The sequence below is a fragment of the Clostridium minihomine genome (assembly GCF_900240385.1).
Taxonomy (GTDB): domain Bacteria; phylum Bacillota; class Clostridia; order Oscillospirales; family Acutalibacteraceae; genus Faecalispora; species Faecalispora minihomine.
Window position 1 is genome coordinate 288,358 of record NZ_OEQH01000002.1, and the last position, 115,343, is coordinate 403,700.

Annotated in this window: 107 protein-coding genes and 3 tRNA genes (2 of these 110 only partly in view); 50 read left to right on the top strand and 60 right to left on the bottom strand. The window is 46.0% G+C overall.

Features of this window, described 5'->3' with window-relative positions; genetic code table 11:
* Both C1A02_RS05185 and C1A02_RS05190 read right to left on the bottom strand, forming a co-directional pair.
* A protein-coding gene (locus C1A02_RS05185) for an acyltransferase (protein WP_101697152.1) crosses the window boundary here: on the bottom strand, positions 1–131 show its beginning. It extends 535 nt beyond the left edge of the window; the window shows 131 of its 666 coding nt (coding positions 1–131); its start codon is at positions 129–131; its stop codon lies off the left edge, out of view.
* Between the two features lie 58 nt (positions 132–189).
* Positions 190–1,740: a dockerin type I domain-containing protein gene (locus C1A02_RS05190; RefSeq protein ID WP_101697153.1), complete on the bottom strand. Its 1,551-nt coding sequence runs from the start codon at positions 1,738–1,740 to the stop codon at positions 190–192.
* Between the two features lie 709 nt (positions 1,741–2,449).
* On the opposite strand from C1A02_RS05190, the gene C1A02_RS05195 reads away from it, so the two are divergent.
* The 5 genes from C1A02_RS05195 to C1A02_RS05215 all read left to right on the top strand — a co-directional run bounded on the left by C1A02_RS05195 (position 2,450) and on the right by C1A02_RS05215 (position 6,051).
* Positions 2,450–2,929: a hypothetical protein gene (locus C1A02_RS05195; protein WP_101697154.1), complete on the top strand. Its 480-nt coding sequence runs from the start codon at positions 2,450–2,452 to the stop codon at positions 2,927–2,929.
* Between the two features lie 73 nt (positions 2,930–3,002).
* Complete coding sequence (locus tag C1A02_RS05200) at positions 3,003–3,872, top strand: hypothetical protein (protein WP_101697155.1); 870 nt, start codon at positions 3,003–3,005, stop codon at positions 3,870–3,872.
* Entirely contained in the window at positions 3,869–4,645 is a 777-nt protein-coding gene (locus C1A02_RS05205) for a hypothetical protein (protein WP_101697156.1), read from the top strand. Before C1A02_RS05200 ends, C1A02_RS05205 begins: the two co-directional genes overlap by 4 nt.
* 36 nt (positions 4,646–4,681) lie before the next feature.
* A complete protein-coding gene (locus tag C1A02_RS05210) occupies positions 4,682–5,365 on the top strand; it encodes an ABC transporter ATP-binding protein (protein ID WP_101697157.1) in 684 nt (227 codons plus the stop codon).
* Positions 5,362–6,051, top strand: a complete 690-nt coding sequence (locus C1A02_RS05215) for a hypothetical protein (RefSeq protein WP_101697158.1) — start codon at positions 5,362–5,364, stop codon at positions 6,049–6,051. Before C1A02_RS05210 ends, C1A02_RS05215 begins: the two co-directional genes overlap by 4 nt.
* A gap of 120 nt (positions 6,052–6,171) precedes the next feature.
* Here C1A02_RS05215 and C1A02_RS05220 read toward each other — a convergent pair whose 3' ends face one another.
* From C1A02_RS05220 to C1A02_RS05230, 3 genes are read right to left on the bottom strand one after another with little or no spacing between them, the layout of a single operon-like run.
* Complete coding sequence (locus C1A02_RS05220; protein WP_101697159.1) at positions 6,172–7,062, bottom strand: ribokinase; 891 nt, start codon at positions 7,060–7,062, stop codon at positions 6,172–6,174.
* Positions 7,063–7,074: 12 nt separating this feature from the next.
* Positions 7,075–7,290: an RbsD/FucU domain-containing protein gene (locus tag C1A02_RS05225; RefSeq protein WP_101697160.1), complete on the bottom strand. Its 216-nt coding sequence runs from the start codon at positions 7,288–7,290 to the stop codon at positions 7,075–7,077.
* On the bottom strand, positions 7,262–7,798 hold the full coding sequence (locus C1A02_RS05230; RefSeq protein WP_243577926.1) for an ATP-binding cassette domain-containing protein: 537 nt from the start codon (positions 7,796–7,798) through the stop codon (positions 7,262–7,264). The genes C1A02_RS05225 and C1A02_RS05230 overlap by 29 nt, the downstream gene beginning before the upstream one ends.
* 371 nt (positions 7,799–8,169) lie before the next feature.
* Here C1A02_RS05230 and C1A02_RS05235 point away from each other — a divergent pair, with 371 nt between their 5' ends.
* The 4 genes from C1A02_RS05235 (at position 8,170) to C1A02_RS05255 (ending at position 15,417) form a co-directional block, all read left to right on the top strand.
* On the top strand, positions 8,170–13,434 hold the full coding sequence (locus C1A02_RS05235) for a leucine-rich repeat domain-containing protein (RefSeq protein ID WP_101697161.1): 5,265 nt from the start codon (positions 8,170–8,172) through the stop codon (positions 13,432–13,434).
* Between the two features lie 99 nt (positions 13,435–13,533).
* Complete coding sequence (locus C1A02_RS13720) at positions 13,534–14,583, top strand: barstar family protein (protein ID WP_243577927.1); 1,050 nt, start codon at positions 13,534–13,536, stop codon at positions 14,581–14,583.
* Positions 14,584–14,719: 136 nt separating this feature from the next.
* Positions 14,720–15,013: a barstar family protein gene (locus C1A02_RS05250; RefSeq protein ID WP_101697162.1), complete on the top strand. Its 294-nt coding sequence runs from the start codon at positions 14,720–14,722 to the stop codon at positions 15,011–15,013.
* Positions 15,014–15,123: 110 nt separating this feature from the next.
* The gene (locus C1A02_RS05255; protein WP_101697163.1) at positions 15,124–15,417 is read left to right on the top strand and encodes a barstar family protein; all 294 of its coding nucleotides are present in this window, start codon (positions 15,124–15,126) and stop codon (positions 15,415–15,417) included.
* 219 nt (positions 15,418–15,636) lie between these two features.
* Here the strand turns inward: C1A02_RS05255 and C1A02_RS05260 are convergent.
* A tRNA-Tyr gene (locus C1A02_RS05260) sits at positions 15,637–15,721 on the bottom strand.
* Between the two features lie 61 nt (positions 15,722–15,782).
* Positions 15,783–15,858, bottom strand: a tRNA-Thr gene (locus C1A02_RS05265).
* Positions 15,859–16,272: 414 nt separating this feature from the next.
* On the opposite strand from C1A02_RS05265, the gene C1A02_RS05270 reads away from it, so the two are divergent.
* The 9 genes from C1A02_RS05270 to C1A02_RS05310 all read left to right on the top strand — a co-directional run bounded on the left by C1A02_RS05270 (position 16,273) and on the right by C1A02_RS05310 (position 28,530).
* Positions 16,273–17,217 (top strand): DUF4393 domain-containing protein, encoded by a 945-nt coding sequence (locus C1A02_RS05270; protein WP_101697164.1) that lies wholly within the window; start codon positions 16,273–16,275, stop codon positions 17,215–17,217.
* 35 nt (positions 17,218–17,252) lie between these two features.
* A complete protein-coding gene (locus C1A02_RS05275) occupies positions 17,253–17,780 on the top strand; it encodes a hypothetical protein (protein WP_101697165.1) in 528 nt (175 codons plus the stop codon).
* A 302-nt stretch (positions 17,781–18,082) separates the two neighbouring features.
* Positions 18,083–18,832 (top strand): hypothetical protein, encoded by a 750-nt coding sequence (locus C1A02_RS05280; protein WP_101697166.1) that lies wholly within the window; start codon positions 18,083–18,085, stop codon positions 18,830–18,832.
* Positions 18,833–18,844: 12 nt separating this feature from the next.
* On the top strand, positions 18,845–19,774 hold the full coding sequence (locus tag C1A02_RS05285) for a DNA adenine methylase (RefSeq protein ID WP_101697167.1): 930 nt from the start codon (positions 18,845–18,847) through the stop codon (positions 19,772–19,774).
* A gap of 241 nt (positions 19,775–20,015) precedes the next feature.
* Positions 20,016–20,903, top strand: a complete 888-nt coding sequence (locus C1A02_RS05290) for an amidoligase family protein (protein WP_243577928.1) — start codon at positions 20,016–20,018, stop codon at positions 20,901–20,903.
* 44 nt (positions 20,904–20,947) lie between these two features.
* Entirely contained in the window at positions 20,948–21,412 is a 465-nt protein-coding gene (locus C1A02_RS05295; RefSeq protein ID WP_164997151.1) for a gamma-glutamylcyclotransferase family protein, read from the top strand.
* A gap of 347 nt (positions 21,413–21,759) precedes the next feature.
* Complete coding sequence (locus tag C1A02_RS05300; RefSeq protein ID WP_101697168.1) at positions 21,760–23,034, top strand: transglutaminase domain-containing protein; 1,275 nt, start codon at positions 21,760–21,762, stop codon at positions 23,032–23,034.
* A 2,608-nt stretch (positions 23,035–25,642) separates the two neighbouring features.
* Positions 25,643–26,911, top strand: coding sequence for a hypothetical protein (locus C1A02_RS05305; protein WP_101697169.1), 1,269 nt, complete (start codon positions 25,643–25,645; stop codon positions 26,909–26,911).
* A gap of 2 nt (positions 26,912–26,913) precedes the next feature.
* Positions 26,914–28,530 (top strand): DnaB-like helicase C-terminal domain-containing protein, encoded by a 1,617-nt coding sequence (locus C1A02_RS05310; protein ID WP_164997152.1) that lies wholly within the window; start codon positions 26,914–26,916, stop codon positions 28,528–28,530.
* A gap of 100 nt (positions 28,531–28,630) precedes the next feature.
* Here the strand turns inward: C1A02_RS05310 and C1A02_RS05315 are convergent, their stop codons facing one another.
* On the bottom strand, positions 28,631–28,924 hold the full coding sequence (locus C1A02_RS05315; protein WP_101697171.1) for a hypothetical protein: 294 nt from the start codon (positions 28,922–28,924) through the stop codon (positions 28,631–28,633).
* Positions 28,925–29,003: 79 nt separating this feature from the next.
* Here C1A02_RS05315 and C1A02_RS05320 point away from each other — a divergent pair, with 79 nt between their 5' ends.
* Positions 29,004–29,864 carry a hypothetical protein gene (locus C1A02_RS05320; RefSeq protein ID WP_101697172.1) on the top strand — a complete coding sequence of 287 codons (861 nt, stop codon included), beginning with the start codon at positions 29,004–29,006 and terminating at the stop codon, positions 29,862–29,864.
* A 48-nt stretch (positions 29,865–29,912) separates the two neighbouring features.
* On the opposite strand, the gene C1A02_RS13450 is transcribed toward C1A02_RS05320, so the two are convergent.
* Entirely contained in the window at positions 29,913–30,062 is a 150-nt protein-coding gene (locus C1A02_RS13450; RefSeq protein ID WP_164997153.1) for a hypothetical protein, read from the bottom strand.
* Positions 30,063–30,407: 345 nt separating this feature from the next.
* Here C1A02_RS13450 and C1A02_RS05325 point away from each other — a divergent pair, with 345 nt between their 5' ends.
* Positions 30,408–31,013 carry a recombinase family protein gene (locus tag C1A02_RS05325; RefSeq protein ID WP_101697173.1) on the top strand — a complete coding sequence of 202 codons (606 nt, stop codon included), beginning with the start codon at positions 30,408–30,410 and terminating at the stop codon, positions 31,011–31,013.
* Between the two features lie 245 nt (positions 31,014–31,258).
* Here the strand turns inward: C1A02_RS05325 and C1A02_RS05330 are convergent, their stop codons facing one another.
* The 3 genes from C1A02_RS05330 to C1A02_RS05340 are packed head-to-tail and all read right to left on the bottom strand — an operon-like array spanning position 31,259 to position 33,384.
* Positions 31,259–32,287, bottom strand: coding sequence for a DarT ssDNA thymidine ADP-ribosyltransferase family protein (locus C1A02_RS05330; RefSeq protein ID WP_101697174.1), 1,029 nt, complete (start codon positions 32,285–32,287; stop codon positions 31,259–31,261).
* A gap of 1 nt (position 32,288) precedes the next feature.
* Positions 32,289–33,152 carry a macro domain-containing protein gene (locus C1A02_RS05335; RefSeq protein WP_101697175.1) on the bottom strand — a complete coding sequence of 288 codons (864 nt, stop codon included), beginning with the start codon at positions 33,150–33,152 and terminating at the stop codon, positions 32,289–32,291.
* Between the two features lie 13 nt (positions 33,153–33,165).
* A complete protein-coding gene (locus tag C1A02_RS05340; RefSeq protein WP_101697176.1) occupies positions 33,166–33,384 on the bottom strand; it encodes an XRE family transcriptional regulator in 219 nt (72 codons plus the stop codon).
* Positions 33,385–33,737: 353 nt separating this feature from the next.
* Here C1A02_RS05340 and C1A02_RS05345 point away from each other — a divergent pair, with 353 nt between their 5' ends.
* Together C1A02_RS05345 and C1A02_RS05350 are read left to right on the top strand one after the other, a co-directional pair.
* The gene (locus C1A02_RS05345; RefSeq protein ID WP_101697177.1) at positions 33,738–35,243 is read left to right on the top strand and encodes a tyrosine-type recombinase/integrase; all 1,506 of its coding nucleotides are present in this window, start codon (positions 33,738–33,740) and stop codon (positions 35,241–35,243) included.
* A 155-nt stretch (positions 35,244–35,398) separates the two neighbouring features.
* A complete protein-coding gene (locus C1A02_RS05350; protein WP_101697178.1) occupies positions 35,399–36,886 on the top strand; it encodes a metallophosphoesterase in 1,488 nt (495 codons plus the stop codon).
* A gap of 629 nt (positions 36,887–37,515) precedes the next feature.
* Here C1A02_RS05350 and C1A02_RS13455 read toward each other — a convergent pair.
* From C1A02_RS13455 to C1A02_RS05410, 13 genes are all read right to left on the bottom strand, one after another.
* Entirely contained in the window at positions 37,516–37,692 is a 177-nt protein-coding gene (locus C1A02_RS13455) for a hypothetical protein (protein WP_164997154.1), read from the bottom strand.
* Positions 37,693–37,796: 104 nt separating this feature from the next.
* Positions 37,797–38,282 (bottom strand): Cys-tRNA(Pro) deacylase, encoded by a 486-nt coding sequence (gene ybaK, locus C1A02_RS05355; protein ID WP_101697179.1) that lies wholly within the window; start codon positions 38,280–38,282, stop codon positions 37,797–37,799.
* A 100-nt stretch (positions 38,283–38,382) separates the two neighbouring features.
* Entirely contained in the window at positions 38,383–39,792 is a 1,410-nt protein-coding gene (gene cysS / locus C1A02_RS05360; protein WP_101697180.1) for a cysteine--tRNA ligase, read from the bottom strand.
* A gap of 57 nt (positions 39,793–39,849) precedes the next feature.
* Positions 39,850–40,542 carry a serine O-acetyltransferase gene (gene cysE, locus C1A02_RS05365; RefSeq protein ID WP_101697181.1) on the bottom strand — a complete coding sequence of 231 codons (693 nt, stop codon included), beginning with the start codon at positions 40,540–40,542 and terminating at the stop codon, positions 39,850–39,852.
* A gap of 712 nt (positions 40,543–41,254) precedes the next feature.
* Positions 41,255–41,854 carry a CDP-diacylglycerol--glycerol-3-phosphate 3-phosphatidyltransferase gene (gene pgsA / locus C1A02_RS05370; protein ID WP_101697182.1) on the bottom strand — a complete coding sequence of 200 codons (600 nt, stop codon included), beginning with the start codon at positions 41,852–41,854 and terminating at the stop codon, positions 41,255–41,257.
* On the bottom strand, positions 41,851–43,188 hold the full coding sequence (rimO, locus tag C1A02_RS05375; RefSeq protein WP_101697183.1) for a 30S ribosomal protein S12 methylthiotransferase RimO: 1,338 nt from the start codon (positions 43,186–43,188) through the stop codon (positions 41,851–41,853). Before rimO ends, pgsA begins: the two co-directional genes overlap by 4 nt.
* Positions 43,189–43,190: 2 nt before the next feature.
* Positions 43,191–43,820, bottom strand: coding sequence for a regulatory protein RecX (locus C1A02_RS05380; RefSeq protein WP_101697184.1), 630 nt, complete (start codon positions 43,818–43,820; stop codon positions 43,191–43,193).
* A complete protein-coding gene (recA, locus tag C1A02_RS05385; protein ID WP_101697185.1) occupies positions 43,820–44,965 on the bottom strand; it encodes a recombinase RecA in 1,146 nt (381 codons plus the stop codon). Before recA ends, C1A02_RS05380 begins: the two co-directional genes overlap by 1 nt.
* Positions 44,966–45,362: 397 nt before the next feature.
* Entirely contained in the window at positions 45,363–46,220 is an 858-nt protein-coding gene (prmC, locus tag C1A02_RS05390) for a peptide chain release factor N(5)-glutamine methyltransferase (RefSeq protein ID WP_101697186.1), read from the bottom strand.
* Entirely contained in the window at positions 46,217–47,170 is a 954-nt protein-coding gene (locus C1A02_RS05395; RefSeq protein ID WP_101697187.1) for a DUF1385 domain-containing protein, read from the bottom strand. The genes prmC and C1A02_RS05395 overlap by 4 nt, the downstream gene beginning before the upstream one ends.
* Positions 47,163–48,632, bottom strand: coding sequence for a sensor histidine kinase (locus tag C1A02_RS05400; protein ID WP_101697188.1), 1,470 nt, complete (start codon positions 48,630–48,632; stop codon positions 47,163–47,165). Before C1A02_RS05400 ends, C1A02_RS05395 begins: the two co-directional genes overlap by 8 nt.
* Positions 48,633–48,677: 45 nt before the next feature.
* The gene (locus tag C1A02_RS05405; RefSeq protein ID WP_101697189.1) at positions 48,678–49,382 is read right to left on the bottom strand and encodes a response regulator transcription factor; all 705 of its coding nucleotides are present in this window, start codon (positions 49,380–49,382) and stop codon (positions 48,678–48,680) included.
* Positions 49,383–49,405: 23 nt separating this feature from the next.
* Positions 49,406–50,761, bottom strand: coding sequence for an FG-GAP repeat domain-containing protein (locus C1A02_RS05410; RefSeq protein WP_101697190.1), 1,356 nt, complete (start codon positions 50,759–50,761; stop codon positions 49,406–49,408).
* Between the two features lie 799 nt (positions 50,762–51,560).
* Here C1A02_RS05410 and C1A02_RS05415 point away from each other — a divergent pair.
* The 6 genes from C1A02_RS05415 to C1A02_RS13460 all read left to right on the top strand — a co-directional run bounded on the left by C1A02_RS05415 (position 51,561) and on the right by C1A02_RS13460 (position 58,556).
* Entirely contained in the window at positions 51,561–51,929 is a 369-nt protein-coding gene (locus C1A02_RS05415) for an ArsR/SmtB family transcription factor (RefSeq protein WP_101697191.1), read from the top strand.
* Between the two features lie 24 nt (positions 51,930–51,953).
* Positions 51,954–54,311, top strand: coding sequence for a heavy metal translocating P-type ATPase (locus tag C1A02_RS05420; protein ID WP_101697192.1), 2,358 nt, complete (start codon positions 51,954–51,956; stop codon positions 54,309–54,311).
* A gap of 281 nt (positions 54,312–54,592) precedes the next feature.
* Positions 54,593–55,624, top strand: coding sequence for a lysylphosphatidylglycerol synthase transmembrane domain-containing protein (locus C1A02_RS05425; protein WP_101697193.1), 1,032 nt, complete (start codon positions 54,593–54,595; stop codon positions 55,622–55,624).
* Between the two features lie 260 nt (positions 55,625–55,884).
* Positions 55,885–57,672 carry a DUF1538 domain-containing protein gene (locus C1A02_RS05430; protein ID WP_101697194.1) on the top strand — a complete coding sequence of 596 codons (1,788 nt, stop codon included), beginning with the start codon at positions 55,885–55,887 and terminating at the stop codon, positions 57,670–57,672.
* Positions 57,673–57,873: 201 nt separating this feature from the next.
* Complete coding sequence (locus tag C1A02_RS05435) at positions 57,874–58,215, top strand: P-II family nitrogen regulator (protein ID WP_101697195.1); 342 nt, start codon at positions 57,874–57,876, stop codon at positions 58,213–58,215.
* A 170-nt stretch (positions 58,216–58,385) separates the two neighbouring features.
* Positions 58,386–58,556, top strand: coding sequence for a hypothetical protein (locus C1A02_RS13460; protein WP_164997155.1), 171 nt, complete (start codon positions 58,386–58,388; stop codon positions 58,554–58,556).
* 45 nt (positions 58,557–58,601) lie between these two features.
* Here the strand turns inward: C1A02_RS13460 and C1A02_RS05440 are convergent, their stop codons facing one another.
* Positions 58,602–60,413: a methyl-accepting chemotaxis protein gene (locus C1A02_RS05440; RefSeq protein ID WP_243577929.1), complete on the bottom strand. Its 1,812-nt coding sequence runs from the start codon at positions 60,411–60,413 to the stop codon at positions 58,602–58,604.
* A gap of 470 nt (positions 60,414–60,883) precedes the next feature.
* On the opposite strand from C1A02_RS05440, the gene sdaAB reads away from it, so the two are divergent.
* The gene (gene sdaAB / locus C1A02_RS05445; RefSeq protein WP_101697196.1) at positions 60,884–61,564 is read left to right on the top strand and encodes an L-serine ammonia-lyase, iron-sulfur-dependent subunit beta; all 681 of its coding nucleotides are present in this window, start codon (positions 60,884–60,886) and stop codon (positions 61,562–61,564) included.
* A gap of 2 nt (positions 61,565–61,566) precedes the next feature.
* Complete coding sequence (gene sdaAA, locus C1A02_RS05450) at positions 61,567–62,442, top strand: L-serine ammonia-lyase, iron-sulfur-dependent, subunit alpha (RefSeq protein ID WP_101697492.1); 876 nt, start codon at positions 61,567–61,569, stop codon at positions 62,440–62,442.
* 329 nt (positions 62,443–62,771) lie between these two features.
* Here the strand turns inward: sdaAA and C1A02_RS05455 are convergent, their stop codons facing one another.
* The 14 genes from C1A02_RS05455 to C1A02_RS05520 form a co-directional block, all read right to left on the bottom strand.
* Complete coding sequence (locus C1A02_RS05455) at positions 62,772–64,517, bottom strand: CotH kinase family protein (RefSeq protein ID WP_101697197.1); 1,746 nt, start codon at positions 64,515–64,517, stop codon at positions 62,772–62,774.
* 209 nt (positions 64,518–64,726) lie between these two features.
* Positions 64,727–64,802, bottom strand: a tRNA-Lys gene (locus C1A02_RS05460).
* A gap of 294 nt (positions 64,803–65,096) precedes the next feature.
* The gene (locus tag C1A02_RS05465) at positions 65,097–67,031 is read right to left on the bottom strand and encodes a methyl-accepting chemotaxis protein (RefSeq protein WP_101697198.1); all 1,935 of its coding nucleotides are present in this window, start codon (positions 67,029–67,031) and stop codon (positions 65,097–65,099) included.
* A gap of 248 nt (positions 67,032–67,279) precedes the next feature.
* On the bottom strand, positions 67,280–67,543 hold the full coding sequence (locus tag C1A02_RS05470; RefSeq protein ID WP_101697199.1) for a metal-sensing transcriptional repressor: 264 nt from the start codon (positions 67,541–67,543) through the stop codon (positions 67,280–67,282).
* Positions 67,544–67,572: 29 nt separating this feature from the next.
* The gene (locus tag C1A02_RS13885) at positions 67,573–67,800 is read right to left on the bottom strand and encodes a heavy-metal-associated domain-containing protein (protein ID WP_101697200.1); all 228 of its coding nucleotides are present in this window, start codon (positions 67,798–67,800) and stop codon (positions 67,573–67,575) included.
* A gap of 29 nt (positions 67,801–67,829) precedes the next feature.
* Positions 67,830–70,139, bottom strand: a complete 2,310-nt coding sequence (locus C1A02_RS05480; protein ID WP_101697201.1) for a heavy metal translocating P-type ATPase — start codon at positions 70,137–70,139, stop codon at positions 67,830–67,832.
* 190 nt (positions 70,140–70,329) lie between these two features.
* Positions 70,330–70,623, bottom strand: a complete 294-nt coding sequence (locus C1A02_RS05485; protein ID WP_101697202.1) for a barstar family protein — start codon at positions 70,621–70,623, stop codon at positions 70,330–70,332.
* Between the two features lie 39 nt (positions 70,624–70,662).
* On the bottom strand, positions 70,663–70,956 hold the full coding sequence (locus C1A02_RS05490; protein WP_101697203.1) for a barstar family protein: 294 nt from the start codon (positions 70,954–70,956) through the stop codon (positions 70,663–70,665).
* 39 nt (positions 70,957–70,995) lie between these two features.
* Positions 70,996–71,289 (bottom strand): barstar family protein, encoded by a 294-nt coding sequence (locus C1A02_RS05495; RefSeq protein ID WP_101697204.1) that lies wholly within the window; start codon positions 71,287–71,289, stop codon positions 70,996–70,998.
* A 39-nt stretch (positions 71,290–71,328) separates the two neighbouring features.
* Positions 71,329–71,622 (bottom strand): barstar family protein, encoded by a 294-nt coding sequence (locus C1A02_RS05500; RefSeq protein ID WP_101697205.1) that lies wholly within the window; start codon positions 71,620–71,622, stop codon positions 71,329–71,331.
* Between the two features lie 17 nt (positions 71,623–71,639).
* Positions 71,640–72,236 (bottom strand): phage minor head protein, encoded by a 597-nt coding sequence (locus tag C1A02_RS05505; RefSeq protein ID WP_101697206.1) that lies wholly within the window; start codon positions 72,234–72,236, stop codon positions 71,640–71,642.
* Positions 72,237–72,740: 504 nt separating this feature from the next.
* Entirely contained in the window at positions 72,741–73,331 is a 591-nt protein-coding gene (locus C1A02_RS05510) for a hypothetical protein (RefSeq protein ID WP_101697207.1), read from the bottom strand.
* Entirely contained in the window at positions 73,321–73,803 is a 483-nt protein-coding gene (locus C1A02_RS05515; protein ID WP_101697208.1) for an RNA polymerase sigma factor, read from the bottom strand. Before C1A02_RS05515 ends, C1A02_RS05510 begins: the two co-directional genes overlap by 11 nt.
* Before the next feature lie 85 nt (positions 73,804–73,888).
* Positions 73,889–74,269, bottom strand: coding sequence for a hypothetical protein (locus C1A02_RS05520; protein WP_129588146.1), 381 nt, complete (start codon positions 74,267–74,269; stop codon positions 73,889–73,891).
* A gap of 307 nt (positions 74,270–74,576) precedes the next feature.
* On the opposite strand from C1A02_RS05520, the gene C1A02_RS05525 reads away from it, so the two are divergent.
* The gene (locus C1A02_RS05525) at positions 74,577–74,759 is read left to right on the top strand and encodes a ribbon-helix-helix protein, CopG family (RefSeq protein ID WP_101697210.1); all 183 of its coding nucleotides are present in this window, start codon (positions 74,577–74,579) and stop codon (positions 74,757–74,759) included.
* 585 nt (positions 74,760–75,344) lie between these two features.
* Positions 75,345–75,632, top strand: coding sequence for a hypothetical protein (locus tag C1A02_RS05535; RefSeq protein ID WP_101697211.1), 288 nt, complete (start codon positions 75,345–75,347; stop codon positions 75,630–75,632).
* A 67-nt stretch (positions 75,633–75,699) separates the two neighbouring features.
* On the opposite strand, the gene C1A02_RS05540 is transcribed toward C1A02_RS05535, so the two are convergent.
* The 4 genes from C1A02_RS05540 to C1A02_RS05560 form a co-directional block, all read right to left on the bottom strand.
* Positions 75,700–76,107 carry a bacteriohemerythrin gene (locus C1A02_RS05540; RefSeq protein WP_101697212.1) on the bottom strand — a complete coding sequence of 136 codons (408 nt, stop codon included), beginning with the start codon at positions 76,105–76,107 and terminating at the stop codon, positions 75,700–75,702.
* A gap of 66 nt (positions 76,108–76,173) precedes the next feature.
* Entirely contained in the window at positions 76,174–77,874 is a 1,701-nt protein-coding gene (locus C1A02_RS05545) for an acyl-CoA dehydrogenase family protein (RefSeq protein ID WP_101697213.1), read from the bottom strand.
* Between the two features lie 44 nt (positions 77,875–77,918).
* Positions 77,919–78,395, bottom strand: a complete 477-nt coding sequence (locus C1A02_RS05550; RefSeq protein WP_101697214.1) for a desulfoferrodoxin family protein — start codon at positions 78,393–78,395, stop codon at positions 77,919–77,921.
* Between the two features lie 371 nt (positions 78,396–78,766).
* Positions 78,767–80,854 carry a glutamine synthetase III family protein gene (locus C1A02_RS05560; RefSeq protein ID WP_101697216.1) on the bottom strand — a complete coding sequence of 696 codons (2,088 nt, stop codon included), beginning with the start codon at positions 80,852–80,854 and terminating at the stop codon, positions 78,767–78,769.
* 471 nt (positions 80,855–81,325) lie between these two features.
* Here C1A02_RS05560 and C1A02_RS05570 point away from each other — a divergent pair, with 471 nt between their 5' ends.
* Entirely contained in the window at positions 81,326–82,717 is a 1,392-nt protein-coding gene (locus tag C1A02_RS05570; RefSeq protein ID WP_101697218.1) for an MATE family efflux transporter, read from the top strand.
* A gap of 65 nt (positions 82,718–82,782) precedes the next feature.
* On the opposite strand, the gene C1A02_RS05575 is transcribed toward C1A02_RS05570, so the two are convergent.
* Positions 82,783–83,313 carry a glycosyl-4,4'-diaponeurosporenoate acyltransferase CrtO family protein gene (locus C1A02_RS05575; protein WP_101697219.1) on the bottom strand — a complete coding sequence of 177 codons (531 nt, stop codon included), beginning with the start codon at positions 83,311–83,313 and terminating at the stop codon, positions 82,783–82,785.
* Between the two features lie 214 nt (positions 83,314–83,527).
* On the opposite strand from C1A02_RS05575, the gene C1A02_RS05580 reads away from it, so the two are divergent.
* Positions 83,528–84,715, top strand: a complete 1,188-nt coding sequence (locus C1A02_RS05580) for a cadherin-like beta sandwich domain-containing protein (RefSeq protein WP_101697220.1) — start codon at positions 83,528–83,530, stop codon at positions 84,713–84,715.
* 185 nt (positions 84,716–84,900) lie between these two features.
* Here the strand turns inward: C1A02_RS05580 and C1A02_RS05585 are convergent, their stop codons facing one another.
* The 3 genes from C1A02_RS05585 to ygiD form a co-directional block, all read right to left on the bottom strand.
* Positions 84,901–85,440 (bottom strand): HD domain-containing protein, encoded by a 540-nt coding sequence (locus tag C1A02_RS05585; protein ID WP_101697221.1) that lies wholly within the window; start codon positions 85,438–85,440, stop codon positions 84,901–84,903.
* Positions 85,441–85,511: 71 nt separating this feature from the next.
* Positions 85,512–86,063 (bottom strand): NADPH-dependent FMN reductase, encoded by a 552-nt coding sequence (locus C1A02_RS05590; protein ID WP_101697222.1) that lies wholly within the window; start codon positions 86,061–86,063, stop codon positions 85,512–85,514.
* 51 nt (positions 86,064–86,114) lie between these two features.
* On the bottom strand, positions 86,115–86,885 hold the full coding sequence (gene ygiD / locus C1A02_RS05595; RefSeq protein ID WP_101697223.1) for a 4,5-DOPA-extradiol-dioxygenase: 771 nt from the start codon (positions 86,883–86,885) through the stop codon (positions 86,115–86,117).
* A 232-nt stretch (positions 86,886–87,117) separates the two neighbouring features.
* On the opposite strand from ygiD, the gene C1A02_RS05600 reads away from it, so the two are divergent.
* A complete protein-coding gene (locus tag C1A02_RS05600; RefSeq protein WP_101697224.1) occupies positions 87,118–87,993 on the top strand; it encodes an NAD(P)/FAD-dependent oxidoreductase in 876 nt (291 codons plus the stop codon).
* Between the two features lie 88 nt (positions 87,994–88,081).
* On the opposite strand, the gene C1A02_RS05605 is transcribed toward C1A02_RS05600, so the two are convergent.
* Genes C1A02_RS05605 through C1A02_RS05620 form a run of 4 tightly spaced genes read right to left on the bottom strand, consistent with a single transcriptional unit; the run spans position 88,082 to position 91,167 of the window.
* Positions 88,082–89,080 (bottom strand): ABC transporter substrate-binding protein, encoded by a 999-nt coding sequence (locus C1A02_RS05605; protein ID WP_101697225.1) that lies wholly within the window; start codon positions 89,078–89,080, stop codon positions 88,082–88,084.
* Positions 89,081–89,085: 5 nt separating this feature from the next.
* Positions 89,086–89,784, bottom strand: a complete 699-nt coding sequence (locus tag C1A02_RS05610; RefSeq protein WP_370737788.1) for an ABC transporter ATP-binding protein — start codon at positions 89,782–89,784, stop codon at positions 89,086–89,088.
* A gap of 1 nt (position 89,785) precedes the next feature.
* A complete protein-coding gene (locus C1A02_RS05615; protein ID WP_101697227.1) occupies positions 89,786–90,544 on the bottom strand; it encodes an ABC transporter permease in 759 nt (252 codons plus the stop codon).
* Positions 90,541–91,167 (bottom strand): hypothetical protein, encoded by a 627-nt coding sequence (locus tag C1A02_RS05620; protein WP_101697228.1) that lies wholly within the window; start codon positions 91,165–91,167, stop codon positions 90,541–90,543. The genes C1A02_RS05615 and C1A02_RS05620 overlap by 4 nt, the downstream gene beginning before the upstream one ends.
* Before the next feature lie 285 nt (positions 91,168–91,452).
* On the opposite strand from C1A02_RS05620, the gene C1A02_RS05625 reads away from it, so the two are divergent.
* The 3 genes from C1A02_RS05625 to recQ all read left to right on the top strand — a co-directional run bounded on the left by C1A02_RS05625 (position 91,453) and on the right by recQ (position 95,825).
* Positions 91,453–92,391 (top strand): hypothetical protein, encoded by a 939-nt coding sequence (locus C1A02_RS05625; RefSeq protein WP_101697229.1) that lies wholly within the window; start codon positions 91,453–91,455, stop codon positions 92,389–92,391.
* 170 nt (positions 92,392–92,561) lie between these two features.
* A complete protein-coding gene (locus C1A02_RS05630; protein WP_101697230.1) occupies positions 92,562–93,407 on the top strand; it encodes a transporter substrate-binding domain-containing protein in 846 nt (281 codons plus the stop codon).
* Positions 93,408–93,515: 108 nt separating this feature from the next.
* Positions 93,516–95,825: a DNA helicase RecQ gene (gene recQ / locus C1A02_RS05635; RefSeq protein WP_101697231.1), complete on the top strand. Its 2,310-nt coding sequence runs from the start codon at positions 93,516–93,518 to the stop codon at positions 95,823–95,825.
* A 30-nt stretch (positions 95,826–95,855) separates the two neighbouring features.
* Here the strand turns inward: recQ and C1A02_RS05640 are convergent, their stop codons facing one another.
* From C1A02_RS05640 to C1A02_RS05655, 4 genes are all read right to left on the bottom strand, one after another.
* The gene (locus C1A02_RS05640; RefSeq protein WP_243577930.1) at positions 95,856–96,080 is read right to left on the bottom strand and encodes a hypothetical protein; all 225 of its coding nucleotides are present in this window, start codon (positions 96,078–96,080) and stop codon (positions 95,856–95,858) included.
* Positions 96,081–96,852: 772 nt separating this feature from the next.
* Positions 96,853–97,836 (bottom strand): ComEC/Rec2 family competence protein, encoded by a 984-nt coding sequence (locus C1A02_RS05645; protein ID WP_101697494.1) that lies wholly within the window; start codon positions 97,834–97,836, stop codon positions 96,853–96,855.
* 142 nt (positions 97,837–97,978) lie between these two features.
* A complete protein-coding gene (locus C1A02_RS05650; RefSeq protein WP_101697232.1) occupies positions 97,979–98,230 on the bottom strand; it encodes a hypothetical protein in 252 nt (83 codons plus the stop codon).
* Positions 98,231–98,316: 86 nt separating this feature from the next.
* Positions 98,317–98,991 (bottom strand): ABC transporter ATP-binding protein, encoded by a 675-nt coding sequence (locus C1A02_RS05655; protein WP_101697233.1) that lies wholly within the window; start codon positions 98,989–98,991, stop codon positions 98,317–98,319.
* Between the two features lie 467 nt (positions 98,992–99,458).
* On the opposite strand from C1A02_RS05655, the gene C1A02_RS05660 reads away from it, so the two are divergent.
* The 5 genes from C1A02_RS05660 (at position 99,459) to C1A02_RS05690 (ending at position 104,719) form a co-directional block, all read left to right on the top strand.
* Entirely contained in the window at positions 99,459–100,961 is a 1,503-nt protein-coding gene (locus C1A02_RS05660; protein ID WP_101697234.1) for a phosphohexomutase domain-containing protein, read from the top strand.
* A gap of 220 nt (positions 100,962–101,181) precedes the next feature.
* The gene (locus C1A02_RS05665) at positions 101,182–101,595 is read left to right on the top strand and encodes a SpoVA/SpoVAEb family sporulation membrane protein (protein WP_101697495.1); all 414 of its coding nucleotides are present in this window, start codon (positions 101,182–101,184) and stop codon (positions 101,593–101,595) included.
* Between the two features lie 13 nt (positions 101,596–101,608).
* A complete protein-coding gene (spoVAD, locus tag C1A02_RS05670; protein WP_101697235.1) occupies positions 101,609–102,619 on the top strand; it encodes a stage V sporulation protein AD in 1,011 nt (336 codons plus the stop codon).
* A gap of 1,158 nt (positions 102,620–103,777) precedes the next feature.
* Complete coding sequence (locus C1A02_RS05685) at positions 103,778–104,098, top strand: hypothetical protein (protein WP_101697238.1); 321 nt, start codon at positions 103,778–103,780, stop codon at positions 104,096–104,098.
* 231 nt (positions 104,099–104,329) lie between these two features.
* The gene (locus tag C1A02_RS05690; RefSeq protein WP_101697239.1) at positions 104,330–104,719 is read left to right on the top strand and encodes a hypothetical protein; all 390 of its coding nucleotides are present in this window, start codon (positions 104,330–104,332) and stop codon (positions 104,717–104,719) included.
* Positions 104,720–104,769: 50 nt separating this feature from the next.
* On the opposite strand, the gene C1A02_RS05695 is transcribed toward C1A02_RS05690, so the two are convergent.
* Both C1A02_RS05695 and serC read right to left on the bottom strand, forming a co-directional pair.
* Positions 104,770–105,933, bottom strand: a complete 1,164-nt coding sequence (locus C1A02_RS05695; protein ID WP_101697240.1) for a 3-phosphoglycerate dehydrogenase family protein — start codon at positions 105,931–105,933, stop codon at positions 104,770–104,772.
* Positions 105,934–105,983: 50 nt separating this feature from the next.
* Positions 105,984–107,069, bottom strand: coding sequence for a 3-phosphoserine/phosphohydroxythreonine transaminase (serC, locus tag C1A02_RS05700; protein ID WP_101697241.1), 1,086 nt, complete (start codon positions 107,067–107,069; stop codon positions 105,984–105,986).
* Positions 107,070–107,401: 332 nt separating this feature from the next.
* On the opposite strand from serC, the gene C1A02_RS05705 reads away from it, so the two are divergent.
* The 7 genes from C1A02_RS05705 (at position 107,402) to ruvX (ending at position 113,462) form a co-directional block, all read left to right on the top strand.
* On the top strand, positions 107,402–108,163 hold the full coding sequence (locus tag C1A02_RS05705) for a YdcF family protein (RefSeq protein WP_101697242.1): 762 nt from the start codon (positions 107,402–107,404) through the stop codon (positions 108,161–108,163).
* 115 nt (positions 108,164–108,278) lie between these two features.
* Complete coding sequence (locus C1A02_RS05710) at positions 108,279–109,559, top strand: dihydroorotase (RefSeq protein WP_101697243.1); 1,281 nt, start codon at positions 108,279–108,281, stop codon at positions 109,557–109,559.
* A 152-nt stretch (positions 109,560–109,711) separates the two neighbouring features.
* Positions 109,712–110,641 carry an orotidine-5'-phosphate decarboxylase gene (pyrF, locus tag C1A02_RS05715; protein WP_101697244.1) on the top strand — a complete coding sequence of 310 codons (930 nt, stop codon included), beginning with the start codon at positions 109,712–109,714 and terminating at the stop codon, positions 110,639–110,641.
* Positions 110,642–110,646: 5 nt separating this feature from the next.
* Positions 110,647–111,408: a dihydroorotate dehydrogenase electron transfer subunit gene (locus tag C1A02_RS05720; protein WP_101697496.1), complete on the top strand. Its 762-nt coding sequence runs from the start codon at positions 110,647–110,649 to the stop codon at positions 111,406–111,408.
* 3 nt (positions 111,409–111,411) lie between these two features.
* Positions 111,412–112,323: a dihydroorotate dehydrogenase gene (locus C1A02_RS05725; RefSeq protein WP_101697245.1), complete on the top strand. Its 912-nt coding sequence runs from the start codon at positions 111,412–111,414 to the stop codon at positions 112,321–112,323.
* A gap of 17 nt (positions 112,324–112,340) precedes the next feature.
* Positions 112,341–113,021, top strand: a complete 681-nt coding sequence (locus C1A02_RS05730; RefSeq protein ID WP_101697246.1) for a histidine phosphatase family protein — start codon at positions 112,341–112,343, stop codon at positions 113,019–113,021.
* A 12-nt stretch (positions 113,022–113,033) separates the two neighbouring features.
* Complete coding sequence (ruvX, locus tag C1A02_RS05735; RefSeq protein ID WP_101697247.1) at positions 113,034–113,462, top strand: Holliday junction resolvase RuvX; 429 nt, start codon at positions 113,034–113,036, stop codon at positions 113,460–113,462.
* Positions 113,463–113,754: 292 nt separating this feature from the next.
* Here the strand turns inward: ruvX and hflX are convergent, their stop codons facing one another.
* A complete protein-coding gene (hflX, locus tag C1A02_RS05740) occupies positions 113,755–115,011 on the bottom strand; it encodes a GTPase HflX (protein ID WP_101697248.1) in 1,257 nt (418 codons plus the stop codon).
* A gap of 81 nt (positions 115,012–115,092) precedes the next feature.
* On the bottom strand, positions 115,093–115,343 hold the 3' portion of the coding sequence (locus tag C1A02_RS05745) for a hypothetical protein (RefSeq protein ID WP_101697249.1). The gene runs 223 nt beyond the window's last position; 251 of the gene's 474 nt are visible here — the last part of the coding sequence; its start codon lies beyond the right edge, outside the window; the stop codon is at positions 115,093–115,095.

Genomic DNA, 115,343 nt, shown 5'->3' on the forward strand with positions numbered 1-115,343 from the left:
GTTTTCCCCAGTTCACAGATCCAGCTACCGATTTGGGGCAGTGCCTGCCAAGGATATCGACAGTCTTTGAAAAACGGCCGAGCCAAGGTATGCTCCAGATCAAATAATTCCTTCACTTCAATGGATTCCATGTTAGTTATCTCCTGAAAATTCCGTTTCTTTCTATTTTTGTCTGAAAAGCAGGAATTGTCAAGAGGGTTTCATTAATTCTTTTTTAAGCATCAGAAGATCCACCGTGGTCAAAACGCCGTCACCATCCAGATCTGCCGCGGCAAAAGCCGCTTCTTCCAGTTCTGCCGTCCCGTTAAGCACCCGGTATAAAATTTTACTGGAAGTTTCGGTCACATACCCTGTGCCATTCAGATCCCCGGGCACAATTATCATCAGGCTGTCTGTAATTCCCTGCTCAGATTCTGCCAGCAAAACCGCCCCTGTCATTACGTATCCGCTGGCCATGGTAACTCCATTGGGCTTTTCTGCCCGTAAAATGGCACCATCCACTTTTAAATGATTTTTTAATACCGCATAGGTGGTTTTTTCTTTGACATAAATCTTCTGGGCATTGCGATCAATGCGGTAAACATCACTTTGGATTTCTCCGGGTTCTCCCTCACCGCTTCCCGGCGCCTCCGAGTTTGGTTCACTGCTTTCTTCCCCCGGATCTTTCGAATTCTCACCGCTGCTTTCATGGTCAGTTGCTTCTATCATATCTTCAGTAACGGGAGTAAAATACCAACCATCTTCCCCAATTACCACTGCGGCGGTTCCATTGGCATGATTGGCAAGAGCTATCAATTCCCCGTGAAAGGTACAACTTCCAACTTCGCCTTCTTCATTAAAAACAGCGGCACGGGAATCCTCTGTTTTCACTAGAACCTGCCCTGACCCCAGCAAGGCAGCGCAACTGGAATCGCCCCCTGTTTCCACGGTTTTTACCAAACGATTTGATTCCTTCAGCACCCGATAGATATCGCCCTCGGCGTCAATTAAAAGGTGGGAACTTAAAAAACGAAATTCAGGTATTGGCATATCGCTGACAGAAAGAGGCGGATCTGAAAGAGGAGTATACTGTGTAATGGTATCGGGCAAAGGCAAAATACCTAACTTGCTTTCCCCCGGATACATCGTGTACAAAACCTGATCCGGCGAAACAGCGATGGCGGCAAAAGACCCCAGAGCCGTGGGGATGCTCTTAATCACGTCAAACCCATTGCTGGTATCTATGATTAAAAGGCTATTCTTTTCACGGGAATGAGCCACATAATACCGACCTGCGGAATCTACGGTCAAGTCATTGCTGTGCTCTGCAGAAACGCCCCGCATCACGGCGTCACTGTGTTTCTTATCCAACAGATTCCGATCCAAAGTATAACGAATGATTCGGATGCCGAATTCCCCGCTATTTTCATTGCGGTAAGGCGCTATTAAAGAAAGCTGCCCGTTACTGTAAAGCGGATAGGTGGCATACTCGGGCTCTGTCACCTGACTGAGTACTTGTCCGTCTTCACTGAGCAGCATGGCAAAGGATGATACCCCTTTGGTGCCAACCAGAAGAAACTGATCCTCTTCTGCCGGCAGCAGGTAAACCGTGTCCGGAGAAGAAAACTTATCGGGAACATCAAGCAAGACAGAAACTTTGGAAGAACCGGCAAAAATACAGGTAGCCGTAACCACCGTAAAGAGAATCGCAAACAGCCCCGCATAAATCGCCAGAAAAGTACGTTTTCTTTTATTTTTCATCGTTTCTCCCCCCATTTTGATAGTTTCATTATAATTACCTTAAAATGGAAAGGGGCAATTGGTGAATAATATCCATAAAAGAACTAATGTGCGGAAGAAAAAGGGGGTATTACCTACAAAATTCGTAGAAATATCTGCATGCTTTCACTCAACGGTTACGATAAATGGCAAATGAAGGCTAATAAAAAACAAGCATATAAGAGTTATTATTCTGTAAAGAAACAGATCGAGTCTGAAAAAGGCTGATAAATCACACCACGAATAAAGAAAACCTTTTATACATATTTAAAATCGCAACTAAAGTAATACTAGAATAAAAACGCATTCACTTTTTGTCATTTAGTCCTAAATCTATGTACAAAACTAATAAAATGTAGTATGTATTATTATGTAGTCAGCACCTTGTAACATACAATATAAATTATTCTTTACATGAAAATTTGTTGGATTCGTCACTGGATTATCAAAAAATCACCTCATTATTTTGAGTAGGATATCCTAAATAATTTCAGATTAGAAAGCCAGTGAGCGCCGTGAGTTAAAATGGATTTCCAAAGCATGTTTTGTCCGAAAATTCACTGATGTTGATTGTAGGAAGAGTAAATTCTTTGTTTTACTTTCGATTGGCTTTTTTCACGCCAAATAAGTACCCAAAACAAGAATTTACGAAAACAACAAAAACCTTAGTTTTAGAATGGAGGAACAAACAATGAAAAAGTCAAAAAAATTACTGAGCCTTGCCTGCGCAACCGTTATGCTGGCCGCTGTTGCCGTACCCGCTGGTGCAGAGACCATTGTGAATCAACAAGAGGCTCCCACGGTACTAACTAAGGAATCTGTGGGTGCCCAGGAATTGCAGGCGAGAAATTACCGCAAATATGGGTATAAAAGCCTTGTCCAGGTCAAATCCAACAGAAAAGAGAAGCGTCTGGTTGACGGAACAAAAGCCGGACCATCTTCCAGGATAGCGGAGCATGTTGTCGAAGAACTGAATGGCGAAGATTATTTGTCCTTCTACATTAAAGTTTCTGACCAGCAAAGATCAGAAGAGGTTTACCAAGGGGTAGGAGAACTGGAAATGGAGTACAAATACGCGGATCGTGAAACCTATACCGGAGACGCAACGCTTTATGCCGTAAATACAGGCAGTAAAACGGCACGCGTCAAAGGCAAAATACAATTTAATTAAATAGCAGTCACACCATATCCGCACGAAAAAATTCGTGCGGATATGGATTTATTTATTAGAATCGAGGGTTAGGATGAAAAATTTCTCTCAAATCTTCTGGTTTCAATTCCGGCATATGGTAACCCGCCGGCAGTTTCGCCTATTGTTTCTTTTTGTTGTCACGGTGATTACCCTGTCTTTTTTAGACAGCTATTACCGTTACTACGGCATGGATATCGGGGTTGTCCCTTCCCCCGCCATGGGCTGGATCGGTCGAACCCCAAATGCCTCAGGGGAGCAATGGGCCTTATATGTTTTTGCCATATTTTTGGAGTTCTTTCTTCTGGCGGTGGGCGCGCTGGTTTTTTCAGATTTTTATCTGACAGACCAAAAGGAAGGAACCTATCCTCTTCTGATTACACGCAGTTCCTCTAATGCGTATCATCTGGCCGGTGCGCTTGTCTGCTTTTTGGGTGCCTTCGGAATGATATTGCTTCCCTTACTGCTGTTCTACCCCATTACTTTTGTGTTCTTCCCTTCAGACGCAATCATCTACCCATTTTTGTCTACCAGATCTTTTTTAGACCTGAGCCGTGTAAAGGATCATGCGGTATTGTTTCCAAATTTGTTTTACAGCCATCCGCATCTTTCCAACTTGGTTTTTATTTTTTACAACAGCCTGCTAGCGGGCGCATGGGCTTTGGTTTCTTATACGCTGAGCTATTTTTTGAAGTTCAGCCGAATCCTTGTGATTGTGCTTCCTACCGTCTTTTTACTATTTGGTGGATATGTATACGAATTGATTATGGAAAAATCGATTGCTCTCATACAGTACACGAACCCAACCTGGTTCAGAGGCGACAGATACCTTGCCGTCTTTTGGGCTTATCTTCTGATCCCCTTGCTCTTCTCTGTTCTTGTTATTACATTGCGGCTGCGAAAAAGAAAGGCGGATGAGTTGTGAGATACTTTTACAAGCTGTTCTGGAAACAAAAGCTGACATGGGTATTAGTTGCCGCACTGCTGATTCTAGTCGCGGGGCAAAGCTATTTTAACACCTATTGCCTCTTTATTGCATTTGGCGATTTTTTTACAGGCTCCGCCGTATATGCCGGAGAAGTTTACGAAGCGCATTTTTTCTTTCGAGGCGCTGCTTTGATGCATATTCCCCTTTACGCTTTGTGGATTTATGGAATCACCCGTTTTTCGATGGATATTAAATTTTCCACACGAAACGAATCCCGTTCCCGCTGGATGCTTCTATATCTTCGGCTGTCCCTTCCTTTGGCCGCAACTTTTCTTTTGATTCTAAATATTCCTGCCCTAATTGGTTCTTATCTTGTGGGCGGCGTTTTCCTGCCAGTGCTTCCCTATTACCTTTACAGTTTCGTTTTGGAACTAATCCTGCACATGATTTTCTCACTGATTTATTTTCTGGCGTACCTTTTGACAGACCGCCCGATTGTTCCGTTTATTGCCTTATTGTTATATGGTGCCTTGGAGTCTTGGTATGGGGCCATTAATTTCGACAGGTATGGAGAAGAGTTTAATCTTGATTTAACAATCGGCTGGGGCCGTGCCATTACCGATTCCACTTTATGGACGGAAGAGCATATGCTGGACTGGTCTGCGTTCTTTGTTCTGGCCGTGATTTTTTTACTGTTTTTCGTGCTATGCCAAATTGCCGTGCACCGCAAAGATTTTTTAAGCACTCAAGAAAATGCGCAAAAGGCATAATAAAACCACACAGTGGAAAAGAAAGGAATAGGAAAAATGGAATCGATTCTAGTAACACAGGCAACCAAAAGCCTGAAAAAAAGGCTTGTGTTAGATAATGTAAATTTAGAGTTGGAGCAAGGCGGTATTTACGGCTTTTTCGGCCCCAACGGCTCGGGCAAAACCATGCTGTTCCGCGCGATTTGCGGACTGATTTATTTGGACGCTGGGTCGGTCAGCGTATTTGGAGAGAAAATTGAAAACAAACGCTTTCCAAAGGATCTGGGATTAGTTATTGAATCTGTAGGCTTTTGGAACGAGTTTACCGGCTTTGAAAATTTAAAGTTTCTGGCAGCCATCAAGCAGAAAATTGGTGACAAGGAAATCACTCAGGTTCTGAAGCGAGTAGGGCTTGACCCAAAAGATTCCAGAAGCTATAAAAAATACAGCCTTGGTATGAAACAGCGTCTTGCCATTGCACAGGCCATTATGGAACGCCCCAACTTATTGGTGCTGGACGAGCCTACAAATGCCTTGGACGAAGACGGCATTCAGGCGGTACATCAAATCATACGGGAAGAAAACGATCGGGGCTGTACCATACTGATTGCCAGCCACAACAAGGCGGATTTGGACTTATTATGCCAACGGAAATTCAAAATGGCGGAGGGACAGTTATCCGAAGCGCAAATGGAAAAAGAGCTCCATCTAAAAGAGGTCGTAAAGGGGGCTGCTTTATGAAAAAACGCTATGTGATTTTCATCAGCCTGTTTTTATACCTTATCTGCATTGGGGCCGGGGTAGCCACCCGGAACTCCTATACGGATATTTGGGCGGAAGCCAAATCCCAGTCACCGGAAAATGTAGGCTATATATTTTTCGATGACAAAGAATCCCTGATTCAGGCTTCAGTTCAATCAATTTATGATGAGGCTCCGATTATCGTATTGGCCACTGCCAATACCGAAGGGGACAACCATGGAAAAACCTTTTTTACCGAAGTAACTGTAAAAAAGGTTTTCAAAAACGATGGCAGCCTTACTGGAAATACATTGGTAGTCTGTGAGCCAATTCAACTGGAAAAAACTACAAGCGAAAAAACTGGGCTTCCAATATACTCCATGCAAACACTTCATGGCAAATCTTTCTCTAGAACCAAAATTATTCCGGGGCACGATTACATCCTGTTTTTAAAGTCCTTTTTGCCCAAGGAATATCGAACAGATCCCCCCACCTTTACAATGATTGACAGCCCATATGCCAAGCTGATGCCAGATTCCACAATCACAGCAGAAAATTACCCCAAACCAGTTTGGGCGATTGATTATGAAAAATCATTGCAATACGAAATTTTATTGCAGGATCAGAACCTGGTAAAAACATTTTTTGATACGAAAAAAGAGCTTTTGTCCCTTATGGAGTCTTAAAATGAAGCGGTTTCCACACTCGAATATAAGCTTACAACAATATATTTTTATAAAAAGGCTCAAAGCATCCAATATGCTTTGAGCCTTTTTCAGGAGGAATGATCATGTTATAAAAGCATATTATGAAAAATTAAATTGTTGTACTTCGTCCAGCTTGGGAATCGACGGTGCCGCTCCTTTTCGGGAAACTGCGATAGAAGATGCTTTCGAAGCCAGCTCCAATGCTTCTTCCACCGTTTTTCCGCCGGTAATCCCCGCAAGGAAAAACCCGGTGAAGGTGTCGCCGGCGGCAGTGGTATCCACAACCTTGACGGGATAGATTCCATGAGAATAGCGTTCCTGCCCATGGCGATATTGAACGCCGTCACTGCCCAAAGTCAGCACCACCGCTGTTTGCGGATACTTTTCTGAAAAGTAGTTCAGAATTTCTTCCGGATTTTGCAGGCCACTTAGCTGCCAGCCTTCAATTTCATTAACCAGTAGAATAGAAACCTTAGACAAGTCGCATTGCCCAATGATTTCGTTATAAGGGGAAGGATTCAGCACAATCCGCATCCCTTTTTCATATCCCTTTTCGATCAGCTTTGGTACCCCGTTCACCTCGTTCTGCAAAAGCAGCATATCTCCGCTACCAAAGGCAGAAAGCACCTGATCCATAGAATCTTCTGTCAGACACTGGTTGGCACCGCCAAACAGCAAAATATTGTTCTGTCCTTTTTTGTCCACCTGAATGACTGTATGGCCGCTTTTTCCCGGCACTTTTCCGATGTATTTGGTCTTCACTCCATTTTGGGCGCACAAATCCAGCAAGGCTCCGCCGTCCTCTTCCCCTACCAGTCCTGCATGCCAAACCTGAGCACCCGCACGAGCTAATGCAATGGATTGGTTCAGACCCTTTCCACCGCAGAAGGTATCCATCCGGTAGGCCGCAGAGGTTTCCCCCGGCAGCAAAATGTGGTCGACGGCATAAACATAATCATAATTCAGGGAACCAAAATTCAGTATTTTCATGGCAATCTCCTTTTACGCCGGGAACGCCACCCCTGCCCTTAAAATAACATTGGGGAACGGGGTAAATTCACCGGTGCGGATGGCAAATTTGACCTGTCGGGTTCTTTGTTTGAATTCCTCATGAGGTACCATCTCATAAGGAATATCGGCCAGCTTTTCCCGGATATAAGTTTCTAAAAGCGGATTCTTCTCTTGGATTTCAGTAAGATTGGTTTGATTCTTTTTCATACCAGCATTCTCCCCTTTCGGTTCCTGAATCTTGCGTGTGATGGCCTGCCAGCACCAGATTATCTTCTGTAATTTTGTCCCCGACCAGTTCGGCTGTTTTCTTTCCGTTGGAAAGCACCACAATTCGGTCGGCGACGGCCAAAACTTCTTTCAGCTCAGAAGATATCACAAGGATGGTCAGGCCACGCTCCGCATACTGATTGATGATGTCGAACACCTCTGTTTTGGCACCCACATCAATTCCCCGGCTGGGTTCATCCAGCAAAAGGATTTTGGGAGCCGTCAAGATACCCTTTCCCATAACCACCTTTTGCCGGTTGCCGGCCGAAAGCGATAAAATAGGCAGTTTTTTATCCGCCACTTTAATGCGAATCTCTTTGATTTGCCGCTCTATCGGCTCCTCTTCCTTCTTCCTGTCCAGAAAGATTCCCTTGGTATAGTTTTTCAGACTGGAAAGAGAAATATATCTAATTTTATTGGTTTTTGATTCTGTGCAAAAATTCGGCAAAAGAAATAATTATTTCAGAAAAATATGGATACTATTTATCAAGTATATGTATTTATTCGAATTATCAACAAAATAGCTTGACAGTATATAAAAACGAGTATAATATGAAAACGCTGTTGGATTTCCAAATTCAGTTTTTTATTTTACCAATTGTTAGTCCAGATTAACAAAAACGTTTTTTTGCTGCAAAAAATGCACTGCATGTACACAGAACAAATCAATTGCGGGATTCCATTTTGGAATCGGAAGAGATAGTTAAGACACAACAAGGGGTCAGTACGCCCTTTTGTAAGTCATAACTAACAAAAAAGAGAACCCGGGGGCATTTTGTCCTGCGGGAATTGAGGATGTTTAGATCAGGAGGATCATAAGTGCAAATAAATAGTGTAAGTAAAAGGGTTTTAGCCAGTTTTTTAAGCCTGCAAATCCTTTTTTCTGGTGCGCCCATGGCGTTTGCCGCAGAAGGAACAGGCAGTTCCGACATTTTCACTGCAGATGGACTTACATACAAAGTGCTGTCTGAGGCGGAAGAAGAAAACGGCACCGTACAGGTAGGAAATGGCACCTCGGCAATGGCAGTTAGCGGCTTTGTTGAGGTACCGGCGACGGTGACAAATGAAGACAAAACATACGATGTGGTTGAAATCGGCGAAAAGGCCTTTTTGCGGCAGGGCTCTCTGACAGAAATCACCTTGCCGGATAGTATAACTCAGATTGGCGTTCGAGCCTTTTTCGGCACCGGTCTGGAAAGTTTTGAAATGAGCGACAGTGTAACCAGCATTGGTGAAGACTCTTTTGGAGCTTCTGAGGCTTTGGCAAGCATCACTCTTTCTGAAAATTTGGAAGTCATACCCAAAGGGGCTTTTGGCAGCTGCTCTGCTCTGCGGCAAATTGATATTCCCGAGGGCGTAACCAGTATTGAAGACTCTGCGTTTTTAAGCTGCCAAGAGCTTCAAAGAGTGTCGTTGCCCGCCAGCTTGGAAGTCATCGGAGACAAGGCTTTCTGGCAGGACGAGGCTCTGAATACGCTTACGATTGCAGAAGACAGCCAGCTGACTTCCATCGGTGAAAGCGCTTTTCAGTGGTGCGGCCTTTTAAAATCGATAAAATTGCCGGTTGGCCTGAAAGAAATCGGAAAATCGGCATTTGCAAATTGCGATTCACTGGATAACATCGGCTTGGACGATACCACAGGCAGTGAATTGGAAACACTGGGAGACGGCGCTTTTAATGCTACGAAGCTCACCAGTTTTTACTTCCCGGAAACACTGACGAACTTGGGGGATCGCCCGCTGAGCAGCTGCTCAAAGCTGGCTTCGATCCTTGTGGATGAGAATAATCCGTCCTATCAATCGGTGGACGGAATTCTGTTCAGCAAAGACGGCAGCGAGCTGCTGATGTACCCTGCAGCGAAAAAAGGCTCCGCTTACAAAGTACCTGCCGGAGTCACATCCATTGCCAAGTATGCTTTCTGGGGCAATGCACGCCTGTCTGAATTGACCATGAACGATGGCGTAGAAACTTTGGGTGATTTTGTGTTCCAAAATGCTTCTTCGCTGACCAGCGTAACGATAGCAGATTCGGTAACCAGCATCGGACGTTTGGGCTTTTACAACAATTCCAAACTGGAAAGTGTTCATCTGCCGGAAAACCTTGAGGTATTGGTGAACAGCGCCTTCTATAACTGCGAATTCTTGGAGGAAATCACCATTCCCAAGAACGTAACAGAAATACAGGCCAATGCATTTGGAAGCTGCCCTAATCTGGAGAACATCACCATTCTTTCGGACAAACTGACCGCAGTGGAAGCCAAAGCCTTTGCCGGAGCAGCAGGTGATGTAAAGATTTCGGTTCCCAATTTGGCTGTAAAAGCTTTGGTTGTTGCCAGCGGAATACCCGAAAGCCAGGTTACTGCGGAATCCACCGATCCCGGCACAGATCCCGGAACCGATCCGGAACCGGAGGTAAAATCCTTTACTGCAGGAGGCTGGGAGTATACCGTTCTGACTCAGGCATCTGAAGGAAAGAACGGCACCGTACAGCTGGGTAACGGCAAATCTTCTGTTTCTGCTTCAAGCACCGTTGTCATTCCCGAAACGGTAAGCTATGAAGACAAAAATTACACCGTAACCGCAATCGGTGCCCACGCTTTTGAGGCAGACCCGGAAATGGGCAGTTCCATCAAAACAGTTACCTTGCCGGCTTCTGTCGTTTCCATCGGCGATAAAGCATTCTATGACTGCGGCTCTATCACCAGCTTTACCATTCCGGAAGACAGCCAGCTGGCTTCTATTGGGAATAATGCTTTTGATTCCTGCAGCGGTCTTACTTCCTTAAAGCTGCCTTCCACCCTGAGAACCATTGGAAACGCAGCCTTCCTGAATTGCTCTAAGCTGTCTGATTGCGTTTTGCCGGAGGGGTTAACCTCTTTGGGTGATGGCGCCTTTACTCGTGCAACGAAACTGACTTCTGTTACTATCCCCTCCACCCTCACTTCTTTGGGTGACAGACCGTTTGACAGCTGCACCGGTCTGAAAGAAATGAACGTTGCTGCGGGCAACTCGGTCTATTCCAGCGAGAATGGCGTATTGTTCAATGCAAACAAAACAGAATTGATGCTTTATCCGGCGCAGAAAGCCGGCGACTCTTACACCGTTCCTCAAACAGTGAAATCCATTTCTGCTTATGCTTTTGCACAGAATGCAAGCCTGTATGAGGTTGACCTGTCCGGGGTCGAAACCATTGGTGTTTCTGCATTCAGCAAATGCAGCAAACTGGAAACCGTGAATCTGGGTTCCAAACTGGTATCCATCGATCGTCTCGCCTTCCAAGGCTGCACTTCTCTGGAAGAGATTCGTTTGCCTGTTTCTCTCAAAACCCTTGCAGACAATCTTTTTTCGGGAGCAAGTTCTTTAGAGAAAATTGAAATTCTTTCTGCGCAGCTTGAAACCGTTGCAAAGAACGCATTCAGCGGTGTTTCTGCATCTGCAACCTATTCCGTCCCCAACGAAAGAATTAAGGCACTCTTGACCGAAAGCGGCGTTAAGGAGGCTCAGATTCAGGTCGTTGATACCGGAGAACCCGAGCCGGAAGTCGCAAACTTTACCATCGGCCAAGTCCAGTATGATGTGCTCAGCCAGAGCACCGGAACAGAAAACGGAAGCGTTCGAATCAGCAATGCCAAAAACACCACAGGGAAGGTTACACTTTCTTCCACCGTGGAATATTTGGGAAAAGTGTATGACGTAATTGCAGTCGGCGATTCTGCCTTCAGCGGAAGCAGCATGACAGAAATCACACTGCCCGAAAGCATCGTCTCTATCGGTGACTTGGCATTTACCAAATGCAATGGGCTAACCAGCTTTGAAATCCCCTCCGGCGTGAAATCCATTGGCGCCAGAGGTATTACAGAATGCACAAAACTGAAAACCATCACCTTTGCGCCAAACAGCAGCCTGGAAAGTTTGGGCAACGGGGCACTGGGCGATAACCCGGCACTGGAAAGTGTACGGCTGCCTAAAACACTGAAAAATATCGGCACACATTTAATGCTGTTTGACAGTTCTCTTAAAACGGTAGAGTTTGAGCAAGGCTCAGAATGGACTTCTCTGCCGGATGGAACCTTCATGCGCTGCCCGAGTCTGGAGACTGTAATTCTTCCGGAAAGCGTAACCGAAATCGGCTCAGAAGCCTTTTACGATTGCCAATCCCTCAAGGAGTTCGGCGGCCTGACAGCCATTTCGGAAATTGGAGAAAACGCGTTCTATAATTGCCTGTCTTTAACGGAAGTGACGCTGAGTGACGAACTGGAAGAATTGGGCAGCGGCGTATTTTCCGGCTGCACCGGTCTGAAATCGGTTCAGCTGGGCAATGGCCTGACCACGCTTGGCGCAATGGTAGCCGAAGATGCAGAAGAGTCTGTCGTTGGTGTATTTGAAGGCTGCACCGAACTGACCGAAATCATCATACCCGCATCGGTTCATACCATCGGCAAGAGCGTGTTTAAGAATTGCACCTCACTCAGCCGTATCGAAATCAAATCGAATACGCTCAAACCCGTCGGTTCCAATGCTTTTTACAATTTAGCACCGAATGCCCAGATTATTGTTGAGAATGAAGCGGTAAAAAACACACTCATTCAAACTGCTCTGGTTCCGGCTGAGAAGATTGTGGTAAAAGCGCCCCAGCCCGGCAACGATTTTAAAGCCGTAACCGGCATCATCAACCTGCCCGCTCAGGCTACGGCCGGCGTTGCTTTGACACTTACCGGCACGGTGGTTCCGGCTGACGCAACCAACCGGACAATCAAATGGCAGCTTGCAGATGCCGACAACCAGATCGGTGCAAGCATTACCGGAAACCGCTTCACGGCAAAGACTGCCGGCACGGTAACGGTACGCGCGATTGTCGAAAACGGCCTTGCCGACTCTGAGCCTTACGTGCAGGAGTTCCAGATTACCGTAAAAGCCGCCGAGAATTCCGGTAACAACGGAAACGGCAGCGGAAATAGCGGCAGTGGATCTTCCAGCAATAAATCCTCTAAAAACACTTCTTCCAGCAGCAAAGATACAGCTGTTGAAAGTGTTGTTACAAGCCCTTCCTCGAACGGAGGAACTGTAACCACAGTAACAACCGTACCGTCTAGCGACATGGTAACAAACGGCGCGGCCCAAATCAGTGCATCCGTTCCCCAAAGTGTGGCAACCGCTTTGGCTTCAGCCACTGCTTCCACCCCTGCTGCAGTGAAGATTTCGGTGCCTACTGCTTCTCTGGTTCAGCAGCTGAAGAACACAGAGGTAACCAAAGTGTCTTTGAATCTGGCAGCACCGGCGGCTGTTGCAAACAACACCAACACCAATGCACAGGTTTCTGTTCAGGCGGATGGCGGTCTGCTCAATACAGCAAGATTGACCGGAAAAGATTTGGAAATTACCGTTCAAAACGCACAGACCGGTAAAACTGCTTACACCTGGAGCTTTAACGGATCTGCTTTGGCACAGGCTACCATGATTCGGGATCTGAATCTGGCACTGTCTGTACATTCCACTTCTGAGGTTCCTGCTATGCAGAGTGCCGCCCCCTCCAGCACCGGCATTGTGCTGCGCTTTGCAAAGAACGGCCAGCTGCCCGCCACGGCTACCGTGACGGTTGACGTTGCCTCACAGGGATATCAGCCTGGCCAGATTCTGTATTTCTATTATCTGAATCCGGCAAACGGCAGCCTTGAGCTACAAAACAACGGGAATCCGATTACAGTAAACGAACAGGGCTATGCCGCTGTTACCGTAACACACAACTCCGATTTCGTCCTGCTGCCGAATAAGGCAGCAAGCGGTTCGCTGACGCTTGATACGCTTAGCTATAACCTGCCACAGGGTAAATCCTATGAAATCGGCGCGAAACTGACCGCAGCGGATGCCACCTTGAAGGTGACTTCTTCCAGAGCCGGTCTGGTAAAGATTGAGCGCACCAATAACGGTAGCTATAAGGTAACTGGCCTGAAGGCCGGCACAACCTATGTATCGTTCGACGTGTATTCCGGCAACAAGCTGGTGGCTCATTCTTCTGTGAAAGTAACGGTGCAAAACGGAGGCCAGGCACAAGGTGTGTCTGCCAAACGTGTCGTGAATTTCTAATTAACTGCATAACGAAACTGCGCCCCGAGGCCATTTGGCTTCGGGGTGCTTTCACGTTATCAGAAAGGCCCGACAAAACGCCTTACGGAAAGAATTTGATTGGCACACCAATTGGATTCTTTCTTTTTTTATGCTACACTCAAAATAGATAAATACAGCTTGCTCTTTTCAATACAAGCTTTTGTATTTTTGCCCTTTATAAAAAGAGGATATTTCCCTTTATTTTATAAAGAGGTGAAAACCATGTATGTAAAAAAAGCGTTTGGATATGTATTGCCACCGGAACATGCCTCCGCTTTTGTGAAAGGGCGGCTGGATACTTATTCCCCACCCACAACCGTTAGTAAAAAGTGGAAGCATTGGGTTGCAAAGCTGGACTTAAAAACCTGCTTAGCCTGCCGTAATCTGCACGGTAAAATATATGATAGGAATGACACTCCTTTAGAGGAACTTCCTTTACACCCAAACTGCCGATGTGCTGTCAAAGCAATGCAGGCTGTTGTAGCCGGAAACGCTACAAAAGATGGAGAAAACGGAGCAGATTGGTGGATAAGCGACTCTGGCCTTTTACCAGACTATTATATTTCAAAAAAGGAAATAAGTCGTTTGGGTTGGAAATGGGGAAAATCTCCAGTAAAATTTGCACCAGGAAAAATGGTCACAGGGGGAATTTATTCAAATCGCAACCGGCACTTACCACACGCACCTGGTCGTATCTGGTGGGAAGCCGATATTAATTATTACAGTGGCAGACGAAATATGCACCGATTACTTTGGTCAAACGATGGACTATTATTTGTCACCTATGACCATTATGAAACCTTTTTAGAAATTATTTTGGAGGAGGAAAGAACCATGGATGAAAATAAATCAATTACCCTCGACCTTACCGGCTGCAAATATTTAGGGGAGCTGCACGAAAGAATTCGTATTGCTTTTGATTTCCCAGAGTGGTACGGGAAGAATTGGGATGCTTTTTGGGATCTTCTTTGGAGTAACTGCGAAGCAGAAATGGTTGAAATTGTGGGTGAGTATACATTATCAAAAGAGTTTTTACCAGAATTAAAATTAATGCATGAAGTCTTGCAACAAAGTAAATTTGAAAGCAAAAAGTATAATGGGAATTTTGATTATAAAATCATCAGTTAATGGTGCTCTGCCTATACAAAGCTTCGTACCATGAATGTCTTTCTTACACTTGCGCTGGACAAATACTAAGTTCCGATTGGTTCCCTTTAACCACTAAAAAGCCTTTTTAGAAATTATTTTGGAGGAGGAAAGAACCATGGATGAAGATAAATCAATTACCCTCGACCTTACCGGCTGCAAATATTTCGACGAACTTCACGAAAGAATTCGCATCACTTTTGATTTTCCAGAGTGGTACGGGAAAAACTGGGATGCCTTTTGGGATTTCATGCGCACTGAATGCGATGCGGAAATGGTTGAAATTGTGGGAGAGTCTACGATGCCAAAAGAGTTTTTACCACAATTAGAATTAATGCACACTGTATTATCGGATCTAAAAATAGAGAATGCAAAATACGGTTGGCGTTTTGACTATAAAATCATCAGCTGATTGTTCCCAAGTTTCCCTATCCAAGAGATTTTTTTAAAAGGATACTATATACTTGCTGCAAATACCGCTTGTATTTAGTGAGCAGTAAGAGCTTAAAAGGAGGCGTATCTATGAATCAGAAAAAAACAATTATTCTGGATTTAACCGGCTGCAAATATTTCGACGAACTTCACGAAAGAATTCGTATTGCTTTTGATTTCCCTAAAGGATACGGGAAAAACTGGGATGCCTTTTGGGATTTCATGCGCACTGAATGCGATGCGGAAATGGTTGAAATTGTGGGAGAGTCTACGATGCCAAAAGAGTTTTTACCACAATTAGAATTAATGCACACTGTATTATCGGATCTAAAAATAGAGAATGCAAAATACGGTTGGAATTTTGATTATAAAATCATTAGCTGATTGTTTCCAAGCTTGCCTACTCAAGAATTTTTTTCTAAGTGAATCCCTCTGGATACCTCGTTTTCTTCCTGTTCACTCTGCATAAATCTAAATATGGAAAAAGATTTTGCTGTGAAAGGCTATTAAGGAATGATGTATTTCAGTGAACATGATGCTATTTGGGGATATCTGAATGCAAAGAAAACCCGCATGGTTTTATCAACCATACGGGTTTTCTTTTGGTGGAGGAGGGTGGATTCGAACCACCGAAACGTAACGTAACAGATTTACAGTCTGCCCCCTTTGGCCACTCGGGAACTCCTCCATATTCACTTTTATCTCATACAGATCACGGTGCCTGTCCCGTTCAGCTGAACGCCGAAGCGTGGAGCTGGTGGACGGACTTGAACCCCCGACCTGCTGATTACAAATCAGCTGCTCTACCAACTGAGCTACACCAGCGTTTCAGAAATAGAATGCTTGAATAATATATCACTTTAATGTAATTTTGTCAACATATTTTTTGAAAAAACCGTTCTTTTTTAGAGAAAGGCGCAGAAACTGCACTAAAAATCCTATTTGAATAGGCTTGATAGAAGATTTGTTGCACACTCTGAGTACAGTATTTCTTTGATGCAATGGCTGTTGTGTGCTGTGAGGTGGATACCTTTGGATACCACTGGATACCAAGGCTCTCACACTCGTGTGCTGCGCACACTTATTTGAGGTTATATTCTATTATAAATATGTATAAAAATGGTAAATTTAATTGTTTTTAGTTGATTTATATAGGATTAGAAAGTAAAATGAGGTTAATAACTTTATTTACATGTGCATTTTCAATCTAACTTTAATACATAGGTGGTGAGTAAAAGAATGGGTGAAGATTTTAATCTAGGAGATCTAGTTCTCCCTACTTTCTTTAAAAATGCTACCGAAGAACCAGCTAAGGAAATAGGAAGGACAATTTCAGATTTAATAAGTATCATTTTTACACCAGTAGCTAAGGCAAAAATTCGGCAGCAAGCGGAATTAAAACAATACATGATCGATATTGAGAAAAAAGCAAGTCAAATTCCTGAATCCGATATTTGTGAACCTAAGCTGCACATAATAGGCCCTGCTCTAGAGGCTAGCAAATACTATTATGAAGATAAAGTATTAAGAGAAATGTTTGCTAATATTATTATATCTGCAATGGATATAAAAAAGCAATCGATTAATCACCCATCCTTTGTAGATGTGTTAAAGCAGATATCACCACTAGACGCACATGTTATTTCACTCTTTAGAAAAAGGGCAACAATACACGCACCTACATTAAGTGTAACAATTATAAAAGATAGAAAACCCGAACCTACACATGAACCTCAACCATCCGGAGAAGTGATAGGGTATCATTATCCTGAAACAATCTATCCCATTACGGATGTTTATTTAATGAATGAAGATCAAGGGATGTTAGTCCTTTCAAATTATTTTATTGAAACCAATGCCGCAGATGCATCTGTTGTATCCACTAGTATTACTAATCTGCAAAGACTTGGTTTGATTTCCATTGACGAAAATATTCGACTGGATGAAAATCAATATAATAAATTTCTGAATCATCCTTATTATATTGATATTCAGGAAAGCTATGTAAAGAAAGCTGATAATAATAAGATTGGATTTGGTTCCATTAGAGGCAATACTGTATTGTTAAACAGTTATGGTCACTTAGAATTGAAAAAGAAATCCGTAAGATTGACTCAATACGGTTATGACTTTACAAAAGTTTGTGTATTAGAAAAAGAGGTAGAACTTTATCAGAATCGATAACGTTCCCAAAATAATATTAATTAAGGAGCAACCACATGATTCGTGATCCCAAAAACCATAACACAGAGATTCAAATCTCTACACAGCTTCAGTTTCTTATTCTTCTATTTTTCAATGAGGAAAAGAATTTCAATCGTAAAGATATTAATATCAATGAAATTGTGGACTACATATCCGATAATAAAGAGCTTTGGATTAGCCAGCAGGACGATCAATCTCATCGGGAGAAGTCAGAAAGAAGCTTTCAAAAACGTGTTCAGGATAATTTGTCCAACATGAGGGTTTTTCCAATTGAAACCAAGAATACGGAGGGTAGAATTCTAAGCATAGAGGAAATTACGCCCATTGAAAGAGATCCAGACTGCTATAAGTGGCAACGAGGGAAAGACTTTGATAGATTCCTCGTATATATCCTGTCTAAGCTAGGAGAACAATTTGACATTGAAATTGGTATTTACTCTGGGGAGGATACGATTGACCCCTATTCTAACCGCTGTATTCTAACAACAGAAAACCAATTGAAAATTCTAGAATTGTATCGAAAGCATGGCTTAACCCCCTGAGTTAAAAAGCAATAGAATCTAAAAAGGCATGTACAAAAAGGAAATTCTTCTTTTTTGTACATGCCTTTATTGTATTTAAGTGAATTGCGCAAAACAAAAAAGAAGAATTGCGTTAAGAAACACAGGTTTTATGCGGTTATCGGAGTTTTGGCATCTCCATTTTAGCCTTACACACAAAAACGAAGATAATGAAAAGGGAGCCTTTCCCGTGATACCATAAGGATGTCGACAGGGGAACACACAAAATGTTCCAAACCATTGCAATGGTGCTTAACATTAAATAACGAAAGGTGTTAATCACTATGACAAACTTAAATAATAACGCGAACCCCGAGGTCTTGGAAGAAATGAAGGGTTCTCTCACTGAGATTGAAAGTGTAGAATGCAATAGCAAAGTAAAACTGGACAGTCAACTTTGGGACATCAAATTAAAATACGGGAAGTTAAAGGCACAAAAGCATTTTACCTACGCTATTAAAGTGATTTGCAAAACTGGAAAACAGGAAGAAGATTGCTTCTTGTATTCTGCTTTTACCGGGAAAGAGGCTGAGTCTATTCGTAAAGAAATGGATAATTGGGGTTCTTGTGATCTGGAGGAATTTGAAAAATTGAAAAGATATGCCGAATATTTAAAGCTAAAAGATATCTACTCAGAATCAGACTTGCTGGACGATCTTCTGGAGAACTGCGAAGAAGAGGAGAATAGTATTAATATTGAAGAATATAAAAAGCAGATTTGCTCTTATATTGAAAACAACTATGAGAGCATTGCGTTAAAATCTGAGAATACATTTAAAATGGATGCATATACCGGAGCTTGGCTTGATACACCCAGACTGATGAAAAAATATGATGGAGAAATTGTTCTGGCACTCCTGAATTCAAAGGTGGACGAGCTTTTGGAGATTACTGATACAAAGAAGTTGGGGCTGGTCAAAGGCCAGATGGAAAAAGAAGGTTTCTTAGTTTTTAAAAAGCCACAGGATGTTACTCTGTCTACCGGAAATGAAAAGAAATGCAGCATATTCCGCATTTCTCCAGATAAAGAATAAGGGAGAAAACTCATGAAAATAAAACGAATGCTTGGTCTGCCCTGCAAAGGCGGCAAAAATGATCTTCTGGTGTTTCTGCTGCCCTTGATCAAATACCTCGCATTAGAATCCCCCAAAAGAGCTTTTCTGGATGTCTGCGGTGGCGGTGGGAAACTGGCCTGTAATGTTGCTACTAAGTTTCTGTATGATAAAGTTCTGTATAACGAATACGAACGTGGAATGGCGGCTCTCATGGCTTGCCTAACCGATGAGGCTCGTACCCGGAAGGTAGTTCAATTGGTGGACAGGCTGGTACAGCTTTGTTTATCCCATGACCCCAAAGATGTTTTTAATCATGCGAAAAGTCAACGTGACCAACCCGGTTTAGATCTCACTTTGGCTGCAGCTTACACCTTTTACTGTATCTATGCAAGCTATGCGAATAACCGAACCACATATAATGAAAATAAAGCAATTCAGTATTTTCAGGATCAGAGTATGCAAAAGGGTCTTTTGAAATATCCTACTCGAATCCAAAGAATGCTTGTAACCTGCGGTAGCTGCTTTGATGTGTTGGAGCGTTACATAGACTACGATGATATTACTTCTTTTATCGACCCGCCCTATTACGATACGAAGACTTACAAAAATGACTGGAGTCTGGAAGATTATGAGCGACTGAATGATATCTTATCCAAAACAAAAAATAAGATTATTTTATGTGGACGGGAAGAAGACAGATTGGTTTATGATGGGATGCTCGCAAAAGGATGGACACGAACTTCATTGGGGTATATTTCTAAAAGCAGTGACTCAAAAGGCGAGCTTGTGGAAGAGTTCATTTGGACAAACTTTGCTGTTCCCTCGTTTATTACCGATCTTGTCAATGAACGAAGTATCAGAAGGGCGCAAAAACGAGAGGAATCCGCAAAGGAAGATTTATTATCTGATAAGAGTGCTTGAGTGAAGCTCCGAGGTGTATCCCGGAGCTTCTCCATTTCCCCGGTTCCCCCTGTTCCCGCTATTCCCCCTGTTCCCTCTGCTCATAATTCCACACATGGCTTTTGTTTTGTTCAGAACTAGGCACAAGCAACACAAAGAAGTCCACACAAACGTCACTTTGCATCTGGAATGAAAAGCACAACAGAGTTAACATACACACAGTTCCAAAGAAGAAATAAAAAGCTGTGTGGAGGTTACAAAAATGGACTTGCGGAATCAGCGTTTCGGAATTGAAATTGAGTTTACTGGTATCACCCGGTCACAGGCTGCTGCGGTTGTGGCAAAGCATTTTGGGGTATCGGCGCAGCACATTGGTGGCTCATATGACAAATATATCATCTATGAATCCGGTCGAGAATGGGAAATCCTGCGGGACAGCTCCATTCGCACCCAACGAAAAAGCGGGGCGATTGCCAGTGACGAGTATCGGGTGGAATTTGTATCCCCCATCTGTGTCTATGAAGATATCGAAACCATTCAGGAGATTGTCAGAAAGCTGAGAGCCGCCGGGGCAATCACCAATTCCAGTTGCGGAATCCATGTTCATGTCGATGGAGCTGCCCACACCGTGACCAGTCTGAAAAATCTACTCAGCATCGTCCACGCCCGGCAGGATATGATTTATAGGGCTTTGGATGTAGATTCTAGGCGCACTACCTACTGTAAAAAGCTGCCCTCTCCCATGGTGGACAAAGCGAAAGCCACAAAGAAAATGGAACGTCTGGCGGATGTGTGGTATGTAGACGATGGCAGACGCAGCGTACATTATAATGACAGCCGCTATCATGCGGTGAATCTGCACAGCTACTTTCTGAACCATAATATCGAGTTCCGCTGCTTTAATGCCACGCTGCACGCAGGGGAGGTCAAAAGCTACATCCAGTTTTCGCTTGCCATCTCAGCACAGGCCATTAACCAGAAGTTTGCAAGCAGCAAGGCAGTACAAACAGACAATGAAAAATACAGCTTTCGATGCTGGCTGCTTCGCTTGGGGCTGATTGGAGACGAGTTCAAAACTTGCCGCCATCACCTGCTCAAGCACCTGACCGGAAATTCTGCTTGGAGATATGGGGAACCGATTCCGGCATAAGCCGGGATTCTCCCCATCTAAAATATTTCAAAGGAGTTCTTACTATGAAAAAGAAGATTTATATCGCATACGGTTCCAACATGAACAAAAAACAGATGCAAAACCGCTGCCCCGATGCGGAAATGGTTGGGGTAGCTGAATTACCAAATTACCAATTACAATTTCGCAGGGTACTGACAGTAGTTCCCTGCCCCGGCTCCAGTGTTCCGGTCACAGTCTGGCGCATTTCTACAAAAGATGAAGCAAACTTGGATGTATATGAGGGCTACCCCAGTTTCTATCGGAAGGAACAACTTTTCATCCCTTTTTCTGATGGTTCTGCGCACAGTGGCATGATTTATCTAATGAATGGTGGGTTTATCGCACCGCCATCTGTTCACTACTTCAACATAGTGGAGCAGGGGTATCGGGATTTTGACCTGAATATCAGTCCACTAACAGAAGCGTTACAGTCCAGTCTGCTGGAAAAGAAAAGTTCTCTCCAGTGTGGCTTTCAATATGGAGTATAAAAACGATTTAGAATATAGGCATAGAAGAGTTCTGAGCAAATTGAGCGATTACCAAATTACCATAATTCAAAATTGCTACCGATTATCAGCTTTAATTCCAGTGTAATGAGCCGATATACAGTACAGAGGTATTACCAAATTACCAAACTCCATTTTGGATCGTATCCAATTGCAAGGAGCTGCACTATATGGGGTATCCCATATAGCACCTGACACAGATGCAGAAAGAGGACTGCATCATAAAGTCCTCTTTTTAAAGCCAAATTTATATTAATTTTTACAAGATTTGACAATCTTATTTGTAGAGATATATAATAGGGATACACAATGTGAGGAGATGTTTTCTTATGTTAAAGCAGGCAAAATTGAAATACATAGCATGTCTTGTTGGGGTATTGAGTGCATCCATTGCATTCTCTGGCTGCTCCACTGCTGAGGCAGAGGCAGTCCCAACAAATGCAGTAATCAGTGAATCCGATTCACAAATCGACACCGTAAATCTGGACAACCTTTATACACAAACAGAAGCTGTCTATACTGCTTACGAACAGAATCAGGTGTCAGATCCCGACCTCGCCAAAGCCTGTGCCACGGCGATTCTGCTACAGGAGGAGCTTACGAACAACGTAAACCTGCAAGCGGATACGGTATACTCGGAGAAAATCAACAAGGCATATGATATGCTTCTCAAGATGGATATCACGAAGCCTGACCTACAATTACAAGGTGATGTAGCTGGAACGTTCCCGAAGCTAGTAGATGCTACGGAGACGCTGGTATTATTAGTGGGAGGGGAGACGGCTTCGGAACAAAGTTCCTCGCCTAGTTCTGGGGTATCTGAAACGCTTTCGAGCGTAGCCCCGCCCGTTTCCAGTCCCACATCCCAAACTTCCAGTTCTCCTAATCTCAACTCTGCAAAGCCTGCTTCACAAGCACCAAAGGCAGAATCTAAGCCAGAGTCGAAACCCGCATCTCAAGCACCTACTCCCAAACCCGCACCAAAGCCGGAGAGCAAGCCCACGAGTACGGCACCGACTCCAGCACCAGTCACCCCGGCGAAGCCCGCTCCGGAGCCGGCAAAACCAGCTCCCGCACCAGCACCTGCTCCCAAACCCGAAACAGGTGCCATCAAAACCCTTTACAGCGGAGCTTCATATGGGGCTAAGGATCAGTCGCAGTTCGACGTGGTCATGGAGAAGGCTAACGGCGCACGAAGCAGTTCCGCAGTTAAGAAAGCACTCACTCAGATGGAAGCTCTTTCTGACTCTGATTTCCAAACAGTATTTGGTTTGCCTAAAACCGACACTTGGGTGGATATTCTCTCTATAGCTTCAAGAGTAGGCTCTGGTGGTTCTGGTCAAGGAAGTGCTGGCAGTGCTTATGACTTCTTCACAGGCAAGAGCACAATGTGTGGAGATAGAGCCAAAGCTCAACAAGCAGTTCTTCAAGCAAACGGCTACGATGCAAAGTTAGCTTGGGGTACTCGCAATGGAGTAGCGCACCAATGGACAATGGTGAAGAATCCAGATGATGGTCAGTGGTATCATCTCGAGGGTGCTGGTGATGGGACTTCAGTACCCTCTGGTTACAAGATGACAGGCTCCGGTTACAATTACGGTTAAGAAGTAGTCTTAACCTTTAAGGGGTAGGATTAGCACTATAAATAAACAATAGAAGCTACAGATTCCTTTACATTTAGGAGTCTGTAGCTTCTTTATACATTCATATAACGATATAAACTATATTAAATAGAAAGTCACTGGTGTAATAGAAAGTGTTAGGAGTGCAAGCTTTTACTTTTTAGAACGTGTATGCTTTACCTTTTCTTTTTGTAATTATCATAGCTGGTATGATAAAGGGAAAACAAAGGAAACACAGACAAACAATCAAAACTTGTGTAAGTCTGTAGTGTATAAAGCATGCTATTGTTGTCACGACTACCGTAGAGATTGCCGTGAAAATAATGTAATAGTATGCTACATTAAAAAACGTAAGAATTACTTCTAAAAAAGCAGATAGCATTTAAACATCCCCTCTAGGATACCAATGACTTTCCTTAATTATTATATGTAAGAAAAGTATTAAGGGGTAGGATTAACACTGTAAATAAACAATAGAAGCTACAGATTCCCTCACATTTAGGAGTCTGTAGCTTCTTACATAATCGAATCATATATAATGAGGACATCTAATTGACTTGAAATGAGTTTTGAGTTATAATATAAACACGTAATAATATGTGTTTAGCAAAGAAGTTACTTAGTAATTTTAAAAGATATGCTTGCAAAGCCATTCTCAATATGCTATACTCATATTACAATATAAGAAAGTAAGAAATGCAAAAGGAAATCTCGAGCATGTAGGGTCAATACACACTCGAGATAAGCACGAATTATTTGAAGAATTTGTAGATTAGAATTGCTATGGATAGTGCGTAGTACAGTATCTGGAAGGCTTTAGATGCTTTGGTAGAGTGGTCGGAAGTTTTCTTTTTGGGTTCACGCTTCTTCGTATGTTATTCTCCTTTCAATGTCTTGTGACAAAAGGAAATCCCCTATATGTACGGCTAATACACATAGAGGATTTATGGAATTAAACTTAGTGATTGAACACCGGGTAGACTAACAGAGCAAATTTGCATACAAAGTAAAGAAGAATAACTGCATTCTTCAGCATCTCAAGCTTGTGCCACTTGGATGTATGTGTAAATTTCCTCATGTACTATGTTCCTTTCAATGTCTTGTGACAAAAGGAAATCCTCTATATGTACTGCTAATACACATAGAGGATTGTGGTTTTATTTGAGTAGTGACGAATAAAAATCAGTGAAAAAAGCGGTAAATCAGTAATACTATGGCGAGTGCGTAGTACAGGGTTTTGAGGTTATTTGGAATTCTGTTTGGAAAATGGGTGGTTTTGCGTTTTCTTTTACGCTTCTTCATATGTTATTCTCCTTTCAATGTCTTATTTTGCACTCTCCTTTCTTAGTTACGGCAACCGATACTTGACACACTAGTATTATACACACTTTGGCAAGATTTGTCAAGGAGTGTCGAAAATAAAGGCGTTCAGTTAACAAAATGACTGAGTGCTTTTATTTTATCCTAAGATACGACGCAAAGTTAGCTTGGGGTACTCGCAACGGAACATCCCATATGTGGACTTTAGTTAAAGTAGGCGGAAACTGGTATCACCTTGAGGGCGATACTATAGGAACTTCAGTCCCCTCTGGTTACAAGATGACAGGCTCCGGTTACAATTACGGTTAAGGAATAAGGTATAGTTATTAAGGGGTAGGATTGCACAGATAAAATAAACAATAGAAGCTACAGATTCCGTTACAATTAGGAGTCTGTAGCTTCTTTATACACTCAAACAAGGATATCTAACTATAATAGTAAAGTAGTTGACATGGTAGTGTAACTGGTACTTTAAATCGTATTCTATCCAGGGGTATCAAACAGCCCTTACGCTGCCTTGCATTCCTCTGCTTTAAAATCTCTGAAGTGGTAAAAAATCCCCTCTATGGTGGCTTAAAATATCCCCTAAGTGGCAAAAAACTTTCTCTCTCGTTACCCCTAAAAACGGCTATTCTATGCGATTTTTAAGCTGTTTTAGCTTCTTCTTTTTTAGCCCCAATAATACTATATCCAATATAGTGAACCTATCGGCCTGACGGCCTAGGTTCTTTTTTTTATGTATTTTCCCCCGGCAAAAAATAGGAAGGACTTCCGATTGTTACTGGATTGATTGAGAAATTGACAGTAACCTTTAACACGGAATAGAGAGAACATGACATCAGCCTTTCACAAAGAAATGACAAAGCATGGATTCCAAGATGGTATGGATGTACACACCTGCACCCTGACCTTTGGATTAGAATTGGCCTGACAAGTTGCTCTTGGGGGGATATCTAGCCGGAAAGAAATAGAAACATTAGAATCGGCAGCAAGGATGCGCCGTTGGAAGAATGGAGTACCCTCTCTTTTCCCCTTGTTTTTCTGTATTTGGGGTAGATTTCGAGCAAACGGCAAGGTGTTTGCCCTCTCCTTAGACTTTGAAATTTGCGTAAGCAGTGGGCACAGGAGTTGGAATATAAGGGGTAGCGAAATCAACCGGAACCGCAGGAACAAACGCTCTGCATAGCAGTTTTCAAATAAGAGTGTTTCAGGAGGGGCTTCATATCCTGTCCGGTTGATATTGCAAAACAAACCGAAAGGAGACGGTAACATGAAGACAGAAGATTCTCTTACCGTAATTAGCCGAAAGGGGTATTCCTGTGCGCTGCTGCCCGGTAGTAAGGAACAGCGAAAGACCGAACGCTTTTATTTGAAACGCTTTTCAAATGGAAAGGAAGCCCCCATTTCCAGTAAAATCATCCTTTTGATTTACACACTGTTCAGCTACCTGTATCAAACGGATGACCCACGCAACTGCACCCAGTTCCAGATTAACCTAAACAAATTCGGGGAATTTGCAAGGATTAAAATGGACAAAGCACAGCGGCTCAGCTTTTTGGTTCAATTTCAAGAGTTGTTTGAGGTGTTTGGGGTAGAAAATCAAGGAACTGTTTTAAAGAAGGAGCGGCTGTTCACAAACTTGGAGCTATTGCCCGACGGCGTGACCCTCTATTGCGAGACCACCTACTTCAGTAAGATTTTAAGCGAAATCTTTGCACAGGTGGACGCCAAATCAAAAGAGTATATTTGGCTGCGTTGGTACACACCCATGATTCGTTCCTCTATTCTTGGAGCAAAAGATTCCAACGCCGCACTGGCGGTCTTGCTCCTTGCTGTATTGGTTGCCCAGAGAGGTACAGGCGGGAGAGCGGTTATTATTTCCCTGCGAGAGCTGGTTGAACGAATCCCAGAGCTGAACAGCTATGTTTGGAATACTTCTCTGGATGTTGGAAACCGCAGTCGAAAGCTGCGTAGATGGTTTAACCGTCTAGTGGAGGGGTTCGGGGGCAACAATTACTTTGAGAAGTACAGTAATCTCATGGAGCACTTTCAGTCCTTTAAACTCTCCACTTTTTTGGGAAGAGGTGGGAATAAGGATAATCCCACAGTCCCCCAGCTGAACAGCCCCAAAAATAAGATTGCAATTCGCTATGAGGGGTATCTGAACGCCGGCTTAGCAAATCTGCCGTCTGAGAACTTTTCCTTTAGAGCCTTCATTCCTCTAAAAGACTATGAGAGGATGTCTTATCGCAACAAGATAAATTCTCTGAAATACTTTCTCAAAGACTATCTGCTCCATCTAGGGGTAGAGGGGGTAGCTGATGATAACTTTTGTTGTGTGCTGCCGAATCATCATGATGCGCACCCCAGCATGCACTTTTATAGTTCTGGGAATCACCCATGGCCAAGCGTTTACTGCTTTGTCTGCAACTTTAATGCTGATCTTCTGGATTTGATTCAGGCCGTAGAAGGGGTAAGTTTTGGGGAAGCCCACAAAATTGCGGAATCTCTCTTTGTTAGAGACACGGAAGGAGAATGAAAATGGATTTAAGTCAGGCTCAAAATCAAAACGTTCCAGTGTTAGTGGGGTATTTGGAGTCCCGCTCTGTCGGTGGGTTTCCTGCTGAAATGGCAGGAACCGAGCTTTTCTTTTGCCCAAAGGATAAGCTGGAGGATTGCGAAATCCGTTTTCACACGAGTACCGGTTCGCTCTTGCGCCACAAGCCGTTTGACACTAATGGTTCAAACTACTATAAGGATAAGGACAAGCCCTGCGGTGTGTTCAACGCAAGAGCGGCTCAGGAAAAGGTGTTTGCCGTCACTGAGGGGGTATATGATGCACTTTCCCTGACAATATGCGACATTCCTGCTCTCGCTTTATTGGGGACGGGGAACCGCTACTTTTATGACCTTCTGGATTCTCTCACTTCCAGAGATTGTGTGATTTTACTCTGCATGGATAACGATGAGGCTGGTCGAACAGCAAGTGCAAAGCTGCAAAACAAGCTGGCGGAAAAGGGGTTCCAAAATGTGTATGACATCACTGGGACACTTTGCCCTGCAAATGAATTGGGGCTAAAAGACCCCAATGATTTTCTAAAGCATAGCGACGAAGAGTTTGAAGCCAATGTCAATCTGATAAAAGCAGAGGCAGAAAAAGTCCTGCTGAATCAGCCCAGCCAGCTGGATACAGTCACCGAGCTGCCCCCTACCTTGGATCAGACATTTGATTCTATCCTGAATGGGATGGAATCGTCCGAAGCCCTCCCGACTGGAATACAGGAGCTGGACAAAACGCTGCACGGGGGTATCCGTGACAACAGCTTTGTCACGCTGGTGGGTGCGCCGGGAGCAGGAAAAACCGCCTTTCTGCTTGCAATGCTGAATTCTTTTGTACGGCAAAACCGAAAAGTGTTTTACTGCACCTACGACATGGCAAAAAGCGAGATGCTTCAGCGCATGATTTCTCTACAAAGCTTTCGACAAGCTCCCGAAAAAGCAATTCCCTACAGCACCCTGTCTGCCGGGATGCAAAAGCTCGCTAAAACAAAGCAAACAGCTGTCGCTGATGCTTTGCACATCTTAAGGAAGGACGTATTTCCTCATGTGACACTGCTCAATGCAGAAGACGCTCGGTTTGCCGAGGATTTGGAACGAATGGCAAAGCACTGCTTTACCCATGGCGTGAAAGCTGTTTTTCTCATTGACTATTTGCAGCTGCTGCGCAGTCAACGGTATGCACAAGATAGCAAGACGAACATAGAAAATGTGAGTGCAATTCTTCATCGTATTGCTAAGACATACAGTTCTCCTGTCCTTGCCATCTCTGAAACCGGAAAGCAGTACTATTCCAATGACAAAGCAAAAGCAAAGCTTACCAATGGTCATTTCCAAAGCAGCTTCGATTTGGGCGCACCAAAAGAGTCCGGTAAGATTGAATTTAGCTCGGATATCTGCCTTGCCATTGAGAGTCACCCGGCGGATTCCTCGAAAGGAGTTATCACTCTCTTGAAGAACCGCTATGGACGAAAGACCAGCCTATGGGTGGAGTACCAATTGGCTTACGGCTTCTTTGGGGTATCTGGTGGAAGCTTTGCTTCTTCCTCAAAATCTCCCGGTAGCTCTCCGTCCCAATTAAATGGCTTTAAGGAACGATGATAAAGACCTGCTTTCTCCAGCTCCAAACCACATTGGCGCTGGAGATTCTTTTTGTATGAAGCATTTTTTGTGTTTTGAAATGCACACGATAGCTGCTGAACTAAAACCATACGATTGCTGCAAAAGGCACTGATTTTGGTCTTAATTTCCACTTTGGTTTTCTCTTAATTTTTTTGCGGAATTTTCTCAGCTTCTCTTTTTTTGCATTTTCCGGCTGGCTGGGCGGGGTTTCGGGCTGCAACAAACCCCAACACTGCCCCATTATCTTAATTTTTCTCTGCGCATCAGAACAGCATATCCAAACTTTTTTTGCAGAGTGTTTTAAAGGATTTTTCGCAAAAAAATCAAATTGCTTTGGATATATGATTTTGAGAGAAAAGTTTTCATGTTCCATTCAATTCTGTAGAGGCTGGGGTACTGTTTTATGGATACAGAAATGTATTACTCTATTCCGAAGGGAGGTTTGTTGCATCATGACAAGTGATCAAATTGCAACAAACTACGCGGGGGACATTGACATCGTCAATGCTCACCGAAACAATCAGTTCTACCTCAGACTGCAAAAACAGGTGCGTAAAACCGGTAAGATTTTGGTGCTGGGGAAACGAAAAGTCGGCCATGAGCTGTCTTTGGAGCAGTTTCACGGCATCGATAAATCGCTTTCTCTGGATGTTGAGGTTGCAAGGCTGAAACAAATGGCCTTGCAGAAATATCTCGGCGCAGAAATCGACTACTTAAAGCACACCACTGCACTATGTGGAATGTATGTGTTTGAGACCAGCTGCTGCAATGTCCAGCACAAAACACAAACCGGCGGATTTACCAGCTCCATCAGCACCCGGAGCCTACCCTTGATGCAGGCGTTTGCTGGGGGATTGTCACAGCAAACGATGACAGAAAATCGTCACTTTCTGCTCAAGGGACTGGACGAACAGATCCGCACGGGCAAGGTACATTCGATCCGTTTGGAGCACAACAGCCGGGGAGTTCCCACACTTCGGCAGGAGGTAGTCAACCTGAACACCATGAAGGTGACTCCCCATTTTCTGCTGATAGAGGCAGCGACCTATTTGCTTCGCCTTTGCCAGAGCAGTCCGGTCAGAATTCGGTATGCCGAAGGAACCACCATTGCGACTCGTGATGTGAGCCTATGCCGAGGCTTTTTGTTTCGACAGTACCACTATGGCTGGCAGTCAGTTCTCGCCGGTGCGTGGGACGGCAAATCCGCCACCCTGCATCTTCCGGTATGCCAGAGCAATTCACAAGTCACGATTGAGGAGTTTAACCTCTATCGGATTTGTGCAGTCGTTCCGTTTCAAACAACAGGAAAGTAACCGCTAGTCCCCCCGGTTCCGCTGCTCCCGCTATTCCCTCGGCTTCCGCTACTCCCGCTGCTCTCCATAGTGCGTACGGCGGGACAACGTTCGTGCACGCTGCTTCCGGGGGCATACGGGGGCTGCCGCCTGCTTGCGAGTCACACGGCGGCTCACGGCGGTCACACCGTCCGATGGCAGGTTGGGTTGTTTCCGCAAGGGTTACCGCCCCGCCTGCCCTCGCCGCTTCGTGGTGTAGGGGTATCATCCTCACCGCTGGGCTACGGCTGCCAACGTGCTGTGCAAGGCTGCTTGGGGTATTAGGCGGCTGTCCTCTGCCTGTTACCGCCACACGGGGCGAACACGGGCGCAACACGGTTCGGGCTGCTGTATGTGAGCAGCCCGCTGCGTTGTATTAGGTAACTTGTTTGTTAGGGTGTACTTAAATAGACTACCCGGCTGCCTCTTGTTTCCTATAGCTTCTTTGTTTCAAAAGGTTTAAGGGGTATTTGGAATATGGGTAGCTTCGCCGTTGGTAGTATTCGGACAGATAGGAGGAATTATATGCGGGTATACGGCTATGCTCGGGTCAGTAGTAAAGAGCAACATTTAGACCGACAAATCACAGCTTTACGTCAGTTTGGGGTAGAAGATCGCAATATTATAGAAGAAAAAGCTTCTGGCAAAGATTTTAACCGACCGAACTACGCGGTATTGCGAAACGCATTGCTTCGTGAGGGGGATGTACTAGTTGTAACCTCGCTTGACCGCCTATCCAGAAACAAAGTGGACATTAAAGAGGAGTTGGAATATTACCGCCAGCAGAATGTTCGCATAAAGGTTTTGGATTTACCAACTACCCTAATTGATTTAGCGGAAGGAGAAGACTGGGTTCTGGATATGGTGAATCACATTCTGATTGAGGTGCTTTCCAGCATTGCAGAGCAGGAGCGTGTGACCATCCGAAAGCGTCAGGAAGAAGGAATCGCCGCAGCAAAAGCAAAAGGAAAGAAATTCGGTCGACCTGAGATTATGATGCCGGAGGATTTTCCGCAGCAGTTGGAGCGAGTGAAGCGGCAAGAGATTTCTGCAAAACAATTGATGCAGGAGTTAGGTCTAAAGCGAAATACTTATTACCGATTTGTACATGAGTTGGAGCAATTATCTTAACTATCATTGTTTTAACAATAACAAGGGAGTACTGCCTGTCAATTACAAGCGGTACTCCCTTGTTCGTTTAAAAAACAGGAGAACATTTTTTCATTATTTCACCTGCAAACTTTCAAATAACGCGGATAATATTATAAGTATACTTATAATAAATGCTTACTATTTTAAAAGTTTTACTTTTTATATCCCTTATATGACACAAAATACCGATATGTACCGTAACGCCCCTCTTACGAGAGTGTTCATTATAAAAGCTCCAAACCATCTATTGCACGTTCAATACAACAGATTATCTTTCCTTCCAGCGTTAAAGTGACTACTATGCTTTTGGCACCTTTATATTCAGGCAATTTCTGAAACACAATTCTCTCTGGGCTTTGGTAGTCAATTTCTCTTTCAAATGAGATATCTGCAATACTATTTCCATTGGAAGCAATCCATTTAAATTGAAACTCTGCTAAAACAGGATTTAGATCTTCACACTCAAGCCTTGACATTTGCGACTGCTCATATTTGCTTTTGGGATAAGTATCTGCAAACGCAAAGCTAATGGAATTGATGCCAAATGAAACGTTCTTCAAAAACAGACCGTTATATTCAAACATATCCGCTTTACAAACTTTTATCATACTTTTGTATTTGTAGAAATTTTTAGGGTCTTTTCTTTTTAGTAGAGTCATCAAAGTAGTTTTTTCAATTTCATTTCGGCACAAAACATATTTTAAATTATTAGCAATTTGATACGAATTGGGGTAAAGGATTTCAGCATGGCGATATTTTCTGATTTCTTCTTCAACATATCCCTTGCTGTAAATTTTATTAAAATCCAGTTTTTGAAATTCATCAACCCCACTGGAAAGTGGTGCGCTATGCCCCGCTTGGCTTAATTCAGAAAACTTTGTAAGAGGCTCCCTAAGCAACTTTTCCAAATCAAACAGAAAAAACACAGGCACTGGGACATTGGCGTTTTCATCATTGCAATAACGGATTGCCTCGTGTTTAAATCCCTCATTATAATATTGGGTAGGAGTCAAAGGTCGAAAATAAAACCGAACTGAGGAAGTAGCTGCACTTTCCGTCATATTAATGACTTGAATACTCGCATTATCGTTCGCCATAGCACTTGTTTCCTGCGCTCTTATTCTACTGTATAAATACCCTGTTGATAAAATGTTTACAGCATTAGACACATCGGTATAATGAAAAGCATATCTTGGCCACCATTTTACTGAGGCTGTGTTACAGTTTTGCTGGATTATTTCTGAGAATGTCATATTAACACTCCTTTACACCATAAGCTCGGCCTAGACCTTCATTTAGCTGATAGCCCCCTAACATATCACCAGACTTACTATCCTGAATCCGAATTTTAGAAAGATATCCAAGCTGCTCTAGTAGCCGATATACCAAAGAGCTGTCAACGGAAGTATCTACAGCAAATATACCATCCGTTCGTACAGCATCCCAAATCTGATACAGCTCATCCTCAGAAACGATATGTGTTTGTTCTTTATATTCAAATATAATTCCACTTGAATATTTAACGGTTACCTCATTTTCTTCATATGAAAATGTGATTGGGAGCAAAGCAGTTTGATACGCAATATCGTCAATCAGTCCTTTAAAAGACATATCTTTCGCATTTTCATGCAGCCATGCCATCGTTTCTTTCTGCGCCTTGTGTTCCGGTATAACATCCGGCCCTGTTCCAATATAAATATAAACCGTAATAGGAAGAGGCCGTAAATATTTTTCCATCAGTGGACGAACATCATCCCAGTTCAACTCACCATTTCCGCATCCGAGCCTTGGGAAAGCAATTGATGTGATGCTTTTTTCAGCGTAGGTTTGAACAAACTTGACCAGTCCAGCTTCAATATACTCTAATTTGGAAGGATATCTCCAATTTTCTTTTGTTGGGAATAAAAGAATCCAATGATCTGGAGAATAAAACAGCATTAGTTTCCCTGTTTTCAATAGATTTTTTTCACAGGCACGTTTGTAAGACTGAAACATTTCAGGGTATCTTTTTTTAAAAGACAATGCGAGCCCCTTCCCCATAACACCTACAGTGTTTACTGTATTTACAATAACTTGTGCGGGGCTATTAAATATGTCGCCCTCAATATATTCTATCATTATGGATCTCCTTTCATTGAATCTGGATTCTTTCGCCATTTGGCAATACAAAACTACACTCTAGTTTGCAATCCGTAACCATGGCAACCTGATCAAGATCATCAATTGAAAACGTCCCACGCTTCACTTTCTGACTAAATGCTTGTGGAGTTTTATTCAATCTCTTTGCAATTTCTGTCATCGTCAAATCAGTCTTAATACAAAGTATTTTTATCGGCTCATCCATTCTCATTCCAAATCCCCCTTACTATTATTTTAAACATTTATATTTAATATGTCAACATATATAGAAATAATCCGATTATTAATAATTCATTTTAATTTGATTCAAAACAAAAGTTTATTTTGAAAAATGTTTAGTACCCGTAAATACTATAAATGAAAACCATTGACCCATTGGGGAGAAGGAGTTGATTCTTCTCCCCTTGTTATCGCCTTTTTTAATTCAGTTGCAGAAGAATAAACATATTTTTTTATTTTATTGAGGATATGGCATTTGTGTTTCCAGTTGTACAAGGAGTCTGTGCTTAGACACCAGCAATGTGGTTTTGCATTGACTATTGTAAATAGGCTGGTGTAACTAAAATGAGATTATATGATAAGTATGACAAGCAAGCTTTGACACTGGATGAAACGGCAAAAGAACTGGGAGTTAGTGTCACTGATCTTGATGTACTAATTGCGGAAGGTGAATTAGCTGCTAAAAAAATAGGCAATCACACCATTATCCCCATTTCTGTACTGGAACGGTATTTGGGACTTGAAGAATCAGCAGGTCAGAGTTATACTACCAAACCAAATAACGAAGAGGAGGTTTTCAAAATGGAAACGCCGTACGGTACAGGTAGTATTCTATATGTAAAAGCAAGAAACGTGTTCCGGTATGCCATCAGCAATGGGAAAGATGCAGTCACCGGAAAACGCAACAGAATCATAAAAGGGGATTTTCACTCTCGGGAAGAAGCAGAGGAAGCTCTGCGAAATGCTTTGAAAGAAATGAGCGAAGCCGCTTCTGGTTCTGGGGTAGCACCCACCCTACCCCTAGCACCTGCCACTCTCCCCGTCCCAAATGCTCCACGCATTACTGTTCGGGATTATTTGGATCAACATCTCTTTACGATGTTCGCTGCCCCGACTGCACGGACAAAGCATTGCTATGCCACGAGCGCAAAACTAATTGTAAAATCAAAACTGGGAGATATGTACTTAGACGAGTTAACCCGAATGGATATTCAGAAATTTCTAAACAGTATGTCCCATATGTCGCAGAGTACTTTAGATAAGGTTCGTCTTGTCCTGCGTAAAATGACTGCTGTTGCCGCTGAAGACGAGTTAATCCTGAAAGATGTGGGGCGAATGGTGAAAAAAGCGAAGTCCACTCAAAGGGATTTACGCTCAGATGATGAAAAGGTGTATTCAAAGGAGCAAATCAGCACCATTTTATCCTGTGCAAAGCAGGAAAGTGATCCTATGATTTACACAGTTCTTTTGCTGGAAACGCTAACTGGAATGAGACCGGAAGAAATTCGTGCCTTGCTAAAAACCGACGTGAATTTTACCACACGCGAAATTCACATTCATCAGGCTGCTATCATGAAGCCAATACTGGGTAACAGCGCACTTTCCAAAACCACTGGCAGAGAGTCAGCAATCGGCCCCACAAAAAGTCCTGCTGGAGTTCGTACCTTGTACATAGGTGAACAAGGAATCGAAGCAATTCAAGAGTGGCTGGGGTATTTGGAAAAGAATCACCCTGCAAAATATCAGAACCAGTTCCTGTTCCCCTCATCAACTGATGTTCCTATGAGAGACGATGTCCTCAACACCGCTTTCAATCGCTTCAAAAACCGTCATGGCTTTGGAAAAGAGTACTCGCTCTATAAATTCCGGCATACCTTTGCCACCACATTAGCAGAATCGGGCGTACCTGTCAAAACCGCAATGCGCTTGATGGGAGACTCCACCACCAATGTGATTTTAGGTGTCTACACACACGTTAGAAGTGACGAGGCCAAACGCACCGGTCAGCAAATAAATCAGGTGTATTGTGATATGCTGGAGAATACAGAAGAATCACATAAAGAAGATTAAAGTAGCTGGTCATATTAATGTAGTTGTTAGATTGATATGACCAGTTACTAGATTTGTTGGATTCAGCTATTTTTTGACATTTATTGTTTGATATATTGGGGAAACAACAGTATAATTACATTATTACTAAAAATAGTAAAAAGGGGTAGGTTTCTATGCCAGAATTAGTTGTATCAGGAGAGAATACCTTTAAAAAAACTATAGGAAATTCAATTGTATTCATTTCTGATTTACATTTTGACTATACTAAACAAAGATATAGGCCAAGAACTGCTCCTCAGATGAAAGATAATTTTATTGCATTTATAAAAGAAAACTATGCAAACAATATATTGTGCTTAGCAGGAGATTTTTTCAATGATTACAGGAAGACTCTCTCATTTGTAAAAGAGTTAGAAAGTGAGCAAATTGTTGGATTTTTTGTATTAGGTAATCACGATTTCTGGAACGATGGCACGAGAAGTCATATGGAGATTATTAACTTATTCTCTGTAGAGACACAAGAAAACCAGTTTTTTAGATTTCTGACTACAGGGCGGAAGCATTACTTTAATGACATTTGCGTTATTGGAGATACAGGTTGGACAAGTTTTCGGCGTGGAAGACGCAGAGTATCACTTAAACAGTTTATGGGACTTCCAGATGCCGCAAAAGTAAAAGATTTTAACCCGAAGACAATCATATCTATGCATGAAAAATGGATATCCTTTGCTAATAGTATATTAGCAAAGGAAGAGAAGGTATTGATCTTGACCCATTATCCTATGGTCGATTTTACACGGGAAGATAAAGATTGTTGGTGGAGTTCACAAACCAATCTTAAGGGTGATAATAGCTGGCGGATATTCGGACACACACATAAATATAAGGAACAAAGAAATAACAATATTTCTTCACAGCGCGGATACGATAATCGAGCTAATGAAGATTTGCAGCTAATCGGAATAAATCAATATTCCCAATATAACTTTGGCAAGTTAGAGAAAATAGTTGATCAACTTAGCCTTGTCACAACAGGGAACTTTGAAATTATCTCAAAATTTCATTCCTCCATAGTTGTATCAAATTCTGGTCATGAATTGGCACTAGTATCAACCATAAAGCAAAGAGGATATAAGCGATGTGCCGCAAACAAATACAACTTTGCAGTCCTTGCAAATTCTCCAGAGATGTACCTCGAAAGAGTTAAGGAAGTGATTAATGGCTATCTCAGTAATAACTATATTGGTTACATTCTTTCGGATTATATTTCAAAGGACATAATTGAATTGATTTTTACTTCTATTGCATTTTTGGAAAGTGGGAACCAACGTGACATAAGAAAATTTATTGCTTCTGCGGTAATAACAGGTTATGTTTTTAATGGAATGCCATACTTAATTAAGAATATGCGCCTATTAGACGATTACGATATATTGAGATTTTGGCTAATGTTTTTAACAATGAAGCAATACAATTTAGATGTCAGCTCAGTTGACACTGTACGTAAAGATAATAAAAGTTTTATTACATTTTGCAATGTTGATATATACTTTCCGTCAGTTAACGGAATGGCACTTACTCTAGACAAAATTCAAGATTTGTTGCCACAGACACTATCATTGAATCAGCCAGTTGCATTATTAGAAGAAAGCCACACATAGACTAATAGTTAATTCTAAGATAGAGATCAAGCTATGTAAAATTGTGTATTACACCATTTGTCGCGATTTGATTTGATTATTTGGAAACAGAATAAGATTTCCATAAAGGATTAACGCTCGCTCAGTTAATATAGCGACAGCCTGAATTGATAGATTATATCAATTCAGGCTGTTTTCTTGCATTATTATTTATTTATAAGCTGCCGTTTTACTTCTTTTATATCAATAAAACACGCTGCTTATATGGATACCTTTGGATACCCTTAATCTATATTTTGCCCTTTTTACTCTAGGGATAAAATTAAAAAACGTAGGATTCATGCGGTTTTCCGCAACTCCTACGTTTGTTTTATCTGTATTTCTTGGATTACAAATCAGCTGCTCTACCAACTGAGCTACACCAGCATAATTCAAAATTTGAGCGCTTGACTAATATATCATTTTTAAAACTTTTTGTCAATACATTTTCTGCAAAAATGGGCAGAAAATCTGTTTATCACAAAAAATCCAACGGCTATTTGTTGCACTCACCCGATTTCCCATGAAAAAGCCACTGGAATTTGCCGGGCCTAAAGAAAAAGCACATCAGGCCCGGCTATTATTTTCTTTTTTCCGCTGCCCAACCCTGGTTAAAGGTTGTCCTCCGGCTCACTCAAATCCAAAGCACTGTTCATCAAATGCAGCAATTCCAGTTCACTGCGAAAATTTTGTTCCTTATTCCCGTCTACCCAGCGCAGTGTCCCCTGCCAGGTAGAGCCGCTGCGATACAGCACCTTGATTACAAAAGTTGCTTTTTCCCCTTTCACCTTGCCACCCCGGTTCTATGTTTCACATCAATTAGAACAAACCAGGCCATTCCTGATCAGATTCTTTTATTATAATCACAGGTTCTAGGTTTTGTCAATTTTATTCATCCTTCGCGGCACAAATCTGCTGTGGTGGCCCCAGTCAAAGCAATCAGCGCCAAAGGCTCCAGTTCCACCTGAGTTCCAATTTTCCCGCCGCTGACAATGATGGTAGAAAGCGACCGGCAAGACTCATCCAACACTGTGCCATACCGTTTTTTCATGCCAATGGGAGAACATCCCCCGCGAATGTAACCCGTAATTTTCTGAATCTCATCCACCCGGATCATTTCCACTGACTTTTCCGAAACCGAATGGGCCGCCGCCTTTAAATCCAATTCTTTTTCCACCGGCACGACAAACACATAAAAGCTTCCGCTGTGGCCTTTTGTCACCAGTGTTTTAAATACCTGATCCACCGGCTGCCCCAATTTGTGGGCCACTGACACGCCATCAATCGCGCCATCTTCATGGGAATAAAAATGGCACTGATACGGCACTTTTTCTTTGTCCAGCACACGCATTACATTCGTCTTTTGTTCCTTTGCCATCTAAGAAAATTCCTTTCTTCCTAAAGTCATTCTGTTTCTATAAAAAGAAAAACCAGTGAAAGCGGACAGCTGTTTTAAGCAGCTGTCCGCTTGTTCTTTTTTATGGCTCAACAATCTTCCATTTGATGCCTTGGGGGGTATCTTCCAACACCACATGACGTGCCTTGAGTTCATCACGAATCCGGTCGGCAGTCGCCCAGTCTTTATTCTGGCGGGCCTCGGTACGCTGCTGAATCAGTGCTTCAATTTCTTCGTCCAGCGTCTGATTCGTTCTGTGATACAACAGCCCCAAAACATCTGCGAACTCCTCATACAAAGCAAGCGCAGCACTGTAAAGCTCTTTGCTTTTTTCTGCCGGAATCAAATTGGTATTGATCTCTCTGGCCAAATCAAACAGCACCGATATCCCATCTGCGGTATTGAGATCATCATCCATAGCGGTGATAAAACGCTGACGGTACTGCTCCTGCAACGCATGAATCTGCTCCTGCTCCCCGTCTTTCAGCCCTGCCGGTGCATTATCGCGGGCAAAAATCAGATTATCGCGGCAGTTATATAGGCGTTCCAGAGCAGACTTGCACTGCTCAATCACTTCGATACTGTAATTAATCGGGCTGCGGTAATGAGAAGAAACCATCAGAAAACGAATGGGCTCATAGCCATAAACATTCGCTACCTCGCGAACGGTAAAGAAGTTATTCAAAGATTTGCTCATCTTGTGGTTGTCGACGTTGATATACCCGTTGTGCATCCAATAATGGGCAAAATCTGCACCGTTACAACATTCGCTTTGAGCAATCTCATTTTCATGATGAGGGAAAACCAAGTCCTGACCGCCGCAGTGTATGTCAATGGTGGTTCCCAAATGGTGACGGGCCATGGCAGAACATTCAATGTGCCAGCCGGGGCGGCCTTTTCCCCAAGGCGAATCCCAACTGGGCTCGCCGGGCTTTGCAGATTTCCATACGGCAAAATCCATAGCATCCTCTTTGATTTCGTCCACGCCAATGCGTGCTCCGGCCTGCAAATCCTCCAGCGGCTGGTGAGAAAGCTTGCCGTATTCCTCAAACTTTTTGGTACGGAAATAAACGTCCCCGTTAGAAGTGGCGTAAGCATAGCCCTTTTCCACCAAACTGGAAATAATCTGAAGGATATCCTCCATGCTTTCGGTGGCCAGCGGATGCACCGTGGCGGGACGCACATTCAGCCCCTGGGCATCCTTTTTGTACTCTTCAATGTACTTTTTAGAAACCGTCAGATAATCGCTGTTTTCTTCATTTGCCCGGCGGATGATTTTGTCGTCAATGTCCGTAAAGTTCTGAACATAGGTTACCTTGAGGCCGCGGTATTCCAAATACCGGCGCAGAACATCAAATACACAGATGGGCCGGGCATTGCCGATATGAATATAATTGTAAACCGTTGGGCCGCAGGCATAAATCTTTGCCTCGCCTTCCTTCATCGGAATGAATTCCTCTTTTTGTCTGGTTAACGTATTATAGATTTTCATGCTAAAACCTCCCGCGCGTTGCGCAACCATTTTTCCATATTGTTTTTTCGGGCTCTGTCAGCCTTCGCCCGGTTCCTCGTCTTGCCTTTGTGCCCGATCCTTTTTATTTTGCTCCAGCTTTTGCTGCAGCAACTCCAGTTGCATACTTAAAGCAGTATGGGCATTGCGCAGATCAATCAATTCCTGCTCAACCGGATCGCCCACGTGGATCTGATCCAGTTCATAGGGTTTCTCGCCGTTAATCCGAACAATTTTTGCCGGCACACCCACAGCAGTGGCCCCCGCCGGAACTTCACTGAGCACCACCGCACCGGCGGCAACCCGGGCATTGTCCCCCACTTTAAAAGGGCCCAACACCTTGGCTCCGGAACCTATCATCACATGATTCCCAATGGTGGGGTGGCGTTTCCCCTGATCCTTGCCGGTTCCCCCCAAAGTAACCCCCTGATATAACGTGCAGTAATCACCGATCTCTGTAGTTTCCCCAATGACCACACCCATGCCGTGATCAATAAACAGACCTTTGCCGATGGTAGCGCCGGGATGGATTTCCACCCCGGTTTTGTGTCTGGCCCGCTGGGAAATGTATCTGGCAATCAGTTTCATATTGCGGCGGTGAAACCAGTGTGCCAACCGATAGGATCGCACCGCCCGAAACCCGGAATACAAAAAATAAACCTCTAAACGGGTTCTGGCAGCAGGATCCCGTTCCAGAATGGAATCCAGCTCTGCTTTTAACTTATCAAACATACTCGGTTCCTCCATTGTGGCAAAGCGATGGGAGAAAAAACCTGATGGCAATAAAAAAAGCCCCTCGTCCCCTTGTTGGGGACGGAGGCGGCCATTCCGCGGTTCCACTCCGTTTTATCTCTCAGCGGCGGTAACGGCGCCGGGCCGGACAAAGATACTAAGCCCCCAAAAGGCTGTTCCCCCTGCCTGCTTTCCGTATTGTCGGAAAAACAGGTGCATTTTCACCGAAGCCTCCACCAAAAGCGCTTGCAGCCAACGGCGCTTTCTCTCTGTTGCGGTTTCTGTCGGGTACTTTTCCCGTTTGCAGCATTTGAATACTATTGTATGCAGTCATGACAATTTGTTGTCAGGGTTCAGTATACAACAATCGCCCGGCCTTGTAAAGAGCGGCGGCCCCCCCCAAAAAAGATCCGGCATGTTGCCCTTGTTTGGCTTGTTTAAAACATACCTATCTGGTACATTTTCGCCTAACCCGAAGGATGTTCTGCTAAAAGGTTTGACTGAAACAGCCGGATAAATTCATGCAAAACAATAAAATTTTTCTATCTTTTTCTTTTTGAGTAATCCTGCCGTGTTTTTAAGGGACAAGCCCCTCCCCTTTACACGAACTTTCTTGAAAAACTGTCTAAGAAAATTTATGGTATTCTCATCATTCAGGCACAAAATTAAAACAGGCAGCGAAGAGCTATGCTCCGCTGCCCTTTCAGCGGATTTATCCCGCTGTTTTTATAATCTGCCAATTCTGCTTTAAATATACCGCGCCGGATATCACCGACAGCACTGTGGCCACCAGCACAAACAGCTGACCCAAGAAAACCGCGCCTTGTTCCCCGGCAGCAAAGGGCAAAGACAACCCAGAAACCGTCCCCATAGCGGCCAGCTCTTGCCAGTACTGGAGCATCAAAACAGCCAGCACCGCAATAATTTGGCTGACCGTCTTGGCCTTGCCCCAATTATTGGCGGCGATCACCTGACCCTTATCTGCCGCAACCAAACGGATAGAAGTCACCATGAACTCTCGGGCAATGATCAGCAGTACCAGCCAAACATCCGCCAGATGAAGCTGCACAAAGCAAACCAGCGCAGAAATCACCAGAATCTTATCTGCCAGCGGATCCATGAATTTTCCGAAATCGGTAATTTGATTGTATTTGCGCGCCAGCATTCCATCCAGATGATCGGTGTAAGAGGCTACCCCAAACAGAATCGCTGCCCACAGGTAATGATGGGGCAGTCCCGCCGCCAGCAGTACCGCCACAAAAACCGGAACCAAAAGAATACGGAATACGGTTAGCTTGTTGGGCAGATTCATAAAAACTCCTCCACTTCTCCAATCAAATCACATTCGATAAAGTCAGTAATTTTCACCCGAACAAACTGACCGTAAGATGGCTTTTGCTCGGGGGAATGGAAAAACACCTTGCCGTCGATTTCCGGCGCATCCTGAGGGCCGCGGCCAAAATAACACTCCGCATAGCGGTCATAGCCTTCGGTCAGCACCGTAACGGTTTTCCCGATTTGCTCCTGACACAATTCTTCCATAATGCGCATCTGCTGTTCCATCAAGAGTTCCATGCGGTGGTGTTTTAGCTCTTCCTCAATCTGGTTCGGCATTTTCGCTGCCGCAGTGCCTTCTTCCTGAGAATAGGGGAAACAACCCATCCGGTGAAAACGGATTTCTTTTACAAACTCTGAAAGTTCTGTAAAATCTTCTTCGGTTTCACCGGGGAAACCGGTAATTAAGGTGGTGCGCAGGGTAATACCCGGCACCCGATCTTTGATTTTTTGAAGCAAAGCCGTGATGGATTGCCTGTCGCCGCTGCGGTACATGGATTTCAACATTCTGCCGGATACATGCTGAAGCGGCAAGTCAATATACTTTACAACCTTTTCCTGTCGGGCCATCGTATCCAGCAGTTCATCAGTAATGTAGTCGGGGTAACAGTACAAAAGGCGGATCCAGCGCAGACCCTCGATCCGACACAAACGATCCAAAAGCTTGGGCAATGCCAAATAGCCATACAGATCCTCGCCGTAACGGGTAGTGTCCTGCGCAATCAGAATCAATTCTTTGGTTCCGTTTTGAGCCAGACGCTCGGCTTCCTCCACAATGCTTTCCATATCACGGCTGCGGTAACGGCCGCGAATCATGGGAATCGCGCAATAAGCACAGCGGCTGTCACAGCCCTCGGCCACTTTGATATAAGAAAAATAGCTTGGGGTGGAATGGACGCGCTCCCCGTATAAAGGCAGCCGGTTTTTGGGCGGGAAGGATTCCGGATTCTGCCCTTCCAGCGTTTGCCCGATGATTTGGGCAATGTCTGTATTGGCGCCGATGCCCACCACTGCATCCGCTTCGGGCAGTTCCTTGCGGATTTCTTCCCGGTAGCGCTCTGCCAGACAACCCGTCACCACAATGGCTCGGATACGTCCTTCTTTCTTGAGCCTTGCCAGCTCCAGAATTTCTTCAATGGATTCCTTTTTGGCATCCTCGATAAAGCCGCAGGTATTAACGATAGCCACATCTGCCAGCGCCGCATCATTGCAAAGCTGATAGCCTGCTCCCTGCAAGGTGGCCATAATCATTTCTCCGTCTACCCTGTTTTTGGCGCAGCCCAGGCTGACCATTCCAACTGTTATTGCCATAATTACTCTTCATCCTCATTTAAGTCTATGGTTTCATCCAGACAACGCAGCGCCTGCCGAATTTCCGGCAGGCGATACCCCATCCTCTGCAAAGCGTTTACTGCCCTGCGCTGCTGTTTTTCATCCTGTGCCGCCAAGGGATATTTCTTTTCTAACAGCTGCAGCAGTTTTTCTTCGGGCTCAGGGGCCAGCTCCTGCACAATTTCTTCTGCCAGATCCTTTGCCAGACCCTTTCGGCACAATTCAAATCGAACTCGGGATGCGGCAAACCCTTTTCGCTCTAACAGCTGGTGTGCCAGCTGCCTGCCGTAGGCCGCATCGTCAATAAGTCCCAGTTCTTCCATTCGATCTGCCGCATAGCGAGCGGCTTCTTCCGAAAAATCACGGCGCAGCTTCTCTTCCAGCTCCCCTTTCAGGTGACCCCGGTGACCCAAAAGGTACAGCGCTTTTTCCTTTGCCCGGTAATTGTCCGATTCTTCCCGAAGCCGAAACAATGCCTCATCTGTCAGCGTGATCCCCGGGCGTACGCCTTCCCGGCTCAACACCTGAGTATCCAGCTCCATAGCCGGCTCCCCGTCCAGAACTAAAAGGGAAAGCCCCTTGCGCCGGGGCTGTATCGCCGTTACCAGCATCAATCATCCACCAAAATATCGATATTTGCTTTAGAAGCCGCCCGGCCCGCCGATTTTGCAGGAGCTGCGGGTACTTCTACTTCTACGGGTTTGGCCGCTTCCGGAGCAGGAGCCGCCGCTGCCGCACCCTTTTTCACCGGACCGGAAGCCTTTGCCGGCAAACGGTCGGCACTCTCTTTCAGCTTTTCTTCGATTTCCGCCATCATCTCAGGATTATTCTTTAAAAACTCCTTGGAGTTATCACGGCCTTGCCCCAGTCTGGTTTCTCCATAAGAGAACCAGGCTCCACTTTTCTGAACAATGTCCAGTTTGGCTGCCAGATCCAGAATTTCGCCTTCTCTGGAAATTCCTTTTCCGTACATCACATCAAATTCCGCTTCCCGGAAGGGTGGGGCAATTTTATTCTTGACCACCTTGGCTCGGGTGCGGGTACCAATCTGCTCAGTACCGTTTTTCAGCGTTTCAATCTTACGGATATCAATACGGACAGAGGCATAGAATTTCAGCGCGCGGCCGCCGGGGGTTACCTCGGGACTGCCGTAAATCACGCCCACTTTTTCACGCAGCTGATTAATGAAAATCGCCACACAGTTGGATTTGGAAATGGCACCCGCCAGTTTGCGCAGTGCTTGAGACATGAGCCGTGCCTGAAGGCCCACGTGGGAATCGCCCATGTCGCCCTCAATCTCTGCCCGGGGCACCAGCGCCGCTACCGAGTCCACCACAATCACATCAATGGCACCGGAACGCACTAACGCCTCGGTAATCTCTAATGCCTGTTCGCCGGTATCCGGCTGAGAAACCAGAAGGGAATCTACATCTACCCCCAAAGCCTGAGCATATATGGGGTCAAGGGCATGCTCTACGTCGATAAAAGCAGCATATCCGCCGCTTTTCTGCCCCTGTGCGATACAGTGCAGTGCCAGTGTGGTTTTACCGGAAGATTCCGGCCCATAAATCTCTACAATACGCCCTCTGGGCAGACCGCCGATTCCCAACGCCATATCCAAAGAAAAGGAACCGGTGGATATGGCTTCGACCTGCATTGCCTGATTCTGCCCCAAACGCATGACTGCGCCCTTGCCGAATTGCTTTTCAATCTGCGCCAGTGCCGTGTCCAGCGCTTTGCTTTTATCTACTGCCATGAAAAAACTCCTCCGCTCCTGAATTTAACTTCCCTGAATTCAAACACGCAGAACTGCGCTGATTCTCATTACTTCTAAATATATAATCAATAAAAACAGCAAAGCTGTCTTTGCGGCACAGCCGCTCTTGTGCAAAAGCACAAGCTATCGTTCCCTGTTCTCTAATGCATCGAAAGCCCTGCTTTTCACAATGCGCCGTGAGGTTATTAAAACCAAAGCTTTCGCTTATGCCGTGAGGTTATTATAGCGTATCTAAATTATAAAATCAATGGATTTCAGCAAAAAATCGAACGAACGTTTTGATGCTGTAACAGTTATTTTTTTCTTTATCCGCTAAAAAACAGAAAAATCCGGAGCAGACAGCCTTTTTCCCAAAACACCATCCCTCCGGTAACTGTTAACTTTTTCCTTGATAAACACCTGATACCACCCGGTCAAATCCGTTAAAATCTTTTTGCACTCGAATGTGAGACAGTCCCGCCGCCAAAAACAACTCGGATACGCTTTGCCCCTGAGTTTCGCCGATCTCTACTGCGGCAATGCCCCCCGGCCGCAGGCGGGGCAGCCAGTTGCGGGCAATAGCCCGGTAAAAATCCAATCCGTCCTGTCCTCCATCCAGCGCAGAGGGCGGCTCCCGGCGCACCTCATGCTGAAGGGAAGAAATCTCTTCCGAAACAATATACGGAGGATTGGAAACCACCGCGCTGAGCGGCCCGATGTCGGCCGCCGCATCGCTTTGGGTAATATCCGCCCGGATTGCCGAAACCCTCTCGTCCCCAAACCGATGCAGATTCTTTTGCAGATACTCAAATGCCTGTTCATACCATTCAACACACACAATGCGGGCATCCTTGCGGAGCTGTGAAATTCCCAAGCCCACCGCGCCGGTTCCCGCACAGAGATCTGCCACCACAGGGGCCGGGTGTCCGGTTAAAAGTTCCGCAGCCGTATACACCAAAAGCTCTGTTTCCTCTCGGGGGATTAATACCCCTTCCCCCACCGAAAAACGCATCCCGAAAAATTCCCACTCCCCCAGAATATACTGCAAGGGGCGACGTTTTTCCCGCTCTGCTATCATGCGGAAAAATTCATTGGTGTTTTCCTTGGGTGCATCTTCTTGGCCGCGCAAAATCAAAGCCTGGCGATCCATTCCAAAAGCCTGGCGGAACAAGCAGATGGCGTCAAAAGCAGGGCTCTCTACCCCCGCCTTTTGTAATATGGTTTTTCCCTCGTGATAGGCTTGCTGAAAGGTCATCTTACAATCCTGTCCTCCCCGTTTTCCGGAATAACCTCCTTCAACGCGCTGATTGCCACTTCAATCATAGAGTCATCCGGTTCCTTGGTGGTAAGCCGCTGCATCCACATTCCCGGCGCAGAGATAATTCGGGTCACAATATTATCGTACCGGCCGCAGATGCGGATCAGTTCATATCCGATTCCCATCAAAAGCGGCACGCACAAAATTTTTGCGATACTGCGCAGGAACGGGTTGGTAAAGGGAATAAAAAAGCCGGCAATCATCCCCAACAAAAGCATAATCACCATAAAGCTGGTGCCGCAGCGGGGATGAAAACGCTTGTAACGACGGACGTTTTCTACCGTCAGCTCCTGCTCATTTTCATAGCAGAATATCGTTTTGTGTTCTGCCCCGTGATATTGGAACACACGCTTAATGTCCGGCAAGCTGGCACAAAACGCTATGTAGCCGATAAAGATAAAAATACGAAGAAAACCTTCAAACACCGCTCGCCAAGAGGCAAGCTCTGTTCCCCACAGATGGCTTTCGCCCAAATTAAAAAGCCAGGTGGGCAGCCAGAAGAACAATCCCACGGCAATCAGCACACCCAAAACAGCACTGATGGCCATAACGGCGTTCATCAGTTTATCCCCGAACACCCTTTCCATCCACTGGTCAAACTTTGAAGGCTCCTCGTCATCTTCCAGCCCGGATTTTTCTGCCGAAATGCTGAGTGCCTTATACCCCACGGAAAGGGAATCGATAAATCCGGCAACTCCCCGCAAAATAGGAAGCTGAAGAATTTTGTAGCGTCCGCGCAGCCGTTTGGCTGCGATCTGCTCGGTCGATACGGTATTGTCGGGCAGGCGAACCGACAAGGCGGTTTTAAAGGGGCCCTGCATCATTACACCCTCCATCACCGCCTGCCCACCGATGGATGTAATCATTTTTGTTTTTTCTCTAGCCATTTTGTTCCGGATTCCTTTCTTCCACAGCAGGAATCGGCTTTGTAGCCGACGAAACCTGCCTGAGCGTTGGTATGGTAATCGTTACAACCGTGCCAACCCCTTCCTGGCTTTCCAAATCCAGACGCCCGTCATGCAGCTGCATAATTTCATCTGCCAGGGCCAGTCCAATTCCGGAACCGCGCACAGTCTGGTTGGCTTTATAAAACTTCTTTTTCACATTGGGTAAATCTTGTGGAGAGATTCCGCAGCCGGTGTCGCCGATCACCACAATAATTTTCCCATCCTTTTGTTCTGCGGTCACGCTGACTGTATCACCTTCGCTGGTATATTTAAGCGCGTTGTCAATAATATTGACAAACACCTGGCGCAGCCGGTTGATATCGCCCAGCACCGGCGACAGCATGGCCGGTTCTTCATAAACCAAAAATTTGCCTTCTGCCTGGGCACGATCGGTAAACATATAAACCGCTTCTCCCAGTTCGGCCAGAATATCGATTTTGTCCATCATCAAGGTCATACGGCCATTCTGCATTCGCGAAAAATCCAGCAGTTCTTCCACAATTCCGGAAAGCCGCTCCGATTCTCGAATGATAACACCCATGCCCTTTTCATACATATCCTGATCGGTGTCTTCCAATCCCTGCAGTGTTTCTGCCCAGCCCTTGATGGCCGTCAGCGGGGTGCGCAGTTCATGGGAAACAGAGGAAATAAAATCATTTTTCATTTTTTCAGACGTGCCCAATTCCACCGCCATTTTATTGATGGTTTCGCAAAGCTCGCCGATTTCATCATCCTGCCGATTTTGAATTCGCGCATTAAAATCCCCCTGAGCAATGCGTTTGGCTGTGACGCTGATCTGTTTAATGGGATCCACAATAGACTTAATAAAATAAGAGCTGGACAGCACCACCAGAAAAATGACCAAAAGCCCCAAAAGCATCAAAGCGCCCACAATGGTAAAGATTTGCTGGTCGGCCTGCTCCAAAGACACCACATAACGGATGCTTCCCAAAGCCGATCCATTTTCATTGCGGATCACCCGTGTGACAGCCATCACTTTTTCCCCGGAAGAAAGCTGCCCTTTCCAAGTTCCATACCCATCATCGTTACCAAGAGCCTCTTGAAAATCTGGCATAACCTGAGATTGATCCGGCGGAAACCCGGTGGAAGTAACCAAAATTCGGCCTGCAGAGCTCAGCACCATCATTTCCATCATCTCTTTGCTGGGGGAGTTTTCCACATAGCTGCGCGCAGCAGTGGAAAACTCGACAGCTGTCTTTTTCCCATAATCGGCAAATACGTTGGTCAGCTCACCGGAACGGCCGTTGATGGTTTGCTGAATGCCATTGTAAACATAACCCTGTACGACCAACGACATACAGATAATCAAAGTGGACAGGACAAGCAGAATGACACCCAGGCTGTTTAAAATCCAGCGCCGGGTAATTCCCCATATTTTCACCTTATCCTCTCCTTTTCCGCCCGTGTGCGAAGCTTGTTTTTCGGCTTATGCCTCCCATTTATAGCCCAGCCCCCAAACCGTGACAATATGCTTGGGGTTGCTCGGCTCATCCTCTATCTTCATTCGCAGACGCCGAATATTCACGTCTACGATTTTTTCTTCCCCGTAATAGGCATCTCCCCAAACATGTTTGAGGATGTCGGAACGATCCAACGCTTTGCCGGGATTCGAGAAAAAATACTCCATAATCTGAAATTCCACCTGAGTCAGCTCAATGGGGCCGCCGTCTTTCATCAAAGCACGGTTGCGCAGATTCAAAGAAAAATTGCCGGAACGAATTTCTTCGCGGAAATTATTTTCGGTGCGCATTTCTGCTATGGCAACCCGGCGGTAAATCGCATCTACCCGAGCCACCAGTTCACTGGGACTGAAGGGTTTTGTCACATAATCATCGGCGCCCATCATCAGGCCGCTGACTTTATCCATTTCCTGTGTTTTTGCAGTCAGCAGAATAATGCCCACTGAACCGCTTTTTTGCCGCAATTCCCGGCACACAGATAAGCCGTCGTGTTCCCCCGGCATCATAATGTCTAAAATCACCACATCAAAAGCACCGTTTTCCTGCTGGTAAAGAGACAGGGCCTGATCCCCATTTTCTGCCTCGGTCACTTCATAACCGGCCCTTTTTAAATTGATGACCACAAATTCCCGAATGGTTTGTTCATCTTCTGCCACCAATATTTTCTTCATTGCCTGGTTCCTCCTGTCCGCTTTTATTCCTGTGAAGAAATCAGCCGAAAGCTGTTTGTAATATCGTTGATGTTCAATGCCAACGCATGATCCGGCTGAAGAATCGAAGCCGCATAAACTACCGCGTTTTTCTCCTCCAGCTTATAAAACCCTTTGGCCGCTATTCCGGCATTCCACTCTTCCTGGGTAAATTCCTGTATTTTTAACAGCCCTGTTCCCACCGCGCCGGTAACATTGCTGTTGGTCGCCTCCGCAGCCGGCAGCCATTCGTAAAAGGTCAGCGATCGGGCTTCCCGGTCAACCTTTACGGTAATTTTTTTCTGCCACATTTCGGGGATTAAAAACCAATAGCCGCTTTGCTGGTTAATAACCATGCCCATCACCCTGTGCAGGTTGTCTGTAGCACAGTCATACCGCTGCCAATTGGTAATGGCACACGCCTCATCCGGCAAAGGCAGCGAATACCCCGGCATGGGATTAACGATGGGTATTTCAATCAGCGTGTCGCCGTTAATATCACGAGACACCACATTGGTATTGCGCAGCGAAAAATTAGCCGTCTGTGTTCCCACATCAAAAAACGGGGATTGAAGCAATTTTTTCTGCGAGTCCCAAAACAAAACTTCCGTTACATAATTGCCCCCGCTTTTCGCGCCATCCAGCACAATTCCAAATTGAGAGGGATCAATCATGCCGGCGGTTACCGAAGCATACCGGGTAACACCGTTATCCAGATGTGCCGACCCAATGGTTTCCACCATATTGTCCGTTACCCGCAAAAGGCGGGCGATCGCCGCCTGATCTGCTGTAGAAACCGAAGCGGTAAAAATCTCATCAAAAGTATCGTTGTCAAAGTCCCTCACTTCCATTTCATTATAAGGCTGGTTATAAGAAAGCTCGGTCATTTTTCCATCCTTATAGGAAAAAATACTGATGGAAGAGGTTTGGTTCAAAGCACTGCCCCAACCGACAATCACATCATTTAGGCCGTCCCGGTTCACGTCGCCAAAGCATACCTTATCCACCTGAGTGGCCGCATTGCGAAAAGAGCCGATTTCCGTCCACTCTTCTTCTCCCCCACGAATAAAAGAAATGGTAACACCACCGCTTTGATCTGCGTTTTCATACAGCGCAATGGCGTCTTCTTTTCCATCCCCGGTCAGATCCCACATTAAAATTGCCGAGCGGTAATCCCCCCGGCGCGGATAACTCAATTTAATCTGGCCGTTCGTTTTCGCTTCCAATACCTGATGAATTTTCTCTTTATTTCCGGTTGCCCGAGGCGGGCGCATCAGTGTCTGAGGATCCAAACTCACCGAAGAACAGCCGGAACAAAGCATAGCCAGTGCCAGCACCGCGGCAACAATCCGTTTCCTCATCCTTTTCACGTCCTTTTCCATCCTAGTATAGGCAGATTCTAAAATACCATAAAGCTGTAAACCAAAACCGGGCTGTGGTTCAATGTTCTCTCAGGCGTCGGAAGCTCTGCTTTCGCTTACGCCGTGAGGTTATTTAAACCAAAATCCCCACCTAGTCTTACGATAAAACCATAAAGCTGTAAACCAAAACCAAGCTGTGGTTCAATGTTCTTTCAGGCGTCGGAAGCTCTGCTTTCGCTTACGCCGTGAGGTTATTTAAACCAAAATCCCCACCTAGTCTTACGATAAAACCATAAAGCTGTAAACCAAAACCGGGCTGTGGTTCAATGTTCTTTCAGGCGTCGGAAGCTCTGCTTTCGCTTACGCCGTGAGGTTATTTAAACCAAAATCCCCACCTAAGTCTTACGATAAAACCATAAAGCTGTAAACCAAAACCGGGCTGTGGTTCAATGTTCTTTCAGGCGTCGGAAGCTCTGCTTTCGCTTACGCCGTGAGGTTATTTAAACCAAAATCCCCACCTAAGTCTTACGATAAAACCATAAAGCTGTAAACCAAAACCGGGCTGTGGTTCAATGTTCTTTCAGGCGTCGGAAGCTCTGCTTTCGCTTACGCCGTGAGGTTATTATAACATTTTGCCTATTAAAAAAATAGTACCAAAACTGTAATTTCAGGAACAAGTCACACCACTTTAAAATATTCTGATCTAATTGGGGAAATAGATTGACATTTCTAAAATCAACGCATATAATACATATGAACAGATATTCATATGTTCATATGAGCAAAGGAGAATATGATTATGAATGGTACCGATCAAATCTTGGAACAGTGTGATTCTGTTGGAATCCATCCAGACGTAATTGAAAACACAAAAAAGAAGATGCCCAGCGATGAGCTTCTCTTTGATTTAGCGGATTTTTTCCGCATTTTCGGTGATTCCACCCGGGTGAAGATCGTGTGCGCCCTGCTATCTTCTGAGCTTTGCGTTTGTGATATTGCAGAGCTTCTGGATATGTCCCAATCGGCAATTTCTCATCAGCTGCGGGTGTTAAAGCAAGCCCGGCTGGTCAAATTCCGCCGTGCGGGCAAGGTAGTCTATTACTCTTTGGACGATGAGCATATTCAAGGGATTTTTAGCTTGGGTCTAACCCATATTACTGAAAAATAAATCGGGAAAGGTGTGAATGGATCAATGGCCGTAAAAACCACCAGAGAATTTTCAGTGGAAAATTTAGGATGTGCCCATTGCGCTGCCGAAATTGAGCACGAAGTGGGAAAACTGGACGGCGTTTCTTGTGCCACATTGGATTTTGTATCCAAAACCTTGCGGGTAGATTTGCTGGATACGGAACGCTTTGAAGAACTTTCTGGAAAAATGCAGCAAATTGCGCAAAACCACGAACCGGATATTCGCCTGACCGAACGGCACCCGGCAGAACCGGGGGAGCGGATGCTCTATTTAAAGGGACTGCACTGTGCCGACTGCGCCGCAAAAATTGAACGGGAAGTCGCAGGACTGGACGGAATGCAAGAGGTTCAGCTGAACTTTGCCGCCCAGCGGCTTTTGCTGAAAGCAGAAAACAAAGAAAAGCTGCCTGCCCTGACGCGGGAAGCGGTGCAGATGATCAATACCATTGAGCCGGATGTGAAGGTGGGCTTTCGCGAGGAAGAAGATTCGGAGAACGAAGACGAAACAAAAGAGAGGACCTCCCGAATCGTTTTGGCCATTGGCGTAGTAATATTCCTGGCAGCCATTATCATTCCCGCTGCGGGATTCGTTTTGCCGCCCGTTGCGGAATTCCTGCTGTTTTTTGCAGCATACCTGATGATCGGCGGCGAAATTTTGCTGCTGGCCCTGCGCAACATTCGCCGCGGGCAAATCTTTAATGAAAACTTTTTGATGTCTTTGGCCACCGTGGGTGCTTTTGCCATTGGAGAATTCCCCGAAGGCGTTGCCGTTATGCTGTTTTACCGAATCGGCGAATTGTTCCAAGACATGGCGGTGAACCGTTCCCGGCGCTCCATTAAATCTTTAATGGACATTCGCCCCGACTTTGCAAACCTGAAATTGGGTGAAGAAGTTCGCCGCGTTTCCCCGGAAGAAGTGGGAATTGGCGACCTGATTGTGGTAAAACCCGGTGAAAAGATTCCTTTGGACGGCGTCGTAACGCAAGGTCATTCTTCTCTTGACACCTCTGCATTAACCGGAGAATCCCTGCCAAGAGACGTGGAACCCGGCAGCACGGTGCTGTCTGGCTCCATTAACCAGACCGGTCTTTTGACCATAGAGGTTGAGAAAGAATTCGGAGAATCCACCGCTTCCAAAATTTTGGAGCTGGTGCAGAACGCCGGAGGAAAAAAAGCCCACACAGAAAACTTTATTACCAAATTTGCCCGTTACTATACCCCCGTGGTGGTTTTTGCCGCAGTTGCACTGGCAGTGATTCCTCCTATGGTAGTGCCCGGTGCTACCTTCAGCGACTGGATTTACCGTGCTCTGGCCTTCTTGGTTGTATCATGCCCCTGTGCTTTGGTCATTTCGATTCCCCTGAGCTTTTTCGGCGGAATCGGCGCGGCTTCCCAAAAGGGAATTCTAATCAAAGGCAGCAACTATCTGGAAGCGCTGAACAATACCGATACCATTGTGTTTGACAAAACAGGCACTTTAACTAAGGGCAGTTTTACGGTAACGGAAATCGTTTCGGCTGGTATCAGTGATGAAGCCCTTCTGCGCTATGCGGCTTTGGCCGAAAGTGCATCTACCCATCCCATTGCTTTGTCTGTACTGAAAGCCTATGGCCTGCCGGTACAAGAAGGCCAGATACAGGAACAGCAGGAAATTGCGGGCCACGGTGTTCGCGCTTTGATTGACGGAAAAACCATTCTGGCGGGCAACAGCCGCCTGATGGAATCCGAAAACATTTCCTTCCAGCCGGTATCTGCACCGGGAACCATGATTTATGTGGCAGTGGACGGAGAGTATGCCGGACACCTTGTCATCGCTGATGAAATAAAGCCCGACAGCCGCAAAGCAATTGCGGAATTGAAACAAGCAGGAGTAAAAACCATTGCTATGCTGACCGGCGATAACGCAATCGTCGCCGATCAAATTGCACAGAAGCTTGGTATCGATACGGTTTATTCCGAGCTTTTGCCCCAGCAGAAAGTGGAACGGGTAGAGCTTTTGGATAGCCACAAAACCCCCGGCGGCAAACTGCTCTTTGTGGGGGACGGCATCAATGATGCTCCGGTTCTGGCCCGTGCAGACATCGGCATCGCCATGGGCGGCATCGGTTCTGACGCAGCCATTGAAGCTGCAGATATCGTTTTGATGACCGACGAACCTTCAAAACTGGTCAGTGCGCTGAATATTGCCAAAAAGACCCGGCGCATCGTCTGGCAGAACATCGTGTTTGCTTTGGGTGTCAAGGTAATCATCTTGGTTCTGGCCGCTATGGGAATCGCTTCTATGTGGATGGCCGTTTTCGGCGATGTGGGCGTGGCCTTGATTGCCGTACTGAACGCCATGCGCGCGCTAAAAACAAAATAACGTCTTTTTCTTAGCAAACAGCTGCCCGGTTCTTCCAAAAGGAACCGGGCACTTTTCTTTGATACGCCAGCGTTTCTCAAGCGCATCGCCTGTAAAGATTACAAAACCGTTATTGGTCCGAAACGGTGTGTTTGGAAAAAATTCTTTATTTCTTCACAAATGTGGGCTATAATAATGAAATGTTTGGGATGGAATGCAGTGTTTCAGAAAACTGCTGAATGCCTGTTGTATGAACCAGGCGTGGCTTCGTCTGGGCCAAAACAATCAGGAAAGGGCATGATATGATGCAAGACACTTCTTCGGTCGCCAGCAGCAAAAAGAAATGGTTTACCACAATCACTTTGGTTCTTTCGATTGCGGTTATTTTATATTTTCTGCTTACGACCGATGGTTTAGATGCGCTTTTAACTCTTTCGAAAACCATTCAGCTGCAATGGCTGGGGCTTGCACTTTTAGCGGTTTTTGGCCGCTATCTGATTGAAGGCTATGTGCTTTTGATGCTCTCGCGCCATTTGGATCCTGCCTGGACGTTTCAAAAATCCTTTACCGTTGGAATGGTGGGCTTTCTTTACAGCGCCCTGACCCCATTTTCTGCCGGTGAACCCATGGAGATTTACACCATGGATAAAATGGGAATGAGCGCCGGGGCTTCCAGTGCAGTCATTGTGGTAAAAGCTTTGATTCACCAAGTGGTGATGATGGTTTACTGTCTATTTTTTGTTGCGGTAAGACTCGCTTATTTCCGCAGCGTATTAAACAATATCGTTGTGGTGATTTTGCTGACCCTTGTGGTCAACAGCGTGATGATCACCATCATGCTGGTTGTCATGATCAACAACAAGCTAACCCAAAAACTTCTGCGGTTTATCATGTCGGTGCTTCTGCGCTTTAAATGGTGCCGCCGCCCCAAACGGCTGTACCGTAAAATTCGCAATCAACTTTATACCTTCCATGACGGGGCCGCTTTAATGGGGCGTTCTACGGGCTTGTATGTAAAATCTGCCGTATGGACTTTGATACAGATCACTTTGGCCAGCGTAATTCCCTATTTAATTTACCGCAGCTTTACCTTGTACGGCGGTTCCTTCTTTACTATGCTGGCGGCCGATACTTTTGTAACGATGGCTGCAGAATTCGTTCCCCTTCCCGGCTCCTCCGGCGGTGCTGAAGGCGGCTTTTATCTGTTTTTCCATGACATTTTCGGTTCCACCATTTTCCCCGCGATTCTGCTGTGGCGCATCATCGCCTATTACAGCAGCATTGTGTTCGGTTACCTGACAACATGGGCCGCGGCGAAAAAAAATCTAATTTAATTTTCCCTTTGCCCAAAAATCCGAACACCGGCTTTTTGGGCAATTTTATTTGGTACGTGTTTCCCTGAAAAAGGTCTTCTATTTTTACAAACTTTTAGGCGGGAAAAAGAAATCCTTTTCTCGATATCCAATGTATGTTATACTAATTAAGTAATATAACTTTCTGGATCGGCTCTTCTTTGTGTTCTCTTCCACCGACCCTTTTCTTTCGCCGGTGGCCGCTGAAGCCCGGTCTAAATATACGCGAAAGGAAGTAAGGAATGAGAGATATCTTAATTGATTCACTAAAAGAATCGACTCAGTCCGTTCTGCCGATCTGCGCCATCGTCCTTGCCTTCTCATTTGTATTGCCCTTCACAACCCTTTTGCTTTTTTTATCTGGGGCGGTTCTTTTGATTCTTGGCCTGAGCATTTTCACTCTTGGATCCGACATGGCTATTCTTCCTATGGGGGAAGCAATTGGTTCAGAGCTGACTCGATCCAAAAAAATTGGCTGGATTGCCGGGGGCGGCTTTTTAATCGGCCTTGTGGTTACCATTGCCGAACCAGATTTGCAGGTGTTGACCAAACAAGTTCCCGCTGTGCCCGACATGGTTTTGGTGGGTTCTGTCGCTTTTGGAGCCGGTGCTTTTCTGGTGCTGGCCCTGTTACGCATTGTGTTTCAGATTAATCTGGCTTACTTATTCATCGGTTCTTATATTCTGGTTTTTCTGGTGGCCGGAATATTCTCACCCGATTACCTGGCCGTAGCTTTTGATTCCGGCGGTGTTACCACCGGCCCCATTACGGTACCCTTTATTTTGGCTCTTGGCATGGGTGTATCGAATGTTCTGTCCAGCAAAAACAGCGAAGAAGATAGTTTTGGCCTTTGTGCCCTTTGCTCGATTGGCCCGATTATCGCCGTGTTGGTAATGGGTATTTTCTATGATTCCTCCGAATCCGGCTTTGCCTTTGAGTCCCCGGCCGAATTGGAGCACATCTCGCAGATTCTGCCTTTGTACGGTTCCCAGTTTCTTGGTTCTTTGCAAGAGGTTATTGTGGTACTGCTGCCCATACTGACTATTTTTATTTTACTTCAAATATTACGGCTGCGCCTTTCCCGCACCAAAATGATTAAAATTCTGGTAGGAATTGTTTATACTATTTTGGGTTTGTCGGTTTTCTTGACCGGCGTAAACGTCGGTTTCATGCCTGTGGGACGTTTCTTGGGCGGCCACATCGCAACTCTTTCCTACAGCTGGATTTTAATTCCGTTGGCTGCATTGCTTGGTTTCTTTATTGTGACAGCGGAGCCCGCAGTACATGTTCTGAACAAACAGGTTGAGGACATCACCAGCGGCGCTATTTCTCAGAAAGTGATGAAAATTGGATTATCCGTCGGCGTTAGCCTAGCTGTCTGCTTGGCAATGCTGCGCATTATTTACCAAATTGATATCTGGTATTTCCTGCTGCCAGGCTATGCCATTGCTTTGATTCAAACCCGCTATACCCCAAAAGTATTTACTGCAATTGCATTTGACTCCGGCGGTGTGGCAGCCGGCACAATGGCCGCAGCATTCCTGCTCCCCTTTGGCGTGGGCGTCTGCGAAGCTGTGGGCGGCAACGTAATGACAGATGCGTTCGGCATGATAGCAATGATTGCCACCCTGCCGCTGATTACCATTCAGGGCATTGGCATTATCTTTCAATATAAAAGCAAAAAAGCATCTATGCTTGCAACCGATACCGGCATGCTGGTTGATGATATGATCATCGAAATGGACGGCGAGGAAGACTCGTTCGGTGTAACGGTTTCTATGCCGGAACAAGCACAAGAGTCTGTGAATTTACAAGCAGATACTTCCGCAGAAACCGAGGAAACATCTTCAGACCCAAATCGCTCGGCCTCTCAGGATTCGATCTCTTTGCAGAACATCCACACAGAAAATCAGGAGTCGGCTTTGGAAGAAACAACCGGAACAGACAACCCGGACGCTCAAAGTGCTCCCCTTGTTACCATCCCGGATGATTCTGCAGAATCTCAAAATCCCCCCACAGAAAACGAATAGATTTCGGTTTTATTCCTCAACGAAACACGTATCAAAGGGAATCTCTCGGTTTTTGAGGACAAAATTTATGGGGATGATAACCCGAAAGACAACTATCTTAGAGAATACAAAAGAGTTGAAACCCGGCAAAAAGCACTTGATTTTTTGCTTTTTCACACGCTTTGGAGAAGGTGCCTATCTTGATTTGTTTAGGAGGTTCGTATGGAGCAAACATTTGGACATAATTTGATTTTGGTCATTGTCAATCAAGGCTTTGCCGCAGAAGTAATGGAGTCCGCCAAGTCTGCGGGAGCGACCGGCGGAACCGTGATACACGCCACAGGATCCGGAATGGAACATTTTGAAACCTTTTTCGGATTAACCTTAAAACCAGAAAAAGAACTGATTTTAATTCTCACGCCGCAGCACCTGAAAAAAGGAATTATGAGTGCGGTTGTAGATGTTCACGGCCCAGGAACAGACGCAGACGCCTTCCTGTTCTCTCTTCCGGTTGACAAGGTGTCAGGCTTAACAGCACAAAAATCCGAAGTGAAAAAACAATAACAAATACCAAAAGCACGGCTAGTTCTGTTCGCAGACTACAGCCGTGCTTTTATTTTGAAAAAGACCCTTGCTTTCTTTTGAAAAGGCTTTCTTTTTTGTTTGCCTTGAGAATCTTTAATGATACAATAATGATGATCCAAGGAAATCTTAAAGATAAGGAAGGTAATCGCATGAATCGAAAACTAAAGCAGCAATTGAAATTAATGAACCACACACTGAATACCATCGCAAAAAACCAAGCCTTAATCTACTTAAAACTGGAAGAGCTGGACAAACAGGTAAAAGAACTATCAACCGATCAAAAAGAGTCCCAAATCGGGAGCTCCAATGATTGCACATAAAAAGCCCCCGGCAGTTGTTTCTCAACTGCCGGGGACAAAATACACTTACAGCGAATAATAATCGCTGCTTTGATAGTCAAAGGAATCGCTCCATCCGGAATTGGAACTCTGTCTGCCCACATTCTCTGCCAGACGGAATTTTTCCAACTCGCGGTACAGCACCTGGGACTGCGAGGACAACTCTTCGCTGGATGCGGAGCTTTCTTCTGCGGCAGCCGCATTCGACTGCACCACATTCGAAATTTGCTCCAGCCCGCCAGTAATCCGAGAGATTTCCTGTGCCTGCTCTACACAAGCCTTTTCAATTTCCAGGATCGCTGCAGAAATCATGTTGGATTTTTCCACGCTGCCATCCACCATGTCTGACACTGTTTGAGTCATGCTGGCCCCTTCTGAAATTGCCCGTATTGTTCCACTGATCAGCACACCGGTTTCTTGCACGGCCTGTGCGGTTTTCGTGGCCAAAGAGCCAACTTCTGCCGCTACCACGGCAAAGCCTTTTCCGGCAGATCCGGCTCTTGCGGCCTCAATAGATGCATTGAGTGCAAGAATGTTGGTTTGCTGGGCAATGGATTGAATCAGTTTTGTAATATCCTCAACCTGAGACGAGGTTTCTTTTACCTGTTCCATTGCCGCATTGAGCCGGCTCATCTGCTCTTTGGTACGGCTCATATCCTCTGTGACCAAACGTATCTGGCCCGCAACCTCTTGTGCCCCGGCTGCGTTCTGATTGGCCGCCGCTTCCACTTTTTCCACGGCATCTGTCAGCTGCTCCACCGAACTGGACTGCTCTGAAGCACCTGCCGCCAGCGACTGTGCACTGGACGCCACCTGATCCGCACCGGCATTCACCTGCTCGGCCGACAGGCTGATAGCACCCAAGGTATCGTTAAGCGACTCATAGATTTGCACCATAGAGTCGTGAATCGGCTGAAAATCCCCCACATATTCGTGGGTTACCTGAGAACGCATATCGCCTTGTGAAATGTTTTCCAAATGATGTGTAATATCCCCGATCATTTCTGCCATGTTCTCAATCAAGTCTTTGCAGGCCCGAGTCAGCCGCCCGGTTTCATCCTGGCGATTCACCAGCTCGGTGGGCGGCGTATGCACATCCCCCTGAGAAAGCAAGGTCAGCCGCTCGGTTACCGTTTCAATGGGCTTAGTCAAACGGGCAGCCCAGCGATACATAAAGGTCAATCCACCGCCAGCAGCCAGAAAACTAATCAACAGTAAAATAATTTCTTCTTTGGCCTTTTCCCGCTCATTTTCTTCCATTGCTATGTGAATGTCGTCAAAATAGTTTCCAGAGCTGATGTACCATCCATAAGGCTCAAAAAGCTGGGTATAGGCACGCTTTTCAAAAGCGCCCTCGTATCCGGGTTTGGTAAAATAGAACTCTGTATATCCGCCGCCTTGATCACCGGCAGCAATTAAATTTCGAATGTAATAGATCCCTTTTAAGTCTTTTGCGTCATAGCGCATCTGACCCTGATAGTCCGGATTCAAATGGACTGCACAAAGGCCGTCTTTCATATCCGCCCAAAAATATCCGTCACCCTCATTGTACCGGGAATTGCGTACAATGGTTTCTGCCGTAAGCCTCGCTTCTTCTTCCGTAATTTCCCCCGCCTGCTGGCGCTCGTAGTTGGCTTGCAGCGAAGTGACAACACCTTCTACCGCAACTTTTATTTGATTATCAAATGCCAGTGTTTTTTCTTCCATGGCGGTATCAAACGCACGTCCAATAAAGTAATAAGCCAAGCTGGTCAAAATCATAATAATGATCAGCAGCTGCACACCGGCAAACCGCACAATTCTGCCCTTGAGCTGCAATGATTTCAATTGAAACTTCAAATCCCCCACGCCTTTCTAACATTTCCTTTTGAATTTTAACAAAACGGTATCTGTCCATCCCATAAAAAATTCTGTTACAGTCAGAATCACCCTATCTATTCCTCTGATTTCGGCTAAAAATCCAATTAATAAAAGGAATCAGAAAAATCCTATTGCATAAAGCAAGACCATTTTATCTGTAAAGCTTTTATCCTTGTTCCACATCGGATTTTTTGAAGAAGCAGCCGAGTCAGCCCTACCGCTCTTTTGTTAGGATTCTATTACCGCCCAAAAATTCATCATATTAAATATCGTCCAAATTTGTCGATAAATTAGTAAAAATCGAAATTATTATCCTTTTTAGCGCAATATTTTTTTCTTATATCAAAATATACAAAACCATTGGGTACAATAGCTTTATTTGGACATTTTGCTTCTCCGTATCTCAAAGAACAGACTGAAAAAAGACGATAAAAAAAGGAGAGGGTTTCATGAACATCAGTATTTTTGAAGTGATAGGCCCCGTTATGATCGGCTCTTCCAGTTCCCACACAGCCGGCGCCGCCAGACTGGCCCGGGTAGCCAAAATGATAGCCGGCGGGCGGCCGTTTCACCGGGTAACCTTTGGGCTGCACGGCTCTTTTGCCAAAACCTATCGGGGGCACGGCACAGACCGGGCATTGGTTTTTGGCGCGTTGGGATATTACGAAGACGATGAGCGCCTTCCCCAGGCCTTTGAACTGGCACAAAAGGCCGGGCTCTCTTATGAATTTTACGAAACTAAACTGGAAGGCGTCCATGAAAACACAGCTGTGATTACATTTGAGCGGGAAGATGGTTCCCAATGTGTCGTCATTGGTTCCTCCATTGGGGGCGCACAGATCATTATCACCAATATCGATGGGTTCCCCACGGAGTTCACCGCCCAATCCCCTGCTTTGATTTTAAGCTACCGGGATCGTCCGGGAGCCATCAGCGAACTGACCGGCATACTGGCAGGTTACAGAATCAATATTGCGGTGATGAAAGTCAGCCGCGCGGCAAAAGGCGGAACCGCCCTTTGTACCATTGAAACAGACGATCTGATTCCGGAGCAAGCCGTGACACAGCTGGAAAAAATTCAGCAGGTATTCCATGTCCGAGTTGTCAACATCGGGAAAGGGGAGGAATGATTTTGTACCAGAATATTGATGGTTTATTAAAATCCGCCCAGGAAGCGGGAACTCCTCTATGGAAAGTTGTTTTAAAAAATGAAGCGGAACTAACGGAGAAAACCGAAGAAGAAATTTTTCAGCGGCTGGAAAAAACCTATCAAGTGATGGAACGTTCCGCCCAAAAAGCTCTATCCATTCCCCAGCCGTCCATCGGCGGACTGATTACGGGCATCAGCTCCACCCAGAATCAATATGCCAACATGCAGGATTCCCTGTGTGGCCCTTGGCTGAACCGAACCATGGCCATGGCCTTTTCCTGCAGCGAAGTAAATGCATCCATGGGGAAAATCTGTGCCGCCCCTACTGCAGGAGCCTGCGGAATCCTTCCTGCTGTTTTAATTTCGGTGCGGGAAAAACAAAAACTGTCCCTGCGGGAAACGCTTTGCGGACTGCTGACGGCATCGGGCATCGGTGCCGTGGTAATGCACAACGCCACTGTGGCCGGAGCCGAAGGCGGGTGTCAGGCAGAATGCGGCGTGGCGGCGGCTATGGCAGCGGCAGCCGCCGTGGAGCTCTGCGGTGGTTCGCCGGAAGCTGCCGCCCATGCCAGTGCGTTTTGCCTGATGAATGCCATGGGGCTGGTCTGCGATCCGGTGGCAGGATTGGTGCAGGTTCCTTGTGCCCAAAGAAACGGATCTCAGGCAATGAACGCTTTGCTTTCCGCAGACTGGGCATTGGCCGGCCTGCGCTGCGTGATTCCGCCGGATGAGGTGGTTGGCGCCATGTATCAAACCGGAAAAATGCTGCCTGTTCAATTGCGGGAAACCGCCCAAGGGGGCTTGGCCGCTACGCCTACTGCCAAAAGTATCTTTGAAAATATTTTCATCAAAGATTGATTGCAAAAAAGCATTTCATCCCCAACAAAACTTAGGCTTTTAAAAATCAATCTGTCCAAGCTTTCTTCCGAAACCCAGTTTCTTGAGCAATACAAAAAATAAAAAATCGAGACTCTATTGGAACCCCAAAACAGAAAGATTGTTTTAAAACCCGGAAGATCAAATCCTTCGAACAGCAGAAAAGGCAGCCTATTCTTTTGAATAGGCTGCCTTTTGAAAGGATCGAACCATCGAGAACCCGAACGCAGAATGGCCTGATGAAAGGTTATGTGTCTCTCAACTGCTTTTTATCCGCAATCGTGCGCTTTTCAGCTTCACACCACAGAACCCTACTTCATCTGTTTGGGCTGTGCTCTGTTTAAGATGGATTCTATTTGTTCTTCTGTCAATCCAAGCTCTTTTAGTTGATTTTTTTGTTCTTCAGTGAGTGTGCCGTTTGTGGCAGACTGTAATATCTCCATTGCCTTTTTCATTACTTCAGGATCCATTCCACCAAATGCACCCGGCCCTTCTCCCCCTTTAAGATTGGAACTGCCCAATACGGCCAAATTCAAAGAAGATGCATCAATTAATTGATTTGAATTCGCTTTTTGCCCTTCCGTAGTAGATGGAATCGTTCCGTCAAGCTGCCCCTCCATACTTTCCCCACGCAGCGTGCCCAATTTCTTAAACTCACCGACTGCACTTTCATACTCTTCAAAGCTATAAAATGCCGAGGGATCTTCTTTCACATAACTGGAAATCAGAGTATTAATTTTATTTACTTTCTCCTCGAACTTTCCATTAGAAAAATAACCGTCCACTATCTGCTGTAAATATTCATGGTATTTTTCCAGATATTCCGGTACCTCCAAAAGTTTAGATATCATCGGCCGATCTTCCATAGAAGCTCCAGAAACGGGGGTATCAATAGGAAAATTGACAACCGAACCCGCATCCTGTGATTGAAAGCCCCCGAATGCCATGTTGTAATCCCATGGCAGCATACTGATTTGCCCATTGTTTTCATAAAGATAATAGTTATGCCCCATATTACCCGAATAGCTGTCTAGATTCACTACGGCTGTATGTGCCGCCAGATACCGCAGCACAGCATCTACATCCACATATTTTTCTAAATCGGTTCCGCTGTTCAGATTTTTAATTGCCTCAATCACACGTTTGTGATCCGACTCATCGGTTTTGGTTTCGGCATTGTCAAATATAGAAGAATAGCTGGTTTCCTCATCATCCGTATAGATCAGCGCAGTGGCATCATCCGACCGCATTCCTCCGCCGCCTGCCGGCCTTTGATTGCCGTCAAAACTCGGCGGAACCTGCCGGCCATTTTCTTTTTCTTTCTGGCTGGCGTCAGATGAGGCGCCGGCTGTCTGGTTTGCCGAAGGAACAGCAGAAGATGCGCCACTTTCAGCTCCCGATGTACCGCTTGGCGGCTCACCCTGCGGATTTGCCATATTCATTTTATCCATCTCTACACTGTCAGGCTTATACAGTTCGCCCTCACCATCTTTCGTGCGTTCCAGATAACTGCTGTCCAGCACTTCAATCGCAAGATAAAAACCCCAGGATTCCTCATTGACGCGAATGTTGGCATAAGAAAACAACGGAGCGTCCACTCCAATGAAATCCATAATATCATAGCTAAAATATTCCTTCATAGATGTGGCATCAGAATAATTGTTATTTAACACAAGCTGATCCAAACCCATCCATGTTTGGCCATCCACATATTTATCAAACTTTATTTTAAAGCTATAACGATTGCTGTCGTCATTTTCTGCAACCCCCTTCAGGCTGGAATTCCCTTTCGGTTTGATTCCAACATTCTGAATGGTTGTTCCATTGATTGTAATATCTGCCGCAATGTATTCTTTTTGCGCCGCGTTGTCCAGCATCGTTTGCCACTGGTCAGGGTCTGCTGTGATTTCAACTGTCATTACAGAATCTTTGTCAATTTGCGAAGCATAGGCCACACTGGATTTTGATGAAGCGGTTTGGCCTGTGGAACAGGCAGACAACAACAAAGACATTACCAGCAGTACAGATAAAAACGGGTAAAATTTTCTCTTACTCATTCGATAAAAATCTCCTTATGTGATATTTCATCTCAGTTTCTTCCCTCAGTGATGATATTTCTGTGATTGTAGCATTTTACACTGAAAACAACCTGAAAAAACCGACCCGAAATCAAACATATCTGCTGCCCTTATGTTGTGTAACTCTGTTCTTGACAAAAGTATAAAAACAGAAAAAAAGCAGCCCATTCAAAAGAATGGGCTGCTTTTGGTGAACCATCGGGGATTCGAACCCCGGACACCCTGATTAAAAGTCAGGTGCTCTGCCAACTGAGCTAATGATTCATTCCGGTTAACAACTCGTATATTATATCAACTGAACCGAAGCTTGTCAACACAAAAACAGATATTTTTTTAAAATTTGGCAAGGAATTGGAACAAAACCTAGTATTGTCCTATCTGCGGCAAACATACACGGAAAAAATGCCCCAGAAAAACACTCAAATGATAATGAAACTTTCTTAAATTTCAATTTTGGATCCTACAAAATTGAAAAGCCGGCCTGATCCAAAGGAAAAGGCCGGCTTTCATACCACTCACCGAAATATCGGTTCCAGTAAAGATGTTTCTATCCTCACACTAATTTTTGGTGCGGAACTTATTCATCAATTCTTTCAGGACTTCTGACTGGCTGCTCAGTTCTTCACTGGCGGCCGCGCTTTCCTGAGCCGTTGCAGAGTTGGTCTGGGTTACGGAAGAAATCTGAGACATTCCGCTGTCCAGCTCCATAATCGCCTTGGCTTGTTCGTTCGAAGCGTCGGCAATCTGATTAATCAATCCGTTTACCTGATTGGTTTTTTCCACAATCTGATTTAAAGACTGTGCGGTCTGGTCGGCGATGACCAATCCCTTTTTCACGGAATCGATGGCTCTTTGAATCAATTCCCCAGTGGTTTCGGTCGCCTTGGCGCTTTTAGATGCCAAACTGCGAACCTCATCCGCCACAACTGCAAACCCTTTTCCTGCGGCGCCTGCGCGGGCGGCTTCCACCGCAGCATTCAGTGCCAGAATATTGGTTTGAGCCGCAATGTCATCAATCACTTTAATAATATTCAGAACCTCATCCGCAGAACGGTTAATATCCTGCATGGACTGAAGCATCTGCTGCATTTGATCGTTGCCCTGATTTACAAACTGAATGGTTTCATTGGACAGATTCTCCATGGTAGAAGCATGGGACGCATTATTTTTTACATGCTCAGACACACTGAGCAGCGAGTTGTTCAGATGCTCTACGGTAGCAGCCTGTTCCGCTGAATTCTGAGCCAGATTCTGAGCACCCAGCGCCATTTCTTCCGCCCCGGCGTGCACCTGATAGGCCGCCTGTGTGATTCCGGAGAAGGTTTCATTCAGCGACTGCAAAATTTTCTCTAAAGCTTGTTGAATGGGCATAAAGTCGCCCTGATACTGCACTTCACTCTGAATGGTCAAATCATTTTGAGAAACACTACCCAAAACATCTGCCACATCCTGAATGTATGTCCGAACTTCCTGCACCGTATACCCCAAAGCTTTCGCCAAACGGGCAATTTCATCCTGACCCTTGATCTGGGGAACTTCGGTCTGAAGATCTCCCTTAGCCAAAAGCTCAAGTCTGCGGGTTGTGGATTCAATGGGTTTCGTAAGCCGGGTAGAGAACCATATGGCCGCCAAGAATGTCAAAAGCTGTAAGGTAGCTGCAACGCCAATGTTAATAAACAAGGTGCGGTACAAATCCTCCATAATCTGGCTAATCGGCCTGGTTATGGCAACTCCCCATTTCTCTGGGCCTTCTAAGATGGTAAAGCCCACCAATCGTTTGTTGCCCTGATATAAGGTATAGTGTATTCCGGATTCCCCCGCTATCACCCGCTGATACAAACCGGCAATGGGTTCAAACGATTTATCTGTTTTTACCTTTTCAAAATAATCCACCGGATTTTCTACTGTGGCTTTGGTGGGATGCATTACTGTCTTGGCGTTATGGTCAATTAAGAACGCATAACCATCAGCACCAATCTTGATGCTCGTCATATTTTTACTGAAATCGTCATAGTTCACTTCGCCATAAATTACTTTTCCGTCAACGGCAGGAGCCGCAACAGTCAAAGTGAGCTCTTCCCCCCGGCGACTTTTCACCGGGCTGTCAATATACGGTTTTCCAGATTTGGCAGACTGAAACCAAGCTTCCTGTGAAACACTGCCGTCCTGCTGGGTATTGCCCTGCCCATCTGCAAGAGCAAAATACAAGAAGCCGACCGCTTTGGCCTGCTGCTGCAAATACTGCTGCTGAGCCGCCGCATCCGGATTGCTGAGCGTTGGTGACTGCCCGGCCTGAGCCACTTGTGTCCGGTACTGAGCCATCTCGGAGTCGATCGACATCTTATAGGAATTTGCTAGGTAAGTAGAAGTTTCTTCCGCCTGTTTGACGGAATTCCGATAAGACAACCAACAGGTGACGCCTGTTGCCAATATATTGGTAAACAACACCAGAACCATGATAAAAATATATAGCTTTGTTTTTAAGGACTTCACTTCGTCAATTCCTCTCTTTCTGTTAAAAATTCAGACAGAAATTTATTGCGATTCATTTTCCCAAAATAGAATCCACTTGACTTTTTTTCCATGCTTTTAAAAAAGTTCGCAGTCTGTTCTTTGTAAAAATGGATCTTTATCTTATTTATCGACCGTTTCTCACAAATATTGACCAAAAAAGAAGAAAATAAAAAAGATATTTTACAAAAGTAAAATATCTTTTTCCATTATAACGGGGTGTTTGTAAGCTATTTAGACAGCTTATCCATCACGCCGATGATCTCTTCAATTTTTTTCTGCTGTTCTCCGCTTCCCAAAGCTTCCCGCACACAACCGTTCAGATGGGCATGCAGTACGTCCCGGTTAATGCTGCGAAGGATAGCCTGAGTGGCCATCAATTGGTTTGAAATATCGATACAATACCGATTTTCTTCCACCATTTTGATCAGGCCATCGATTTGACCCCGGGCCGTTTTCAGCATCCGGATTGTTTTTTCCCTGTCAGCCTGCACTTTTCCACCTCCTTGCTGCGGGGCTGTCATTAACCGAACAGTCCCTTTTTCTCTGTAATAGAGCTCACTTCATAGCCGGCCTCTTGAAGCACCTTTTCAAACTCTTGATCCGAAATGTCTTTGCTAAGAGTCACAGTCGCCTGCTTCTTCTTTAAATTCACCTTGGCCTGAACGCCTTCCATGCTGTTCAGCGCCTTTTCTGCTTTGGCCTGGCAATGCTCGCAATGCATTCCCTCAATGGTAATTAACTTTTTCATAGTACCGTTTCCTTTCTTCTTTGTCAAATTTATAAATCGGATTCAAACCGCCGGTGGGGTTTGAAGAATTTCAGACGAAGAGCATTGAGTACCACGCAAACGGAGCTAAGGCTCATGGCCGCCGCCGCAAACATGGGGTTCAGCTTCCAGCCCAGCAGAACATAAAACACGCCTGCCGCCAGGGGAATCCCAATGGTGTTATAGAAAAATGCCCAAAAAAGATTTTCTTTAATATTGCGAATCGTTGCCCGACTCAATTGAATGGCCGTGACCGCATCCATCAAATCACTTTTCATTAAAACAATGTCTGCGGATTCAATGGCAATATCCGTACCGGCCCCGATAGCAATGCCCACATCCGCACGAGCCAGCGCCGGTGCATCGTTGATTCCGTCCCCCACCATGGCCACTTTCTTTCCCGAAGCCTGAATGGAACGAACTTCTTCTTCTTTGTCTTGGGGCAGCACCTCGGCAACCACGCGGTCAATATTCAGCTGACGGCGAATCGCTTCGGCTGTTCTTTGATTATCCCCTGTCAGCATCACTACGTCAATCCCCATGGCCCGCAATTCTTCCACCGCCTGACGGCTGGTGGGTTTAATCACATCGGCCACGGCAATTACGCCCAGCAACTGTTTTTCTTTGGCGAAATACAGCGAGGTTTTGCCCTCCTCTGCAAAGGATTCCGCTTTTTGCTGAAGCCCTTCAAAAGAGACGCCCTGCTCCTGCATCAAAGCCAGATTTCCCGCCGCATAAGGCACGCCTTCGATACTGGTCAGAATTCCACGGCCCGATACGGCCTGAAAATCGCCCACCGAATGCAGCTCCAAAGAAAGTTCTTTGGCCTTTTCCACAATGGCTTCTGCCAAAGGATGCTCTGAGGGTTTTTCAATGGAAGCCGCCACCGTCAGCAATTCCTGTTCGTCTATTCCAGAAGCCGTAACAATATCGGTTACCCGGGGCTTTCCTTCGGTGATGGTTCCGGTTTTGTCCAGAACCACCGTTTTTACGGTATGTGCAGTTTCCAGCGCTTCTGCAGATTTAATCAAAATCCCGTTAGATGCACCTTTTCCGGTTCCCACCATAATGGCCACCGGGGTTGCCAGGCCCAATGCGCAGGGGCAAGAAATAACCAACACTGCAATAGCAATGGAAAGAGCGAATTCAAAAGTTTGCCCCGCAATCAGCCAGGTAATGGCAGATGCCAAGGCAATTAAAATCACAACGGGAACAAAAATGCCGCTGATTTTATCGGCCAACTTGGCAATGGGGGCTTTGGAAGAACTGGCTTCTTCCACCAGCTCAATAATTTGAGCTAAAGTGGTGTCGCCGCCCACCTTTTGGGCTTCCATTTTAAAGAATCCGGTTTTGTTCAGCGTAGCGGCAATCACCGCATCCCCAACGCTCTTTTCCACCGGGATGCTTTCTCCCGTCAGGGCAGACTGATCTACCGCAGAAGAACCCTCGGTAATCACACCGTCCACAGGGATGCTTTTTCCGGGGCGAATCAAAACGATATCGCCTACCCGTACCTGTTCCACAGGAATTTCTTGCTCTTTGCCGTCCCGCAGAACCGAAGCCGTTTTGGGCGCTAAATCCATCAATTTCGAAATGGCTTCTGAAGTTTTCCCCTTGGAGCGGGCCTCCAGATATTTGCCCAAAGTAATCAGCGTCAAAATAGTTCCTGCCGATTCAAAATAAATATCCATCAAATAATGATCTGCCGTCATCATGTCCCCGGCACCCAAGGCATATCCGATTCGATAAATCACGAAAATGCCATAGACAATCGCCGCCGTGGAACCGATGGCAATCAGGGAATCCATATTGGGCGAGCGTTTCCAGAGCGTTTTAAAACCCACCTGAAAATACTTTCGGTTCACATAAACGATGGGCGCCAGCAAAAGAAGCTGGGTAAAGGCAAAGGCAATTCCGTTTTCCGGGCCATGAAACGCGTTGACCAAAAAGGCGGGAACGGGAATTCCGAACCATTCCTTCATCATATGGTGCATCGCCAGATACATCAGGGGAATCCAGAACATAAACGAGACAATCAGGCGCACCCTCATGGAATTGAGTTCTTCCTGCACCGGATCCACCGCTTTCTGCTGGTCAGGAGCAGCACCGCGCACAAAGACGGACGCCTCATACCCGGCCGCTTCTACTGCGCTGATAATCTGAGCATTGTCGGTCATCCCTTCGTCAAAGTCCACCATCATGTTGTTGGACAAAAGGTTGACGGTAACACCGTTCACACCTTCCACTTTTTTGACGCTTTTTTCCACCGCGGCAGAGCAGGCGGAACAAGTCATTCCGGTTACATTATATTTTTGATTCATAAAATCACCTCTCTATACCCCCGGTGGGGTGTATGTTTAATTTACTCTAATTTTTTTTGTTTGTCAAGTAGAACTTACCATGTTTTAGTATGCCTGTCCCAGTGTTTTTCCATCCACATGAAAAAAGCCGCAGATAATCTGCGGCTTTTTACAGCTCTTTATAAGAATTAAAACTTTTCGTTGGGTAAAATCAGTTTATAATTTCATAATCACAGCTCCAGCCATACTCTTCACAATGTTCTTTATTCCTTTGCAGTATTTCATGCATCTTTTCAATATATCCATCAAATTCTCTGGGCAGCGTATGCTCTCCTATAATTTCAACTTTATTTGCATCACAATCGTTACTCAGCAAGTCCCAAAAGGCACTCCAGTTTTTCCCATACCATTCCGGAAAATCAAAAGCAACCCGGATTCTCTCATGAAATTCACCAGCATACTTGCAATCCGTTAAATCCAAAGTGACAATCTTTTGTTCACTCATTTGAAATTTCTCCTTCTATTCCCTCGATAAACATTCCATTCAATTGATAATTTCAAATTCAAAATTATGCCCATACTGTTTATGGTTGTCTTTGTTCCTTTGCAGTATCTCATGCACTTTTTCAATATATCCATCAAATTCTCTGGGCAAGGTATGCTCGCCTATAATTTCAACTTTATCTGCATCACATTCCGTACGGAGCAAGTCCCAAAAGGCACTCCAGTTTTTCCCATACCATTCCGGAAAATCAAAAGCAACCCGGATTCTCTCATGAAATTCACCAGCATACTTGCAATCCGTTAAATCCAAAGTGACAATCTTTTGTTCGCTCATTTGAAATTTCTCCTTCTATTCCCTCGATAAACATTCCATTCAATTGATAATTTCAAATTCAAAATTATGCCCATACTGTTTATGGTTGTCTTTGTTCCTTTGCAGTATTTCATGCATCTTTTCAATATATCCATCAAATTCTCTGGGCAATGTATGTTCCCCTATAATTTTCACTTTGTCCGCATCGCATTCCGTACGGAGCAAGTCCCAAAAGGCACTCCAGTTTTTCCCATACCACTCCGGGAAATCAAAAGCAATTCGGATTCTTTCGTGAAATTCCCCAGCATACTTGCAGCCCGTTAAATCCAAAGTGACAATCTTTTGTTCGCTCATTTTAGGTTCCTCCTTCTATTCCCTCAATAAACGTTTCATTCAGTTTATAATTTCATAATCACAGCTCCAGCCAAACCTTTCGCATTCTTCTTTATTCCTTTGCAGTATTTCATGAATCTTTTCAATATCTGGAGCAAATTCTTTCGACAATGTATGCTCTCCCATAACTTCCACTTTATCTGCATCACAATCGTTACTCAGCAAATCCCAAAAGGCACTCCAGTTTTTCCCATACCATTCCGGAAAACCAAAAGTGATTCGGATTCTCTCGTGAAGCTCCCAATAAGACTTGCAGCCCGTTAAATCCAAAGTGACAATTTTTTGTTCGCTCATTTTAGATTCCTTCTTTCTTATAGTACTTCGATAAACGTTTCATAATGATCATAGGTCACAAACAATAATCCATCATTCGACCAAAGCAGCCGATGCTTGTTGCGCTTCCCTTTGTAATAATTGATATCCGCTTCGTGCCAGATACGGCCCGGCACTTGCGGCAAATGCCCATCTTCGTTTTTATAGATTCCCATTGCGGCCATTTTTCCCGGCGCAAATTTAGCCGGAGCCTTGCCCCATTTCCACTTTAAATTGATCAAATCTTTTTCTGAAATATAATAATCCGGTAAAATACCATGGTTTTTCATCCACCAATCTGCGCCGTTTTTTCCATCTTTTGTTCCGTTTCCGGCTACAACCGCTGACATCATTTCTATTGAACACCGGCAATTGGGATGCAATGGCGGTGGCTCCCAAGGAGTATCCGATATCCCATAAATCTGGCCATTTTTATCTCGACATCTCAAACAGGTTTTGAAATCCAACCGAGTGACCCAATGTTTCCAATTGATGCTTCTTACCACGGGCGGATCATAGAAATCAAGCAATTCTTTGCAGGTAACCGTTGAATCCTCATATTGCAATACATATCCGAATGCTTGTTTAATGTACATTTTTAACACCCCTAAATAGAATAAGGCTTGTCATCCTTTTCTAATTAGGGCAGAAACATAGAAAACTTGTGTAAAACAGTACAATTTTTATAAATTTAAAAATAATTATTATATATTTTATCTTACCAAAAGTGTAGCATAAAAAATAAAAGAAGCCAATCAAATAATTGACTTCTTTCATATTTTTCAAAACCTATTATTTTTAGAAAAAATATTCTTCATATTTCTACTTTGCCCCTCATGTCGGGGCGGGCACTTCCTTTCGCGGAAAGGCGAAAGGAAGCAAAGGCTTTCCAAGGGGAGAGTTTCGATCCTCTCCCCCTAGCCTCCCTCAGGGCAACACAAATGAGATGTTCTTCTAAAGAATGGTACAAAACTATATGCAAGTCACACAGGCAGTATTATCAAGCAAACAGCCGACAGATGCTCAAGAAGAGCACCTGTCGGCTGTGTTAGAGATGATCTTGCTACATAATTTCAATTTTTTCGGCACCTGATATATCATTAGTTAAACTCAGAAGGACTCAGGTATCTATGAGGGCTGGTGGCATAACCGTTTTGATACTTTACGGTCATGTACAAGATTTCCTTGTCGCTTTCAAGCTTGACATAGCAAACACCCTTCTCAAACTTGTCGGTGATGTCAACTTTTTGATCGAACCAGTAAATCCAAACAGAGCCGTCATCCTCATATTCCACATCCGGGGCCGTCAGCTGCTCCATGAGTTCTTCTTCCGACGCAGGTGTTTCGGTTCCGTCAGGTGCGATCACAACCCCGCCTCCACCTTGATGCTTCATATTTCCTTCGCCGTCAGTGTAGTCCATGCTGTAACTTCCGTTTCCATCGAACTGAATCGTTGTCTCCGTTTGGTCACCGTGAATCCAAAGCTGGATGGTACGCTGAATTCCGCCTACATCCGCGGCATATGCAGCGGTGGCGCTGCCCACAATCATCACACATGCAGCAACAGAAGCAATCATGGTTTTGAATTTATGCTGTTTATTTATTCTTTCCATTTTTTCTACCTCCAAAGAAAAATCATCAGAGGCATGAATTGCAGAAAACGCCTGTTTGTATTTCTCCTTATTCGTCATTTTCCCATACCTCCTTTAATGTGTTGCGAAGCGACATTCTTCCGCGCGATAACCTTACCTTTACATTACTTGGCATCACCCTTAAAATACCCGCGATTTCATTTACTGAATAATCCTCGTAGTAAAACAGATGAATGACGATGCGATACTTTTCCGGGAGTTTCATCACTGTTTCAAATAACTCGGAGGATTCTTCCGTCTCGAAAGTCAATGTTTCTATGTAATTCTCTAATGGCAGCAAATTCCGCCTGAAAAAAGTATTATTCTTATTCTTGGCTTTGTTAATTGCCACCCGGATGAGCCAAGCGCGGATGTGCTCATCCGATTCAAAATCTTTTTTGTGTGATAAATACTGGATGAAGGTATCCTGAACAACATCTTCGGCATCCTGTGCGTTTTTGCATACATTAAACGCCACAGCATAAAGATTGCTCCGATATTTTTCAACCAGTATCTCTACTGATGGTTTCATAAGCATGCTCCTTGATCTGTTTGAAAGGCCTTTCACCAATAATACAAATGAGAATTAGGAAAGGTTACAACACAACCTTAAATTTTCAAAAATTTTTGCCATAGTGAAAAAGCACTGATTCTCTAATTGAGTTCAGTGCTTTTTCCGCTGATAAAATAAGTGATTTCAATTCCTTCCGCCACTTTGTAAACTCTTTTAAGGAAATTTCCCCATTATCACATCTGGCTTTTTCTTCTCTGGCTTTTTCACCCCAAGCATAGAAGCCCTCCTGCTCAATCTTCCCGGCTTTAATCCAGCCAAAGCGCTTTTTATACTCCCGGCGGTAAACCTTGAAAATATTATATTTCATGTGTTCACACAAATAGAAACAATCTTTTCCCAAGACTACCGAAAAGAAAAATTTACACCCAGCTAAAGATAGCGCCGCCGTGAGGTAGCGCGCCGCCTTAGCGAGTGCGCCACCCACGATTTAGCGGCGCGTTACACAACGCTTTCGTCTTTCCCTGATTTTAAACGGATTCCAAAGGCAGAGCCTTGGCAAGTCTTTGCCTACTTTCTTCTTGAAAGAAAGTAGGGGCCCGCCCCGGCCTGAGGGGCGAGGTAGTGAAAGAAGAATGTCCTTAGAAAAATAGCCATGCTAATGGCACAAAAAGATTTTTCAGTTCAGGATAATATGCCGCACTCTTTAATAGAAAAAAGCAGTAAATGTATATTGACTTTTTGTCGGCCAAATAATATTATAATTATACGCCGACAAAAAGTGAGGTGAGTGAATGTCGGAGAAAAAGATAGGACGTCCACCATCAGATAATCCTTTGTCCGAACGAATCTATTTGCGGGTAGATAAAAAGACCATAGCCAAGCTGGATTCTTGTGCAGAAAAGCTTAACACGACCCGTTCTGATGTTGTTAGACAAGGAATTGATATGGTGAATGATTTCCTTGAGAAAAAATGAAAGGAAGCGGCGCAACTCGCTAAAGTCAATCGCCACTTCCCACCAATCCCGACAGATGCCCGAAGGCAACTACGGTGTAAATAGTTTACCATGCACCGCAGTTTCTTTCAAGGCTCTGCTGGGCAACAAACATATATCAAATAAACCAAATATGGTCTAAAAAGGATAACAACATCCTATTAAAAAGCTTGACTTTTGTAGCTATATTAATGTATTATTATATTGTCGCTACAAAAGGAGGTGAGTGTATCAGCGAAAAGAGTAAAATGGGGCGACCAACAGATAACCCCAAGGCAACCATGTTTCGGGTTCGGCTGGATGATGAGAGCATAGAAAAACTCAATGAATCAGCAGAAAGCCTGAATACCACAAAATCGGAAATCGTCCGTAAGGGGATTGACCTTGTTCACAAAAGCCTCAAAAAATGAAAGGAAGCGGCGCATCCCACTACAGATAACCGCCACTTCCCACCAACCCGACAGATACCCGAAGGCAACTACGGTGTAAATAGTTTACCATACACCGCGATTCCTTTCAAGGCTCTGTCGGGTAACACATACCGAATTCAGAAAGGAACGTGTCATTATGATTATTCGACAGCTAAAACCAGAAAAGTATGAACAGCTTTATCGGCAACTAATTCAAAGCGCCCAACCAGAGCTTTTGTCGGCCAGCTACACAGTGGAGCTTTTTATCAATCACACAGAATATCAGCTGAAACTTCAACCAGAAAGCCATTGCCGTCTGGCGGCTTTGCAGGCTTTGCGTATCTGCCGCAATGGCGATACCCCTGAATTTGAACTGATTACCAAAGGCAATCTATTATCTTCATTATTAGAAATTTGGGTGGATCAAGGTTTAAAATCGGCATAGGTTTTCTTTTAAAAAAGCGCTGTCCGAACAATCGGACAGCGCTTTTTCAGCGGAATTTTCCCGCAGATTAATTCTGATTTTCCCGGATAAACTGTGCCATTTTCAGATCTTCCCGCTTGATGTGATTCACCAGCCAGCCGCCAATTGCCGTATTGACTTTCGCCACCAGCGCGATATTGGCACCGTTCTGGCTCAGCTCTTGCTGAAGCTCGCGGATAATCTTCTTGTATTCTTCGTGGTATTTATGGTGCTGTTCATACCCGGGATATCCGTACTGCTTTTGCAACTTTTCTTCATCTGAAAAATGCTTATCCACATATTTGCTTAAAAAATCCAGTGTCTTCCCAATTTCTGCACGCCCCTGCCCTTTTGAGCAGGCATCCAGCAACGCATTGATTGCATCAAACAGCTGTTGGTGCTGGGAATCGATCATACTGTTACTGGTAATTAAGTCTTTTGTTAATGTATACGCCATTCATACCACTCCTTTTTACTAAGCGCAGGCCAAATGCCGCGCGGTGTAAAACTTCCTGTTCCCCTGTTACTGCAAAGCCTTGGTGAGCAGCGGAAGAATCTCATACAGATCCCCCACAATTCCGTAATCGGCATTGAGGAAAATCGGTGCCTGAGGATCGTTGTTGATTGCGATAATGGTTCCTGCGTCAGCAATTCCGCGCAAGTGCTGAATCGCACCGGAAATACCCACTGCTACATACAAAGAGCCATGGAATCTTTGACCGGAAATGCCCACATAGTGATCCAGCGGCAGCCATTTTCTTTCTTCTGCCACAGGGCGGGATGCGCCGACCTGAGCACCCAAAGCCTTTGCCAAAGCCTCTGCCAAAGCCAAGTCTTCTTTGGCCTTTAATCCCTGCCCTACACTGACCACGCGGTCTGCTTTAGAAAGCTGCAAATCCGGATCTGCCGGTGCACTGGCCTTTAAGGTTTCTGCCGAAATCTGGCTCAAAAGAGCTTTGACTTTCTCTTCTGCGGTGCCGTCCTGAATCAGAACCCCTTTGCGCGGGCCGGTCTGCCCTGCCAATTTAGAAGCCCCTGCTGCGGGAGCCGCCGCGGGCTTTGCTTCGGCGGGTTTTTTCTTTGCTTTTCCCAGCAAAGCAGACGAAATAACCAAACGCTGAATTTCGTTGGTGCCCTCATAAATAGTACAAATTTTCGCATCGCGATACATGCGTTCCACTTCAAAGCCCTTAATATAGCCAGAGCCGCCAAAGATCTGAACCGCATCGTTTACCACTTCTAAGCCAATGTCAGAAGCATACTGCTTTGCCATGGCAGAGTCGGTTCCATAAGGCAAATGACTGTCTTTCAACTGCGCAGCATGATAAACCAAAAGGCGGGCTGCCTGCAATTTGGTAGCCATATCCGCCAGTTTAAAGGCAACCGCCTGCTGACGAGAGATGGGGGCCCCAAACTGGACTCTTTCTTTCGAGTATTCCAGTGCCTTTTCAAAAGCACCCTGAGCAATTCCCAATGCCTGAGCCGCAATGCCAATGCGTCCGCCTTCCAGCGTCTGCATCGCAATTTTAAAGCCCTGACCCTCTTGCCCCAACAGGTTCTCTTTCGGAACCATCACATCGCGGAAAATCAGTTCCGCAGTGGCAGAGGAACGAATTCCCATTTTATTATAATGAGTACCGAAAGTAAATCCCTTCCAGCCCTTCTCAACGATAAACGCACTGATGCCCTTGGTGCCGATGCCGGGGGTGGTCACCGCAAACACAATATAGGTATCCGCAAAATCCGCATTGGTGATAAACACCTTGGAACCATTCAAAATATAATGATCCCCGTCCAGAACAGCAGTGGTCTGTGTGCCGCCCGCATCGCTGCCCGCCTCAGATTCCGTCAAGCCAAAAGCGCCCAGCTTTTCACCGGATGCCAACGGCTTTAAGTACTTTTGTTTTTGCTCTTCAGTGCCAAAAGCATAAATGGGCCAGCTGCCCAAAGAAACATGCGCCGATAAAATAACGCCGGTTCCGCCGTCTACCCGAGAAAGCTCTTCCACCGCCAGCACATAGCTTTGGGTGTCAAGCCCCATTCCGCCGTATTCTTTGGGGAAAGGAACCCCCATAATGCCCATTTGGCCTAATTCCTCTACTATCTTCACCGGAAATTCATTGTTCTGATCCAGCTGAAAGGCAATCGGTGCCAGCTTTTCTTCTGCGAAGCCCCGCACCTGCTGCCGAATTTTTTCTTGTTGTTCTGTTAGTTGCAATCCCATTCTTCTCAAATCCCCTTTCTTTTTTGCGTTATCCCGCCCTTAATTTAAATTTCTGCCTTCCACAGCCCATGCTGGTTGCAGTAAGCATAAACGACCGAACGGGCCGCCGGCTGTTCCGTCAAGACAAAATTGCAGGGGTTCCCTTCACAATTGGGAACAATCTCATCGTTTTCCCCCACAAAAAGCTCTTGCTGCTCATCAAAAGGATGATACGAAAATTCTGCCTCGGGCTTATCCCCGGGACGCAGCCGAACAGATTCCATGTGATTGCCTTCCTGCAAGGCGATCCACTGGATGTAATGCTCTTGGGTCATGGGATGTTCCACAGCACCTATCGCAACCTTCAACCGATTGTTTGAGACACTTAACACGGGAACATGCTCTTCTTGCCCGCTGCCTGTTTCTTTTGCCGAAAGCTGTTCCATGGGTTCGTTACAGCAATGCAATAAAGCTTTACCAGTGCTGATAAGCACCGCTAAATTATTACAAGTATCACAATGATAAAAACCAGTCGACTTCATAGTACCACTCCTTTTCTGATAATAAACCGGAACGATTGCCTATGCTAACCGCACCGCCGCAATTCGGCCGGCGCATAGCCAAAGGATAAATCCCCATCCAATCATCTGTGAGGAATTTTTTCCCAAGGATATAGTCCCATCTTATCCCTTTTTTATAGAATACGCAAGTGGTTTTCGCGATTTTATCGAAAAAAATAATAATTGTTATCAATTTGTTCACAAACAAAAAAACAGCATCCCGCTTTGTGAAATTCGGGATGCTGTTTTCATTGGGCAGCGAAAAACCCCCGGCTCTGTCATCCGGGGGTTTTTCGCTTTTTATGAGGTCACAAAGCCTCCGCGCGACCAGAGGCGGACAAAATCAAATGTACTTACTTTACGCCATATAAAAGCTCGCCGTAAGTGGGGAAAGGCCAATATTTTCTGCCCACCACAAGTTCCAGCTGATCCGCAGCAGTGCGGGCTGCCACCATGCGGGACAGGACTTCGTCACGGTAATATTCGGCTTCTACCAAAACATTGGCAAAGCTTTCGGCATTGTCTACACTGTTCTGCAGTTCCTGGGTCACCGCATACAGTTTTTCAGACAGTTCGGTCAGCTTTTTAATCTGTTCGCATTCCAAATCGCAGCTGATTTTCAGCTTCTGCTTGTGAATGGCCTGAACGCTCAAATCTCCGGTATAAGAACTGACTGCGGGCAGAATGTCCTTGCGAATCATCTCTAGCATGGTCAGTGCTTCAATTCGAACCTGCTTGGAATACTGCTCCAGAATAATCTCATAACGGGAGCGAAGTTCCGTTTCAGAAAGAACACCGTGCTTCTCAAACATTTCCACATTCTCTTTGCGGACATAGTAAGGCAGGACTTCCGGCGTTGTTTTCAGGTTTAACAGGCCGCGGCGCTTGGCTTCCTGCACCCATTCTTCGGAATAGTTGTTTCCGTTGAATACAATGCGCCCGTGTTCCTTTATGGTACGGCGAATCAATTCATTCAATGCTTCGTGGAAATTTTCCGCCTTTTCCAGCTCATCGGCAAACCCGCACAGTGCATCTGCAATCATGGTGTTCAGCATGATGTTCACACAGGCGATGGAGCTCGAAGAACCCTGCATCCGGAATTCAAATTTATTCCCGGTAAACGCCATGGGAGAAGTACGGTTCCGGTCAGTGGAATCTTTGCGGATGGGGGGCAGCACATCAACACCGATTTTCATAAAGGTGCAGCCTTTGCCGGTGCATTCCGTGCCCTGTTCAATGGCATCCAGCACGCTTTCCAGCTCTTCGCCCACAAAAATGGATACGATGGCCGGGGGCGCTTCGTGCCCGCCCAAACGGTGATCGTTTCCGGCATCTGCCACAGCAATGCGCATCAAGTCCTGATGCTCGTCAACGGCTTTGATAATCGCAACCAAGAACAGCAGGAACTGGGCATTCTCTTTGGGGGAATCACCGGGCTCCAACAGGTTCACACCGGTGTTGGTGGAAATCGAATAGTTGTTGTGCTTTCCGCTGCCATTTACCCGCGCAAAGGGTTTTTCATGCAGCAGGCAAGTCAGCCCATGGCGGGCCGCCACCTTTTTCATCACTTCCATGGTCAGCTGATTCTGATCCGTAGAAACATTACAGGGGGCAAAAATGGGGGCCATTTCGTGCTGTGCAGGTGCTACCTCATTATGCTTGGTTTTGCTCAGGATTCCCAGCTTCCACAGCTCTTCATCCATCTCTTTCATAAAGTCGATAACAGATGCTTTTAGCTCGCCAAAATAATGGTCTTCCAGTTCCTGACCCTTGGGCGGCTTTGCCCCGAACAGAGTGCGCCCGGTATACACCAGATCCTCTCTCTTGCGGAACAATTTTTCCGGAACCAGAAAATATTCCTGCTCCGGCCCAACGGTAACGGTGGTGCTGGCTACCTCTGGGTTTCCAAACAGTCTGAGAATCCGCATGGCCTGCTTATTCAGCGCAGACATCGAGCGAAGCAGCGGCGCTTTTTTATCCAGCGCTTCGCCGCCATAAGAACAGAATGCGGTGGGAATGTACAAAGAGCCATCCTTTAAAAAGGCGTCGGATGTGGGATCCCATGCGGTATAGCCGCGGGCTTCAAAGGTAGCGCGAATTCCGCCATTGGGGAAGCTGGAAGCATCCGGTTCACCCTGAATCAGTTCTTTGCCTGAAAATTCCATAATCACTTTTCCGGCACCGGCCGGGCTGATAAAGCAGTCGTGCTTTCCAGCGGTGATTCCGGTCATGGGTTGGAACCAATGGGTAAAATGTGTCGCGCCTTTCTCTATGGCCCAATTCTTCATGGCGTTTGCTACTACATCCGCTACTTGGGCGTCAAGGGGAATCCCCTCTTGTCTTGTTTTCATTAATGCCTTGAACGTATCCTTAGGCAATCTTTCCTTCATTACGGTTTCATTAAAAACCAAGCTGCCAAAATACTCCGGAATCTTGCTCATACAGCTTCCTCCTTTGGGTTTTTAAATACAAAAAAGGCGCTGTAGGTTACATGACCTACAGCGCCCTTACTGTTTTCACGTTTGTAATTATAGCAAAATCGAGTTTCAATGTCAATGGATTTAAAAATTTTCGGCGGGTTGCGAGATTTCTTTTTATACTATTCGAAATTTTCTGAAAAGGTTCCACAAAAGAAACTGAGTTTTCTGCGCAAAGAAACAAAAATTGGATCAGAAGCCTTTGTTCAGAAAAAATTTCACACAAGCGGTTTACTTCCCCCCAAAAATCAACTACAATAAAGACGAATTTTTCCATCGCCTGAAACACGGCCCAAAAAACAGTAAAAATTCACAACAGAACTTTTACGGCTCACGGCCGATTCTGCCGGTGGCCGTACTCACAAATCATCAGCTCTGCCTCAGGCATGGCTGATTTCCTTTGTTTTTATCACTTTTTTAGAAAGCTGGATGCTCATGAAACTCGCTTTTGCAAACCAAAGCGTTGAAAGCCGCCGCGATATGATTTTACACAACAGCATTTCGAAAACGCTGATGCTCTTGGCCATGCCCTCACTGATGATGGGTCTGGTGCAGTCCATGATGCCGCTGTCTGACGGATTGTTCATCAACAATGTGGCAGGCCCTTATGTGGCCAGCGCCGTTACTTATTGTCAGCCGATTCTGAACATGGTGGTCGCTCTTTCTCAGGGATTGGGGGCAGCCGGCATGGCGGTTATCGGGCAGCTGAACGGGCAGGGGAATTTTGAGAAGGGCCGTCGGGTTTCTTCCCAACTGATTCTGCTGGCTTTCGCCATGGGAATTCTGGTCATTCCCGTCATGGCGATTTTGGCCTTCCCCATCTCTGCCATTGTGACCTCTGAAATATCGGATATTGTGTGGTTGTATCTAACCCTCAACGCCTTTGCCCTTCCCTTTTATTTTATGGAGGCGGTTTACAATGCAGTAAAAAACGCCAACGGAAAGCCCGAGGCCACGTTTTTCCGGATGCTTTTGCTGCTGTTTTTAAAGATTCTGTTTAACTATCTGTTTATCTACCAACTTCTTTGGGGAATTGTCGGTTGCGTCCTTTCCTCGTTTTTGTCCAATGTGATTGTATGTCTGATTATGTTTTATGAGCTTTTCTGTTCCAAATCCCCGGAAAAGCTGGACTGGCCCGGCCTGAAGCTAGACCGGGAAGTTACCGCCGATCTTTTGCGGATTGGCCTGCCCACCATGTTGTCTAACGTGATGCTGAATTTGGGTTTTTACCTAATTAACAACGAGGTGCAAAAATACGGGGCCATTGTGTTAAACGGCCAGGGAATTGCCAGCAATATCACCACCATTTGCTTTGCCATGACCGGGGCTTTCGGCCCCACCGTCACCACCATGGTCAGCATGAACATCGGTGCCGGGCAAAAAGAACGAGCAAAAAAGGCCATGTGGGCAGCCTGCGGTTTCAGCACTTTGACCGCCGCAGTGCTGATTTCGATGATTGTTCCCTTTATCGGGCCGCTGACCCGCCTGTTCACCCGCAACCCGCAGGTGCTTGAGGTTGCCAGCAGTTCTTTGCACATTTACATTTATTCGGTCATCGGTTTCGGAATCTGCATGGTGCAGCAGGGGGCTTTTATCGGACTTGGAAAAACCAGAGTTCCCCTTATCATCAGCATCCTTCGGGTCTGGTTTTTACGCTATCTGTTTATTTTGGTCACCGAACCGTATCTGGGCGTATTTTCTGTGTTCTGGGGTCACCTGTTTTCAAACCTGATGGCCGCAGTCATCATAACGCTTATCATTCTTCGAACACAGTGGGTTTCTGTTCTTTCTGCCCAAACCCACCCAGCACCGGAAAAAACAGAATAAAAATGCCCGGGGACTTTCCAAATGGAAAATACCCGGGCTATATTTTATCCAAAATTGATTGAAACTCAAGAATGCAGCTGCGCCACCGCTTTTTCTTCCATTCTGGCACGAGCCGATTCCCGAATTAAACTTTTACGCAGAACATCCAGACGAAACCGATTGTATCTTTGAATACAGGCAAATGGAAGATTGCCCAACAAAATAAGAAATGAGAAAAAACCGCCCACCGAAAGGGACGGATTTAAAACAATCACCACAACTGCACAAAGGCAGTTTTTCAGGTGCATCCATTCACCACGGCAGGTTTCCATTCGAAATTCATCCAGATATTCAATCGAAATCTTTTTAAGATTCTTTTTAGAAAAACCTTCTTTTCCAATGTGCTGAGGCACACTGTCTTTCCACAAATGGATCTTTAAATAAGTACGGTACCATTTGCCGTTTTGTTCCCATCCAAATGCCTGATAACGACTTTTTGACGGATCAAACATCTGGCGCGGCAGCTTGATACAAGCAAAAAACACAATACAATGCCACACGGTGATAACCATAATATTCCACATCACCAGATGCAGCAAAGTTTCATTTTTTATCATAATAATTCCTTCCCCAAGTACTGCAAATCAACACTTCATTCTTTGTCATAATAACTTTTTTTTCGCCGAAATTTGTTAATAAACCATGAACGCACCGCAACAACCCCGCCTGTTTCCTGTTTGTTGCGGCACGGATCCCTTTGTGTTAGAATAAGAAAAAATACGAATTTGCAAGCAAAAGAGCAAACCTATCAAATTCGAAAGGGCGTTCTTAATGAAAAAACGGCTGCTTCTTTCTATGATTGTATGTTTTTTTGTGATTGGTTATCACTCCAGTGCTTTTGCCGCCTCTCAAAGTTATTTTTCTGTATCGGCCGTACAGGCCGCCGCTTATCCGGGCGAAACCATTCGAATGCAGCTTTCTGCCAATTCGGACAACTTGTCTGAAACAGATATTATTGCTGCGTTTCGCATGATTCTGACCTATGACAATTCGAAGCTGAATTTTGTAAAGACGGAAACCACTGCCCAAATACAAAGCGGAGCATTTCAATATTATTCGGACGGGCAAACGGTCACCGGTGTTTATGCCTGTGACGGAATCTCTGCTCCGCGCCTGCGCGGCTCTTGTCTTACCTTTGTCTTTTCTGTACCCGAGGATGCGGCGCCGGGAAAAACAGAAATCGGCGTTCAAATCGATCAGTCGGCAGACTGGTCAGAAAAGCTAATCCCGCAATATGACACAAACCAAATAATAGGGGTATCGATCAAACCGGCTTTATCGCAGGATGCCCAGCTGACTGATTTAGTGCCTTCCACCGGAAAACTGCATCCTGCCTTTTCACCGGACATCGCCGAATATACGCTAAGAGTTGGGTCTTCGGTCAGTTCCGTCCAATTTCAGGCAGATCCCGCCAGCGGAGCATCTGCCAGAATCAGCCGCAGAACGCTTTTGCGAGCCGGAGAAACCACTGAGATCGTGATTACTGTCACCGCTCAGGATAAAAAGGCCAAGTCCCAGTACCTGATCAATGTAATTCGGGCACAGGCACCCGTTTCTTCCGGTGATGATCCAAAATTGCCAGAGCCCGGCAGTTCTTCTATAAAACCGCAAAAAGATTCCAGCAGCAAAACCACATCTTCCGGCACAAAACAGGCTGCTGCTGCGGCAAAAAGTACCGCTTCTTCCAAAAGCACAAAAACGACCTCCCGAAAAGCCGCGTCTTCAAAACCGTCTGCCGCAAAAACATCTTCCTCCAAAAAAGCTTCTGAAAAGACATCCGCAGAAGCCCCCACCCCCCAGCAAGACAATGTTAATGCCATTGCCCCGGCGGGAGAACGCAACCTGTATATTATGGGCGGTCAGTCCGATGCCGTTCCTCAATGGATTCTGGCGGGCTGCGTTATGATTCTGACTGGATTCGCAGTAGCCGGACATTGGAAAAACCGGAAGAAAAAGTAACAGGGGACAGTAAAAAACACAAACCAAAAGAAGGAGGGGAAAGTTTTTTCCCCTCCTTCTTTTATATTATGATATTGCATTTGGATTCCTGTATTTTTCGCATACAAAGACCAACCGGTGTGCTGCTTTCTAAAAGTTTCGGTATAGCACACCAAGGTTCAAAAACGGTAATACGATTTTTGGGTTCACTCGATCCCGATTGAATTCTTTCCCTTTTGCGGCAAACGGCAAAAGAAAGTTTCCCACAAAGAGCAACATTTGTCTGCCATGCAAACCAGAACAGATTCCCGGTATCGGGGACGTTTCCAGGTCAGCGGCCACATGTGTTTTACAATAATATCCCGCTCTAAATCATTGAGCGAAAATAGCCGCTCCGCGTTTTTCAGAGCCGTATAAGGATGCGTAAAACCGTGCAGCCCTGTGCGATCCTGTTTTTCGTGCCAGTCATACAGAAAAAAATCATGCAGCAGCGCACCCCGAACTAAACTTGGTACATCTGCCCGCACCCCCAGCCGCCGGCAAACAAGAAAGCTAAGCTCTGCTACCGCTATGCTGTGTTCCAAACAACTGACAGAGCCATGCTGAACAAACTGTTCCATTTCCAGCACCTGAGGATGAGCCAAAAGCGGCTCTGCATGCTGTCTGAACAATTCTTGCTCCTGCTCTGTCAGCTTAAGACGCAGGCTTTTGGCGCGCCCCGGCAACGACTGTTTTCTTTGCTGCATACGCAATCTGTCACCACCTGTTCCAAATACCGTGTTTCCACTTTCTTGTTGTTTGCATCGAATAAAAAGGATTATTTTCCTTCCTTCACAAGGTTTACCAAAGCATTCAGCAGCACTGTCAAACGCTTTTTGGTTTCTTCGTCCAACAAATTGCCGTTCTCATCAAATTTTTCCCCGGCCATTCCGATAAAAACCTCGGGGCGATTTAAAAGCTTTAAGTTCAGCGCAACACCAAACTGGCGCAGATGATACTGCACCCGCGCTCCCCCAAGCTGACTGCTGGACACACTGAACAACGCGGTGGGTTTTCCGGCCAAGGGGGCCGATTTATCCCGGGACGCCCAGTCCAAAGCGTTTTTCAGCACAGGAGGAATCGAGTAGTTATACTCCGGGGTGGCGATCAGCAAAGCGTCAGCCTGAGCGATTTTCTCTTTAAACTCGGTTACCGCCGCAGGCAGTTCGCCGCCTTCCAAATCCTGATTGAAAAATGGAATTGCGGATAAATCCAGAATTTCCAGCTCTGCCCCCTGGGGCACAAGCGTTTGGGCAGCTTCGAGTGCCCCCTTGTTGTAAGAAGCTTTGCGAAGGCTGCCTGTCAAGCCAACAATTTTAATCGTATTCATATAAAATGCTCCTTTCTGTTTCCCGGTATGTTCTTCACACGCCTAAATATATTATTGTAAAAGATATCCCGTCATTGACATAGAGCCCATCAGGCATTCCGAATTAAACACCGTCAGCTGATCCGCCTCTTGGGCTGCACCCAGAACATACAAAAGCGGATAAAAATGATCCGGTGTGGGAAAAGCCAGTTTGGCCGAAGCGCCTGCCTTTTCGTAATCCACCACATCCTGATATTTCTGTTGTTCTATTTTCATTCGGATATAGCTGTCAAATTCCTCTGCCCAAGAAAACCCGCTTTCCTGCTGCCAGCTGATTCTTGCCAGATTATGTACCACATTTCCGCTGCCCATAATCATAATCCCCTCATCGCGCAGCGAAGAAAGTTCCCGGCCGATTTGAAAATGCATGTGAGCCGGTGCGGTTCCATCCACACTGAGCTGCACCACGGGAATGTCCGCTTCGGGAAACATTCGGCTTAAAACCGACCACGCACCGTGATCCAACCCCCAGCTGTTGTCCACCTGAACCGGAACCGAAAGCAGCTTTGCCGTATTCAGAGCCAATTCCGGCGAACCGGGACAAGGATATTTGACCCGATACAGTTCTTCTGGGAATCCGTACATGTCATAGACCATTCGGGGAGTTTTTTCGTTCGTGATTCTGGTTCCATGGGTGTACCAATGGGCCGACACCATTAAAATGGCCTTGGGGCGGGGCAGCTGCTGCCCGATTTCTTCCCACTTTTTTGTGTAACTGTTGCTTTCTACCGCATTCATTGGGGAGCCATGTCCCACAAACAGTGCGGGCATCCGTTCTGACATATTTTCCCTCCTAACAGGCATGATCCCTTTCACCCGTTTTCACCCTTATTATATACTGATTATTTTTGGAAAACCACTGTGATTCCAAACAGTTTTTTACCTTCCACTTCCCTTTGATTTGATGCTTTCTGTTACCATTCCCGGGAATGTAACTAAATCACGATACATTTTCATAAAAAAATGATATACTAGAAAAGAATAGCAAATGAATTGGAGAAGGAGAGGCACATCAATGGCAAACATAGTGATTGTTGGCAGAGGGCCCGCAGGGATATCTGCCGCGCTTTACACCCTGCGCGCCGGAATTTCCACAACGGTGATTGGAAAAGACAACGGAACTCTCGGAAAAGTGGATAAGATTGAAAATTACTATGGCTTTCCCGATCCGATTTCCGGCAGTAATCTGGTGCAGACCGGAATCGAGCAGGCCAAACGCCTGGGAGCGGATTTTGTGGAAGACGAAGTAGTGGGCATCTCTTATGATGGACGCCTGATTGTCAAAACCACCGGCGGAGAATACCCGGCCGACGCTTTGATTTTAGCCACCGGTTCCACCCGGTCTGCCCCCCGCATCAAAGGATTACAGGAATTAGAAGGTCACGGAGTCAGCTACTGCGCGGTTTGCGACGGTTTTTTCTATCGCGGCAAAGAAGTCGCTGTTCTGGGCAACGGGGACTATGCGATTCATGAAGCGCTGGAGCTGTTAAATACCTCTAAATCTGTGACAGTATTGACCAACGGCAAAAAAATGCTGGCCTCGGTTCCCGAAGGAATTCAACTTTGCACCAAAGAAATTCATTCTTTGGATGGAGATCCGGTGCTCAATCAGGTTCGATTCCAAGATGGTTCTTCCCTGAACGCCGAAGGGGTGTTCGTTGCCATGGGTGTGGCCGGAAGCACCGACTTGGCCCGTAAACTGGGGGCAGAGGTAGATAACAATAAAATTGTGGTGGATGAGAATATGTCCACCAATATTCCGGGGCTTTATGCCGCCGGGGACTGCACAGGCGGCCTGCTTCAGATTGCCAAAGCAGTGTATGAAGGCGCAAAGGCAGGCACAGAAGCGATTAAATTCGTTCGTGCCGCAGCTAAGGCCGCAAAGGTCTAGGCCTTGCCATCTAAAGCCCAATAAAGCAAATAAAAAAAGACTGTCAGGCCGAAGATTCGGCTTGACGGTCTTTTTGATTGTAGCATAATTATTCTATTTTTAAAATCAGGCTGTCGATATCCACATCATTTTCGATCATGCCGTTTTCTTTCATAAAGCGTTCGGTATTTTTCATAGAGGTAATATCCGCTTCGGTAATCTTTGTGCTGAAATCATACATCGGGTACATTTCTTTCACCGCACTGATGTCCAGTTCGGTTTCTTTTGCGGCGATCTCTAAAATCTCTTCGGGGTTCTCTTCGATATACGTTTGAATCTGATCCTGAGCCTCCATAAAACGCTTGACTAAAAGGGGATTCTTGTCATAGAACGATTGGCTGGTAGCCACAACGATGGTTGCATCCACCAAATCTTTGCCGGTGGTCACCACTTGATACCCGTCTTTTTCCATGTTATAAGCTACAGGGCCTGCCAGAAGCGCGCAGTCCATCGTGCCCCCGGCCAGCGCCGCCTGAGAATCCGGAATCGTCATGGACAAAAACTCCACATCCTTTTCGGTCAGCCCTGCCGTCGCCAGATAAGACACCATCAGCTCATGCAGAATGGTTCCCTTGGGCCCGGCGATTTTCTTACCCTTTAAATCTGCTGCGGAAGAAATCGCGCTGTCTTTTCCGGCAAAAAGGCGGAATGCTTCGGGAGAACGGCTGTAAGTATTCAAAATTTTAATATCTGCCCCATTGGAAGCAGACAGGATAACCGAAGTGGCACCCACCGCGTACAAAAACTGGATGTCGCCGGAGGCCAGCGCCTGAGTCTGCTCCGGCCCTGCGGTCAGATTGGAATACTCCACAGGTAAGCTATATTCCGCAAACGCCTCGGTAAAGATGCCCTTTTCTTTTTCTACAATAGAAGGAACGTTCAGCGGCGATTTTACATAAGTCACGCCGATTTTATCTACAGTAAATTCCGCAGTCACAGAAGATGCAGGCTGAGAAGAACCGACCTGATTCTGGGTGCCTGTGCCGCAGCCGGTTAAAGAAGCTGCCGCAATCACTGCGGACAGCAAAACAGATAGAACTCGTTTCATATTCCTTACTCCTTTTGTTGTTTGATGGCCGCAAGAATACTTTTTTTCATCTCAATCATCTGAGGAGAAAGAAGATCCCGCGGATAAGCATACTCGGACAGATGATATTCCTGCGCTGCACCACCTTGATTCAGAATCAAAATTTTCTGTCCAATTAAAAGCGCTTCGTCAATGCTATGCGTAACAAAAACAATGCACTTTTTTTGCAGGGAATAAATTTGGATCAATTCGTTCTGCATGGCCTCGCGTGTAAAATGATCCAGTGCCGCAAAAGGCTCATCCATTAAAATCAGTTTCGGGTCATAGGCTAGGGCCCTTGCCAGCGCGGCCCGCTGCTGCATTCCGCCCGAAAGCTGCGAGGGGTATGCCTTGTGAAACCCTGTGAGCCCTGTCAGCTCTAACAGCCGATGGATCGCTTCGGCATCCGGTTTTTTTACCCCAAAGGTGATATTCTTCCAGACCGTCAGCCACGGCATCAGGCGCGGCTCTTGAAATACCATTCCGATTTTCCCCTGAGCCGGCACGGTGACCTGCCCGCTGTCCCACGGCTCAAACCCGGCTAAAATCCGCAGAAGTGTGGTTTTGCCGCAGCCGCTTTTCCCCAGAATCACAGTGATACTCTGCTGGGGAAACTCTGCGGTCAGCCCATGAAGCACCGGCAGCCAACGGCCGGCCACTTCAAAGCTTTTATACAGATTTTCCACTTTAGCTCCAGCTATCGCCAACACCCCCATGCAGTGCTTTTTTAATGGCCAGCGAAAACAGACGGTCACACAGATATCCCACAATTCCAATGACGAAAATTCCCACAATCACCTTGTCCGACCGGGACATCTGCTGGGCATCCAAAATGAGATAGCCCAATCCGCTGGCGGCAGCAATCATCTCGGCGCCGATAATCGCGCGCCAGCTGTAGCCAAGCCCCACACGCATCCCCACCAAAACATCCGGCAAAGCGCTGGGCAGCAGAATGCGCCAAAAAATCTGCCCTTCGGTAAAATTCAGGGAATGCCCCACCTCAATCAGCTTGGAGTCACAGGAAGCCAACCCTTTTTTAATGTTTAAAAACATCGGGAAAAAGGAGGCCAGCACAATGATAATGATTTTAGAGGTTTCCCCGATTCCAAACCAAAGAATCAAAAGGGCAATCAGGCTAAGGGGCGGCACATTACGCAAAAACTCCACAATATGGTTGTAATACACCGCAGATTTGGGTCGCAGGCCCGCCAGAACACCCAACAAAAACGCCAACACAAAGGCAATGGAAAATCCCGTCAGAACCCGGCCCAAACTGACCAGAATATGCTTTAGAAGAACACCGGTCTGTGCCATGTTCCAACCGGCAAAAAACACCCGCTGGGGACTGGGAAGAACATATTCGCTCCAAATTCCCGCAGATGCCGCTGCCTGCCAAAGCGCCAGTAAAACAGCCAGCGGCAAAATGGCCTTTAACTTATCTTTCATGTTTTGGCCCCCTGTACCCCGTCGCCCCGGTGGCAGCCGCCGGCACAATATAACAGCTCCAGCAGCCGCTCTCTTCCCCGGGCGGATTCGCCGGAAAAATAGCGGTCAATTTTATCCCGGCTGTCCAGCACTTGAATCACATCGCCGAACTCTTGAAAAAACCCCGGTGGAATCGGACTTTCCTCCAGATCTTTTTTTCTAAGGGAAATCCCAGCTTTAGCCGCCAGTTCTAAAAAAGTACAAAACTCAGTTTCAGGCAGTTTTAGCCCGGCGCCCAATTCTTTCAGTGATTGGCAGGGCGTGGTGATGATCAGCGTCCCCTGCCCTGAAAATTCCCGCTGCAATTCTCTGGCGCAATGCAGCAAAATCGGCTCAATCGCGGGGTATTCCAAAAAATCCGGAGCATACCGTTCCTTTATGTAAGCCACGGCCAGGGGACATCGCACATCTGCCACACAGCCATTTGCGCCGCGAACCGCCTGCCGGTATTTTTCCCGGACAGCGGCGATGTGATCCACCTGGCACTCCACCGGTTCAAACCCTTTTTTAATCAGTTGTTCCAGCAATTGCGGCCCTCCATACATGGCCATTGATACCGGATTGAGCCAAACAAATTGTTTCACCGCCTATGCCTCCTAAAATCGTTAGGGTTAACTAACTAAAAGTATAACAAACCAATTCTTTCCTGTCAACTTTCTGTCAAACATTTAAATTTCATGAAAAATCCAGCTGGGCACACGTTTTTCTTAACAAGAGCCCCTCGTACCAATGATGAGTTTTCAACGAAATTCAGCCAAGAATAATTTTAAATCCGTTCATGAATTCCAGGTTGTATTTTTTTCCCCTTTTGTGCTATGATAAATTCAATTTGTGTTTAGAAACTTTTATCGACCGGAGGCTTTTAATTTATGAGTACATCATCCAACAAACAGGGTAGATATTTGGCACTTTCCGCCGCCGTTGTGTTGTGTTTTTCTGTATTAACCACCAATGTTTTTGCAACCACTGGGGAGATGCCGCCGGCCGGAGCCAACATCACCACCGGACAAACCGGGGTAGATCCTGTACCCAGTGATGTGGAACCACCGCCACCCAGCAGCGAAACTCCCAGTCAAACCGATCCGGAAACGCCTTCCTCTTCTGTTGAGCCTTCGGAACCGGAAACACCATCCAGCAGTGTTTCCGAGCCAAATGAGGAACCCAGCAGTTCCGTCAGTTCTAAAAAGCCGCAAAACAATAATAACCAAAGCCGGCAGCCCTCTTCTTCTAAAAGCACTCCGGTAGCACCGCCCAAAGGTGTGGCTTCTGTTTCGGAAGACAGCCGAAAGCCCACCGATTTTAGCAACGAAGATTTAAACGGCTTGCTTTCCGGCTCTGCCAGCAGTCTGCCCAGCACGGATGGATTTCTGCGGGAAGAAGACAGCAACAGCAGTTCCGGCGGTATTTCCAGCCTGTTTTTAGGCGGTATTGCTCTGATTCTTCTTGGTCTGGCTGGTGTGTTACTGTTCGTTTATCGGCAGTTCATCGTGCGCAAACGGCGCCCGTCTACTGCTACCGGCCCGCTGCCCGCCATCTCAACTTTACCGGTAAAAAAAAATAATCCGCCGCAAAAGCTGAGTTCGCAAAGCACTTCCGGCACTCCGGCACCTGCACCTCAACCTCAACCGAAACCTGAAGCACAAGCACCGGAAACACCCAAAGCAGACGCCGATTCTGCGCAATTGCCTTCCGGTCAATTTACCGATATCAGCTCGGGCAGAACCCCCGGCCCGGATCGGGATGGTTTTGACTGGGATAAGTTCTTTAAGAACATTCCTTCGGACGACTCTGACCCAAATCGACCATAAAATTGCATAATTTTGGTTTTATTTATGACCAATTCATGAACAATTTGTAAAAACTATGGCATTTTGCTTTACCTTTTGAACCTTTTCGGTTAAACTAATTACAATTCTGTTACATTAATGAATGAATTTTAACCATTACCGAAAAGATATTCCAAGAGGAGAATCTTAATATGAGAAAAACACTTTCAGCCCTGCTGCTTGTGTGTGCCTTCAGTTTTTCCCTGGTCGGCTGCTCTGGCAGAAGCTCCAGCTCGTCGCCCACGGATCCGTCCTGGAACACCATACGCTCGAAAGACACGCTTGTGGTAGGTGTGGAAGAAAATTTTGAACCCCTGTCTTTTTATGACAAAGAAGGCAACTTGACGGGGTTTGCTGTGGAAACTGCCCGGGAAGTAGGAAAAGAACTGGGCGTAGCAGTAGAGTTTAAGACAATCCAGCCCTGCAGTGCTCAGGATTCCTTGAGCAACGGTGAAATTGATTGCTTCTGGAGCAATTACAGCAAAGCCACACAAGATAGCGAAGCTGCCAACCTAACCTTTGGTTATATGAAAAGCAGTCAGGTGATTTTCGCTTTGGCAGACGCCCCCCTTAATAATCTGGCAGATTTAAAAGGCCAGAGGGTCGGCGTGAAAGAAGGTTCCGGCGGCCAAAAAGCCGTGGAAGCTTCTACCACATTCAAAAGCTGTTTAGGGGAACTGGGAACCTATCGGGATTATGTTCAGGCAAAAACTTCTTTGGATAACAAGAAAATCAGCGCCGTTATTATGGACGAGGTGTCTGCTGAATATTATTTGAAACAATCCCCCGAGCGGTACCGTATTCTTGGCAAAAACTCAAACGAACCCCCGGAAACACTGGAAACCGGTGACTATTCTGTTGCTTTCCGGCAATCCGATGAAAGCTTAACCTTGAAGATTCAGGAAGCCCTCAACGAGCTTTCAGATGACGGAACCATCACAAAGCTTTCGAAAAAATGGTTTGGGACAGACCTGTCCTCTGCATCCTCTTCGTTATAACGAAAAAAGGACAAGCCTTTGCTCATCATGCATCTCTCAAGCCGTCGGTTTGTTGAAACCGGCGGCTTTTTTATTTTGCCCCAGCCAGAAAAGAATGGAGGGAACCATATGACAATCCACAGCGTTTTGAAAAAGCATTTTGGGTACGATCACTTCCGCAGCGGGCAGGAACAGCTGATTGAAGCCATTCTGCAAGGCAAAGATGTGTTGGGAATTATGCCGACCGGCGCAGGGAAATCCATTTGTTTTCAGGTGCCTGCCACTTTGATGCCCGGAATAACGCTGGTGATTTCGCCGCTGATTTCACTGATGAAAGATCAGGTAGAAACGCTTTTGCAGGTTGGCATTCCGGCAGCCTTTATCAATTCATCGCTGACTTACCGGCAAACCGAGCTGGCACTTGAGAACGCGCGAAACGGTACATACAAAATTATTTATGTGGCGCCCGAGCGTCTGCTGGTGCCGGAATTTTTACAGTTTGCGCAAAGCTCCCCCATTTCTATGCTCACCGTGGATGAGGCGCACTGTATCTCGCAGTGGGGGCAGGATTTTCGGCCGAGCTATGCGCGGATTCCGGAATTTATTGCGGCTTTGCCGCAGCGCCCCGTCGTATCTGCTTTTACGGCGACTGCAACACCCCGCGTTCGCGAAGACATTGCCTCTTTGCTGCAATTGCAGAATCCGGAACAGCTGATTACAGGCTTTGACCGCGAAAATCTTTATTTTGAAGTGCAGTCACCTCAGAATAAAATGAGTGCTCTGACAGCCTTTTTAGAGAATAAAAAAGAGAAAAGCGGCATCGTGTACTGCTCGACCCGATCCACGGTAGAATCGGTCTGTGATGCGCTCAATGACAAGGGGTTCTCCGCTTCGCGCTATCACGCGGGGCTCTCTGACCGGGAACGCCGCAAGAATCAAGATGACTTTTTATATGACCGTGTTCAAATTATGGTGGCCACCAATGCGTTTGGAATGGGAATTGACAAATCAAACGTATCTTTTGTGGTGCATTACAATATGCCAAAAGACATCGAAAGCTATTATCAGGAAGCCGGACGGGCCGGGCGGGACGGCAGCTTGGCCGACTGCCTTTTGCTTTACAGCAAACAGGATTACGGCATGAACTTATGGATGATTGAAAATGCGAAAAAATCGGAATCCTCTGACCCCGACACCGAAGAACTCATAAAAGAACGAGATAAAAAGCGCCTTCGGGACATGACCTTCTATTGTAACACCGGCAGTTGCCTGCGTGGATTCATCCTAAAATACTTCGGAGAAAAACCGCCCCAGCACTGCAACAATTGCGGCAATTGCCACACAAAACTTGAAACGATAGACATCACTATAGACGCACAAAAGATTCTTTCTTGCGTCGCCCGTATGAGAGGGCATTACGGCGCCGATGTGGTAGCGGATGTGCTGCTGGGTCAGCCAAGCGAAACCATATCGGAACTGGGGCTGGAAAAGCTTTCAACCTATGGGATTTGGGATAAAGACCGCCATGCGCTGGACACCACCATCGAATACCTGCTGCAAATGGATTGTCTGGTCAAAAATTCTAACGCTGCTTTAGGGCTGGGCCCGGCGGCAAAGGAAGTGTTAACCGGCGGTACAACACTGCATCGAAAGGTGGAGCAAGAAACGCTTCCGACACCGGATGCCAAAGATCCCGGCTCTGCCGCTTTATCTGCTTTGGATCAGCAGCTGCTTTCCAAACTGACCCAGCTTCGCCAGCAAATTGCTGGCTCACAAAACGTACCGGCTTATGTGGTCTTCTCTAACCAAACGCTTTCGGATATGTGCCGGCAAAAGCCGCTGACACAACGGCAGTTTTTACAGATTTCCGGTGTGGGCGAAATGAAGCTGTGGCGCTATGGGAAGCCCTTTTTAGCACTGCTGCAAGAAGATGCTGTGGAACGAAAAAAGAATCCATCAGCCGATACCGATTCGGCAGACAAGCCATCTTCTTCCCGTTCCAAATCCAAACGGAAAGAAGAATCCTTGTTGCCGCTGGCCGAACTGGCGGACTCACCCGAACAAAACAATTTGCTTTCTCAAATAGCTCTTTCAGAAGAGCCAATCGGTATCAGCCAGTTTGCCAAAAGCATCAATTCCGTTTTTTCAGAACATGGCTATGAAAAAATATCCGCCATCCATTTATCCGATCGATTGCTGGCGGCGGGATTGTTACAGATTCCCCCGCAAAGTGAAACACAAAACAAAGAGCCCACCCAACTGGGTGAAAAAGTGGGAATGATTCAAGAGGAACGTTCCAAACCAGATGGAACCACTTATCGGATTAATCTTTATCCACCCCATTTACAGCGTTTGATTGTGAATCACTTGCCCTCCCTTTTTAAAGGAACAGCCATAGAATGGGAAAAAGCCGATAAAGCAGGAGCTTTCACCGGCTAATCATCCCGTTTTCTGTGGGGGGATTTTTGTCTATGTTCGGTTATGCAGGCCCTGGCGTATCAGAATTTCCAGCAGGGCTTGCAGCATCGCTGCATCCAGAATCAGCTCATATTGGCGGCCTTCTTTATTGCGGTGAATCCGAACTGCCTGCAAAGCCGCCATTTTGCAGTGGCGTTCCGGCTGTACTTTCAACTGATATTCTATTCGGTTGATGCAAAGGGGCACAACTGGCCGACATCGGCTCTGCCTGAGCATACTGCGCCAGCTGCTGAAAAAGCCGCTCATACTGGTGAGATTTTAATTGCCGAATGATCATAATACACTATCCTTTCTAAGTGATTGGTTGTCCCATAGAGCCTTGAAAGACACAACAGTGTATGATAAACTATTTACACCGTATGTTTGCCTTTTGGCATCTGACGGGTTTGAGGAAGCGGCGGTTATCTTTTGTGGGATACGTCGCTTCTTTTCATTTTTCCTTAGGTTTATACAAATTGGTATAGATAGATTCAATACCAGCCCGTATTACCTCTGACCTCGACATCTTTGTTATTTCACAGCAGTAATCCAGTTTTTCAAGTTCTTTCTCTGTCATTCTCGTTTCTACTTTTTTCTGCCGTGTATTTCCGGATGGAGGTCGACCTGTGCGTGGACTCAAATCATCACCTCACTTTTTGTCCTGACAATATATACCATATAATTGTCAGGACAAAAAGTCAATCTTTATTTTTAAAGTAAAGGGTAACTATATGAAATATGAGCGTATCCGGCTTCTTCGAGAAGAAAAAGAACTGACCAGGCCGAAATGGGAAAAGCATCCTCTTTTTTAAGACATAGAACAGGAACACCAAACGGATAAATTAAAATCGTTGAAAATGAAAACAGATTCTTTCCAAACCGTTGGAAGAGCCTGTTTTAACGAAGAATATCAAAAATATGATGTTTTTAAATCAGTTTGTTCTAAACATACACAGGAAAGAAAAAGGCACTCTGCTTCAAATGGAAGCAGAGTGCCTTTTTGATCTCTTTAAGATGCTTTTGCGCTGTTCCCTTTTGGGGAAGAATCGGATGCTAAAGAAGGCAGATTCATTTGCGCCGAAAGCCGTTTGCCGTCTGTGCGGAACACAATGGTTCCCTGCAAATCGGTACGATAGACCTTTACGCCCGCCTTTTCCAGCCGGTTCATTACCTCTGAATGAGGGTGGCCGTAGTCATTATCAACCCCGCAAGAGATAATCCCGTATTCCGGCGCAACCTCTTTTAAAAACACAGCGGTGCTGGAACTGTTGCTGCCATGATGCCCCACTTTGAGCACATCACAGTGCAAATCCGGATATTTTTCTATCATTTCGCGTTCAATTTCTTTTTCTGCATCACCGGTAAATAAGAAGCTTTTTTCCCCAAACGTCAGCTTGACCACAATAGAATAATTATTTAAATTATCATATTCTTCCTTTTGCGGGGCCAAAAATTCCAAACGCACGTCCTCTTCGTCCACAATGGTCATGCCCGCTTTGCCTTGGGTAAGCCGCAGCTCTTTTTCTGACGCCGCATCCAGCATTTTTTCATAGGTGCGGGTGGTGGGAACCTGATCATCCGCCACACGGGGAAGATACACTTTGCCAATTTCTAAGTCCTGAATCACTTGGGCCATGCCGCCGATGTGGTCGGCGTGGGGATGCGTGGCAATCAAATAATCAATCCGGCTGACACCCAACTGGTGCAGATACGAAGTCAACTTTTGCGCACCGCCAGAAAGCCCCGCGTCTATCAGGATGTTTTCTCCATTGGGCAAGCGAATCAGTTCGCTGTCCCCTTGCCCCACATCCAGATAATAGACCGACACCTGTCGGGAATCACTGATAAAATCTCCCGATGGGATCCCTGTGTTCCAGATTTGCATGTTCTGCTCAGAGGAAAAAAACCAGCTGGCCAAAATCAGAATCAGTGCTGCGATAACCGCCGGAGCAGAAAGTTTTTTTCGCCGTGTGATATAAAACAACCCTTTCAATGAAAAAACCGCCCACCAGGAGCGGCTTCTGTTTTTGTAAGTCATGCATGTATTCAAAATGCGGATCATCAAACCGTTTCTTTTAGATAGTCCAAAGCCGCTCGGTTTGAGCGGCTTTTTCAATTATATCAGATTTGCACCTTTAAGATTTTTGAAACAAATTATAGCGAAACAGCATCGTTTCGTCCTCTGGATCTTCGCATTCCAAAAAAGCTTCCGCTATTTTGCCGCCCTCGATCAAATGAGTTAGCCCCACTAACTGACACAATTTGCTGCGCAAATTGAGCCGATCCCCTTCTCGGGTTACCAAAAACACATTGCCCTGACATTTTTCTAAAACTCGCAGAAACCCCGGAACATCTAAATCATGTAATTCCAATACAGATTTTCCCATTGACAGATTCCCCCATTCAGGATAAGGATCATGGTACTATTTAAGAATATTATAGCAGTTTCGCTCTATTTGTCAATCATTGTATTTTAGCGGATTTCTACAATTTTTCCATCCTGCAAGCGGATTCGCCTGCGCGCGGTGGACGCAATTTTATCGTCGTGCGTAATCAAGATAATGGTTTTTCCTTCTTCGTTAAGCTCCTGTAACACCTGCATCACTTCCTGCCCCGATTTCGAATCCAGATTCCCGGTGGGCTCGTCTGCCAAAATGACCGGCGGATGCGCCGCAATGGCTCTTGCAATGGCCACTCGCTGCTGCTGGCCGCCGCTCATCTGGCTGGGGCGGTGCCGCATGCGATCCGAAAGCCCCACCCGAACCAACGCTTCTTCGCTTAATTGGCGGCGTTCTGCCCGGCTGATACGCCGGTAAACCAAGGGCAGCTCGACGTTTTCCAGTGCGTCTAACGTCGGAATTAAATTAAATCCCTGAAACACAAACCCGATTTCGGTATTGCGGATTTTAGAAAGCTTGTCTTCTGTCATTTGTGCCACGTTTTCCCCTTTTAAATAGTAGGCGCCCCCGGTTGGCAGATCTAAACAGCCCAGCACATTCATCAAAGTCGATTTTCCTGATCCCGACGGCCCCACAATGGCCAAAAACTCGCCTTGATCAATGGTGAGGTTCACATGATCCAGTGCCCAAACTTCCCCTTCTCCGCTTTGGTACCGTTTTTCAATTCCTTCAATCCGTATCAAATCCATACTCATTCCCCCTTGCTTCTATTTTGTTCCGCCCCTGTAAAATTATAAGCCAACCAAAACAGCGATTTACTTTCCCGGTGCTTTATCCTATAATAACTTTAGCGAGTGCGCCATCCACGATTAAGCGGCGCCTTACACCAGACTTTCGTCTTACCTTGATTTTAAACGGGTTCCAAAGGCGGAGCCTTGGCGAATCTTTTCCCACTTTCTTTTTGCAAGAAAGCGAGGGCCTGCCCCGGCCAGCGGAGCGAAGTAGTAAAAGAAGAATCTTTTTCTAAAAATAATAAAGTAAAAGCTTAATAAACAAAAAAGGCTTTTCCGGCACGGGAATAAACAAGCCCGCACCGAGAGCAACGTAACAGTTTTCAGTAGAATAATTTTGAATAAAGCAATAATGTGATTTTGTTTTAGAAACATTTGCAATATTTTCGGCGCACCAGCGCCCGTCATAAAAGGAGCAGGATTTTATGTTGACAAAAGAATGGAAGCAATTTAAAAGCGGTACCGATATCCGCGGGGTCGCCAGCGAAGGCCCGGATCCGGTAAACCTGACCGATGAAGTAGTGGAACGCATTGCCGGCGGCTTTGCTCTTTGGCTTTCTAACCACCTTCAAAAAGAAAGCTTGTCTGTTGCAGTGGGACACGATTCCCGTATTTCTGCACCCCGAATCAGCGCGGCGGTCATCCGGGCTTTAACCGGCTGCGGCGTTCATGTTTTGGACTGCGGTTTGGCTTCGACCCCTTCCATGTTTATGGCAACGCTGGACATTCCCTGTGATGGGGCGATTCAAATTACTGCAAGCCACCATCCCTATAACCGCAACGGGCTGAAATTTTTTACAAAAACCGGCGGACTGGATGCACCGGATATTGAAGCTCTTTTGCTGTATGCACAGGAAGCCAAAAAGCTGCAAGCAGCGGCGCCGGGCAGCGCAGAAAAAAACGATCACATGAAAATTTACAGCGCGCACCTTCGCAATGTGATTAAAAAAGGCGTCAACGCAGAAGATTACGATTATCCCCTTCAAGGATTTCACATTGTAGTGGATGCCGGAAACGGCGCCGGGGGCTTTTATGCCTATGACGTTTTGGAGCCTTTGGGCGCCAACATCAACGGCAGCCAGTTCTTGGAACCGGACGGCATGTTCCCGAACCACGTTCCCAATCCGGAAAATCAACAGGCCATGGATTCGGTTTGCACCGCAACAGCAATGGCAGGCGCAGATTTGGGCGTTATTTTTGACACCGATGTGGATAGGGGCGGCGCTGTGGACCGTCAGGGCCGCGAAATTAACCGAAACCGTTTGGTGGCCATTGCTTCTGCCATTGCGCTGGAAGGCAACTCCGGCGGCACCATCGTCACCGACTCCATTACTTCTAATGGATTAAAGCAATACATTGAAACCACCTTGGGCGGCGTCCATCACCGTTTTAAGCGCGGCTATAAAAATGTAATCAACGAGGCAATCCGCCTGAATGATGAAGGCATTAACTGCCCGTTAGCCATTGAAACCTCTGGCCATGCGGCACTGCGTGAAAATTATTTTCTGGATGACGGCGCCTATTTGGTAACCAAAATCATCATCAAAATGGCCGTGCTGCGCAAAGAAGGCAAATCTTTGGAAAGCCTGCTGGAACCCTTGGCCGAACCCAAAGAAGCGGTGGAAATCCGCTTGCCGATTACGCAGGAAGCCTTTCGGGAATGCGGCGAGGGAATTTTATCCCAGCTGGAACAATATGCGAAAGAACACAACTGGCAAATTGCACCCGATAACCGAGAAGGTTTGCGGATTTCTTTTGGCAAAAGCGAAGGGGACGGCTGGTTCCTGCTTCGGCTGAGCGTGCACGATCCTATCATGCCCCTGAACATTGAAAGTGACACTCAGGGCGGCACAAAACAAATTCGCGATAAACTGGCCGAATTCCTGAAAACCTGTGGTAGCCTGAATCTGGAACCACTGTTTGCCTAACTATTTTTAAGGTAAAATTCTTTTGTAATTTGCGTTTTAAAAACGATTTTATGCGAATTAAAATCCTATAAAAAATAAAAAAAGCCTTGCTTCAGTTTTATGAAAACTGTATGCAAGGCTTTTTTGCATATTCTGTCTGCCGACGGAAAAGATAGAAGTGCTACTGTTGAAAAGGAGATGAAATTCCTTGAAAAAAATTACAAATGAAGAATATGCAAAGATGACAGAAAAGGCATCGCCGCCCAGTACCATCTTTAAAAATTGCCTTTTGGCGTTTTTGGTGGGCGGGGCCATCTGTACTTTCGGCCAGTTTTTAGTAAATTACTTTTTAAATAGCGGATTGGAGATACAAGAAGCGCGGGCGGCAGAATCCATTACTTTAATTGGGTTGACTGCCATTTTAACAGCGCTGAAAATTTATGATAATCTGGCAAAGCATGCCGGAGCAGGTACTTTAGTTCCGATCACGGGATTTGCTAACTCGATGGTGTCGCCTGCAATGGAATTTAAGCCGGAGGGGTATATTTTGGGAATCGGCGCAAAAATGTTTATTATTGCCGGCCCGGTTTTAGTATACGGAATTACCTCTTCCGCTATTTACGGTATCATTATTTACCTGTTCGGTTGGTATTAAAGGAGGCGAAATCATGACAAAACGAATCGGTCGGTATACCCTGCAAATGGAAAACCGCCCCACTGTGGAGGGATTCGCCTCTGTTGTCGGAAAAAAAGAAATGGAAGGGCCTTTAAGTGAATATTTTGATTTATCATTTGAAGACACCACTTTAGGAGAAAGCAGTTGGGAAAAAGCAGAAAGCCGCCTGCAAAAAGAAGCCGTCACTTTAGCGCTGAAAAAAGCGGGTGTGACATCTCAGGACATTGACTATATTTTTGCCGGCGACCTTTTAAACCAGTGTATCTCTTCCACCTTTGGCCTTCGCAGCCTGGATATCCCCATGCTGGGACAGTTCGGAGCTTGTTCCACCATGGCGCAAACCATGGCATTGGCTTCTATCTTTGTAGAAACCGGGGCAGCCCGGCTGGCAGCGGCTGTGACTTCCTCTCACTTTTGCTCTGCAGAGCGCCAGTTCCGCTTGCCGCTGGAATACGGCGGCCAGCGCACCCCCACAGCCCAGTGGACTGCCACTGCTTCGGGCTCGGTGATTCTGGGAACAAGCGGAAAAGGGCCTTTTGTTTCCGCTGTCACCGTAGGAAGAATTTCGGATTTGGGAATTAAGGATGCGGCCAACATGGGTGCTGCCATGGCTCCGGCCGCGGCACAAACCATCCATGACTTTTTACACGATACTGGAACGGTGCCCAATGATTATGATCTCATTCTCACCGGTGATTTGGGTCTGATTGGCACAGAGCTGGTACGAGAGATTTTAATTCAAAACAATCTGGATATCACCGATGTACACAACGACTGCGGCATGATGCTGTTTCATCGGGAAAAGCAAGACGTCCATGCGGGTGGCTCTGGCTGCGGATGTTCCGCCTCGGTATTATGCTCTGTTATTTTGCAGCGCCTGCAAAGCCGCGAACTGAATAACGTGTTGTTCGTAGCCACCGGCGCACTGATGTCCCCCACCTCTCAGCAACAAGGGGAAAGCGTGCCGGGCATCGCCCATCTGTTACACCTTACCTCAACTTAATTCCGCTTGCAGTTCGCAATACAATATTGAAAATCCCTGGAATTTTCCGGGGGTTTTTTATTTTCTCTTAACCTTTTAGGAGGGAAAGCCCCTAAACATTCCATTAAAGAACAATCATGTTATAAAAAATTTTTATAACATTTGTCACAAACCAAGATTTTAATTTGTTATATAAAGAGAGAACTATTTTAATTCTGAAAGGATGTGATAAAAATGCAATGCCCTTATGGTGAAAAAGCCATCAAGTTTGGCAGCATTCCGATATTAAAACTGATGCAATAACTGCAGCGGGCTGGGCCACCGCAATTGCGGCTGCTCGGCGTTCCGGTTTCTTCCTCCGCTGTCAAAGCAATTGCGAAAACAGCTGTTGCAGCGGCATTGCCAACTATTTATTATAAAGTCGAATTCTATTACATTGATTCGGTAACGACATCTCGTCCGAACATAGCTTATTATTATACTTTTTATAAGAACAAAAATGATACCAAAAAAAATTGAAAGCCATGACTTCAGGTACAAATTATGAAATTTGACAAAAAGCAAAATATTATTTATGGATTTTTTTTATTCGTCATTGTGGCAGGCTTCACCATTAAAAAAGTATTGCCCCCATGGCATCCAGCACGAAATTGGGTTCATCTGCTATTTGGGATTCTATTCCTGCTTTTTTTTCTACAGCATATACAACGTATTTCGCTTAAAGCGTTCTCATACGGAAGAACACCCCGGCAGAACCCCCCTGAATCAAAAAAAGGAATTATTTTGGAACATCGTATTGCTGCTGGCAAGTGCTTGGGGAGCCTTCCTCTATTTTTCAGACTTTTTAGGATACAGTCTCTACCCTTTATAGAGATATGCTATAAGGCCGCCGCAATCGCGACGGCCTTATATATTGAAACATATCCCATTGATTTACTGAATCAAATTAAAAAACATTAGAAAACAGCAAAGAAAAAACAAAGACTTGGCTTACAAAACGGCCAGTTATATAAAGATATTTTTAAAATCAATAAAATCGCCGTTAAATCATGGTGAAAGTTCACAGTTTCTTGCCGGGAATAAGAGCTTATGGTAAAATGAAAAATAAATCACTGTGGTTTTGGTTAAAGTAATTCGCATTAAATTTTAGAAAAAGAATTTTTTATGGGGGTAACCGGAATGAAATATGTCAGGGAACACAATGGGATTCTTTTGATTATTCTTGTACTTTGTCTTCTTGTCAGCATGGCGGAATCTTCCTTTGCACCATGGAACCCTTCCCGGCGGTGGTTTAGCCTGTCTTATTGTATTTTCTTCGCTCTCTTTTTTATCGATGCTTTGTATGACAACAGGCATATGAGGCGCTATTATCAAGAGCAGGGAACGCAGGCCTCGGCGAAAATTCGCCTCAAACAGATTTTGGCAAACATAACGCTGCTTATTCTCTGTGCATCAGCCAGCGTTCTAAGCTTTCATCGATTTTTGTATTGGTCATATTAAATGAATCCCTTATAAGAGCAATTTCATATATAAGCTTTGTGCAAAAAAATTCTGCTCTTCGCAAAGCTGAATCTATGGTTGTCTTTCCAAAAACCTATTGAAAAGAAATATAACCTTATTTTGTGAAAATAGCGGGAACCATTGCATCTGTTCGCAGAATATGATAAGTTGTAAAAAAGTCGGTTTTTGTCTCATAAAAAAATCGGCCGAATAAGAAAACGAGGCGAAACGATGAAACAGTTAAAGAATGAAAGCAAAGAAAAAGAAAATAAATTTCTTCGGGGAGCCTCTACCGCCATTGTCCTGATTGGCTTTGTAAAAAAGTTTTTCCCCTCAGGGGAGCCGCAAACCCGTTGGTTTGGTCTTCTTTTTGCCATTACGGTTGTCGTCGCTTTGGCCGCCACTTTATACGAACTGAGAAAAAAACTCCGCTCCTATCGAGAAGAAGAAATTGAGCCTTTGCTGGAAGCGAGTCAAACACCGAGGTCCCAGCGTATCAAGCAAATTGCGGGCAGCCTTACTTCTGCCGTATGTTTGACTTTAGTCTCTGTTTATTTCTTCTGTGATTTTTTCGGCTATTCTCTCATGGAGCTTGCTAACCTGATTACCGGAAACGGATGAAAAAAGGCTGCCGCAATTGCGGCAGCCTTTGCTGTTTGAAAAAGGAAGAATCAGCGGATCACTCGCAGGCGAATGATCTCTTCCCGCTGCTGCAACGTAGAAAGCGCAGCGTCGTCCACCTCTCCGGTGACATCCAAGATAGTATAAGCATAACCCTTTTTCGATTTGCTCTGCATGTTTTCAATGTTAATACCAGATCCCGCCATCACACCCGAAAACAAGCTGATGGTATTGGGTACATTCCGATGGAAAATGCAGATTCGAACCGCGTGGGCACGGGGCATAGAAATGGAAGGCATATTCACAGAGTTGCGAATATTGCCGGTTTCCAAGAATTCCTTCAGTTCATCCACCGCCATGCGTGCGCAGTTTTCTTCCGATTCCGGTGTGGATGCACCCAGATGGGGAATTGCCAAAACACCGTCTACGCCGATCAGCTCGTCGGTGGGGAAATCGGTGGCATAGGCGCTGATTTTTCCGGATTTTAGTCCGGCTATCATCGCTGCGGTTTCTACCAGTTCGCCGCGGGCAAAGTTCAGAATCCGAACTTCGTCTTTCATCTTCTGAATGGATTCTTCGTTAATCAGGTATTTGGTATCCGGAGTCAGCGGCACATGCACCGTCAAATAGTCACAGTTTGCAAACACTTCATCCAATGTGCGGGCATGGTGTACCCAGCGGGACAACCCCCAGGCCGCATCTACAGAAAGGTATGGGTCGTAACCATAAACTTCCATGCCCAGGTTTTTAGCGGCATTCGCCACCTGAATTCCAATTGCCCCAAGGCCGATGACGCCAAGGCTTTTTCCTTTAATTTCAGGCCCGGCAAACTGGCTTTTTCCTTTTTCCACCAGCTTGCTGACTTCACTGCCTTTTCCCTTGAGTGTTTTCACCCATTCCAAAGCAGGAAGCATCCGGCGAGAAGTCAAAAACAGTGCCGAAATCACCAATTCCTTCACCGCATTGGCATTGGCACCGGGTGTGTTAAACACCACAATGCCCTGCTCGCTGCATTTGTCTACCGGAATATTATTCACCCCGGCCCCGGCTCTGGCAATGGCCAAAAGCTCCTCGGGAAGCTCCATTTCATGCATCGATGCGGAACGCACCAGAATTCCTTGGGGGTTTTCCATGTCACTGCTATATTCATAGTTCTGCCCAAAGCGGGTTAAACCTGTTTCTGCAATATTATTCAATGTTTTAATGCGGTACATTCTATCTCTTCCTCTGTTCTTTCTGCAAGATAACAATATCAAAAATCGTTTTATGCGTTTTTCTTTTCAAAATCTGCCATGAATTCCACCAGCGCCTCTACACCCTTGATGGGCATGGCATTGTAAATGGAAGCGCGCATTCCGCCCACGCTGCGGTGACCTTTCAGGTTCACAAAACCGACGGCTTCCGCTTCTTTTACAAATTTGGCGTCCAGTTCCTCATTGCCGGTGACAAAGGGAACGTTCATCAAAGAACGATCTTTCTTTTCCACCGTGCCGCGGAATAGTTTGGATTGATCCAGATAATTATAAAGAATTGCAGCCTTTTTCTCATTATGAGCTTTCATGCCTTCCAAAGAACCAAATTCCTTTTTAATCCATTCCAGCACCAAGCCGCAAATATAAATCGGGTAGCAGGGCGGCGTATTGAACATAGAGCCGTTGTCTGCATGAACCTTGTAATTAAACATAGTGGGGGTAATTTCCATAGCGTGGCCAATCAAGTCCTCACGGATGATCACAATGGTCAGGCCCGCAGGTGCCACATTCTTTTGGGCGCCTGCATACAGCACGCCAAACTTGGTCACATCAACCGGTTCGCTCAAAATGCAAGAAGAAATATCCGCTACCAGCGGCACATTTCCGGTTTCCGGCAACTTAGTATAGCGGGTGCCGTAAATGGTGTTGTTCATGCAAATGTGGAAATAATCCGCATCAGGAGAAAAAGTGGACGGGTCAAGCTCTGGTATGTAGCTGAACATTTTATCTTTGGAAGAAGCCACAATACGAGCTTCACCGTAACGAGCCGCTTCTTTCTGGGCGTTAGCCGCCCATTGGCCTGTCACCACAAAATCAGCCTTACCGTTTTTCACCATCAGGTTCATGGGCACCATAGAAAACTGGGACCAGCCGCCCCCCTGCAAAAACAGCACCTTATAATTCTCGGGTATATTCATGAGCTCACGCAGGGAACTTTCCGCGGAGCCAATAATTCCTTCGTAGATTTTAGATCGGTGGGACATCTCCATCACAGACTGGCCGCTGCCCTGATAATCTAACATTTCTTCTGCCGCACGGCGCAGTACCGACTCCGGCAGGACGGAAGGACCCGCAGAAAAGTTGTAAACGCGTTTCATAAATAAACCTCCAATTGGTTATAAAATAATAGTTCAATTATAGCTCTTTCAAAAAATCAAGTCAATTGCTGACAAGGAAAAAGCCTTTGCAATATTGCCCGTATTTCATGCCCAAAAACAGCCGATTTCCGGCATTTGTTCCTGTTTCAGACATTCTTCACAGATGGGATCTGTTCAATTCTTGCTGACTTTGTTATACTAAAAACAAAAAAACGCTGTGCAAGGCTACTGGTAAAAAGCTCTAATTCCATTTCTTTGATGCTTTGAAAACCGCATTACGCCTAGATTTATAAAGAAAAAACATCCATAACTGCCAGAAAGGAAATAAAAAAATGAAAAGGCTGATTTTGCTCTTACCCGCCGCAGGGCTGATTTGGTTTTGTATTCCCGCCCGCATCGGCATTTTAAACATCGGCAATTTGCTTGGCATAGGGCTTTGCGTCTTTCTAATTTTGTGGGGACTGGTTCTTTCTCCGCTGAAAAAATGGGCGGAACGTTCCGGTCACACCAAAAGGTTACGGACAGTAAACCGTGTGCTGGCTTCCTTTCTTGCCGCGGGACTTCTGTGGACAGCCATTTTAAGCATTCAAATGGCCGTTGCCTGTGCCGCCAAACCGCCGGCCAACACCCCCGCCGTGGTGTTGGGCAGTCAAGTGCAGGGAACCAACCCCAGCCGGGATTTGTGGGCGCGCATTCAGGCTGCCGAACAGTATCTGAAAGAAAATCCCCAGGCGGTCTGCATCGCCAGCGGCGGACAAGGCCCGGGGGAACAAATCAGCGAGGCCGTTGCCATTCGGGATAATCTGATCAAACGGGGCATTGAGCCGGAACGGATTTTTCTGGAGGATCAGTCCCGCAGCACCGAAGAAAACATTCGGTTTTCCAAAGAAATTCTCATGCAGAAAGGGTTGGGAACAGACATTGCCGTGGTAACCGACGAATATCACCAGCTGCGATCCTCCTGGCTGGCCAAACGGCAAAACCTGACCCCCTATGCGGTAAATGCCAATACCCCTTGGTATATTTTTTCTGCCATGTATGCCCGGGAACTTCTTGCATTGACCGCGGCTTCGCTTCCCTTCCCGGTCAGATAGACAGATTAGCAAATAAGTTGCGGCAAATGTCTTTGTTTTTCGGGACAGTTGTGCGGTTTACGGAATATCTCAAATCATGTATAATAAGTAAAATAGAAAGTGGGAGGCGGCAAACATGGGGGAACAACTCTTGCTCATACGGGGTGCCCGGGTTTTGGATCCGGAAAGCAAAACCGATCGGATTCTGGACATCCTGATACAAAACGGAATCATCGCCCGTATCGGAGAAGATCTTTCGGCACAAGACGCACAGGTGATTGAGGCCGAAGGGCTCACAGCGGCACCGGGACTGGTGGACATGCATGTGCATCTTCGCGATCCGGGTTTTACTGAAAAAGAAGATATTCTAAGCGGCTGCCGGGCCGCGGCGGCCGGAGGCGTCACCAGCCTTTTGGCAATGCCAAACACCAACCCGGTTACGGACACGCCCCAGGTGGCACAGGATATTTTGTCCCGGGCCAAGGAAGCAGACGCGCGGGTCTATGTAACGGCTGCCATTACCACCGGGCTGAAAAGCGAACGCCTGACCGATCTTGCCGCACTAAAACAAGCGGGAATCACCGCTGTGTCTGACGATGGCCGCCCGGTCACCGACACCCGCCTGATGGCTCAGGGAATGATCCATGCAGCGGAGTTGGGACTGAAAGTCGTGTCCCACTGCGAAGATTTGTATCTGGCAGAAGGCGGCATTATGAATGAAGGCGAAATCAGCCGTCAGCTGGGTGTTCCCGGAATTCCCGGCGCAGCAGAAGACTGCGGCACTGCCCGTGATATTACGTTAGCAGAATCATATGGCGTACCCATTCACATCTGCCACGTAAGCACCGCTGTTTCTGCCGCGATGATTCGAGATGCCAAGCGCCGCGGCGTGGGTGTTACCGCAGAAACTGCCCCCCATTACTTTTCTCTGACTGACAAAGCCCTGCTGGGCAAAAATCCGGACTGCCGGATGAATCCTCCCCTTCGCACCGAAGAGGACAGGCTGGCCATTCAAAAGGCGTTGCAAGACGGCACCTTAGATGCCATCGCCACCGACCACGCCCCCCATACTCCCGCTGAAAAATCCAACTTTTTAACTGCCCCCAACGGCTCCATCGGAATGGAAACTTCCCTTTCTGTGGGAATTACTTATCTGGTGAACACCGGTATTCTCACGCTTGGCCAATTGATTCACAAAATGTCCACGGCTCCGGCGGATATTTTAGGAATTCCCGGGGGAAGGCTTCGGGAAGGTCAGCCGGCAGATCTGGTGCTGTTTGACGAAACTGAGCGCTGGACAGTGGATCCCGCCCAATTGCACGGCAAAAGCCGCAATGTTCCCTTCGCCGGAATGGAACTGACCGGCAAGGTCAAATATACGGTTTGCCGGGGAAAAATCGTTTATCCGAAAGCATAAAACGTCTGCCCCTTGCGGGCGGCGTTTTTCCATAAGCAGAACTATTGTAATCCGGAATAGTTTACTTTTTCAGACAATCAGCTGAAATGAAATTCATCGCCATTTTACCACACCGGTTTTTCCGGTGATTAGATTCAGGAGGATACTGTTTTATGTCATTGGATACCCTTATTGAGAAAATCATTCAGAAACAAAACCCCACCGTGGCGGGTCTTGACCCCAAATTGGAATATATTCCTTCTTATTTGAAAGAAGAATCTTATCAAAAGTTCGGCAAAACATTGGAAGGCGCAGCCGACGCGGTGCTTCACTTTAACAAGGCTTTGATTGACGAACTGGCTCCCATCGTCCCCGCCATCAAACCCCAATGCGCTTACTATGAGGCGCTGGGATGGCCGGGCATGCGCGCTTTGGCAGAAACCATTTCCTATGCCAAGGAAAAGGGATTATTTGTAATTACCGACGGAAAGCGCAATGACATCGGCAGCACCATGGAAGCGTATGCGGATGCCCATTTGGGCAAAACCGAGGTAGAAGGTCAGAAATTTGCCGCCTTTGACGGCGATGCCCTGACGGTTAACGGCTATCTGGGCTCCGACGGCATCAAGCCCCTTTTGGGACTGTGCAAGCGAGAGGACAAAGGTATTTTTGTTCTGGTAAAAACCTCAAATCCTTCTTCTGGCGAATTGCAGGATCAAAAACTGAAAAATGGCAAAACGATTTATTACACTATGGGTATGATGTGTGAACAGTGGGGCGAACTGCTACCAGGTGCTTATGTGTATTCGGGAGTAGGCGCTGTGGTGGGCGCTACCTATCCGGAACAGCTTCGCGAGCTGCGCATTGAATTCCCCCATACCTTTTTCCTGGTTCCCGGTTACGGGGCACAGGGCGGCGGCGCCAGCGACGTGGCCCCGGCTTTTGATGCCAGCGGGCTGGGTGCCGTCATTAACGCCTCCCGCAGCATCCTGTGTGCCTGGCAAAAGGAAAACGCCCCTGAGCAGGAATTCGCCAAGGCGGCTGCCCGGGAGGCCATTCGGATGCGGGATGACATTACAGAAAAAATCGGGAGGATTGGATAATAGTGATGGACACCAAATTGTGTGAGATTATCTATCAAAAACAGCCTGCTCCGGGCGTACATGACTGGATTGTAGATGCAGAAGAGTTGGCAAAGGATTCCTGTCCAGGCCAGTTCGTCCATGTTCTGGTTCCGGGCAAAACGCTGCGCCGCCCCATTTCTATTTGTGACATTGATGCAGAAAACGGAACCCTGCGGCTGGTTTTTCAGGAACGGGGCGAAGGCACCGAAATTTTGGGGCAAAAAAAGCTGGGTGACACGTTGGATTTGCTGGGGCCTTTGGGCCACGGCTTTGATTTGGGTGACACCGGCCGCCGGGCGCTCTTTGTGGGCGGCGGAATTGGCGTTCCTCCCCTTCTGGCGGCGGCGCGGCCCTTTGGCAAAAATGCAACGGTAGTGCTGGGCTTTCAAAATAAGGAATCGGTAATTCTGGCCCGGGATTTCGCACTGGCGGGCTGTCAGGTCTTTGTGGCCACCGACGACGGAAGCATGGGCTTTCACGGGTTGGTTACAGACTGTGCCAGACAGTATGCGGATGTAGATGTTCTGTTTGCCTGCGGGCCAAAGCCCATGCTGAAATCTCTTTTGACACTGGCGGAGGAAAAACAAATTCCTGCCCAATTTTCACTGGAAGAACGCATGGCCTGCGGCGTGGGCGCCTGTCTTGGCTGCGCCACCAAAACCATAGTGGACGGCAAAGAGCAGTATCTTCACGTCTGTAAGAACGGCCCTGTGTTTGACAGCCGCAGTATTGTTTGGGAGGGTTAAGAAATGGCGGATTTACGGGTAACAATCGCCGGGGTGGAATTTCAGAACCCGCTGATAGCGGCTTCGGGCACCTTCGGCTTTGGTCATGAATATCAGGAATTCTATCCCCTTTCCACCTTGGGCGGAATTTCCTGCAAGGGGATTACCTTAAAAGAACGGCTGGGTAATCCGCCGCCCCGCATTGCCGAAACCCCCGGCGGTATGCTCAATGCGGTGGGGCTGCAAAATCCCGGGGTGGATGCTTTTATCCAGAAAGAACTGCCTTGGCTGTCTCAGCAGGGAACACGGATTATTGCCAACATCGCAGGCAATACCCCGGCGGAATACTGTGAAATGGCCGAAAAGCTTTCAGACACCTGTGTAGATATGCTGGAACTGAATATCTCCTGCCCCAATGTAAAAGAAGGCGGCGTGCATTTTGGCACCAGCTGCGCTGGGGTGGAAGATATCACCGCCCAAGTGCGGCGCTACTGCAAAAAGCCTTTGATGGTAAAGCTTTCTCCAAACGTAGCGGATATCGGCGAGATTGCCGCGGCGGCAGAAAGTGCCGGCGCAGATGCACTGTCTTTGATTAACACCCTGACGGGCATGCGGATTGATATTAAAAACCGCCGCCCTATTTTGCATAACAACACCGGCGGGCTGTCTGGCCCTGCACTTCTTCCGGTTGCCATTCGCATGGTGTGGCAGGCGGCAAACCGGGTATCTATCCCCATCGTGGGCATGGGGGGAATCTCAACCTGGAAAGACGCAGTAGAAATGCTGCTGGCAGGTGCCAGCGCCGTACAAATCGGCACAGTGCTGTTCTCTAACCCCAAGGCACCCTTGCACATTGTAAAGGGTTTAAACGAATATATGACACAAAACGGCATCTCTTCCGTCACAGAACTAACTGGCGGTATTATGCCTTGGTAAAGAAAGGGAGCGTGTGAATGACAAGAGTAATTTTAATTCGCCATTGCGAAGCAGAAGGAAATGTAAAGCGGATTTTTCAAGGGCATACCGATGCGGAAGTCAGTGAAAACGGCCTGCGCCAGCTGGATCTGTTGAGCCTGCGCCTGCGCAACACAAAAATCGACGTGCTGTATTCCAGCCCCCTGAAACGGGCCTATATAACGGCTCAGGCAGTCAACCGATACCACAACCTGCCCATTCTTCAGGAAAAAGACCTGATGGAATTGGACGGCGGCGAGTGGGAAGGCATCCCTTGGGCAGAACTGCCCGAAAAATATCCCGAGATGGCCTCGGTCTGGTGGAATACTCCCCACGACTTTGCATCTGAAAAAGGGGAAAGTATGCGCCAGTTGTATGACCGCATCTGGAATGCGGTGATTCGCCTGGTAAAAGAACACCCGGGCAAAACCATTGCCGTTACTTCTCACGGCTGTGCCATTCGGAATTTCCTGTGCCGCGCCAATGGCTGGCCCATTGAACGGCTGAACGATATCGACTGGTGCGACAACACCGCAGTCACCATTGTGGATTTTGATGAAGAGTTAAACGCAGACATTCAGCTCGTAAACGATGCTTCTCATCTGACGGAGGAAGTCTCCACTTTTTCCAAACAGGACTGGTGGCGCCCGGAAAACAAAGACAAAGAGCATTTTGAATGAGGAGGCTCCCCTATGAAAATATTGGCGGTGGATTTGGGAAAGGCGCGCACCGGGCTGGCGGTCTGTGATGAAGGCGAACTGCTGGCCAGTCCTTTAACGGTAATTTACGAACACAATGCAGAAAAGCTTTGCGCAAAAATTACTGAACTCGCCGCTGAAAACCGAGTGAAAATGGTGGTTGTGGGACTGCCCCGAAACATGGACGGCAGCGAGGGCGAAAGCGCCCAGAATGCCCGTGCCTTCGGCGCCCGGCTGGAAGAAGCCAGCGGTCTGCCCATAGCCTTTGGTGACGAACGGGGAACCACTATTACCGCACACAATTACCTAAACGTAACCGGAACCCGGGGCAAAAAACGCAAGGCAGTGGTAGATGCGGTAGCCGCCACCATCATTTTGCAGGATTATCTGGAATACCGGAAAAATCAGAAAAACAAAGACTAGATTTCTCTAACAGATAAGGCTGTTTTATGCAAAAGTGCGTAAAACAGCTTTTTAACTTACGATACTTGTTACTCTTATTTTGCCAGCAATATTTCCATATCCGAAATCGATTTCAAACAGATAGAAAACCGCACCAGACTTTGCAAAATATCACTTTTTAAGGCTCAAACGCGCCTTTATTCATCTGTTTGTTCACCATTAAAAAGGCCCACAGGAACGGTATAAACGTCCCTGTAGGCCTTTTATTTTTCTTTTGTATCAATAAACTGTCTTGCTGCTTTACAGCAAATTTTTATTCCGACTCTACTTCATACCGCGAAAGAACACTCAGCAGTTCTGACCCAACCCGGGCAGAAATCAAAAGACCATTTTCGGTATATTCCTCACTCAATAAAACGCCATCCTTGCGAACTCTTGCCGCCAACCCGCTTTCAGAAAAAGGAAGCAGCACATCTACCTGCACCGTTTTGACCGGCAGATTTTTTTCAATGGTTTCCAGCAATCGGTCAACTCCCGCGCCGGTGGCCGCACTGATGCGCACGGCGTTGCCTATCATGGGAATTGCGTCCAGCTTGGGAACCAGATCACATTTATTGAGAACGGGCAGCACCGGACAAACTTTCCACCCCAGTTCCGCCAGCAAAGAGCGGGTAACCTCCAGGTGAGTCTGTGCTTCCGGACTGGAAGCATCGCACACATTTAAAATCAAGTCCGCCAAAGCGGCTTGCTCCAGTGTGGAACGGAACGCATTCACCAAATGGTGAGGCAGCCGGCGCACAAAGCCAACCGTATCAATCAGCATAACCGTAATGCCGCTGGGCAGCTTTAATGCCCTTGCCGTCGGGTCCAGCGTGGCAAACAGCTGATCTTTTGCCAAAACCCCTGCTTGGGTTAAATAATTCATCAAAGTGCTTTTGCCCGCGTTGGTATATCCCACCAAGGCCACCGTAATCACGCCATCCTTTTGGCGGCGGCGGTTGATCTGTTCCCGGTGCTTTTCCACTTCTTCCAGCTGTTCCTTCAGGCTTTCAATCCGGCGCCGAATATGACGGCGATCGGTTTCCAGCTTGGTTTCACCCGGGCCTCGGGTGCCGATTCCGCCGCCCAAGCGGGACAAAGCAATTCCCTTTCCGGTCAGCCGGGGCATCATATAGCGAAGCTGGGCAAGCTCCACTTGCAGCTTGCCTTCTTTGGATTTTGCCCGGGCGGCAAAAATGTCCAAAATCAGCATGGTACGGTCAATCACCCGAACCTGCGTAATGCCCTCTATGTTGCGTATTTGGGTCGGTGACAGCTCACAATCGAAAATCAACACATCGATTTCATACCGTTGGCAGTAATCAGCAATATCCTTTGCCAAGCCGGAGCCAACACAGGTGGCCGTATCCGGGGATGGCCGCTTTTGCGTCATGGAGCCGAAGGGTTCGGCGCCTGCACTTCGGGTCAGCTCGTACAATTCCGACAAAGACGCCTCCACATCATATTCCCCTGTATCCACCGCCACCAAAAGCGCACGCTCCGGGCGGATCTCGTTTTCAAAAAATTCCATGCAAAGCTCCTATCCGCAGACTAGATTCAAAATATCCGTGTCCTTAATGATAGTATAAAAATGATAGTTCGTCAATTGCCGCTAACGCAAAGCAAAATAAGTGTATTGACTGTAAGATTTATTCAGGTTTAGATAAAGCCCTCCCGCGGCAGGCGCCGCTTGGCTTTGGCGAAAATATATCTTATTTCCGCTGAGCCGAATTCCCGCAGTGGAGCCCACACGAGTGGCAATTCCGCTGTTCACCACGAGATAATTTTCTCTAGAGTTGTATTCTGTAAAGGGCTTTTCCTGTAAAAAAGCAACTACCACCTGTGGTTCAAAATCGAGTGTTA

Excerpts from the sequence above, each read along its gene's own strand:
- serC (WP_101697241.1), bottom strand. The coding sequence starts at position 107,069 with ATGAAACGCGTTTACAACTTTTCTGCGGGTCCTTCCGTCCTGCCGGAG.
- C1A02_RS05510 (WP_101697207.1), bottom strand. The coding sequence starts at position 73,331 with ATGACGAATAAGGAGAAATACAAACAGGCGTTTTCTGCAATTCATGCC.
- C1A02_RS13460 (WP_164997155.1), top strand. The coding sequence starts at position 58,386 with ATGAATCGAAAACTAAAGCAGCAATTGAAATTAATGAACCACACACTG.
- ybaK (WP_101697179.1), bottom strand. The coding sequence starts at position 38,282 with ATGGCAAAGGAACAAAAGACGAATGTAATGCGTGTGCTGGACAAAGAA.
- C1A02_RS05545 (WP_101697213.1), bottom strand. The coding sequence starts at position 77,874 with ATGGGATTGCAACTAACAGAACAACAAGAAAAAATTCGGCAGCAGGTG.
- recQ (WP_101697231.1), top strand. The coding sequence starts at position 93,516 with ATGACAATCCACAGCGTTTTGAAAAAGCATTTTGGGTACGATCACTTC.
- C1A02_RS05600 (WP_101697224.1), top strand. The coding sequence starts at position 87,118 with ATGGCAAACATAGTGATTGTTGGCAGAGGGCCCGCAGGGATATCTGCC.
- C1A02_RS05705 (WP_101697242.1), top strand. The coding sequence starts at position 107,402 with ATGAAAAGGCTGATTTTGCTCTTACCCGCCGCAGGGCTGATTTGGTTT.
- C1A02_RS05280 (WP_101697166.1), top strand. The coding sequence starts at position 18,083 with ATGACAAACTTAAATAATAACGCGAACCCCGAGGTCTTGGAAGAAATG.
- C1A02_RS05505 (WP_101697206.1), bottom strand. The coding sequence starts at position 72,236 with ATGTACATTAAACAAGCATTCGGATATGTATTGCAATATGAGGATTCA.
- C1A02_RS05315 (WP_101697171.1), bottom strand. The coding sequence starts at position 28,924 with ATGGAACATGAAAACTTTTCTCTCAAAATCATATATCCAAAGCAATTT.
- C1A02_RS05210 (WP_101697157.1), top strand. The coding sequence starts at position 4,682 with ATGGAATCGATTCTAGTAACACAGGCAACCAAAAGCCTGAAAAAAAGG.
- C1A02_RS05430 (WP_101697194.1), top strand. The coding sequence starts at position 55,885 with ATGAGAGATATCTTAATTGATTCACTAAAAGAATCGACTCAGTCCGTT.
- rimO (WP_101697183.1), bottom strand. The coding sequence starts at position 43,188 with ATGGCAATAACAGTTGGAATGGTCAGCCTGGGCTGCGCCAAAAACAGG.
- prmC (WP_101697186.1), bottom strand. The coding sequence starts at position 46,220 with ATGACCTTTCAGCAAGCCTATCACGAGGGAAAAACCATATTACAAAAG.
- C1A02_RS05640 (WP_243577930.1), bottom strand. The coding sequence starts at position 96,080 with ATGCTCAGGCAGAGCCGATGTCGGCCAGTTGTGCCCCTTTGCATCAAC.
- C1A02_RS05295 (WP_164997151.1), top strand. The coding sequence starts at position 20,948 with ATGAAAAAGAAGATTTATATCGCATACGGTTCCAACATGAACAAAAAA.
- C1A02_RS05490 (WP_101697203.1), bottom strand. The coding sequence starts at position 70,956 with ATGAGCGAACAAAAGATTGTCACTTTGGATTTAACGGATTGCAAGTAT.
- C1A02_RS05345 (WP_101697177.1), top strand. The coding sequence starts at position 33,738 with ATGAGATTATATGATAAGTATGACAAGCAAGCTTTGACACTGGATGAA.
- spoVAD (WP_101697235.1), top strand. The coding sequence starts at position 101,609 with ATGACAAAACGAATCGGTCGGTATACCCTGCAAATGGAAAACCGCCCC.
- C1A02_RS05330 (WP_101697174.1), bottom strand. The coding sequence starts at position 32,287 with ATGACATTCTCAGAAATAATCCAGCAAAACTGTAACACAGCCTCAGTA.
- C1A02_RS05325 (WP_101697173.1), top strand. The coding sequence starts at position 30,408 with ATGCGGGTATACGGCTATGCTCGGGTCAGTAGTAAAGAGCAACATTTA.
- pgsA (WP_101697182.1), bottom strand. The coding sequence starts at position 41,854 with ATGAATCTGCCCAACAAGCTAACCGTATTCCGTATTCTTTTGGTTCCG.
- pyrF (WP_101697244.1), top strand. The coding sequence starts at position 109,712 with ATGTCATTGGATACCCTTATTGAGAAAATCATTCAGAAACAAAACCCC.
- C1A02_RS05625 (WP_101697229.1), top strand. The coding sequence starts at position 91,453 with ATGAGTACATCATCCAACAAACAGGGTAGATATTTGGCACTTTCCGCC.
- C1A02_RS05215 (WP_101697158.1), top strand. The coding sequence starts at position 5,362 with ATGAAAAAACGCTATGTGATTTTCATCAGCCTGTTTTTATACCTTATC.
- C1A02_RS05455 (WP_101697197.1), bottom strand. The coding sequence starts at position 64,517 with ATGAGTAAGAGAAAATTTTACCCGTTTTTATCTGTACTGCTGGTAATG.
- C1A02_RS05525 (WP_101697210.1), top strand. The coding sequence starts at position 74,577 with ATGTCGGAGAAAAAGATAGGACGTCCACCATCAGATAATCCTTTGTCC.
- C1A02_RS05730 (WP_101697246.1), top strand. The coding sequence starts at position 112,341 with ATGACAAGAGTAATTTTAATTCGCCATTGCGAAGCAGAAGGAAATGTA.
- C1A02_RS05275 (WP_101697165.1), top strand. The coding sequence starts at position 17,253 with ATGATTCGTGATCCCAAAAACCATAACACAGAGATTCAAATCTCTACA.
- C1A02_RS05335 (WP_101697175.1), bottom strand. The coding sequence starts at position 33,152 with ATGATAGAATATATTGAGGGCGACATATTTAATAGCCCCGCACAAGTT.
- C1A02_RS05580 (WP_101697220.1), top strand. The coding sequence starts at position 83,528 with ATGAAAAAACGGCTGCTTCTTTCTATGATTGTATGTTTTTTTGTGATT.
- C1A02_RS05395 (WP_101697187.1), bottom strand. The coding sequence starts at position 47,170 with ATGGCTAGAGAAAAAACAAAAATGATTACATCCATCGGTGGGCAGGCG.
- C1A02_RS05255 (WP_101697163.1), top strand. The coding sequence starts at position 15,124 with ATGAATCAGAAAAAAACAATTATTCTGGATTTAACCGGCTGCAAATAT.
- C1A02_RS05515 (WP_101697208.1), bottom strand. The coding sequence starts at position 73,803 with ATGAAACCATCAGTAGAGATACTGGTTGAAAAATATCGGAGCAATCTT.
- C1A02_RS05720 (WP_101697496.1), top strand. The coding sequence starts at position 110,647 with ATGGACACCAAATTGTGTGAGATTATCTATCAAAAACAGCCTGCTCCG.
- cysE (WP_101697181.1), bottom strand. The coding sequence starts at position 40,542 with ATGTTTGATAAGTTAAAAGCAGAGCTGGATTCCATTCTGGAACGGGAT.
- C1A02_RS05570 (WP_101697218.1), top strand. The coding sequence starts at position 81,326 with ATGAAACTCGCTTTTGCAAACCAAAGCGTTGAAAGCCGCCGCGATATG.
- C1A02_RS05585 (WP_101697221.1), bottom strand. The coding sequence starts at position 85,440 with ATGCAGCAAAGAAAACAGTCGTTGCCGGGGCGCGCCAAAAGCCTGCGT.
- C1A02_RS05710 (WP_101697243.1), top strand. The coding sequence starts at position 108,279 with ATGGGGGAACAACTCTTGCTCATACGGGGTGCCCGGGTTTTGGATCCG.
- C1A02_RS05425 (WP_101697193.1), top strand. The coding sequence starts at position 54,593 with ATGATGCAAGACACTTCTTCGGTCGCCAGCAGCAAAAAGAAATGGTTT.
- C1A02_RS05270 (WP_101697164.1), top strand. The coding sequence starts at position 16,273 with ATGGGTGAAGATTTTAATCTAGGAGATCTAGTTCTCCCTACTTTCTTT.
- C1A02_RS05500 (WP_101697205.1), bottom strand. The coding sequence starts at position 71,622 with ATGAGCGAACAAAAAATTGTCACTTTGGATTTAACGGGCTGCAAGTCT.
- hflX (WP_101697248.1), bottom strand. The coding sequence starts at position 115,011 with ATGGAATTTTTTGAAAACGAGATCCGCCCGGAGCGTGCGCTTTTGGTG.
- C1A02_RS05410 (WP_101697190.1), bottom strand. The coding sequence starts at position 50,761 with ATGAGGAAACGGATTGTTGCCGCGGTGCTGGCACTGGCTATGCTTTGT.
- C1A02_RS05485 (WP_101697202.1), bottom strand. The coding sequence starts at position 70,623 with ATGAGTGAACAAAAGATTGTCACTTTGGATTTAACGGATTGCAAGTAT.
- C1A02_RS05195 (WP_101697154.1), top strand. The coding sequence starts at position 2,450 with ATGAAAAAGTCAAAAAAATTACTGAGCCTTGCCTGCGCAACCGTTATG.
- C1A02_RS05695 (WP_101697240.1), bottom strand. The coding sequence starts at position 105,933 with ATGTACCGCATTAAAACATTGAATAATATTGCAGAAACAGGTTTAACC.
- C1A02_RS05615 (WP_101697227.1), bottom strand. The coding sequence starts at position 90,544 with ATGAAAGATAAGTTAAAGGCCATTTTGCCGCTGGCTGTTTTACTGGCG.
- C1A02_RS05605 (WP_101697225.1), bottom strand. The coding sequence starts at position 89,080 with ATGAAACGAGTTCTATCTGTTTTGCTGTCCGCAGTGATTGCGGCAGCT.
- C1A02_RS05685 (WP_101697238.1), top strand. The coding sequence starts at position 103,778 with ATGAAATATGTCAGGGAACACAATGGGATTCTTTTGATTATTCTTGTA.
- C1A02_RS05560 (WP_101697216.1), bottom strand. The coding sequence starts at position 80,854 with ATGAGCAAGATTCCGGAGTATTTTGGCAGCTTGGTTTTTAATGAAACC.
- C1A02_RS05725 (WP_101697245.1), top strand. The coding sequence starts at position 111,412 with ATGGCGGATTTACGGGTAACAATCGCCGGGGTGGAATTTCAGAACCCG.
- C1A02_RS05575 (WP_101697219.1), bottom strand. The coding sequence starts at position 83,313 with ATGATAAAAAATGAAACTTTGCTGCATCTGGTGATGTGGAATATTATG.
- C1A02_RS05220 (WP_101697159.1), bottom strand. The coding sequence starts at position 7,062 with ATGAAAATACTGAATTTTGGTTCCCTGAATTATGATTATGTTTATGCC.
- C1A02_RS05225 (WP_101697160.1), bottom strand. The coding sequence starts at position 7,290 with ATGAAAAAGAATCAAACCAATCTTACTGAAATCCAAGAGAAGAATCCG.
- C1A02_RS05405 (WP_101697189.1), bottom strand. The coding sequence starts at position 49,382 with ATGAAGAAAATATTGGTGGCAGAAGATGAACAAACCATTCGGGAATTT.
- C1A02_RS05200 (WP_101697155.1), top strand. The coding sequence starts at position 3,003 with ATGAAAAATTTCTCTCAAATCTTCTGGTTTCAATTCCGGCATATGGTA.
- C1A02_RS05290 (WP_243577928.1), top strand. The coding sequence starts at position 20,016 with ATGGACTTGCGGAATCAGCGTTTCGGAATTGAAATTGAGTTTACTGGT.
- C1A02_RS05190 (WP_101697153.1), bottom strand. The coding sequence starts at position 1,740 with ATGAAAAATAAAAGAAAACGTACTTTTCTGGCGATTTATGCGGGGCTG.
- C1A02_RS05650 (WP_101697232.1), bottom strand. The coding sequence starts at position 98,230 with ATGGGAAAATCTGTATTGGAATTACATGATTTAGATGTTCCGGGGTTT.
- ygiD (WP_101697223.1), bottom strand. The coding sequence starts at position 86,885 with ATGTCAGAACGGATGCCCGCACTGTTTGTGGGACATGGCTCCCCAATG.
- C1A02_RS05540 (WP_101697212.1), bottom strand. The coding sequence starts at position 76,107 with ATGGCGTATACATTAACAAAAGACTTAATTACCAGTAACAGTATGATC.
- C1A02_RS05340 (WP_101697176.1), bottom strand. The coding sequence starts at position 33,384 with ATGAGAATGGATGAGCCGATAAAAATACTTTGTATTAAGACTGATTTG.
- recA (WP_101697185.1), bottom strand. The coding sequence starts at position 44,965 with ATGGCAGTAGATAAAAGCAAAGCGCTGGACACGGCACTGGCGCAGATT.
- C1A02_RS05480 (WP_101697201.1), bottom strand. The coding sequence starts at position 70,139 with ATGAATCAAAAATATAATGTAACCGGAATGACTTGTTCCGCCTGCTCT.
- C1A02_RS05665 (WP_101697495.1), top strand. The coding sequence starts at position 101,182 with ATGACAGAAAAGGCATCGCCGCCCAGTACCATCTTTAAAAATTGCCTT.
- C1A02_RS05660 (WP_101697234.1), top strand. The coding sequence starts at position 99,459 with ATGTTGACAAAAGAATGGAAGCAATTTAAAAGCGGTACCGATATCCGC.
- C1A02_RS05690 (WP_101697239.1), top strand. The coding sequence starts at position 104,330 with ATGAAACAGTTAAAGAATGAAAGCAAAGAAAAAGAAAATAAATTTCTT.
- C1A02_RS05435 (WP_101697195.1), top strand. The coding sequence starts at position 57,874 with ATGGAGCAAACATTTGGACATAATTTGATTTTGGTCATTGTCAATCAA.
- C1A02_RS05495 (WP_101697204.1), bottom strand. The coding sequence starts at position 71,289 with ATGAGCGAACAAAAGATTGTCACTTTGGATTTAACGGGCTGCAAGTAT.
- C1A02_RS05630 (WP_101697230.1), top strand. The coding sequence starts at position 92,562 with ATGAGAAAAACACTTTCAGCCCTGCTGCTTGTGTGTGCCTTCAGTTTT.
- C1A02_RS05300 (WP_101697168.1), top strand. The coding sequence starts at position 21,760 with ATGTTAAAGCAGGCAAAATTGAAATACATAGCATGTCTTGTTGGGGTA.
- C1A02_RS05590 (WP_101697222.1), bottom strand. The coding sequence starts at position 86,063 with ATGAATACGATTAAAATTGTTGGCTTGACAGGCAGCCTTCGCAAAGCT.
- C1A02_RS05420 (WP_101697192.1), top strand. The coding sequence starts at position 51,954 with ATGGCCGTAAAAACCACCAGAGAATTTTCAGTGGAAAATTTAGGATGT.
- C1A02_RS05250 (WP_101697162.1), top strand. The coding sequence starts at position 14,720 with ATGGATGAAGATAAATCAATTACCCTCGACCTTACCGGCTGCAAATAT.
- C1A02_RS05550 (WP_101697214.1), bottom strand. The coding sequence starts at position 78,395 with ATGAAGTCGACTGGTTTTTATCATTGTGATACTTGTAATAATTTAGCG.
- C1A02_RS05350 (WP_101697178.1), top strand. The coding sequence starts at position 35,399 with ATGCCAGAATTAGTTGTATCAGGAGAGAATACCTTTAAAAAAACTATA.
- C1A02_RS05310 (WP_164997152.1), top strand. The coding sequence starts at position 26,914 with ATGGATTTAAGTCAGGCTCAAAATCAAAACGTTCCAGTGTTAGTGGGG.
- C1A02_RS13885 (WP_101697200.1), bottom strand. The coding sequence starts at position 67,800 with ATGAAAAAGTTAATTACCATTGAGGGAATGCATTGCGAGCATTGCCAG.
- C1A02_RS05285 (WP_101697167.1), top strand. The coding sequence starts at position 18,845 with ATGAAAATAAAACGAATGCTTGGTCTGCCCTGCAAAGGCGGCAAAAAT.
- ruvX (WP_101697247.1), top strand. The coding sequence starts at position 113,034 with ATGAAAATATTGGCGGTGGATTTGGGAAAGGCGCGCACCGGGCTGGCG.
- C1A02_RS05415 (WP_101697191.1), top strand. The coding sequence starts at position 51,561 with ATGAATGGTACCGATCAAATCTTGGAACAGTGTGATTCTGTTGGAATC.
- C1A02_RS05535 (WP_101697211.1), top strand. The coding sequence starts at position 75,345 with ATGATTATTCGACAGCTAAAACCAGAAAAGTATGAACAGCTTTATCGG.
- sdaAB (WP_101697196.1), top strand. The coding sequence starts at position 60,884 with ATGAACATCAGTATTTTTGAAGTGATAGGCCCCGTTATGATCGGCTCT.
- C1A02_RS05305 (WP_101697169.1), top strand. The coding sequence starts at position 25,643 with ATGAAGACAGAAGATTCTCTTACCGTAATTAGCCGAAAGGGGTATTCC.
- cysS (WP_101697180.1), bottom strand. The coding sequence starts at position 39,792 with ATGAAAATCTATAATACGTTAACCAGACAAAAAGAGGAATTCATTCCG.
- C1A02_RS05655 (WP_101697233.1), bottom strand. The coding sequence starts at position 98,991 with ATGGATTTGATACGGATTGAAGGAATTGAAAAACGGTACCAAAGCGGA.
- C1A02_RS05380 (WP_101697184.1), bottom strand. The coding sequence starts at position 43,820 with ATGCTGGTAACGGCGATACAGCCCCGGCGCAAGGGGCTTTCCCTTTTA.
- C1A02_RS05320 (WP_101697172.1), top strand. The coding sequence starts at position 29,004 with ATGACAAGTGATCAAATTGCAACAAACTACGCGGGGGACATTGACATC.